The 115,343-nt window shown below is 70.8% G+C and carries 94 protein-coding genes and 1 tRNA gene (2 of these 95 running past the window's edge); 52 read left to right on the top strand and 43 right to left on the bottom strand.

Features of this window, described 5'->3' with window-relative positions:
• The 4 genes from G6O69_RS26830 to G6O69_RS26815 form a co-directional block, all read left to right on the top strand.
• Positions 1-308, top strand: the 3' portion of a protein-coding gene (locus G6O69_RS26830; protein ID WP_172308336.1) for a TraR/DksA C4-type zinc finger protein. The gene continues 58 nt to the left of window position 1, outside the view; 308 of the gene's 366 nt are visible here — the last part of the coding sequence; the start codon falls outside the window, past its left edge; its stop codon occupies positions 306-308.
• Between the two features lie 180 nt (positions 309-488).
• Positions 489-1,466: a prolipoprotein diacylglyceryl transferase family protein gene (locus G6O69_RS26825; protein WP_172306353.1), complete on the top strand. Its 978-nt coding sequence runs from the start codon at positions 489-491 to the stop codon at positions 1,464-1,466.
• 28 nt (positions 1,467-1,494) lie between these two features.
• Entirely contained in the window at positions 1,495-2,139 is a 645-nt protein-coding gene (locus G6O69_RS26820) for a hypothetical protein (protein ID WP_172306352.1), read from the top strand.
• A gap of 64 nt (positions 2,140-2,203) precedes the next feature.
• A complete protein-coding gene (locus tag G6O69_RS26815) occupies positions 2,204-3,436 on the top strand; it encodes a sulfotransferase (protein ID WP_172306351.1) in 1,233 nt (410 codons plus the stop codon).
• Between the two features lie 219 nt (positions 3,437-3,655).
• Here G6O69_RS26815 and G6O69_RS26810 read toward each other — a convergent pair whose 3' ends face one another.
• Positions 3,656-7,678, bottom strand: coding sequence for a hypothetical protein (locus G6O69_RS26810; protein WP_172306350.1), 4,023 nt, complete (start codon positions 7,676-7,678; stop codon positions 3,656-3,658).
• Positions 7,678-11,739, bottom strand: a complete 4,062-nt coding sequence (locus G6O69_RS26805; RefSeq protein ID WP_172306349.1) for a DUF3857 domain-containing protein — start codon at positions 11,737-11,739, stop codon at positions 7,678-7,680. The genes G6O69_RS26810 and G6O69_RS26805 overlap by 1 nt, the downstream gene beginning before the upstream one ends.
• A gap of 58 nt (positions 11,740-11,797) precedes the next feature.
• On the opposite strand from G6O69_RS26805, the gene G6O69_RS26800 reads away from it, so the two are divergent.
• From G6O69_RS26800 to G6O69_RS26785, 4 genes are all read left to right on the top strand, one after another.
• The gene (locus tag G6O69_RS26800) at positions 11,798-12,661 is read left to right on the top strand and encodes a decaprenyl-phosphate phosphoribosyltransferase (protein ID WP_172306348.1); all 864 of its coding nucleotides are present in this window, start codon (positions 11,798-11,800) and stop codon (positions 12,659-12,661) included.
• A gap of 30 nt (positions 12,662-12,691) precedes the next feature.
• Positions 12,692-13,864 (top strand): 23S rRNA (adenine(2503)-C(2))-methyltransferase RlmN, encoded by a 1,173-nt coding sequence (rlmN, locus tag G6O69_RS26795; protein ID WP_172306347.1) that lies wholly within the window; start codon positions 12,692-12,694, stop codon positions 13,862-13,864.
• Positions 13,865-14,038: 174 nt separating this feature from the next.
• On the top strand, positions 14,039-15,028 hold the full coding sequence (locus G6O69_RS26790) for a tetratricopeptide repeat protein (RefSeq protein ID WP_172306346.1): 990 nt from the start codon (positions 14,039-14,041) through the stop codon (positions 15,026-15,028).
• 231 nt (positions 15,029-15,259) lie between these two features.
• Positions 15,260-16,267, top strand: coding sequence for a hypothetical protein (locus tag G6O69_RS26785; protein WP_172306345.1), 1,008 nt, complete (start codon positions 15,260-15,262; stop codon positions 16,265-16,267).
• A gap of 9 nt (positions 16,268-16,276) precedes the next feature.
• On the opposite strand, the gene recJ is transcribed toward G6O69_RS26785, so the two are convergent.
• The 7 genes from recJ to G6O69_RS26750 form a co-directional block, all read right to left on the bottom strand.
• Positions 16,277-18,058, bottom strand: a complete 1,782-nt coding sequence (recJ, locus tag G6O69_RS26780) for a single-stranded-DNA-specific exonuclease RecJ (RefSeq protein ID WP_172306344.1) — start codon at positions 18,056-18,058, stop codon at positions 16,277-16,279.
• A gap of 9 nt (positions 18,059-18,067) precedes the next feature.
• The gene (gene secF / locus G6O69_RS26775) at positions 18,068-19,750 is read right to left on the bottom strand and encodes a protein translocase subunit SecF (RefSeq protein WP_172306343.1); all 1,683 of its coding nucleotides are present in this window, start codon (positions 19,748-19,750) and stop codon (positions 18,068-18,070) included.
• 14 nt (positions 19,751-19,764) lie between these two features.
• Positions 19,765-21,936 (bottom strand): protein translocase subunit SecD, encoded by a 2,172-nt coding sequence (gene secD / locus G6O69_RS26770; protein WP_172306342.1) that lies wholly within the window; start codon positions 21,934-21,936, stop codon positions 19,765-19,767.
• Positions 21,937-21,939: 3 nt separating this feature from the next.
• Positions 21,940-22,338, bottom strand: a complete 399-nt coding sequence (gene yajC, locus G6O69_RS26765) for a preprotein translocase subunit YajC (protein ID WP_172306341.1) — start codon at positions 22,336-22,338, stop codon at positions 21,940-21,942.
• A gap of 203 nt (positions 22,339-22,541) precedes the next feature.
• Positions 22,542-23,771 (bottom strand): tRNA guanosine(34) transglycosylase Tgt, encoded by a 1,230-nt coding sequence (tgt, locus tag G6O69_RS26760; protein WP_172306340.1) that lies wholly within the window; start codon positions 23,769-23,771, stop codon positions 22,542-22,544.
• A gap of 84 nt (positions 23,772-23,855) precedes the next feature.
• Entirely contained in the window at positions 23,856-25,043 is a 1,188-nt protein-coding gene (gene alr, locus G6O69_RS26755; RefSeq protein WP_172306339.1) for an alanine racemase, read from the bottom strand.
• 136 nt (positions 25,044-25,179) lie between these two features.
• The gene (locus G6O69_RS26750) at positions 25,180-25,893 is read right to left on the bottom strand and encodes a Crp/Fnr family transcriptional regulator (protein ID WP_172306338.1); all 714 of its coding nucleotides are present in this window, start codon (positions 25,891-25,893) and stop codon (positions 25,180-25,182) included.
• A gap of 297 nt (positions 25,894-26,190) precedes the next feature.
• Here G6O69_RS26750 and thiS point away from each other — a divergent pair, with 297 nt between their 5' ends.
• The 8 genes from thiS (at position 26,191) to G6O69_RS26710 (ending at position 31,784) form a co-directional block, all read left to right on the top strand.
• A complete protein-coding gene (thiS, locus tag G6O69_RS26745) occupies positions 26,191-26,394 on the top strand; it encodes a sulfur carrier protein ThiS (protein ID WP_346017085.1) in 204 nt (67 codons plus the stop codon).
• Positions 26,395-26,451: 57 nt separating this feature from the next.
• Positions 26,452-27,201, top strand: a complete 750-nt coding sequence (locus G6O69_RS26740; RefSeq protein WP_172308335.1) for a thiazole synthase — start codon at positions 26,452-26,454, stop codon at positions 27,199-27,201.
• A gap of 7 nt (positions 27,202-27,208) precedes the next feature.
• Positions 27,209-27,946, top strand: a complete 738-nt coding sequence (locus tag G6O69_RS26735; protein WP_172306336.1) for a thiamine phosphate synthase — start codon at positions 27,209-27,211, stop codon at positions 27,944-27,946.
• A complete protein-coding gene (locus tag G6O69_RS26730; protein ID WP_176397103.1) occupies positions 27,867-28,874 on the top strand; it encodes a S26 family signal peptidase in 1,008 nt (335 codons plus the stop codon). Before G6O69_RS26735 ends, G6O69_RS26730 begins: the two co-directional genes overlap by 80 nt.
• A 41-nt stretch (positions 28,875-28,915) precedes the next feature.
• The gene (locus G6O69_RS26725; protein ID WP_172306334.1) at positions 28,916-30,145 is read left to right on the top strand and encodes an alpha/beta hydrolase-fold protein; all 1,230 of its coding nucleotides are present in this window, start codon (positions 28,916-28,918) and stop codon (positions 30,143-30,145) included.
• A 526-nt stretch (positions 30,146-30,671) separates the two neighbouring features.
• Complete coding sequence (locus G6O69_RS26720; RefSeq protein WP_172306333.1) at positions 30,672-30,902, top strand: hypothetical protein; 231 nt, start codon at positions 30,672-30,674, stop codon at positions 30,900-30,902.
• Positions 30,899-31,204 carry a hypothetical protein gene (locus G6O69_RS26715; protein ID WP_172306332.1) on the top strand — a complete coding sequence of 102 codons (306 nt, stop codon included), beginning with the start codon at positions 30,899-30,901 and terminating at the stop codon, positions 31,202-31,204. The genes G6O69_RS26720 and G6O69_RS26715 overlap by 4 nt, the downstream gene beginning before the upstream one ends.
• A gap of 196 nt (positions 31,205-31,400) precedes the next feature.
• Positions 31,401-31,784: a hypothetical protein gene (locus G6O69_RS26710; protein ID WP_172306331.1), complete on the top strand. Its 384-nt coding sequence runs from the start codon at positions 31,401-31,403 to the stop codon at positions 31,782-31,784.
• Between the two features lie 130 nt (positions 31,785-31,914).
• On the opposite strand, the gene G6O69_RS26705 is transcribed toward G6O69_RS26710, so the two are convergent.
• A tRNA-Thr gene (locus G6O69_RS26705) sits at positions 31,915-31,987 on the bottom strand.
• Between the two features lie 315 nt (positions 31,988-32,302).
• On the opposite strand from G6O69_RS26705, the gene G6O69_RS26700 reads away from it, so the two are divergent.
• The 4 genes from G6O69_RS26700 (at position 32,303) to G6O69_RS26685 (ending at position 36,709) form a co-directional block, all read left to right on the top strand.
• Positions 32,303-33,022, top strand: coding sequence for an SDR family oxidoreductase (locus G6O69_RS26700; RefSeq protein ID WP_172306330.1), 720 nt, complete (start codon positions 32,303-32,305; stop codon positions 33,020-33,022).
• 421 nt (positions 33,023-33,443) lie between these two features.
• Positions 33,444-34,526, top strand: a complete 1,083-nt coding sequence (locus tag G6O69_RS26695; protein WP_176397102.1) for a LacI family DNA-binding transcriptional regulator — start codon at positions 33,444-33,446, stop codon at positions 34,524-34,526.
• 5 nt (positions 34,527-34,531) lie between these two features.
• A complete protein-coding gene (locus tag G6O69_RS26690) occupies positions 34,532-35,731 on the top strand; it encodes an aldo/keto reductase (protein WP_172306328.1) in 1,200 nt (399 codons plus the stop codon).
• Positions 35,732-35,782: 51 nt separating this feature from the next.
• Positions 35,783-36,709 carry an aldo/keto reductase gene (locus G6O69_RS26685; protein WP_172306327.1) on the top strand — a complete coding sequence of 309 codons (927 nt, stop codon included), beginning with the start codon at positions 35,783-35,785 and terminating at the stop codon, positions 36,707-36,709.
• Positions 36,710-36,791: 82 nt separating this feature from the next.
• On the opposite strand, the gene G6O69_RS26680 is transcribed toward G6O69_RS26685, so the two are convergent.
• The 3 genes from G6O69_RS26680 to G6O69_RS26670 form a co-directional block, all read right to left on the bottom strand.
• A complete protein-coding gene (locus tag G6O69_RS26680) occupies positions 36,792-38,630 on the bottom strand; it encodes a peptidoglycan-binding protein (protein WP_172306326.1) in 1,839 nt (612 codons plus the stop codon).
• Positions 38,631-38,730: 100 nt separating this feature from the next.
• Positions 38,731-39,417: a hypothetical protein gene (locus G6O69_RS26675; RefSeq protein WP_172306325.1), complete on the bottom strand. Its 687-nt coding sequence runs from the start codon at positions 39,415-39,417 to the stop codon at positions 38,731-38,733.
• Positions 39,414-41,162, bottom strand: coding sequence for a hypothetical protein (locus G6O69_RS26670; protein WP_172306324.1), 1,749 nt, complete (start codon positions 41,160-41,162; stop codon positions 39,414-39,416). Before G6O69_RS26670 ends, G6O69_RS26675 begins: the two co-directional genes overlap by 4 nt.
• 505 nt (positions 41,163-41,667) lie before the next feature.
• Between G6O69_RS26670 and G6O69_RS42370 the strand changes: the two genes are divergently transcribed.
• The 5 genes from G6O69_RS42370 to G6O69_RS26645 all read left to right on the top strand — a co-directional run bounded on the left by G6O69_RS42370 (position 41,668) and on the right by G6O69_RS26645 (position 48,377).
• A complete protein-coding gene (locus G6O69_RS42370) occupies positions 41,668-43,134 on the top strand; it encodes an FHA domain-containing protein (protein WP_172306323.1) in 1,467 nt (488 codons plus the stop codon).
• Positions 43,131-44,558 carry a serine/threonine-protein kinase gene (locus tag G6O69_RS26660; protein WP_172306322.1) on the top strand — a complete coding sequence of 476 codons (1,428 nt, stop codon included), beginning with the start codon at positions 43,131-43,133 and terminating at the stop codon, positions 44,556-44,558. Before G6O69_RS42370 ends, G6O69_RS26660 begins: the two co-directional genes overlap by 4 nt.
• Positions 44,552-45,211 carry a hypothetical protein gene (locus tag G6O69_RS26655; protein WP_172306321.1) on the top strand — a complete coding sequence of 220 codons (660 nt, stop codon included), beginning with the start codon at positions 44,552-44,554 and terminating at the stop codon, positions 45,209-45,211. Before G6O69_RS26660 ends, G6O69_RS26655 begins: the two co-directional genes overlap by 7 nt.
• A 149-nt stretch (positions 45,212-45,360) precedes the next feature.
• Complete coding sequence (locus G6O69_RS26650) at positions 45,361-46,917, top strand: trypsin-like serine protease (RefSeq protein WP_172306320.1); 1,557 nt, start codon at positions 45,361-45,363, stop codon at positions 46,915-46,917.
• 527 nt (positions 46,918-47,444) lie between these two features.
• A complete protein-coding gene (locus G6O69_RS26645; protein WP_172306319.1) occupies positions 47,445-48,377 on the top strand; it encodes a hypothetical protein in 933 nt (310 codons plus the stop codon).
• 62 nt (positions 48,378-48,439) lie between these two features.
• Here G6O69_RS26645 and G6O69_RS40615 read toward each other — a convergent pair whose 3' ends face one another.
• The gene (locus G6O69_RS40615; RefSeq protein WP_255215886.1) at positions 48,440-48,565 is read right to left on the bottom strand and encodes a hypothetical protein; all 126 of its coding nucleotides are present in this window, start codon (positions 48,563-48,565) and stop codon (positions 48,440-48,442) included.
• Positions 48,566-48,746: 181 nt separating this feature from the next.
• On the opposite strand from G6O69_RS40615, the gene G6O69_RS26640 reads away from it, so the two are divergent.
• Together G6O69_RS26640 and G6O69_RS26635 are read left to right on the top strand one after the other, a co-directional pair.
• Complete coding sequence (locus G6O69_RS26640) at positions 48,747-49,769, top strand: hypothetical protein (RefSeq protein WP_172306318.1); 1,023 nt, start codon at positions 48,747-48,749, stop codon at positions 49,767-49,769.
• A gap of 32 nt (positions 49,770-49,801) precedes the next feature.
• Complete coding sequence (locus G6O69_RS26635; RefSeq protein WP_172306317.1) at positions 49,802-50,305, top strand: hypothetical protein; 504 nt, start codon at positions 49,802-49,804, stop codon at positions 50,303-50,305.
• A gap of 243 nt (positions 50,306-50,548) precedes the next feature.
• On the opposite strand, the gene G6O69_RS26630 is transcribed toward G6O69_RS26635, so the two are convergent.
• The 3 genes from G6O69_RS26630 to G6O69_RS26620 are packed head-to-tail and all read right to left on the bottom strand — an operon-like array spanning position 50,549 to position 54,296.
• Positions 50,549-52,543 carry an ABC-F family ATP-binding cassette domain-containing protein gene (locus G6O69_RS26630; RefSeq protein ID WP_172306316.1) on the bottom strand — a complete coding sequence of 665 codons (1,995 nt, stop codon included), beginning with the start codon at positions 52,541-52,543 and terminating at the stop codon, positions 50,549-50,551.
• Positions 52,540-53,211, bottom strand: coding sequence for a DUF4276 family protein (locus G6O69_RS26625; protein ID WP_172306315.1), 672 nt, complete (start codon positions 53,209-53,211; stop codon positions 52,540-52,542). Before G6O69_RS26625 ends, G6O69_RS26630 begins: the two co-directional genes overlap by 4 nt.
• The gene (locus G6O69_RS26620) at positions 53,208-54,296 is read right to left on the bottom strand and encodes an AAA family ATPase (protein ID WP_217909916.1); all 1,089 of its coding nucleotides are present in this window, start codon (positions 54,294-54,296) and stop codon (positions 53,208-53,210) included. Before G6O69_RS26620 ends, G6O69_RS26625 begins: the two co-directional genes overlap by 4 nt.
• 177 nt (positions 54,297-54,473) lie before the next feature.
• On the opposite strand from G6O69_RS26620, the gene G6O69_RS26615 reads away from it, so the two are divergent.
• Positions 54,474-58,853 (top strand): serine/threonine-protein kinase, encoded by a 4,380-nt coding sequence (locus tag G6O69_RS26615; RefSeq protein ID WP_172306313.1) that lies wholly within the window; start codon positions 54,474-54,476, stop codon positions 58,851-58,853.
• An 8-nt stretch (positions 58,854-58,861) separates the two neighbouring features.
• The gene (locus G6O69_RS26610) at positions 58,862-59,467 is read left to right on the top strand and encodes a hypothetical protein (RefSeq protein ID WP_172306312.1); all 606 of its coding nucleotides are present in this window, start codon (positions 58,862-58,864) and stop codon (positions 59,465-59,467) included.
• A gap of 88 nt (positions 59,468-59,555) precedes the next feature.
• On the opposite strand, the gene G6O69_RS26605 is transcribed toward G6O69_RS26610, so the two are convergent.
• The gene (locus G6O69_RS26605) at positions 59,556-60,410 is read right to left on the bottom strand and encodes a ribulose phosphate epimerase (RefSeq protein WP_255215885.1); all 855 of its coding nucleotides are present in this window, start codon (positions 60,408-60,410) and stop codon (positions 59,556-59,558) included.
• Between the two features lie 644 nt (positions 60,411-61,054).
• Here G6O69_RS26605 and G6O69_RS26600 point away from each other — a divergent pair.
• The 3 genes from G6O69_RS26600 (at position 61,055) to G6O69_RS26590 (ending at position 65,346) form a co-directional block, all read left to right on the top strand.
• Positions 61,055-62,323 carry a hypothetical protein gene (locus G6O69_RS26600; protein WP_172306310.1) on the top strand — a complete coding sequence of 423 codons (1,269 nt, stop codon included), beginning with the start codon at positions 61,055-61,057 and terminating at the stop codon, positions 62,321-62,323.
• 49 nt (positions 62,324-62,372) lie between these two features.
• Positions 62,373-64,874, top strand: coding sequence for a PBP1A family penicillin-binding protein (locus G6O69_RS26595; protein WP_172306309.1), 2,502 nt, complete (start codon positions 62,373-62,375; stop codon positions 64,872-64,874).
• Positions 64,875-64,944: 70 nt separating this feature from the next.
• The gene (locus tag G6O69_RS26590; RefSeq protein WP_172306308.1) at positions 64,945-65,346 is read left to right on the top strand and encodes a hypothetical protein; all 402 of its coding nucleotides are present in this window, start codon (positions 64,945-64,947) and stop codon (positions 65,344-65,346) included.
• A 102-nt stretch (positions 65,347-65,448) separates the two neighbouring features.
• Here the strand turns inward: G6O69_RS26590 and G6O69_RS26585 are convergent, their stop codons facing one another.
• The 5 genes from G6O69_RS26585 to G6O69_RS42365 form a co-directional block, all read right to left on the bottom strand.
• Positions 65,449-66,468: a hypothetical protein gene (locus G6O69_RS26585; protein WP_172306307.1), complete on the bottom strand. Its 1,020-nt coding sequence runs from the start codon at positions 66,466-66,468 to the stop codon at positions 65,449-65,451.
• A 95-nt stretch (positions 66,469-66,563) separates the two neighbouring features.
• A complete protein-coding gene (locus tag G6O69_RS26580) occupies positions 66,564-67,064 on the bottom strand; it encodes an EVE domain-containing protein (protein ID WP_172306306.1) in 501 nt (166 codons plus the stop codon).
• Between the two features lie 158 nt (positions 67,065-67,222).
• Positions 67,223-70,087 (bottom strand): DNA mismatch repair protein MutS, encoded by a 2,865-nt coding sequence (gene mutS, locus G6O69_RS26575; protein ID WP_172306305.1) that lies wholly within the window; start codon positions 70,085-70,087, stop codon positions 67,223-67,225.
• An 84-nt stretch (positions 70,088-70,171) separates the two neighbouring features.
• Positions 70,172-70,951, bottom strand: a complete 780-nt coding sequence (locus G6O69_RS26570) for an SPOR domain-containing protein (protein WP_172306304.1) — start codon at positions 70,949-70,951, stop codon at positions 70,172-70,174.
• Between the two features lie 383 nt (positions 70,952-71,334).
• On the bottom strand, positions 71,335-73,011 hold the full coding sequence (locus G6O69_RS42365; RefSeq protein WP_172306303.1) for a VanW family protein: 1,677 nt from the start codon (positions 73,009-73,011) through the stop codon (positions 71,335-71,337).
• A 95-nt stretch (positions 73,012-73,106) separates the two neighbouring features.
• Here G6O69_RS42365 and G6O69_RS26560 point away from each other — a divergent pair, with 95 nt between their 5' ends.
• Positions 73,107-73,472: an MmcQ/YjbR family DNA-binding protein gene (locus G6O69_RS26560; protein ID WP_172306302.1), complete on the top strand. Its 366-nt coding sequence runs from the start codon at positions 73,107-73,109 to the stop codon at positions 73,470-73,472.
• On the opposite strand, the gene G6O69_RS26555 is transcribed toward G6O69_RS26560, so the two are convergent.
• From G6O69_RS26555 to G6O69_RS42360, 6 genes are all read right to left on the bottom strand, one after another.
• Positions 73,469-74,434, bottom strand: a complete 966-nt coding sequence (locus tag G6O69_RS26555; RefSeq protein WP_172306301.1) for an AraC family transcriptional regulator — start codon at positions 74,432-74,434, stop codon at positions 73,469-73,471. The two genes, G6O69_RS26560 and G6O69_RS26555, sit on opposite strands and share 4 nt — an antisense overlap.
• A gap of 51 nt (positions 74,435-74,485) precedes the next feature.
• A complete protein-coding gene (locus tag G6O69_RS26550) occupies positions 74,486-75,229 on the bottom strand; it encodes an SDR family NAD(P)-dependent oxidoreductase (RefSeq protein ID WP_172306300.1) in 744 nt (247 codons plus the stop codon).
• A 112-nt stretch (positions 75,230-75,341) separates the two neighbouring features.
• Positions 75,342-75,596: a hypothetical protein gene (locus G6O69_RS26545; protein WP_172306299.1), complete on the bottom strand. Its 255-nt coding sequence runs from the start codon at positions 75,594-75,596 to the stop codon at positions 75,342-75,344.
• Positions 75,597-75,600: 4 nt separating this feature from the next.
• Positions 75,601-77,175, bottom strand: a complete 1,575-nt coding sequence (locus G6O69_RS26540; protein WP_172306298.1) for a bifunctional 3-(3-hydroxy-phenyl)propionate/3-hydroxycinnamic acid hydroxylase — start codon at positions 77,173-77,175, stop codon at positions 75,601-75,603.
• A gap of 11 nt (positions 77,176-77,186) precedes the next feature.
• Entirely contained in the window at positions 77,187-78,155 is a 969-nt protein-coding gene (locus tag G6O69_RS26535) for a fumarylacetoacetate hydrolase family protein (protein WP_172306297.1), read from the bottom strand.
• A gap of 18 nt (positions 78,156-78,173) precedes the next feature.
• The gene (locus G6O69_RS42360; RefSeq protein ID WP_172306296.1) at positions 78,174-79,265 is read right to left on the bottom strand and encodes a VOC family protein; all 1,092 of its coding nucleotides are present in this window, start codon (positions 79,263-79,265) and stop codon (positions 78,174-78,176) included.
• A gap of 97 nt (positions 79,266-79,362) precedes the next feature.
• Here G6O69_RS42360 and G6O69_RS26525 point away from each other — a divergent pair, with 97 nt between their 5' ends.
• From G6O69_RS26525 to G6O69_RS26515, 3 genes are all read left to right on the top strand, one after another.
• On the top strand, positions 79,363-80,067 hold the full coding sequence (locus G6O69_RS26525; RefSeq protein ID WP_217909915.1) for a TetR/AcrR family transcriptional regulator: 705 nt from the start codon (positions 79,363-79,365) through the stop codon (positions 80,065-80,067).
• Between the two features lie 121 nt (positions 80,068-80,188).
• Positions 80,189-81,532: a HEAT repeat domain-containing protein gene (locus G6O69_RS26520; RefSeq protein ID WP_217909914.1), complete on the top strand. Its 1,344-nt coding sequence runs from the start codon at positions 80,189-80,191 to the stop codon at positions 81,530-81,532.
• A gap of 57 nt (positions 81,533-81,589) precedes the next feature.
• A complete protein-coding gene (locus G6O69_RS26515; RefSeq protein ID WP_172306294.1) occupies positions 81,590-83,527 on the top strand; it encodes a hypothetical protein in 1,938 nt (645 codons plus the stop codon).
• Between the two features lie 7 nt (positions 83,528-83,534).
• Here the strand turns inward: G6O69_RS26515 and G6O69_RS26510 are convergent, their stop codons facing one another.
• Together G6O69_RS26510 and G6O69_RS26505 are read right to left on the bottom strand one after the other, a co-directional pair.
• Positions 83,535-85,508, bottom strand: a complete 1,974-nt coding sequence (locus G6O69_RS26510) for a HEAT repeat domain-containing protein (RefSeq protein ID WP_172306293.1) — start codon at positions 85,506-85,508, stop codon at positions 83,535-83,537.
• A gap of 77 nt (positions 85,509-85,585) precedes the next feature.
• Positions 85,586-87,397, bottom strand: coding sequence for an HDIG domain-containing metalloprotein (locus G6O69_RS26505; RefSeq protein WP_172306292.1), 1,812 nt, complete (start codon positions 87,395-87,397; stop codon positions 85,586-85,588).
• Here G6O69_RS26505 and G6O69_RS26500 point away from each other — a divergent pair.
• A complete protein-coding gene (locus tag G6O69_RS26500; protein WP_176397101.1) occupies positions 87,396-87,581 on the top strand; it encodes a hypothetical protein in 186 nt (61 codons plus the stop codon). The genes G6O69_RS26505 and G6O69_RS26500 overlap by 2 nt on opposite strands.
• Positions 87,578-88,150: a sigma-70 family RNA polymerase sigma factor gene (locus G6O69_RS26495; protein ID WP_172306291.1), complete on the top strand. Its 573-nt coding sequence runs from the start codon at positions 87,578-87,580 to the stop codon at positions 88,148-88,150. Before G6O69_RS26500 ends, G6O69_RS26495 begins: the two co-directional genes overlap by 4 nt.
• An 87-nt stretch (positions 88,151-88,237) precedes the next feature.
• Here G6O69_RS26495 and G6O69_RS26490 read toward each other — a convergent pair whose 3' ends face one another.
• The gene (locus G6O69_RS26490; RefSeq protein WP_172306290.1) at positions 88,238-91,315 is read right to left on the bottom strand and encodes a hypothetical protein; all 3,078 of its coding nucleotides are present in this window, start codon (positions 91,313-91,315) and stop codon (positions 88,238-88,240) included.
• Between the two features lie 165 nt (positions 91,316-91,480).
• Between G6O69_RS26490 and G6O69_RS26485 the strand changes: the two genes are divergently transcribed.
• A complete protein-coding gene (locus tag G6O69_RS26485) occupies positions 91,481-92,323 on the top strand; it encodes an SDR family oxidoreductase (RefSeq protein ID WP_172306289.1) in 843 nt (280 codons plus the stop codon).
• Positions 92,324-92,565: 242 nt separating this feature from the next.
• On the opposite strand, the gene G6O69_RS26480 is transcribed toward G6O69_RS26485, so the two are convergent.
• Positions 92,566-93,918: a hypothetical protein gene (locus tag G6O69_RS26480; protein ID WP_172306288.1), complete on the bottom strand. Its 1,353-nt coding sequence runs from the start codon at positions 93,916-93,918 to the stop codon at positions 92,566-92,568.
• Between the two features lie 326 nt (positions 93,919-94,244).
• Between G6O69_RS26480 and G6O69_RS26475 the strand changes: the two genes are divergently transcribed.
• Complete coding sequence (locus G6O69_RS26475) at positions 94,245-94,913, top strand: helix-turn-helix domain-containing protein (protein WP_172306287.1); 669 nt, start codon at positions 94,245-94,247, stop codon at positions 94,911-94,913.
• 52 nt (positions 94,914-94,965) lie between these two features.
• Here the strand turns inward: G6O69_RS26475 and G6O69_RS26470 are convergent, their stop codons facing one another.
• Genes G6O69_RS26470 through G6O69_RS26450 form a run of 5 tightly spaced genes read right to left on the bottom strand, consistent with a single transcriptional unit; the run spans position 94,966 to position 98,548 of the window.
• The gene (locus G6O69_RS26470; protein ID WP_255215884.1) at positions 94,966-95,949 is read right to left on the bottom strand and encodes a hypothetical protein; all 984 of its coding nucleotides are present in this window, start codon (positions 95,947-95,949) and stop codon (positions 94,966-94,968) included.
• Positions 95,946-96,254, bottom strand: a complete 309-nt coding sequence (locus G6O69_RS26465; protein WP_172306286.1) for a hypothetical protein — start codon at positions 96,252-96,254, stop codon at positions 95,946-95,948. The genes G6O69_RS26470 and G6O69_RS26465 overlap by 4 nt, the downstream gene beginning before the upstream one ends.
• Positions 96,255-96,297: 43 nt before the next feature.
• A complete protein-coding gene (locus G6O69_RS26460; protein WP_172306285.1) occupies positions 96,298-96,849 on the bottom strand; it encodes a hypothetical protein in 552 nt (183 codons plus the stop codon).
• Between the two features lie 49 nt (positions 96,850-96,898).
• Complete coding sequence (locus tag G6O69_RS26455) at positions 96,899-97,771, bottom strand: aminotransferase class IV (RefSeq protein ID WP_172306284.1); 873 nt, start codon at positions 97,769-97,771, stop codon at positions 96,899-96,901.
• Positions 97,772-97,810: 39 nt separating this feature from the next.
• Positions 97,811-98,548 (bottom strand): polyprenol monophosphomannose synthase, encoded by a 738-nt coding sequence (locus G6O69_RS26450; RefSeq protein ID WP_172306283.1) that lies wholly within the window; start codon positions 98,546-98,548, stop codon positions 97,811-97,813.
• Between the two features lie 219 nt (positions 98,549-98,767).
• Between G6O69_RS26450 and G6O69_RS26445 the strand changes: the two genes are divergently transcribed.
• Together G6O69_RS26445 and G6O69_RS26440 are read left to right on the top strand one after the other, a co-directional pair.
• Entirely contained in the window at positions 98,768-99,379 is a 612-nt protein-coding gene (locus tag G6O69_RS26445) for a PilZ domain-containing protein (protein ID WP_172306282.1), read from the top strand.
• Positions 99,376-100,908, top strand: a complete 1,533-nt coding sequence (locus tag G6O69_RS26440) for a hypothetical protein (protein WP_172306281.1) — start codon at positions 99,376-99,378, stop codon at positions 100,906-100,908. The genes G6O69_RS26445 and G6O69_RS26440 overlap by 4 nt, the downstream gene beginning before the upstream one ends.
• 40 nt (positions 100,909-100,948) lie before the next feature.
• On the opposite strand, the gene G6O69_RS26435 is transcribed toward G6O69_RS26440, so the two are convergent.
• Positions 100,949-101,365, bottom strand: a complete 417-nt coding sequence (locus G6O69_RS26435; RefSeq protein ID WP_172306280.1) for a hypothetical protein — start codon at positions 101,363-101,365, stop codon at positions 100,949-100,951.
• 9 nt (positions 101,366-101,374) lie between these two features.
• Between G6O69_RS26435 and G6O69_RS26430 the strand changes: the two genes are divergently transcribed.
• The 6 genes from G6O69_RS26430 to G6O69_RS26405 all read left to right on the top strand — a co-directional run bounded on the left by G6O69_RS26430 (position 101,375) and on the right by G6O69_RS26405 (position 106,108).
• Complete coding sequence (locus G6O69_RS26430) at positions 101,375-101,893, top strand: DUF721 domain-containing protein (RefSeq protein ID WP_172306279.1); 519 nt, start codon at positions 101,375-101,377, stop codon at positions 101,891-101,893.
• A 215-nt stretch (positions 101,894-102,108) separates the two neighbouring features.
• Positions 102,109-102,591 carry a hypothetical protein gene (locus G6O69_RS26425; RefSeq protein WP_217909913.1) on the top strand — a complete coding sequence of 161 codons (483 nt, stop codon included), beginning with the start codon at positions 102,109-102,111 and terminating at the stop codon, positions 102,589-102,591.
• A 187-nt stretch (positions 102,592-102,778) separates the two neighbouring features.
• The gene (locus G6O69_RS26420; RefSeq protein WP_172306277.1) at positions 102,779-103,249 is read left to right on the top strand and encodes a FixH family protein; all 471 of its coding nucleotides are present in this window, start codon (positions 102,779-102,781) and stop codon (positions 103,247-103,249) included.
• Positions 103,250-103,328: 79 nt separating this feature from the next.
• Positions 103,329-104,147 (top strand): CDP-alcohol phosphatidyltransferase family protein, encoded by an 819-nt coding sequence (locus G6O69_RS26415; RefSeq protein ID WP_172306276.1) that lies wholly within the window; start codon positions 103,329-103,331, stop codon positions 104,145-104,147.
• 3 nt (positions 104,148-104,150) lie between these two features.
• Positions 104,151-105,116, top strand: a complete 966-nt coding sequence (locus G6O69_RS26410; protein ID WP_172306275.1) for a hypothetical protein — start codon at positions 104,151-104,153, stop codon at positions 105,114-105,116.
• A gap of 212 nt (positions 105,117-105,328) precedes the next feature.
• Positions 105,329-106,108, top strand: a complete 780-nt coding sequence (locus G6O69_RS26405) for a hypothetical protein (protein WP_172306274.1) — start codon at positions 105,329-105,331, stop codon at positions 106,106-106,108.
• A gap of 1 nt (position 106,109) precedes the next feature.
• On the opposite strand, the gene G6O69_RS26400 is transcribed toward G6O69_RS26405, so the two are convergent.
• Positions 106,110-107,282 (bottom strand): NAD-dependent epimerase/dehydratase family protein, encoded by a 1,173-nt coding sequence (locus G6O69_RS26400; RefSeq protein ID WP_172306273.1) that lies wholly within the window; start codon positions 107,280-107,282, stop codon positions 106,110-106,112.
• A gap of 84 nt (positions 107,283-107,366) precedes the next feature.
• Here G6O69_RS26400 and G6O69_RS26395 point away from each other — a divergent pair, with 84 nt between their 5' ends.
• On the top strand, positions 107,367-108,713 hold the full coding sequence (locus G6O69_RS26395) for an MFS transporter (protein ID WP_172306272.1): 1,347 nt from the start codon (positions 107,367-107,369) through the stop codon (positions 108,711-108,713).
• Positions 108,714-108,732: 19 nt separating this feature from the next.
• Here G6O69_RS26395 and G6O69_RS26390 read toward each other — a convergent pair whose 3' ends face one another.
• Positions 108,733-109,401, bottom strand: coding sequence for a DUF3365 domain-containing protein (locus G6O69_RS26390; protein ID WP_172306271.1), 669 nt, complete (start codon positions 109,399-109,401; stop codon positions 108,733-108,735).
• A gap of 70 nt (positions 109,402-109,471) precedes the next feature.
• Between G6O69_RS26390 and G6O69_RS26385 the strand changes: the two genes are divergently transcribed.
• The 3 genes from G6O69_RS26385 to G6O69_RS26375 all read left to right on the top strand — a co-directional run bounded on the left by G6O69_RS26385 (position 109,472) and on the right by G6O69_RS26375 (position 114,054).
• Positions 109,472-110,449, top strand: coding sequence for a cation diffusion facilitator family transporter (locus G6O69_RS26385; RefSeq protein WP_172306270.1), 978 nt, complete (start codon positions 109,472-109,474; stop codon positions 110,447-110,449).
• Positions 110,446-111,954 (top strand): cardiolipin synthase, encoded by a 1,509-nt coding sequence (gene cls, locus G6O69_RS26380; RefSeq protein WP_172306269.1) that lies wholly within the window; start codon positions 110,446-110,448, stop codon positions 111,952-111,954. The genes G6O69_RS26385 and cls overlap by 4 nt, the downstream gene beginning before the upstream one ends.
• 75 nt (positions 111,955-112,029) lie before the next feature.
• On the top strand, positions 112,030-114,054 hold the full coding sequence (locus tag G6O69_RS26375) for a methyl-accepting chemotaxis protein (RefSeq protein WP_172306268.1): 2,025 nt from the start codon (positions 112,030-112,032) through the stop codon (positions 114,052-114,054).
• A 38-nt stretch (positions 114,055-114,092) separates the two neighbouring features.
• Here the strand turns inward: G6O69_RS26375 and G6O69_RS26370 are convergent, their stop codons facing one another.
• On the bottom strand, positions 114,093-114,509 hold the full coding sequence (locus G6O69_RS26370; RefSeq protein ID WP_172306267.1) for a hypothetical protein: 417 nt from the start codon (positions 114,507-114,509) through the stop codon (positions 114,093-114,095).
• A gap of 33 nt (positions 114,510-114,542) precedes the next feature.
• On the bottom strand, positions 114,543-115,343 hold the final stretch of the coding sequence (locus tag G6O69_RS26365; RefSeq protein WP_172306266.1) for an ammonia-forming cytochrome c nitrite reductase subunit c552. 1,272 nt of this gene lie beyond the right edge of the window; the window shows 801 of its 2,073 coding nt (coding positions 1,273-2,073); its start codon lies beyond the right edge, outside the window; it ends in the stop codon at positions 114,543-114,545.

Raw genomic sequence — 115,343 nt, 5'->3', positions numbered from 1 at the left:
TCTTCGAGCACGCCCACGAGACCTTGGCCAACGAGATGGTCCTCTCTCCCGACGATCGCTTCGACGAGGTCGATCAGGCGTCGAGTGAGTACATGCAGGCCTTCTCGTTTCGACTGCGTGGCCGCGAGCGCCACCTGATGAACAAGATCGAGATCGCCCTGCGCAAGATCGACGAAGGCACCTACGGTGTCTGCGAAGAGTGCGAAGAGCCGATCTCGACCAAGCGCCTCGAGGCGCGCCCCGAAGCCCCCTTGTGTATCCAGTGCAAGGAGGCCCAGGAAAAAGAAGAAGCAGTCTACGCCGACTGAGCCTGCTCGCGGCGAGCCCCGCTGCGCCCCGCTGCGTTCGCCTCCTGGGCGAGCGCGAGCGCGCCCGCGTCAGTGGCGGCACCCCCGAGCACTCCCCTCCTCCCCCTTCGGCGCACTTGGCTGGAGGCTCGACCCCTGGCGGGCTGCGGGCTTCCTTGGTAGCCATTGCCCCTCCAGGTCATGCATCCGATCCTCTTCGAAATTGGTGAAGGCTCCCCGGTCGCGGCTTACGGTCTGTTCTTGGCCGTGGCGATGGTCATGGGCTGGGTCCTGAGCTTGCGCCTGGCCAAGCTCGACAAACTCCCGGCAGATCTCCTCGGCACGGCCTACGTGCTCTCCGTCGGCGGCGGGCTGTTGGTGGCGCGGCTGATGTGGCTGTTCTCCAACGGCCGCGGCGGCGATCTCAGCGAGCTGATCAGCCTCCAGGGCGGCGAGCTGCTCGGCTTTGGCGGCGTGCTGGCTGCGCTGATCATCGCGGGGCTCTTTTGTCAGGCCCGCAAGATCCCCACCTGGGCCTGGCTCGACGCCGCGGCCCCGGCCTTTTTGATCGGCGTGGTCATCGAGCGCATCGGCGCCTTCTTGGCTGGCGCCGAGTTTGGGCACTACGTCGACCCCAGCTTCTTCATGGCCGTGCGCTTCCCGGCCGAGTCCCCGGTCTACGCCCTGCACCACAGCGAACTCGCGGGCCTCGGGGTTCCGGCCGAGCACTCCTTGCCGGTGCACCCCTCGCAGCTCTACGCCGCCGTCGCGGCCGTGATCGGCGTGGTGATCGCCTTTGCGATCCGCAAGCGTCGCCAGTACTCGGGCCAGGTCGCTCTCTTCGCCCTCGCCTACTTCACCATCGTCCGCTACCTCATCGAGGATCCCTTCCGCTGGGACAGCACGCCGCCGATCCTCGGCCCCGTCACCTTGGGCCAGGTCACCGCCGTGGCGGTCGTCGGGGTCGTGATCGCGGCGCACTACAGCCGCCTGCAAAAGGCCACCGAGGACCCCAAGGGCTTGCAGCAGTGGCTGGGTGGCCCGTGGACCCCCGGCTGGGACGATGGCAAGAAGAAGAAAAAGAAGAAGAAGAAGAAAAAGAAGAGCGCCGCCAAGGCCAAGCCTGCCGAGACCAAGTCTTCCGAGACCAAGTCTTCCGACGCCAAGTCGGACGACTGAGCGCCTCGATGGGCTCAGCAGCCACGACATGGCCGAGCCCACGCCCGTCTTGCTCCTCCATGGTGCCCTGCGCTCGTCGCTGGGCATGAAGCCGACCGCGCGCTTCTTGAACCAGCGCGGCTTCGAGGCCCGCGCCCTCGGCTACCCGACCCGGCGCGACGATCTCGACGGCCACGCCGCTCGCCTCGAGGCCACGCTCCACACCTGGCTCGCCGGGCGCGAGCTCGAGATCCTCGGCCTGCTCACCCACAGCATGGGCGGCCTGGTCGCGCGGGCCCTGCTCGCGCGCGAGGGCGTGCGTCGCCTGGCCGCTCGCCAGCGCCTGGTCATGCTCGCGCCCCCCAACCGCGGCTCGACCCTGGCCGTCCAAAACCGCGACTTCGTGCCATTTCAGTGGCTCTATGGCCGCGCCGCGGGCGAACTCCAGCCTGCGCGTGCCGAGGCCCTCGATCCGCCGCCGCCGAGCTGCGAGACCCTGATCTTGATCGGCGGCACGGGGGACGGGCGCGGCTACAACCCACGCATCTCGGGTGACGACGATGGCGTGGTCGCGAGCGCCGAGACCGGGCTCCCTGGCCTGGAGCCAGAGTTTGTCGGTGGCCTGCACTCGACCTTGCAGTGGCGGCCAGCAGTGCTCGAGCGCGCGGCGAGCTTTCTGGCCGCGGGTTGCTAGTCGGTGCCAGCTCGGCCGCCGCTTGACGTGACTGGGTGGCCGCCGTAGGGCTGAGTCCAGCCTCATGCGCTTCGAGACCTCGCGCGACTACGCCCACCCGCACCGGCCCCTGCCCCTGCGCGCCCTCAACTCGCTGCCCTTCGGCAAGCGGCTGGAGGTCGACGCCCTGCTCGCCGCGGCCCGGCGCGCGGCCAAGCTCGAGGAGCTCGCCGAGCCGCTCGCGCTCGAGTTCCTCGCCCAGCTCGTCGCCTCGCTCGAGCGCGAGGCCTCGCTGACCACGACGGGGCGGCTGCTGACCGCGACCAACGCCCGCACCAACTTGATCGTCAACCTGCGCGCGGCGGCCTGGGCCGAGCGCAGCCCGATCTTCGCCACCCTCCCCCTGGCCCGGCCGATCATGATCTGCGGCCTCGCGCGCAGCGGCACGACCTTGCTGCAGCGCCTGCTCGCCCAGCTCCCGGGGGCCCGCGCGCTGGCGACCTGGGAGGCCATCGAGCCGATCCCCCCCCTCGACTGGCGGCCGCCCGCGTCCACCCCCTCGGACGCCCGGATCCGCAAGGCCAGGGGCGCCGAGACCTTCCTGCGCTGGCTCAGCCCCGACCTCTTCGCCGCCCACCCCATGGACGCCCTCGCCCCCGAGGAAGAGGTCATGCTCCTCGACAAGCTGTTCATGAGCAGCGTGGCCGAGACCAGCTACCACGTGCCCAGCTTCGCGCGCTGGCTCGAGGGCCAGGACCGCACCCCCGCCTACCGCTGGCTCGCGCGCTGCCTCCGGCACCTCCAGACCCAGCGCGGGGGCGACTTTTGGGTGCTCAAGTCGCCCCACCACCTCGAGCACCTCGACACGGTCTTCGAGGTCTTCCCCGAGATCACCGTCATCCAGACCCACCGCGATCCCAGCGAGACCGTGCCCTCGTTTTGCAGCCTGGTCGCCCACGGCTGGGGGGTGATGAGCGACCGCGTCGACCCCCGCGAGGTCGGCCGGCACTGGTCCCGCAAGATCGAGCGCATGCTCGCGCGCGCCATGGCCACCCGCGACGCCCGCGACGATCGCAGCTTCGTCGACGTGTTCTACCGCGACCTGCTCGACGACCCCCTGGCCGTGGTCGAGCGCCTCTGCGCCCAGCTCGAGCTGCCCTGGGACGAGGGGATCCGCGCCAAGCTCGCGACCTGGCTCGAGTCGCACCGCCAGCACGAGCACGGCCTGCACCGCTACGCCGCCGAGGACTTCGGCCTGCGCCGCGACGATCTCGACGCTCGCTTCGCGGGCTACCGCCAGCGCTTCGAGCTCGGCTGAGGCCAAGCCCGAAGCGCGAGCGATCTAGGATCCCGTGGTGGAACCCAGCGCGGGCTCCTAGGAGCCCGTGGTGAAACCCAACACGACACCTCGCTTGGTCTTTTCGCCGAGGGCTTTGTCGCCAAAACTTGCAGTACGCCCGGTACAGCTGCGCTTTGGCTTCGCGCCCTCGACGAAAATCCCGGCGCCAGGAGCCGCGCTGGGTTCCACCACGGGCTCCTAGCGTGCGATCAGCAGCTGCTGCTCGGCGGCCTGCACCGAGTTGGCGTACTGCGCGAGCGCCCGATAGTCGCTGAGCTCGACGATCCCCGGCTCGAGCACCGAGCGGCTCTCGAGGACCACGCGATCCGAGCCCTCGCCGCCCTCGACCAGGGTCCGGGTGTAGCGCCCGCGCGCGCCCTCGAGGGCGACGTCCGCGGGCAGCTGGCTGAAGGTCCGGCCGTCGAGCTGCACGCTGACCTTGGCCTCGAGGATCGGGGCGTAGCCGATCACCAGACCGCTCCAGCGGCTGGGCAGCCGGGTGTAGCCGGTCGCGAGATCCAGGGGCACGGTGGCCGCCAAGGTCGCTAGCTGGCCGCCCTGGACCACGCCGCCGTTGCGCACGCTGGCCGTGAAGTGGACGATCAGCGGCTGCTCGAGCTCCCACTGGTTCTCGAACTCGAGCTCCCCGAGGTCGAGGGCGGCCACGGGCAGGATCCGCCGCAGCTCGGCCTCGGCGAACACCTCGGGGATCTTGTCGGCGTCGACCTGCTCGAAGGCGTCGCGCCACAAGATGGCCTCGAGGCCGCGCAGCTCGATGGTCCCGCGCAAGCTCCCGCGGCCCTCGGCGTCGAGGGTGAGCTCGAGCTCCCAGCGCCGCAGGTCGCGGTAGGCCGCCGGGTTCGCCGGCACCTCCACGCGACCAGGCGCGGGCTCGTCGGCCTCCAGCTGCACGCGCAGGGCCTCGCCCTCGGCGTAGCTGGGCGAGAGGTAGCCGATCGGCACGACCTCGGAGGAGGTCCCCACGAGCAGCGGCTGACCATCGGGGCCCTGCAACGCGAGCATCGCGGTGTCGTAGGCCTCGACGAGGGGGTTGGCCGTGGGCCCGTCGTAGATCCGCGGGCCAAAGCGATCGCGGAGCAGCCACAGCTCGCTGTCGACGCCCGCGACCTCGAGCATGGCCCGCAGCAGCATCAGCCGGCTGCCCTGGCGCGCCGAGAAGGTGACCGTGGCCGGGACGGTGAGGTCGCCGGCCTCTTCGATCTCGTCGACCACCCAGCGCCACAGCGCGTCGAGCTTGTCGTAGTCGTTGTCGTAGCCCGCGCAGATCTCGGCGACGGTCGCCCGCAGCTCGGGGTTGCTGCGCTGGCCCGGGCGGATCTCGACGGCGAGGTTGTCGAGCCAGTCCTGGATCTTCAGCGGCACGTGGGCCTGGATCATCGGCAGCTCGTCGAGCATCGAGCGCGAGGCCGGCTCGGCGCCCAGGCGCGGGACCTGATCCGCGCGGAAGGTCAGCTCGCGGTAGCTGCTCTCGCCCGGCTCACCGACGAGCTCGACGCGGCGCTCGCTGGGCACGGGCGCGTCGTTGCGCGCCTCGATCGCCAGCGCGTCCATGGACGCGGGCGCGAGCACGATCAGCTCGGAGCGGTGAAAGGGGATCTCCGCCGACTGGAAGCGGAAGCGGCCGAGGTCGGCGTGGCCCGGGAGCGCCAGCTCGGGGCCGGCCTCGTAGGTGAACTCGAGCTCGACGATGTCGCCGATCTCGAGGCCGCGCAGGCTCAGGCCGGCCTTGCCGGGGATCAGCTCGGGCTCGACGATGCTCCCGTCGGGCTTGATCGAGTGCATGGTCAGCAGCTCGGCCCCGGGGTTTTCGAACTCGCCGTGGGCGTCGATCGCCTGGTCCGAGAGGATGTGGAACATCTGGTGGACGATGTGCCGGTGGCTGAGGTCCGGGTAGATCACGCTGACCTCGCGATCGAGGAGCAGGACCTCGCTGACGCCCTCGGAGGCCAGGCCCTCGGCGCGATCGCGCTGGTAGTCGGCGAGGGCTTCGCGGCCGTCGATGCGCCAGCCCATCAACGGATCGGGGATGCCCACGCGCTCGCCGATCTCGCGCAGGCGCGAGCTATGCGGGAAGCGCTCGATGGCCGCGAGCACGAGCTCGCGGGCGGCCCGAGGATCGCCGCCCTCGGCGTCACCGCTGCCGCCGCGCGAGGCGGCCAGGTCCGCGAGCTCGATCTGCGACAGCGCCCGGTAGGGCGTGTAGCCGAGGATCTCCCGGTGCCAGCCCGTGGCCTCGTCGTAGCGCCCCGCGGTCACGGCGATCTCGGCCAGGGCAGCCATCGCGTCGATGTCGTCGGGGACGCGGGTGAGCTGCTCTCGCCACAGCGCCTCGGCCTCGTCGAGGCGCTCGCGCTCCACGGCCAGGCGCGCGCGCAGACCCAGGCTCCCCGGGCACTCGGCCAGGGCCTCGACGATCTGCGCCTCGACGGCGACCTGGTTGCGCTCGCGGGCGAGCTCGCGCCGGGCCATGAGCACCTCGCAGTTGCCGGGGTGGATGGCCGAGGCGTGCTCGAGGGCGCGCTCCGCCTGAAAGTCGCCGCCCCGCCGGCGGTAGGCCTCGTAGCGCAGCAGCGCGAAGCTCAGGCTGTCGCGGCCGAGCGCCGCGGCGTCCGTGGTCGGGAGCGCGTCGAGGGCCTCCAGGGCCTCGAGCACCTCGACCTCCTCGCCGCGAGCCAGGCGCATCGACAGCAGCGCCAGGCGGGCCTGGGCCATGCTCGGATCGAGCGCCAGGGCGAGCTCGAGCTCGGCCTGCTGGCGCGCCGCCGAGTTCGTCCGCCCGCGCGAAGGATCGCGCAGCTCGAAGTCGGCGAGCATCAGGTGGGCCTCGGCGAAGGCCTCGGCCCGGTCGCGCAGACCCTCGGATACCCGCTCGGCGCGATCGCTGTCGCCGTCGGCGAGGGCGTCGCCCAAAGCCAGGTAGGCCCGCAGCGGCGCGTAGATCGGACCGGCGAGACCCAAGCTCTTGCCCGCCGCCCCGCGCCCGCCCTCGCCGACGTCCCAGGCCTCGATCTCGACGAGGGCGTCGGCCTCGGCCAGCACGTCCGCGTCCGCGGGCCAGGCGAGGTCGCCCTCGGCCTGCGCGTCGGGGCGGATCGTGAGAGCCTCTCCGTCCGCGTCCGTGGCCCGGACCAGCACCCACGCGCGCTCGCCCGGGATGGAGGTTTGGACCTCGACGCGGTGCGTCCCCGGGCTGACCGGCACGCGCAGGCCGGGCTCGTCCAGGGGGTAGCGATCGCTGCGATCGCTGGCCCAAACCAGCGCGTCGTCGACGTAGACCCGGGTGGGGTTTTGCGCCGCCATCGACAGGCGCAGCGTCTCGCCGGGGACCTCGACGCTCGCGCGCAGGCGACGGATCGCCGCGCGCGGCTCGTCGTTCCAGATCCGCACGGCGCAAGACAGGGGCGTGACCACGGCCTCGGCGTCGCTCGCAAAGGGCCGCTCGAGGGCCAGGCGATCGAGCTCGAGGGCCCCGCGGAAGCCCTCGAGCTCGCCCACGGCCCAGTCCTGCACGCAGCCTTGGCGCGTGTAGTAGTCGCGGTAGTCCTCGCCGGAGATCCGCGCGATCGCGGCCCGGGTCGAGAGCAGCTGCTCGCGGGCCTCGGCCGAGAGCGGGCCGAGGTCGAGGCCGTCGAAGAAGGCGACGAAGCTGCGGCGATCGCCGGGGCGCAGGCCCAAGCCGGCGTCGAGCAGGCGCGCCGCCGGGGCGGCGAGGGCCCGCGCCTGGGCCCGCGCCCGCGCGCTCGGCTGCGCCGCGATCTCGCGCAGCAAGGCCTGGGCCTCGAGCGCTGCCCGCCCGACGTCGAGGCGGCTCTGGGCGATCGCGGCCCGGGAGAAGCGGGCCAGGGCTGGCGGGACCGCGAGCCCCCCACCCTTCTTGCCGCCGAGCGCGGGGCGCTCACCGGTGACGCGATCGAGGTGCTCGATCGCCTTGGCCGCGTCGGCGAGGTGCAGCCAGTACACGTGGGCGAGCTCGACTCGCGCCTGGACATCGTCCGGGTGCCGCGCGAGCCAGCGCTCGAGCTTGGCCGCGTGGGCGGCCGCCGAGTCGGGGTCGAAGGACTCGGTCCGCGCTTGCGGGCGGCAGCCCAAGCTGGGGCCGAGGGCCGCGCCGGCGAGCAGCAAGGACAGGACCAAAGCGGGGATCCGCCGACGCGAGCGCGCGGGCGGGCGGACAAGGGAGAGAGAGTCGTTGACGAGCATCAGGCTGCCTCGAATGCCTGGGCGAGGGCCGCGTCGATCTCCGCGAGGAACTCGCGGAATTCGGCGTACTCCCCGGGCTCGACCCGGGCGCGGCTGAATTCGATGTCGGAGGTGATCGTGACCGCGCGCTCGCGCTGCTCGACACGCAGCTCGAAGCGACCAAAGGGCGACTCGTGCACCCGGCCCTGGGGCACCTGGGTGAAGCGCATGCCCGCGGGCAGGCTGTAGGTGATCGTTCGCCGCTCGCGGTTGGGCACCCCGATCTCCATGGGGTGCTCGCGACGCTGCAAGTTGGCGTAGCCGCGCAGCACCTGGACCTCGTGGCCGAGCACGCGCCAGCGCAGCTTGGCGTCGGCGCCCGCGCCCACGCGCGTGGCCAGGCCGGGGATCGCCAGCTCGGCCTCGACGCGGATCGGCTCGCCGAGGTCTTCGATACCGGGGAACTTGGCCGCGCGGACCTCGACGCCCGGGTAGACGCGCGCGAGCATCTTGCCGAAGAGCTCCTGACGCTGCTCCTTGGCCTCGAGCCCGGCGCGCCACGAGCTCGCCCCCGCCCCGACCATGGTCATGCGGTGATCGACCTTGGCCGAGCCGTCGGCGGCCAGGCTGACGCCGAGCTCGTAATCGCTGAGGTTGTCGTCGGCCGGGGCGTAGGGGATGGTCCGAAAGCTCGCCCCCTTCCCGTCCTCGATCACGACCACGCTCGCGCCCTGGTCCCCCGCGGGGAGCTCGAAGGCCCCGGCGTGCTCGGCCGTGCCGTCCATGAACAGGTCGTACTTGGGCACATAGACGATGGCGTGGTTGAAGGCCGAGAGGCTCGCCGGGCGCTCGCCGATGCGCCCGAGGTCGCGGGTGCGGACCAGGACCAGGTGGGCCTCCACGCCGATCTCGGCGAGCATGACCTTGAGCAGCGAGGCCTTGTCCTTGCAGTCGCCAAAGGCCCGGTTGTAGATGTCCGTGGTCCGGTAGGGTTTGTAGCCGTGGATGCCGAACTCGAGGCCCACGTAGCGGGTGTTCTCGATCACGTGCTCGTAGAGCGCGGCCACGCGTTCGCGCTCGCTCGCGTCCTTGGGCAGGCCGGCCATCGCCTCCTCCACGCCTCCTCGGATCGCGTCGTCGACCAGCAGCTGGCCCTCGACGAGGCCCCAGTACCAGCGCCCAACCTCGTCCCAGGTCTCGTAGGTGCTGACGTGGAGGTAGTCGGCGATCTCGGTCCACCCGGGCATGCCCGACTCGGGGCGCAGGCCGGCGACGTCGTCGCGGCGCAGGCGATAGGTCGTACGCCCCTCTCCCTTTGCGCCCTCTCCCTTTGCCCCCTCCCCCTTTGCCCCCTCCCCCGCCCCTTCGCGCTCGAGCTCGTGGTTGGCGTGGATCGCCATGCCCTGCGGGGTCTCGAGCACGTACTCGAAGTGGGCGATGGGCTCGACGCCCTGGAGGGGCACCAGATCCCCGTAGTAGTCGTCGAACTTGTTGCGCGTGGCCACGTCGCGGCGCACGAAGGCGACCTCGACGACGTCGCCGACGCGCAGCCCGGGGAACTCCACGGCCACGCCGCGCTGGTCGTAGTACATGCGGTAGCCGGCCGAGCCCACGGCGTAGTGGTTGCTGATCCCGATGTCCTCCACGCGCCCGTCGGCGCGGTAGACCCGGGCCCGGCGGACCTCGACGTAGCTCTCGTCGGGCTCGTAGCCGAAGTCGTGGCGGGCCTGGCTCTTGATCCCGCGCTCGTCGAGGACCTTGATGATGCGGTGGTCGAGGCGCTCGCCCAGGCCGCTCTCGCTGACCCGCGTGGCGATCATCCGGTGGAGCACGGCCGCGTCCTTGCCCGCCCAGGCCTTGGGCACGGGGGCCTCGGTGGCGGCCTCGGCGACCTCGACGAGATCGACGGCGTAGCGCGTGAACACGTCGTCGCGCTCGGCCCCCAAGGTCGCCAGCAGGTCGCGCAGCCCCGGCTGCTGCGGGTTGAGCTCGAGGCTGCGGCTCAGCGCCGCCACGGCCCCGGCCTGGTCACCGGCGCGGCTCTGCAGCAGGCCGAGCTGGGCGTGGAGCTCGGGGTCCTGGGGCGCGAGCTCCACGGCCTCGAAGAGCGCCGCGGTCGCGAGGTCGTAGTGCCCGGCGGCCTCCTCGAGCACGGCCAGGCGCCGCCACGCCGCGGGCCGCCCGGCGGTCCCGACGATCAAGTCGCGGCCCAGGCCCAGGGCGGTGTCGACCTCGCCGAGCTGCAGGTGGGCCTCGATGCGCTGCTCGATCACCGAGACGTCGCCGGCGTGCTCGCGGCCGTGCTGCTCGAGCAGGGCCAGGGCCTCGCGGGTGCGCCCCAAGGTGAACAGGCGGTTGGCCTGCTCGCGCAGGATCGTGGCCGAGTGGGGGTAGCGGCGGCGCAGGGTCTCGGCCCACTGCAAGGCCGCGAGCCCGAAGCCGTCGTTGGCCAGCTGCTCGACCTGGGCCAGCTCGATCAGCGCGTCGTCCGGGGCCACCGTGGCCGCCTCCTCGAGCAGCGCCTCGGCCCTGCGCTCGAGGCCGAGGGCAGCGTTGGAGTAGGACAGCTCGATCAGCATCTGCGAGAGCTCGGCGCGGACGCTGGGCTCGACCTTGGCGCCCTCGGCCTCGAGCAGCGCGCGGGCGCGCTCGACCCCCGCCTCGAGGGCCCGCCGCGAGCGCGCCGAGTCGTCCTCGGCCAGCGCCAGGTGCAGGGCGCTGCGCGGCGAAGCCAGGGCGGCGTCGGCCTCCCGGGCCTGGTCCCGCGCGCTGAAGTCATCGCGGCCAAAGGGCGCGACCCAGCGGTAGAACTCGGCCAGCGCCAGCTCGTCGGCGGGCCGCGCCCGCTCGCCCTCGGCGGCGTCCTCGAAGAGCCGGCGCAAAGACAGGGGCGGCCGAGCCGGGCCGGCCTCGGGATCGAGCTCGAGGGCGTGCTGCGTGGGCGCGGCCACGGGGATCTCGACCTCCCCCGTCCCCTCTGCCTTGGCCTTGGTCTTGGCCGCGCCCGCGGACTGGGCCGCGATCGATGCCGGCGAGGCCGAGATCCGCAGGCCCTCGATGGGCCCGCCGTCCTCGCCGCTGATCCGCGCGAACAGGCCCCAGGCCCCCTGCTCGCAGCCGACCTTGACCAACACGCGGTTCCAGCCGGCCTCGAGCTCGAGGGCGTAGGCGTCCTGGAGGGGATCCGGCCGGCGGTAGGCCTCGCCCTCGCCGACGAGCGCCTCGCCGACCCAGACCTTGTGGGCCCCGCCGCTGCCCAGATGCAGCACGGCGCGCTGGGCCTTGGGGACCTCGACCCAGGTGATCGCGTAGGCGGTCACGTACTCGTTGGGCCGCAGGAACTCATCGAAGGACAGGTAGCCGCCCCCGAGGGTGTTCGCGGCCTCGATCGCCTGCCAGCTCACGGCCTCGCCGGCGAGCTTGCCCTCGAAGGACTGCCCGGCCGCGAAGGCCTCGAGCTCCGGGCCAAAGCGCTGGTCGTGGCCGCCGCGGTTGGCGTTGTCGAAGGGTCCGACGATCTGCCAGTCGAGGATCCTACCCACGCGACGCTGGATCGCCTCGGCCTCCGCGAGCTCGCCGGCGTCCTCGTGCAGCGCCGCCCGCTGCTCCTCGGCGAAGGCACGGACCAGCGGGTGACGCTTGCGATCCTCGCGGACGCCGTCGACGAAGCGCACGAGCTCGTCGCGAGGCAGCTCCCCGGACAAGGTCGCGAGCAGGCCGAGCAGGGCCAGGGCCGCCCGGTGATCCTTGCCCTTGGCCGCGCGCAGCAGGGCCTCGCGGCGATCGAGCTCGCGCTGCCACCGGCCTGGCCAACCAGCCGTGGGGTCGAGCACCCCCGGCTCCCACAGCGGGGCGTCGAGCTGGATCCCGGGCGCCCGCGCTGGCGCTGCGCCCGGCTGATCTGGCTGGGCGGGGGCGGCCCCGCTGGCGTCGAGGCCCACGAGCCCAGCCGGCGCGATCCTCTCGCGCCCCGCGTGAGCTGGGGCGCCGACCATCGACGCCACGGCCACGGCGGACAGCAGGCTGGGGAAGAGGAGCGCTTTTTTGGAGCGCGAGCTGGCGGAGTCTGCGGAGGGCGGCATCTCGGGCGCGGCGATGATGGAACATCCACGACCCACGTGCCATAGTCTCGCCCGCACCGTGCTCTTGGCCCTACTCAAGACACTGCGCCCGAAGCAGTGGATCAAGAACACCTTCGTGGCCCTGCCGCTGGTCTTTGGCCAGAAGCTCTTCGATCTCGACGCCCTGCTCCGCGTCGCGGCCGCCTTCGCCCTCTTTTGCCTGATCTCGGGCTGCGTCTACATCGTCAACGACATCGTCGACGTCGAGAAAGACCGCGCCCACCCCAAGAAGAAGCACCGGCCGATCCCCTCGGGCGCCCTCCCGCCCAAGGTCGCCCGCAATTTCACGATCGTCGCCGTGCCCCTGGCCCTCGGCGCGGGCTTTTGGCTCGCGCCTTTGTACGCAGCGGCCCTCGGCGGCTACTTCGTGCTCAACTTGCTCTACTGCTTCTACACCAAGCGAATCCCCTATCTGGACGTGCTGTCCATCGCCACCGGCTTCGTGCTGCGGGTGCTCGCCGGGGCCCTGGTCATCCCGCTGCCGCCCTCGCTGTGGCTGCTCGGCTGCACGGCGCTGCTCGCGATGTTCCTGGGCTTTGGCAAGCGCGCCCACGAGTTCGCCCAGTCTGGCACCGAGACCCGCTCGGTCCTCCAGCACTACTCGCCGGGGGCGCTGCGGTGGATCCTGCACACCCTGGCCCTGCTCACGGCCCTGGTCTACGGCCTCTATACCCAAAGCGAGCACGTCCATCAGACCTTTGGTGACGCCCCGCTGATCTTCACCCTGCCCTTCCCGATCATCTCGATCCTGCGCTTCATCCACCTCGTCACCTCGCGCCCCGACGCCGAGAGCCCGACCGAGGAGATGCTGCGCGACTGGCTGTTCATGGGCAGCTTCATCATCTGGGTCGTGAGCACGGGCGTGCTCCTGTACTGGTTTTGAGCCAGCCCCGAGTCTGAGCAGGAGCCTCGAGTGTCCGAACAGGTGTGGAAGATCCGTCGGCCCCAGCGGGCCATCCCCCGCGAGGGGCCACCCAACCTCCGGGGCATGACCCGCGCCGAGCTCGGCGAGTGGCTGGCCAAGACCATCGACGCCCCGGCCTACCGCGCCGACCAGGTGTTCGCGTGGATCCACCAGCGCCGCGCCCAGGACTTCGCGGCCATGACCAACCTGTCCAAGGCCGAGCGCGCGACCTTGAGCGAACACGCGAGCCTGGCCCAGCTCGAGGTCGACACCGTCCAGCGCGCCCGCGACGGCACCCGCAAGCTGCGTCTGCGCACCGCCGACGGCGAGTTCATCGAGTCGGTGCTGATCCCCAACGACGAGCGCGGCTTGACCCAGTGCATCTCCTCGCAGGTCGGCTGCGCCCTCGACTGCCGGTTTTGCGCCACGGCCAGCCTGGGCTTTCGCCGCAACCTCGACACCTGGGAGATCGTCGACCAGGTCGCCCGCGCCCGGGCCATGCTGGCCGCCGAGACCGACGCCCAAAACAGCGCCCAAGCCAGCGCCCAAGCCAGCGGGGAGGACAGCGAAGACACCGGCGCCGAGGTCTGGACCCCGCGGATCACCAACGTGGTCTACATGGGCATGGGCGAGCCGCTGCACAACTTCAACCAGGTCCGGCGCTCCCTGGAGGTCCTCACCGACAAGGGCGGAGAGGCCATCGCCGGCCGGCGCATCACCGTGTCGACCTCGGGCCTGGTCCCGGCGATCCAGCGCTTCGCCCGGGAGGGCCTCGGCCACGAGGTCGGCCTGGCGATCAGCCTCAACGCGACCACCGACGCCGTCCGCGATCAGGTCATGCCCATCAACCAGCGCTGGCCGATCGCCGAGCTGCTCGCGGCCGTCCGCGAGGTCCCGACCAACCGCCGCCGCCGGGTGACCTTCGAGTACGTGCTGCTCGGCGAGGTCAACGACAGCCAGGCCGACGCCCGCCGGCTGATCGCGCTGGTCCGCGAATTTCGCTGCCACGTCAACGTCATCCCCTTCAACCCCCACCCCCACGCCCCCTTTCGCCGGCCGGCGCAAGCGCGTGTTGCGAGCTTCATGGCGGCCCTCCGCCGCGCAGGTGTGCAGTGTTGGCTGCGAACGCCTCGGGGCGACGACATCCAGGCGGCCTGTGGCCAGCTCGCCCTGGATCAGTGACGGTAGCGTGGGGAAACCCGGCGCGAGGAGCCGCGCTGGGCTCCACGATGCCCTGCGAGCCAGCTGGAAATTCGTTCCAGGCACGAACCATGCTGATGGATGGGGCAAGATCAGACACGTCCGCATGTCCAGCGTCGCAGCCGCCGGCGAAGCGATGCTAAGTTCTCGCTTGCGATGATCTCCGCTTCGCTCCTCGCCGCGCTGCTCTCATTTTCTCCGGCGCCGACGTCCGAGGCCAGCGCAGAGCCGCCCGCGCCCACAGCAGGGGGCGGCGCCGCTGCCCCTTCCACCGACGCCGAGTACGAAGCGGCCAAGCAGCGCGTACGCGACGCTCAGCGCCTCGCCAACGAAGATCCTCCCCGCGGATCCAAGCAGCTGCGCGACGCCCTGCAGCTGCTCCAGCGTCACGCGGCCCGCCTCGCCATCGATCCACAGGGCCAAGATCTTCGGACCATGGCGCAGCTGACCTTGGCTCGCGCGCTCCTGGCCACGGACAAGTCCGACGAAGCCCGCGATGTGATGGACGAGGCGATCCGCACCGCGCACGGCGATCCCCTGCCAACGCGGAGCTTTGGCCCCGGCCTGTCCGCGCTGCACAAGGAGCGCATCGGCACCCTCGAGAAGCTCGGCACCGCGGCGGTCCGCGTGCAGTGCGAGGTCGCCTGCCGGGTCTATCTCAACGAGCGCCCCACGGGCTCGGACGGCGCGGACAACCTGATCCCTGGCCGCTACCGCGTCTACATCGAGAGCAGCGACGGCGAGACCAAGCCGATGACCACCGTCGTCGACGTCGCCACCGAGGGCGACGAGGTCAAGCTCGAGTTCGGCGAGGCGCCCACGATCGTGCTGCCGCCCGTCGAGCCCGAGGCCAAGCCCTTTCGACGCGTCCTGCCGCGCTGGGCAGAGATCACCATGATGGCCGGCGGCGTCGCGGCCATCGGCGTGGGCGCAGCCCTCTACGCCATCGATGGTCACTGCCCCAAGCTCAGTGATCCCCTGCCGAGCTGCCCGGAGATCTACGCCACCGATCTGGCCGGCGCGATCACCATGGCTGGCGGCGGCGCGCTCTTCCTCGCGGGCACCGTCACCTTGGCGGTCGATGAGGTCCGCGTCGGCAAGCAGCGCGGGCGCGAAGCTTCGCTGGTCTGGACCATGCGCTTTTGAGCGCGCGCCGAAGCTCCCCGCCCCAGCGCGGCGATCAGTCGAAGACGCGCCCTCAGGTTTGAATTCGAATTGATTGCGCAGCCCCGGAGACCTCGGGGACGAGCCAGGCTTTGCGCGAGCTCAGCTGTTGCAAACATAGATTTGTTTTCCGAATTACGTTGCATGCGAGAATGAAGACAGATTTAAAAGTTTTTATATGATTTAAGTTAGTTTTGACACTAGTCTCTCCTCATGCCGTTGATCGTCTGCGACACCTGCCACCGCCATGTCCGCCCATCGACCGAGGGCTGCCCCTTTTGCGGCGCGAGCCTCCAACAGCCCGCCCTCGCGCCCCTCCCCCGCTGGCTCGGGGCCCTGCTCCTCGGTGGCCTCGCGATCACCGGTTGCGGTGACGATGGCTCCGCCAGCGACGACGAAGGTGAGACCTCGACCACCAACGCCATGATGGACGCCGACACGGAGACCACGGCGGAGACCACGGCAGACACCGCAGAGACCACCACCGACACCAGCGCGGAGATGTCCACGGACACCCTTGGCGAGGAGACGACCAACGGCGAGGACGACAACGGCGGCAGCTTCTACGCCGGACCTGCCCCGGACTTCCTCGACATCCCCGAGTGCGACCCCTGGGCCCAGGACTGCCCAGACGGGGAGAAGTGCACGCAGCAGATCGACGGCGAAAACGGCAGCTCGAACGTCTGCGTGCCGATCACCGGGGACGACGCGCCTGGCGAGCCCTGCACCTCGGACGGCCCGCTCACGGGCAGCGACAGCTGCAGCGCCGGCGCCTACTGCCTGCTCGACGCCAACGACGAGGGGACCTGCGTCCCCTACTGCGAGGGCTCCCCCGATCAGCCGGTCTGCGCCGAGGGATCCGCCTGCTCGATCACCGACGACGGCACCCTCACCATCTGCCTGCCGACCTGCGATCCCATCGCCCAGGACTGCGGGGACGCCGACGGCTGCTACTGGAGCGGTCAGGACTTCCTGTGCTACCCGACCTTCGCAGAGAGCGTGGGCGAGCCCTGCACCTCGAGCAACGCCTGCGCGCCGGGGCTCTACTGTGTGGGCGAGGAATTCGTGCCCGCCTGCGAAGGCAACTCGTGCTGCACGAACTTCTGCGAGCTCGACAACCCGCAGTGCGAGCTCGAGGGCATGGCCTGCACGGCCTTCTTCTCCGAGGGCGAGGCCCCCGAAGGTCAGGAGAACCTGGGGATCTGCGTCACCGAGGAGTGAGCCCCGCGCTCAGGCTCGCCAGGCTCGCTGCACGATCAGCTGCACGCGATCGTAGCCGCGGAAGGTGTTGCGCTCCGGCGTGAACAACAGGCCGATCTCGTCTCCGCGGGCGATCGGCAGGCCAGCCTGGCGAAAGGCAATGGCGTCGCGCCGCGCCTTGCCCTGGGCCAGGACCAGCGCGAGGTGGCGGTCCTTGATGATCCGCGTGGACACGACCTTCGCCCCGGCGCACAGGTAGCGCGGCCGCGGGAAGCCGACGCCAAAGGGGCCCAGGGACTCGATCGCCGCGATGTACTCGAGATCGATGTCCTCGAGGGCGAGCTCGCCGTCGTGCTCGTCGATGGGGTCGCGGCCGGCCTCCTCGCCGAGCTGCTCGGCGCAGGCGCGATCGAAGCGCTCGACCAGGGCCGGGAGGTTGGCGGGGTCGAGGCTGACCCCGGCGGCGGCCTTGTGCCCGCCGAAGCGGCGCAGCAGGTCCCCGCACTCGGCCAGGGCCGCGCGCACGTCGACGCCGGCGGCCGAGCGCGCGGAGCCCCGGGCCTCGCCGCTGCCCGCGTCGACGCCGATCACCAGCGTGGGCCTGCGGTAGCGCTCGACGATGCCCGAGGCCGCGATCCCGACGATGCCCGGGGCCCAGGCCTCGCGGGCCACGACCAGGCCGCTGCGCCGCGGGCTCTTGGGATCGGCGGCGAGCAGGGCCAGGGCCTCGCCGACGATCTTGTCCTGGAGCGAGCGCCGCTGGCTGTTGAACATCTCGACCCGCGCGGCCAGGGGCTCGGCCTCGGTGGGCGAGCGCGCGCGGAGCAGCTCCAGCGACGGCTCGGCGCTGCCCAGGCGACCCGGGGCGTTGATCCGCGGGCCCATGACGAAGCCCAAGGTGCCCTCGTCGACCGACACCCCCTCCTCGACCCGGGCGCGACGCAGGAGCTCGCGGACCCCCGGGCGCCGGCGCTGGCCCATGAGCTCGAGGCCATGGCGGACCAGGATCCGGTTGTCCTCGACCAGGGGCATCATGTCGCAGACCGTGCCCAGGGCGACGAGGTCGAGCCACGCCCGGGGATCCGGCAGGTTCTCGCGCGCGCTCGGCTCGGCCTTGGCCAGGGCCGTGCGCACGCCGGCGGCCAGATAGAAGCCGACCCCCGCGCTGCACAGGCCCTTGAAGGGGAAGTCGCAGCCGGACTGGTGCGGGTTGATGAGCGCCGTGGCCGGGGGCATGGTCTCGGGGACCTGGTGGTGGTCGATGACCACCGTGGGTACGTCGCGGGCGCGCAGCCACTCGAGGGCCTCGTGGTCCGAGGTCCCGCAGTCACCGGTGAGCACCAGGTCGACCCCGGCCTCGTGCAGGGCCTTGGCGGGCTCGAGACCAAAGCCATAGCCGCCCTCGCGGCTGGCGACCTTGGCGACGATCTCGACCCCGAGGCGCTCGAGGAAGGTCGTCAGGATCGTCGTCGTCGTGACCCCGTCGACGTCGTAGTCGCCGAACACCCCCACCCGCCAGCGGCGCTGGCGAGCCGTGGTCAGCAGGTCCACGGCGGCCTCGTAGCCGGCCATGGAGTCCGGCCGCGTCAGCTCGCCCAGGCGCGGGCTCAAGAAGCGGCGCTGGGCCTCGAGATCCTCGATCTCGCGGCCGACCAGGAGCTCGACGACCACCGGGTGGACGTCGAGTTCCTCGGCGCGCTCGTGCAGCTGGGCCCGGGTCCAGCGACCCAGGGCCCCACGCACGTGGGCCCGAGGCGGCTCTTCGAAGGCCGCGAGGTCTTCCTCGCTCGCTGCCGCCGCCGCCTCGGCCAAGACCAGCCCTTACTTGGTGGGCCGACGACGACGGCGAGACTTGCGCTCACCGAGGTCCTTGTCGACGTTCGAGACCTTGTCGAGGGCGTCGGCGATCTCGCTGTCGCCCTCGGCCTCCACCTCGGACGCGTCGCCATCGGCGTCGTCGTCATCATCGGCATCGTCGTCAGCGGACGAGGCGCTATTGGTCGTCGCCGTCGCCCCACCAGCCGCAGCGGAGGCGGCCGGGCCACGGCGACGGCGGCGAGCACCACCAGCGCGCTGGCGCGGCTCCTCGACCTCGGCCTCGCCCTCGTCCTCCCCACCAGCCTCGACCTGCGGGCCCCCGAGCAGGGTCCCGGTGCCGCGCTCGGCGTCGTTGTCGGCGGTGATCAGGTGGCCCTTGCCCTTGTAGATCTTCTCGTTGACCCACAAGAACACCGGCGAGGCGACGCACAGCGACGAGTAGGTGCCGACGATCAGACCGACGAAGAGCGCGAAGCTGAAGTCCTTGATCGGGCCGCTACCGAGGATCCAGGTGGCCAGGACCACCAAGATGGTGGTGGTCGAGGTCAGCAGCGTGCGGCTGAGGGTCTCGTTGAGCGCCGAGTTGGTGGTCTCCTCGATCGGGTCGTCGCGGAACATGGCCACGCGCTCGCGCACACGGTCGAAGACCACGATGGTGTCGTTGATCGAGTAGCCGATGATCGTCAGCAGCGCGGCGATCGACTGGAGGTTGAACTCCTTGCCGGTGAGCGCGAAGGCGCCGACCACGATGATCGCGTCGTGGGCCAGGGCCACGATGCCGCCCGGCGCGAAGCGCAGGTCGAAGCGGATCATGACGAACAAGAAGATGAAGAAGATCGCGAAGATCATCGACTTGACGCCGTCGACCTTCAGCTGGCTGCCCACCTTCGCGCCCACGGTCTCGCTGGCGACGATGTGGTCGACCGTCCCCGCCCCGAGGGCGTCGTCGATGACCTTGGAGATGTCCGCGCCCACACCGATCAGCGCGAACTCCACGGGGAACGCCACAGGCGTGGCTTCGCCCTCGACGGCCTGGCTGTTGCTGGTCACGCCAGCCGAGGCCGCGCCCTCGCAGCCCGCGTCGCCCATGAGCCGCTCGATGTCGGCGTAGGCCGGCTGGGCGTCGAACTTCATGAAGATCTTCGAGCCGTCCGTGGGGTGGAAGAAGCCCTGCTCCTCCTCCGGCAGCAAGGACGCCCCCTCGAGGCCAGACAGGGCCTCGCGGCAGCCTTCGAGCTCGGCGTCGGAGATCGCGATGACCTCCTTGACGCGGATCAGCACCTCCTGGTCCGCGTCGGGCACGCTGACCACGCTGCTGCCCGCGTAGCCGGCCTCATCGAGGATGCCGCGCAGCTCCTCGACGTCGGGCTCGGTGGTCAGCGCCAGGCGGATCGAGGACCCGCCCTGGAAGTCGATGCCGAAGTTGAGCGCCGAGCCCTTGGTCGCGCTGTTGACGACCATGGTCCCGATGCTCAGCAGCACGGCGAAGATCGAGACCATCAGCCACAGCTTGCGCCTGCCGACGAAGTTGAGGTTCGTGCTCGTGGGCACGAGGGTGAAGAACTCGAGCTTGCTGGGATCCGGCGCCGCCGGCTTCTTGGCCGAGCGGCTCCCGCGACGGCGGCGACGGTCGGCGCCGCTCGTGTTCTCGGACTCGGGGGTCTGCGTGTTGTCGTTGTCAGCCATGTCAGCCTCCCCCCTCAGATGGACACCTTGTCGAAGCCCCGCCGGTTGGCCTGCCAGTCGAAGAAGACTCGCGCAGCGAACACGCCGGTGAAGATCGAGGTGGCGATACCGATCAACAAGGTGATCGCAAAGCCGCGGATTGGGCCCGAGCCGTACTGCCAGAGCACCAGGCCGGCGATGGCCGTGGTCAGCTGCGAGTCCAAGATGGTGGTGAAGGCGCGGTCGTAGCCGGCCTCGATGGCGGCGCGGGCTGTGTAGCCCTCGCGTAGATACTCGCGGATACGCTCGAAGATGATCACGTTGGCGTCCACTGCCATACCGATGGTCAGCACGATGCCGGCGATGCCCGGCAAGGTCAGCGTGGCCTGGAAGAGCGCCATGGCGGCGAGCACCAGGGTCATGTTCATGACCAGGGCGATCACGGCGATCACGCCGGAGCCGCGGTAGTAGATGGCCATGAACACGATGACCAGGCTCAGGCCGATGAGGAAGGCCTTGAAGCCCTTCTCGACCGACTCGCGGCCGAGATCGGCGCCGACGCGGATCTCGAACTCCTTGTTGAGCCGGGCCGGGAGCGAGCCGCTCTTGAGCACCTTGACCAGGTCGTTGGCCTGCTCGCGGACCGACTCACCGGGCACGGAGCCCAAGGTGATGACCACGTTGCCGCCGGAGATCCGCTCGTTGAACACGGGATCCGAGACGACGATGTCGTCCATGATGATCGCCATCTTGCGGCCGACGTTGTCGCCGCTCATGCGGTCGAAGTCGCGGGCGCCGATCTTGTCGAAGCTGACCTCGACCTGGGGCGTGCCCGTGTCCTGCTTGTAGCCGACGCTGGCGTTGACGATCCGCTCACCGGTGATGTCGGCGCGGCTCTTGATGATGTGCGTGCGCCAGACCTGCGTGGGGTCCTCGCCGCGGCGCAAGGTCATGGGCGTGCGCCCAAAGGCGACCTTGTGGGTGCTGGGCAGGCGCCACTCGGCGGGCAGGCTGTTGAAGAAGCGCTCGAGGGTCTCGCGCTCGAGGGCGTAGTAGGTGAAGGGCTCCTCGATGACCACGCCGCCCTTCTCGGGTCGGCCGTAGTCGGACTCCATGTTGACGGAGATGCCCATGCCCTGGGTGACGAAGCCGGCCTCGAAGAGCGCGCGCAAGTAGGGCTTGCCCGTGTCCTTGAAGGGCGTCTCGTCGTCGACGAGGTGCATCTCGAGCACGGCGGCGCGCTCGATGACCTTGAGCAGGCGGCGGAACTCGCTCGAGCCCTCGAGCACCTGGTCGCGGGCGTACTCGGTCAGCGTGAGGGTCACGCTCTCCGGGTCGGGCGTCGCGCCCGGGTCCTCGGGGACGATCGCGATCTGGGCGCCGAGGCGGTCGTCGATGATCTCGGTGTAGCCGGCCTCGTCGGTGACCAGCTTGCTCTCGCCGAAGACCTCGGAGATCAGCGCGCGGGCGTCCTGGTCGGCGATGCGCACGTCGACGGCGCCCGGGTCCTCGCGGTTCTCGATCGCCGAGGGCTGCACGCCCTTGGCCTCGGACAGGATCGCAAAGAGCTGGCTGGTGGCCTCGTTGGCGGCGGCGCGCAGCTCCGTGGCCGTGTCGCTCACGCCGGGCAGTTCGATGACCACGTAGTTGTTCTTGGGGTAGATGTTGGGCTCGGCCACGCCCATGGCGTTGACCCGGCGCTCGACGGTCTCGATCGCCTGGCCGACGACGGTCTTGCGGTTCTCCGCGATGACCTCTTCGGGCACGCGCAGGCGGATGATGCCCTCCTCGCGCATGCTGCGGTCGTCGTCCTCCTCGACGAGGTAGCCGTAAGACACGGCCATGACGTCCTCGGTCGCGAGGCTCACGTCCTCGGGGCTGGGGAAGACGATGTCGAGGGTGTCGATGCCCTCGCGCCTGACCTCGACGGCGAGGTCCTTCTTCTCTTTGAAGGCGCTCTCGAGCTCTCCGGCGACCTGGTCGAGCTTGTTTTGCAGGGCCTCCTCGACGGCGACCGAGTACTCGAGGTGCAGGCCACCTTGGAGGTCGAGGCCGAGGCGGAACTCGCGGGTGAAGTTGTCCGTGACCCAGCCGGGCAGCTGGTCGTGGAAGTTGCCCACGCGAGCGAAGGAGGGCACCACCGAGAGCACCGCCGCGGCGAGCAGCAGCAGCAAGAGCAGCGCCTTGATCTTGACGAAGCGGCGCATGGCTCAGCCGGCCCTCCTGGACTCCTTGGCGTCCTTGTCCTTGGCGTCCTTGTCCGCGTCCTTGTCGTCCTTGCTCTCTTCCTTGGCCTTGGCCAGGGCGTTCTCCTGGAAGTCCGCGATGTCCTTCTTGAGCACGCGAATCTTGACCTTGTCGGCGATCTCGACGATCGCTATCGCGTCGTCGATGCGGCTGACACGACCGAGGATCCCGCCGTTGATCACGATCTCGTCGCCGCGCTTGAGCTCGGCGAGCCGCTTCTTGCGCTCGTCCTCCTGCTTCTTCATGGGACGCACGACCAGGAAGTAGAAGACCCCGATCATGAGGACGAAGGGCAACACGCTAGTCAGCGGGGAGCCGGCGCCAGGGCCTTCGGCGAGGAGCACTTGAATTTGGGCGAGCATGGGAGAGCCTCGTGAGCGGCGTTGAGTATCACGCCAAGGGGGGCACCATCTGACGAGGGCGCCCCCTTTCCGTGGGATTCAGCGCCTCGAGGGGAAGCGCTGACACGTCGCGGCTAGGTAGCAGCGCGACCGGCTGGGGTCAATCGAGACCGGCCGGGGTCACCGCTAGGAGCCAAACACATGAAATCAATCGATAATTTCGTCTACGAGCGGCCCTTGTGCCAGGGGCCGAGGGCCTGCTCGAGGGCGGCGGCGACGGCTGAAAAGCGCCCCGCTCGGATCGCCTGGCGCTGGGCGGCGACCCACTGATGAAAAAAGTAGAGGTTGTGGATCGTGGCCAGACGCACGTAGAGCGGATCGTTGTGGACGTGGAGGTGGCGCAGGTAGGCGCGACTGAAGCGCCCGCAAGTCGGGCAGGCGCAGTCGGGATCCGGGGGCCGATCGTCCTCGCGGAAGCGCCCATTTCGGATGTTGAAGCGGCCCTCGATGGTCAGCAGCTGGCCGTTGCGGGCGTGGCGCGAGGGGATCACGCAGTCGAACATGTCGACGCCCGCGCGGATCGCAGCCATGAGATCCGCCGGCGTGCCGATGCCCATGACGTAGCGCGGCTTGTCCCGGGGGAGCGTGTGCGCGACGGCGGCCATGGTCGCGTGCATCTGCGGGACCGGCTCGCCGACGCTCAGGCCGCCGAGGGCGAAGCCGTCGAAGTCCAGGGGTGAGAGCGCCTCGACGTGCTCTCGGCGCAGCTCGAGGTCCGTGCCGCCCTGGACGATGGCGAAGCACAGCTGCCAGGGCTGGAGGATCTCCCGGCGCATGTCCGCGGCCTCTCGGGCCCAGCGGGTCGTGCGCTCCATGGCCGCCCGCAGCGTGGCGCGGTCCGAGTCCCCCGGGGGGCACTGGTCGAGGATCATGCAGATGTCCGGGCCGATGGCGGCCTCGGCCTCGAGCACCGAGCGCGGGGTCATGCGCGCTGGCGAGCCGTCGAAGTGCGTGCGGTAGTCCACCCCGCCGTCGTCGATGGTCTGGAGCGAGCGCAGGCTGAACACCTGATAGCCCCCGGAGTCCGTGAGCACCGGGCCGGGCCAGTGCATGAACTCGTGGATCCCACCGAGCGCGCGGATCCGCTCGGGACCTGGGCGATGCGTGAGGTGGTAGGCGTTCGCCAGCACTACCTGCGAGCCCACGGCGCGCAGCTCATCGGGGATCAGGCCCTTGACCGCGCCGTAGGTGCCCACGGGCATGAAGCAGGGCGTCTCGACCGGGCCGTGGGCCGTCCACAGCCGGCCGGCGCGGGCGTGGCTGTCGGGATCTTCGGCGAGGATCTCGAAGTGACCGGGCGGGTGAGCCCAGTCCTGGCCCGCGCGCAGCTCCGCGTAGGTCGAGAGCCCCGCGGCGGGGTCGGGTCGCAGCTCCTCGGTGGATGGTGCGGTCATCGGCCGCCATTGATACCTGCTTCCGGCTCCGAGGGCGACGGTGGAAGCTCGGATCCCTGCGCCGATCCGTCCTTGGCTCGGTGCTCAGATCAGCCGCCGAGGCACGCGCTTGGACAGGCCACAGGTGACCTCGTAGGGGATCAGCCCCGCCCACTCCGCCATCTCGTAGACGTCGATGCGCTCGCGCCCCTGGCTGCCGAGCAGGGTCACGCGCTCGCCCTCGCGGGCGTCCGGCAGGTCGCTGACGTCGACCATGGACAGGTCCATGGTGATGTTGCCGACCACGGGGCAGCGGTGGCCACGGATCAGCATCTGGGCCCGCCCGCTCATGTTGCGCGGGTAGCCGTCGCCGTAGCCCACGGGCACGATGCCCAGGCGCGAGGGTCGATCCAGGGTCTGGCGGTGGCCATAGGAGACCTTGGTCCCGGCCGGGAGCTCGCGGATCCCCAGCAGGCGCGAGTGCACGCCCATGGCCATGCGCAACCCCGCGAGCTCGACCGCCGGGCTCGAGCCCGCGCCGTAGATGGCGATCCCCGGGCGGACCATGTCGAGGTGCGCCTCGGGGAAGCGGACCAGGCCCGCGCTATTGCACACGTGACGGATCTGCGGGTGGATGCGGCGCTCGCCCAGGCGCGCGAGGCAGGCGCGGAAGCGGTCGAGCTGGGCCTCGCTCGTGGCCCGGTCGTCGGGGTCGTCGGCGCAGGCGAAGTGGGTCATCACCCCCTCGACGCGCAGCTCGTCCTCGTAGCGACCGAGGGCGTCCAGGAGCCCGTCGAGGTCCTCGGGCAGCACCCCCAGGCGCGACATCCCCGTGTCGATCTTCAGGTGAATCGGCAGGCGCTCGGCCCCGCTGCGCCGGACCGCCGCGGCCAGCAGCTGAAGGTGCTGCGGCGCCCAGACCACCGGCGTGAGCGCGCCGTGGACGATCACGTCTTCGGATCCCGGCGAGACCCCGCCGAGCACGAGCACCGGCGCCCGCACCCCGTGCTGACGCAGCTCCACGCCCTCTTCGATCAGCGAGACCGCCAGCCCCCAGGCCCCGGCCGCGACGAAGCTGCGCGCGCTGTCCACCGCGCCGTGGCCGTAGCCGTCGGCCTTGACCACCGCCAGCACCCGGCAGCGCTCACCGACGTGGGACTGGACCGCGCGCAGGTTGCTGGCCAGGGCGGCCTGATCCACGCCGGCCCAGGTCGGGCGAACCTCGACGGTCCGCGACTGTCGGCGGTCTTGGTTGCGCCGCTCGGGTCCGCGGTAGGAGGCGCTCGGGCTCACCCGACCCCGATAGCCCAAAAGCTCGCTGTGAGCCATGGCCTCCATCCCGCGACCCCCTCGAACGCAACGACCCCGCGCGGCCGAGCCGGCGGGGTCGTCGTGTTGCTCGTGGCGTCTCGAGAGCGCGACGCGGGACTCAGGCCCCCTGCATCAGGGACTCGCCGAGGATCATCCGGCGACCGCTCGAGCTCAGCAGCCCGCTGCGCGCCATGGAGCTCAAGGTGCGCGAGACGGTCTCGCGGCACGAGCCGACCATGCGCGCGAGCTCGGACTGGGTCGGCACCGGGGCCAGGATCCAGCCCTCGTCGGCCGGGGAGTGCCGGCCCTGGCGCTTGGCCAGGCGGATCAGCGTCCGACGCAGGCGCTCCTCGACGTCGTAGAGCGCCAGCGCGCTGGCCACCGACTCGACCTCGCTGAGCTTCTCGTTCATCAGGCGCATCAGCCGGATCAGCGTGTTGGGGTCGCGGCGGATGTGCGCCGAGAGGACATCGGCCGGGATTCGGGCCACGTCCGTGGGCACCGCCGTGATCGCCGTGCTCGACGCCCCACTGCCCTCGACCGCACAGGCCTCCCCAAAGACCTCGCCCGGCCCGAGGGAGCTCAAGATCAGGTCGCGGCCACCGTCGGCGCCGCGGGTCAGGTTCACGCGGCCACGGAGCACGACATAGAGGCCATCGGGGCTATGCCCCTCGCGGATCAGCACCGTCTGCGCCGGCTTGCGGCTGCGCACGACCGAACGACCGAGCACCTCTATTTCCTCGTTTCGAGCGGCAGTAAACGGCTCGATGCAAGCCAGCATCTCCTCCACGGACAGGCGCTCGAGGGGGATGGACGGTCGTCGGCTCTCCATGGTGGTGACACAGAGCACAGATCATGCCAGCTTCTCCCTGTCCCTCGTTTTGGGCTAAGCGCTTGAAATTACTCGGATGAACAGTGCGACAGACGCGCAGGGCAAGGGGAGATCGGCTGTTGTATGAACACCACAGGTGATGGCGGCCAGCAACTGTGTGCTGTGATGCGCAGCACCATGTGACGACCCATGCGCGTAGCGCTCGGCCCGCATTCTGCATACCCGACTCGCGAGCGGCCTCCGCCCCTCGGGTCGGGACGAGGGGCCGCGCGCATCGCTTTCGAGTACGGTTCGCCCGTGCCGACGATCGTCCTCAACGGTGAGCCCCGCACGACCCGCGACGGCCAGACGGTGGCCGAGCTGCTCGCCGAGCTCGACCTCGACCCGCGGCAGGTCGCCGTGGAGCGCAACCGAGACATCGTCCCTCGAGCCGAGCACGGCAAGACCGTGCTCAGCGAGGGCGACGCGCTCGAGGTCGTCACCTTCGTCGGCGGAGGCTGATCCGTGACCAACGCTCCCATCCCCTCCCCCGCTACCCCCGACCCCTCGACCTGGACCTTGGCCGGGCGAACCCTGCGTTCGCGGCTGATCGTCGGCACCGGCAAGTACGCCGACGCGACCGAGACCAAGGCAGCCCTCGCCGCCAGCGGTGCCGAGATCGTCACCGTGGCCCTGCGCCGCGTCGATCTGAAGGCCAAGGACAACCTCCTGAGCTGGATCGACCGCGATCGCTACACCCTGCTGCCCAACACCGCCGGCTGCTACAGCGCCGACGAGGCCGTGCGGACGCTTCGCCTGGCCCGCGAGCTCGGCATCGCCGACATCGTCAAGCTCGAGGTGATCGGCGACCCCAAGACCCTGCTGCCCGACAACGAGCAGACCCTCGAGGCCGCCAAGACCCTCATCGACGAGGGCTTCACGGTCCTGCCCTACTGCACCGACGACCCGATCGTCTGTCGCAAGCTCCAGGACCTCGGCTGCGCCGCCGTCATGCCTCTGGCCGCGCCGATCGGCAGCGGCCTCGGCATCCGCAACCCCCACAACCTCGCGCTGATCCTCGAGCAGGCCAAGGTCCCCGTGATCGTCGACGCCGGCGTGGGCACGGCCTCCGACGCCGCCGTGGCCATGGAGCTGGGCTGCGACGCGGTGCTCATGAACACGGCCATCGCCGCCGCCAAGCACCCGGTGCAGATGGCCCACGCCATGCGCCTGGGCATCATCGCCGGCCGCCTGGCCTACGAGGCCGGGCGCATGCCCAAGCGCATGCACGCCCACGCCTCGAGCCCGACCATCGGCTTGATCGAGTAGCGCGCGCGTGTTTCGGCTGCTGGCGATCACCCCGCCCTCGAGCGCCGCGGCGCAGATCGATCCTGGGATCGTCGACGCCTGGGCTCGGGGTGCGGCCAGCGACGCCCTGGCGAGCGAGCTCGCCGTGCTCCTGCGCGATCCCGGCGCCGGCCCGCGGGCGCTCCTCGATCCCCGCGGCCGCCTCGCGCCTTTGCGCCACGCCCTGGCTGCACACGGCGTCCCTGCCCTGCTCTCCGTGGACGCCCTCGCCCTGCGCCGAGAGCAGGAGCGCGAGCGGATCCTCGCCGCCGATCCTCCCCTGGCCGGCGTCCAGCTCCGCGGCGACCCCGATCTTCGGCGCATCGAGGACGCCCGCGTGCTCGTCGACCCGCGCTGGTTCGTCGGCCGCTCCTGCCACGGCCTCCCGGCCGCCGACGAGGACGCCCGCACGCGCGCGAGCGACTACGCCTGCGTCGCCCCGATCTTCCCGCCCAACACCGCCCAGCCCGGCGTGGACAAGCACGCCCTCGGCCTCGCTCAGCTGCGCCGCTGGACACGAAGCGGCGCCCGGGTGTTCGCCCTCGGCGGCGTCGACACACAAAACGCCAGCGCCTGCCTCGACGCCGGCGCCTTCGGCGTGGCGGGAATCAGCCTCTTCTTTGGTTCGATCGCCAACGCCGAGGACAATGTCGCGGCCCTGCGCCCGCTGCTGCTCCAAGCGCCAGCCGGCCCCGGCCAAGACCATGTTCGGCCGCCGCGACGATGACTACGAAGACGAGCGACGCCCCCGCGGGCGCCAGCGCAGCTGGTCCACGCGCATCGCCGCCGCCGTGCTCCTCGGCGGCGTCGGGCTGATCTTCACCCGCGCGACCCTGGCCACCTTGCTGCAGATCCACGGCGACGGCATGGCCCCCACCATCCTCGACGGCGAGTCCGTGATGATGGTCCGCGGCGGCTGGGGCATCGAGGCCGGGGACATCGTCGTCTACGACCCCACGCCCACGCCCCTCGCCTTCGAGCCGCCCGACGAGCCGCAGCTGGCCGACGACCCCCTCGACGGCCCCAGCGGCCCCAGCGAGGGCGAGCGGATCATCGATCCCGATCGCCTCGCCGAGGGCGAGCTGCGCAACACCGCCGTGGTCGACGTCGACGACGTCGAGAGCAACTGGCAGCGCGTGCGCGAACGTGGCCAGCGCGACGCCCCCCGCAACTTCCGCGTCGGCCGCGTGCTCGCCGTGCCCGGCGACACCGTGACCTTCAACGTCCCCGACGCCAGCTTGGGCCTCGCCGTCAACGGCCGCCCCCTCGCCCAGAAGCTGATCGACCCCATGCGGCTGATCCTCGCTGGCCAGCCGGTCCTGGGCGAAGACCAGCGCGAGGTCGACACCCCCAAGCTGCGCACCGCCGCCTGGGAGACCCTCGGCGACGCCCGCTACCCCGTGCTCCCCAGCTCCGTGCCCCCGACCTGGACGGGCATGGCCCTGCCCGGCGACCTCGGGCCGATCGAGCTCCAGGCCGAGGGCTATTTGATCCTCGCCGACAACCGGGACGAGGGCGCCTGCTGTGACAGCCGCGAGCTCGGCTGGGTGCCCGCGGACAAGCTGCGCGGCGAGGTCGTGCTGCGCCTCGCGGGCGACCCCGGGGCGGCGCCGGACAGCGACCCGCGCTCGCGCGGCCTGGCCTGGCTGCCCTGAGCTGCCTGGCCGCGAGCGCGTGAATCTGCGAGTGTTTCGAGGTGTCCGCGCCTCGCTCGCAGCTGCCCGCGCTCGTGCTCGCCCTCGCCGCCTGCACCCATGATCCTGGTCATGGCGCAGAGGGAAACGACGACGCTCGAGACAGCAGCGACGAGGCCGTGATGACCTTCGGCGCCAGCGACGAGTCGTCAGCGGGCACCCCGGAGGACGGGGAGTCGGGGACCGACGACTCGCCCGCTGACACCGACGCGGAGTCGGCCGACACCGACTCGACCGATACCGACTCGACCGATACCGACTCTGCCGACACCGGTCAGCCCTGCACCGAGACCACCCCCGGCCCGCCCACGGACGAGTCCTACGCCTTCGAACTCGGCGGCCAGCTGGCGTGGTCCCACGACGCCGGCTCGCCCGCGGGGTGGTTTCACACCTACGACGCCCTCGACCTCGGCCTGCCCGGCCCCGAGACCCCCGTGAGCGCCCCCCACAAGGTCCACCTGCTGCTCCCCCGGGACTACGACGCCTGCGGCCCCGGCTACCCCGTGGTCTACATGAACGACGGCAGCTCGAGCTTTTGGCAGGGCGGCTCGGCCAACAAGACCTGGGACGTGCCCGGCGCCCTGAGCTCGCTCTACGCCGAGGGCCTGCTCGACGCCGTGATCGTCGTAGCCGTCGAGCCCAACGACCGCGACTACGAGTACTCGCACACGCCCTGGACCGGCGACCTCGACCCCGAGACCTGCTGCGCCGTCGAGGACTACGCCGACTACCTGGCCGACGACCTGCGCGCCTTCGTGGACGCCCACTACAACACCCTCGGCGACCCCGAGCACACGGCCATCGTCGGCTCTTCGCGCGGGGGCCTGGGGGCGTTCTTCGTCGCCAACGACCGCCCCGATGTCTTTGGCCACGCGGGCTGCATGTCGTCTTCGTTTTGGCTCGGCCTCGACCCGGTGTTTGGTGGGGACTTCGAGGGCGGCGCGCTGGCGGACTCGCTGTTGGTGGCGCTGCTCGGGGAGACCCTCGCGGATCCCGACGTGCGACCGCAGCTGTGGATCGACTGGGGGCTGATCCGAACGGGCGGCTTTCACAACGAGGTGATCGAGGAGGCCGCGACGACGCGGGGGATCGAGATGGTCGGGCTGCTCGAGCAGGAGTATGGGTATGCGCTCGGGGAGGCGCTCTTTGGGTTCGAGGATCCCGAGGGGGAGCACGACGAGGACAGCTGGGGGCGGCGCTTTCCGGATGTGATGCTCGCGTTTTTCGAGTGAGCTTGGTGGTGTCGGTTTTGGGGGTGATCTGATCCCGTCGGGATCGGCCATGCGTGGGCCAGGCTGCCGTGGTCGGGTGGATCGGGTGGCGTAGAGTCCTGTCGATGAAGGATGAACGAGCGTCTCGTGGAGAACGCCTCGAAGAAAAGATCGAGCGTAGCCTCGCGCAGCTACGAGCTGGGCGTGGCGTCTCGACGAAACGGAGAGGGCCAAGCGATTGGTCCGCGAGCGCCCGGGCGCGTGGCCGGAGGTCGATCCCAGAGTGCGGCGGTTCGTGTTCCGTCGGTTCCCGTTCGCGCTGATCTATGTCGTGAAGCCCGACGAAGCGCTGCCTGCGGGGGCGCACGGAAGATGAACAAAATCGTGTACTTGGCCGCGCAGGGCCTCGCAGGTGGGAGAAGTCGAGTTGGTCGTGTCTGGCGCCGGTTGGCTCAGATCGGGGTCAAACGGCAGGTTCGCGGCAGGATAGCGGCAGGGATCGGCGGCGCCGTTGCGTGGGCGCGAGAGCAGGGGCTACGCTGTCGGAGTGGGAGTCCGCGCCACAGTCCGAAACGGTCGCCTGGTCGTCGACCAGGAGATCAAGCTGCCTGAGGGGACTGAGCTCGAGCTCGTGATCGACGACGAGGGCGACGACCTCGACGAGCGCGAGCTCGCGGCCCTGAACGCGGCGATCTCTCGCAGCCTGGACCAGGCCGCCCGCGGCGAGGTCAACCCGGCTGAGAAGATCCTCGCGCGTCTTCGTGAGCGTCGCCGGTGAGCAAGCCAGTCATCACGACACCCGACGCGGACTTGCAGATCCTGGAGCTGGACGCCTGGTGGCGTGCACACCGGGACAAGGCGCCCGACCTGTTCGAAATCGAGCTCGCTCAGGCGATCGAGCTGATCGGGTCTGCGCCCGGGGCCGGCAAGCGCCACGCACACCCGAGGGATCCGGTGCGGCGCGTGATGCTACGCCGCACTCGGAACCACGTGTACTACGTCGAGTACGGGGACCATGTGCTCGTGGTCGCGGTCTGGGGCTCCGTGAAGGGGGGTGGGCCGGATCTCACGGGGCTGTGAACCAACCAGGCTTTCAGTAGCGGGGGCGCCGGCGCTTGGGCTTGACCTCCACCTGCACTTCGAGCCGGTCATCTGCTGGTTCGATCTCGCCCTCTCCTACACTAAATTCTTTGAGGCTCGCTGTCTCACCCTTGTTGGCACAGGGGTAACGACTACCAGGATGTCGCTTGCGGTCTGGTTCGGTTAGAGTCGGGCGATGTCAACCACAACGAAAATCCTCCCAGACAGAACAGCTGACGCCGAAAACCTCGTGCGTCTCCTCCAGTCCGTGTCCGATGCAGACAAGATTGTGAAGTTTGTACAAACCGCCGAGGGTACTAAATGGGAAGCTGGTCTTGAGCATCTCCGTTCGAAACGCAACGCCCTGCATGAGAAGGTTGTTACTTTCGTTGAGAATTGCGTGCGGGAGATGGTTGAGTCCGACGACTACACGTACGGGGCAAAGGTAGCTCATAACGTGGCCCCCACGCTTGTGGCGAAGTTGTGGCCGAATGGCCCGACTGTTCCTCCGCCCAACCCCGCGGCTCTCGCCGACTGGCTCCGTACATTTGCTTCTGCCAGTGGTCTCCGCTCCATCTAGGCCAGCGTGACGCTTGTGCTCGCGTGTCCCGACTGGCGCATCACTGCAGCGAGATCGAGGTTTCGGCAAGATGCCAGCAGAGTAGTTGAACGAAAACGGCCGCCAGGACTACCTGGCGGCCGTTTACGAGAGCCCAGAACAGGACTTGAACCTGCGACCTGCGGTTTACGAAACCGCTGCTCTACCAACTGAGCTATCTGGGCGTGTTGCGCGCTGCGCTGTGGTGTTCGGGGCGCTGTTTGTAGTGCCCCCGGACCCCAGGGTCAACCACTCCCGAGCAGAGCCCCCGCAGGCCTCCAAAACCCCCAAGAACACGCCTCAGCCAGCAACCGCGCCCCTCACGCTCCCCCTCTCCCCTGCCCCGCGACCACAACGATCTCTCTACCGAGCCGCCGAGCCTCTCGATGCCGCGCAAAACACGACATCCCTGCGCTCGAGCCTTCTCCCCGCCCCCCTGCCCAGACATCCTGGTCGCATCACCACCGACGCCAACGCGCCGGAGACGGGAGTGAAGCAGCGTGGACAAAGTCATCGTCATCACGGGAGCGAGCAGCGGCATTGGAGCGGGCATCGCCCACGAGCTCGGGCGCGCGGGCGCCAAGCTCTGCCTCGGCGCCCGCCGTCTAGATCGCCTCCAGGAAGTCGCAGCAGCTGCCACGGCCGAGGGCGGCGCGGCCATCGTTCAGCAGACCGACGTGACCGATCGCAGCTCGGTCACGGCCCTCGTCGAAGCCGCCAGGACCCAGTGGGGCCGCGTCGACGTGATGATCAACAATGCCGGGATCATGCCCCTGTCGCCCATGGCCGCGCTGCAAGTCGAGCAGTGGGAGCAGACCGTGGACGTCAACATCAAGGGCGTCCTCCATGGCATCGCCGCGGCCTTGCGGGTCATGCAGCCCCGAGAGCACGGCCACATCATCAACATCGGCTCGATCGGAGCGTACTCGGTCGTCCCCACGGCGGCGGTCTACTGCGCGAGCAAGTACGCCGTGCGGGCGATCTCCGAGGGTCTGCGCCAGGAGTCGCCGTGGTTGCGGGTGACCTGCATCCACCCGGGCGTGGTCGAGAGCGAGATCGCCTCGGCCACCACCGACGAGGCAGCGGTGGCCATGCTCGACGCCTACCGAGCCATCGCGCTGAAGCCCGACGCCATCGGCCGGGCGGTCCGCTACGCGATCGAGCAGCCCGAGGACGTCGACGTCAACGAGCTGGTCATCCGCCCGACTCGAGCGCAGTGATCCTGCCGGCTGTGGTCGAAGCGCGATGCTCGACCACAGCGATCGAGCGAATCCCTATCAGATCAGCGAGCTTGGCGTCCGCCCGACTCGGGCGTCGAGTCGGAGCGAGCACAGCGATCTGAATCGGTCGGAACCAACCCCGATCGCGCCGGCTCAACAGTGGCGAAAGCTGCGCGCGAGCCCTCGACCAGCTCCCCGAGGGCTCGCCCTTCGCCGCGCCTGACTGGGCCAAAGTCACACGGGCGCGCGCGATCTCGACCCGAGCTCGCCAGCCGAGCACGCCCACGCATCGCGCCGTCCGTGGGGGCAGCTTGCCGATTCCCAGCGCAGCGCGGCTGCCTGCCCTCGCTGGGCGCGCCCGCGCCTGGGCCCGCGCCTCGTGAAGCTCCCCGAGATCCCTCGAAGTCGGCCGCTTGCAACGATGCACACGTGTGCAAAGGTCTCCGCAGGCACCTTGAGCGTCTCCATCAAAGACATCGCCCGCGAGGCGGGGCTCTCGCACAGCACGGTCTCCCGGGCCCTGCGCGACAGCCCGCTGATCAGCGAAGAGACCCGTGAGCGGGTCCAGCGCCTCGCCCGCGAGCTCGGCTATCAGCCCAACGCGCTCGCCCGCGGTCTCCGCAATCAGCGGACCCACACCATTGGGCTGATCCTCAGCTCAATCGCGGATCCCTACTTTGGCCAGCTCGTTCGCGGCTTCGAACTCGAGGCGGAGCGCCACGATCTCACGGTCGTCATCTACTCCTCCCACGGCGACCCTGCCCGGGAGCTGCGCGCGATCGACCTCTTCCTCAGTCGCCAGGTAGACGCCCTCGCAATCTCGACCTCGCGCGTCACCCCCGAGGTCAAGGCGCGGCTGCTCGAGGCCAAGCCGCCCACGCTGCTGATCAACGCAGAGACCGAGGGGCCCTTTGGCCTGCCCGAGATCAGCGTGGCCAACGCGGCCGGCAGCCAGGCGGCGACGGAGCACTTGCTTCGCCTCGGACACAGGCGCATCGCCTACCTGGGCATCCGCGGCCTACGAGCTCGCACGGATAGCGAGCGCGAGCGTGGCTACCGACGCGCCCTCGAAGACGCGGGCATCGAGATCGACCCGCGCTGGATCGCGCGACGCCCCGAGCTGCCGAGCGACGCCTTGGTGTCTCCCGAGCCGCAGCCCGTCGACGTCGAGGACGGCCGCGCCCTGACGCCGCACCTGCTCGCCGCCGGCGTGACCGCCATCGTCGGCTACAACGACATGATCGCCCTCGGCGCCATCTTGGCCGCCCGCGACGCCGGCCTCGATGTCCCCGGCGATCTCAGCGTCGTCGGCTTCGACGACATCGAGCTCGCGCAATACCTCAGCCCGCCGCTGACCACCCTTCGCCAGGACGCCTGCGCCATCGGCCAGCGGGCGGTGGCGATGCTCCACGATCTCCGCGGCCAAAAGCCCGTCGACGACGTCATGCTGCCCACGCAGCTGGTCGTCCGGGGCTCGTCCGCACCTCCTCCCAAACGAAAGTAGACGATATGACTGAAAAGACTCCCCTGCGGCCGCGCTCGGGGCCGACGCGTCGGGCATTGCTCGGCGCGGGCGCCTCCGCCCTCGCCTCCCTCCCCCTCGTCGCCTGCAACAAGGCGACAGCGGCAGCCACCGCGACGCCCGAGGCCGCCGCCCCCACCACAACCCCGGCGGCGACGAGCGCGAGCCCGCGGCCGCTGGCGATCGGCAAGGCTGGCAAGCAGCCGCTGGCCTTCCCCGCCAGGAAGTTCGGCGTCGGCGGCACCCAGCTCGGCAGTGTGTTCTTCGAGACCTCCGACGAGCAGGCCTACACCATGCTCCAGAGCGCGTGGGACGCTGGCGTGCGCTACTTCGACACCTCGCCCTGGTACGGCCTCGGGCTCAGCGAGCGCCGCCTCGGCCAGTTCCTCGACGACAAGGATCCCGACGAGTACCTGCTCTCGACCAAGGTCGGGCGCGTGCTCTACCCCGACGAGAGCGCCGGCCAGATCGGCATCTGGGCGAACAAGAATCACTTCGGCTACCGCTACGACTACAGCGCCGAGGGCGTGCGCCGCTCCCTCGAGGACAGCCTCCAGCGCCTCGGCGTGCCCAAGATCGACATCGTGCTGATCCACGACCTCGCCCCGAGCAACACGGACTTCGAGGACTGGGAGGCGCAGCTTCAGATCGCCATCGAGGGCGCCATGCCTGAGCTCTCGCGCCTGCGCGACGACGGCTACATCCGCGGCTGGGGCATGGGCGTCAACGACATCGAGCCGGCGCTCGCGGCCCTCGAGGCCGCCGACCCCGACGTGATCCTCCAGGCCACGCGCTACTCGCTGATCGAGCACGAGGACGCGCTGACCAAGCTCTTCCCGGTGTGTCGAGAAAAGCAGGTCGGGGTGATCGTCGGCGCGCCGCTCAACGCCGGCTTCCTCGCGGGCGCCGAGCGCTGGCACTACGGCGAGGCCCTGCCCCCCGAGCACCTCAAAAAGCGCGAGCAGCTGCGCAGCGTCGCCGCCGAGCACGGCGTGGATCTGCGCACCGCCGCCTTGCAGTTCACCACCGCCCCCGACGTCGTCGTCGCGACCATCCCCGGAGCCCGCGACGCCGAGCAGGCCCGGGCCGACCGCGGCTCCATGGAAGCGCGGATCCCCCCGGCATTTTGGGACCAGCTGCGAGTCGAGGGCCTCATCCACCCAGAGGCCGCGATCCCCACGCTCTGACGCCACCTTTTCTCCACCTTTTCCTCCCCCACGAAATCAGAGGACAACACCATGAAAACCCACCAAATTGGCTCTCTTGAGGCCTCGGCCGTCGGCCTTGGCTGCAACAACTTCGGCTGGCACATCGATCAGGCCCAGACCCAAAAGGTCGTCGACGCGGCGATCGCGGCCGGCATCACCATGTTCGACACCGCCGACGTCTACGGCGAAGGACGAAGCGAGGTCATGCTCGCCAAGGCCCTGGGCTCGCGCCGCGAGAAGATCCTGATCGCGACCAAGGTCGGCATGGGCAAGGAAAAGGGCGGCGGCGCCCCCGACTACGTGCGCCAGGAGTGCGAGGCCAGCCTCCAGCGCCTCGGCACCGACTACATCGACCTCTACTACCTGCACCAGCCCGACTCGGCCACGCCGATCGCCGACACCCTGGGCGCGCTCTCCCGCCTGGTCGAGGCCGGCAAGGTCCGCGAGGTCGCGTGCTCGAACTTCTCGGCCGCGCAGCTCCACGAGGCCGCCAAGGTCGGCACCAGCAAGCACTTCGCGGCCGTGCAAAACGAGTTCAGCCTGCTCGAGCGCGCGCCCGAGCGCGACGGCGTGCTCGCGGCCGCCAACGAGCTCGGCGTGGCCCTGGTGCCCTACTTCCCGCTCAAGAGCGGGCTGCTCACCGGCAAGTACCGCAAGGGCAGCACCCCCGAGGGCTCGCGGCTCAACGCCGGCAAGGACAGCAAGTTCGCGGGCATGGGCGACGCGCTGCTGACCGATCAGAACCTCGACACCGTCGAGGCGCTGATCGCCTTTTGCGAGCAGCGCGGGCACACCATCCTCGAGCTCGCCTTCTCCTGGCTGCTCGCCCACGAGGGCGTCGCCTCGGTGATCGCTGGCGCGACCAAGCCCGAGCAGATCCGCGGCAACGTGGCGGCTGCAGGCTGGGCGCTGAGCGACGAAGAGCTCGCCGCCGTCGACGAGATCCTCGCAGGCTGATGCGGACTCGGAAACAGCACCTGGCCAGCCCGCCGACGCGCCCGCCGAGCTGGCCGCCGCCCCGCTCCTGGCCGCCGAGGGCCTACTCGGCAGGACACAGCCGCTCGACGAGCTGGTGCTCGTAGAGCGACTCGGGGAAGAGCCCCGGCGTGTCGCTGCCCTCGATGTAGCCCTCGGGCTGGTCGAAGGGCGCTGGCGGCTTCTCGCCAGCAAAGGACCCCGCGCCACCGATGGCGTAGTTTTGCGCCGTCGGTGGCTTTTGAATGATCCCCAGGCCCGCGCCCAGGTCGTAGTTCCAGGCCACGGAGTGCGCCGCCGACCAGCCGTGGCTGGTCCCGTAGTTGCCGCGGCTGTAGAGGCCCAGCAGGATCTTCCCGTCCTCGGCGGGCTCTTGCTCGACGATGTTGTCGTAGAGCAGGCCCATGCTCCACCGCCGGTGGCCCTCGCTCGACGCGTTGGCACCGATGGAGGTCGAGCGCAAGAACACGATCCCCGACGTCCAGCTGGTCCCGTTGGACACGTAGTGGTGACGTCCCCCGCGGGCGACGCAGTCGCGCACCAGCACCTGCTGGGCGCCGCTGGCGTTGAAGTTGTACATGCGCCCGCCGGTGACCTGAGCGACGGGATCGAGGGCGAGCACGTCGGCCACGGTGATCCGCGCCCCGGTCTCGATCTGCACGCCGCCCAGACCAAAGTGGAGGACCGCGACCTCCTCGACCCAGGCATCCTCGACCCCGCGCAGGACCAGGGCGTTCCAGGCGTGGTCCTCGTCCTCGCCACCGGCGGTCTCGACGTCGATGCGCAGGGACTCGACCCCGACCTCGGTGACCAGCTCGCTGCGATCCGCGACGTAGACGTAGGACTGGGACAAGCCGCGATCCAGCGCGTTGAAGACCGGGGCGTCGAAGCGCAGCGTGGCGCCGTCGATGGCCATGATCTCGCGGACGAAGACCAGCGGGTGCGAGTCCTCGGCCCAGGGGTCCTCGTCCTCGGTCCCGCCGTAGTCGATGGCCGCCAGCCAGGCGTCGGTGCAGGGGTGGACCAAGACGACGTGATCGCCCACGGCGAAGTGCTCGGGCTCGGCGACCTCGAGCTCGAAGTCGCCGACCGCGACGAGCTCGGTGGTCACATCGCTGCGCGTGCCCTCGATCTCGGGCGTCCAGCGATCGTGGTTGCCGCTGCCGACCACGAGCACGTCGCGCTGGTGCGGGGTGTCGCCCACGGCCCGCAAGATCGTGTCCTCGTCCGGATCCTCGCCGCGCCCCGAGCCGCGCAGGACCACGCCGCTGGCGTCGAGGTTCACGGTCCCGGAGATTGTGTACTCGCCGGGAGCCAGCAAGATGGCGCCGCGGTGGCCGTCGCCGTCGAGGGGCATGGCGGCGACGGTGTCGATGGCCGCCTGGATCGCCTCCGTGTCGTCTGCGCCGCTGGGCCCGAGCTCGAGAACCACGGGGAGCGTGGGCAGCTCGAGCTCGCCGCGGTGGTAGCCGGCCGCGCTGAAGTCGGGGACGCGGTTGCCCTCGGCGTCGCTCTCGTAGACGAGGTAGCCGTCGGCGTCGGGGTAGACGATCGCCGAGCTCCAGCTGTCCGCGGGCGCCGCGGACGGCCCGGTGCAAGGCTGCGGCTCGTCGGTGTCGCTGCCTTCGCTCTCGCCGGCGTCAGTCCCGGTCCCGGTCCCGCCGTCATCACTGGAGCTATCTTCGCTGTCTTCGCCCTCGGACTCGGTGTCGGGGCCGGCCGAGTCGCTCCCGCTCGTCCCAGCGTCCTCGCTCGAGCCGTCTTCACCGCTCTCCTCCCCCACGGCGTCGGCCTCGTCGCCGCCTTCGGCTCCGCCGTAGCAGCCCAGGGGGAGCAACGCAGCCAGGGCGGGGATTGCGAGCCGGCGAAGGCGAAGATCATCGACCATGGCGAAGAGGCTCACAGCCCGCCTCACCCTGGTCAACCATTCCGTCGGCGCCTGCACACTGCGTGGGCCAGCCCTGCCAGTGTGCGCTGAGGATCGGCGCGCCGAAGCGCCCCGCTCAGGGCGCGGTCGCCTCGAAGCTGGCCAGGACCCGCGCCACGCCGGCGCCGGTGACCTCGCCGCCGCTGACCTCGATCTCCGCGGCGTCGCCCCAGACCAGCCAGCCGCGGGCGCTGAGCGTGGCGTCCTGGAACCACCACAAGGTCAGCAAGAGCGAGCCCGAGCCGTCCGCGGGCGCCCAGTCGAGGCTGCCCTCGAAGGTGTGCTCGTCGAGCGCCACCGTGGCCACGACCTCGTTGCCGAGCACCCCCACGGGCGCCTCGAGCTCGACCTCGAGGGTCTCCTGGAGCGCCCCGTCGTCGCTGGTCAGCGTGACCGTTGCCAGCATCTCGACCCGCGACTGACAAAAGAGCCGGCCGTCGCCGACGTTCTCGCTTTCGACGGCGGTCACCGAGCTCTCGTCGAGGGTCGTGGTCAGGCTGAACCCGACCTCCCCCGCGCTCGGCTCGATGCTCCCCGTGGCGCCGGCGCCCTCGTAGTACAGCACCCCGACGCGCTCGCCCGAGACGTGGCCCACGCTCTCCTGCGGCGTCTTCCCCCAGGACGCTGCCTCGTCGAAGGCGACGGCCGTGCGCGTCTCCACGCAGCGGTCTTCTTCGCTGTTGCAGGCCCCGATGCTGACGCTGACGCTGGCGAGGAGCGTCATGGCGAGGGCGAGGGCGGCGTGCTCGTTTGGCTTGCTCATGGCGTTCCTTGGGGCGAGAGGGCCACGACGAGCTGGCGGCTCGGCACCACCCCTTGCGGGCCATCGTAACCGAGGACCTGGCTGACGATGAGCCTCGGCTCGACCGTGACGGCGCCCTCGGACGCGTCACGAAGATAGGCCCAGCGCACCGAGTCGATGAACACCCAGTCCGGCTCGGACTCGGCCGCATCGTTCACGGCGTCGAGCCAGCGCTCGGATAGGTCCGGCCCGTCCACGAACACGCTCGCGTGCTCGGCCACGGTGGTCTCGACGTCGAAGAGCTGGATCACCTCGGGCCGCCCGTCGCGACCGATGAGCGCGCTGACCCCCGCGTCGAGGATGGGGATCCCCCCGCGGCTCGCGTGCGCGCCAAAGCGCCAGCCCTGGGTGTGCTCGAAGCTGATCTCGCCGGCGACACCGACGGCCCCGGCGATCGTCCGCAGCGCCCCGACCTCGGGCTCCTGGCTGTCGAGGGTCGCGCTCAGGCCCCGGCTCTCGAGCTCGCCGAGGAGCGCGGCGAAGCGCTCGGCGGCCTGCTGCCGCGCTTGCGAGTCCGGCAGCGCGTCCTGCTCGGGCGCGCTGGCGATGGCGCGCTCGACCACGGCGAGGAGCGCGTCGTCCTCGGCCGCATAAAACAAGGCCGCGGCCTCGCCCTCTTCGCTCGTGAGCCCCAAGCCATGAAACTCGCCGCGCGCCACGGCCTGCTCGGCCCAGGTCAGCAGCTGCGTGGCGTCCACGCTCAGGCCGAGGAGCGCCGCCACGGCGCCGGCTCGCTCGGCCAGGGCCTGGGGCGTGCGCGCGGGCGCGGCGATCGACAGGCGCGCGAAGGTGTTCGGCAGCGTGCCGGCCTGCTCGCCGACCTTGGCCGAGGCGGCCTTGGGCGACAGCCAGACCGGGGCCTGGTCGTCGCAGCCACACGGCCCGCAGCCATAGTCGAGGTAGCTCAGGGCGAAGCCCTCGGAGCTCTCCGGCGGGGCCGACAAGCCGACCAGGCCGTGCAGGCGCGCGGAGGCGTGGTAAGCCAGCGCGTCGTCCGGCGTGAGGCCCAAGGTGAAGATCGAAGGCGAGTTGTGGCCCACGCCGACGCGGTTGGCCATGACCGTCAGCCAGGCCGCGCGGTCGCTGAGGCTCTGGCTCGCGCGCAAGAAGTCCCGCGCTTGGTTGCGCGTGATGATCGGCGAGTTGTGGTAGGCGAGGATCTGGCGCACGCGGCTGGTCTGGCCCAACCCCGCCCAGACCGTGTCGGCGCGGCCGGTGCAGCTGGTCAGCGACATCAGCACCGTGGCCTGGTCGCCCGCCATGCTGCCCATGCGCATGGAGGTGTTCAGCGAGAGCGAGCAGGTGCCCGAGGGCGAGGGCGTGCCCCACTGCCAGCTGCCCGCGTTGCCGTGGCCCGCGTAGACGGCCAGGGTCGCGGCGTCGGAGAGCAGCTCGTCGAGGCCGAAGTCGATCAGCAGCTCGCTGTCGGCGAAGTCCTCGGGCCAGGAGTCTTCGTCGACCCAGCGCTCGCCCGACCAGCCGGCCTCGTCGAGCTCGGCGGCCAGGGTCTTGGTGACGACGTTGAGCTTGGCGTTGTTGCAGCCCTCCCCGCCGTCGAAGTGCAGGGTCTCGCCCATGAAGTAGCGCTGGGGCGACTGCGCGGCCTCCAGGGGCGGGACCTCCTCGCCCTGGCCCTCGTCTGCCCCGGCCTCGTCCGCGCTGCCCTCGCCGGCGCCGCTGTCGACGACCACGATCTCGTCGTCCATGCTCGGGCAGGCGCTCGAACACATTGCGACGAATATGGGAATTGGCGCAGTGCGGCGCACGCGGGAACCCTAGAAAAGGCGCACCTCGAGAACAAGCTGTAGGATCCTACAGCGCACGCGCCCCCCCGGTATCTGGGCGGAGGTGGGCATTCACGGGCCGGCTGGCCGGCGACGACAATCATGCAACCAATAACGAATATCAATACTTACACTTAAAAAGTATGAGTAATGAAAACACCAAGCCCCGCGGCTCCCTCTCGGCGTCGAGACCCACGCCCACCGCGGACACCCTCGACCTCCGCCCGAGGGTGCCGCCTCGCCACCCGCCTGGCCCCCGCCTCCCCCAAGCGCGCGGCGCAGCCGGCCATGATGCCACGGCGCACCATCTTCCGGCCAGGTGCCCACTCCCCGAGCAGGGAGCAGCGGAGCCCGCGCAAGGCAGAATCCGCCCCCGCGACCAGGACTCCGGTGACGACCCCGAGCCCGCGCGCCTATACTGCCCGCCGTGTCGGGAGCGGACGGGCGCAGGCCAGACGTCGAGCGGGACGAGGAGGACCTCGAGCTCGGGTTCGAAGAGATGCCCCGCTTGCCCGTGCCTCGCCGGGGGACTGGCAGCGAGCGCGCCCAGCTGCGCGCGGCCCTGGCCCTCGAGGAGGCCGGCGAGCTCCAGGAGGCCGCGCGCATGTTCGAGTACGTCGGCGAGCACGCCCAGGCGGCCAGCTTGCGCCTCGAGCACGCCGACACCCTCCGCGACCGTCGCCAGCGTCTGGCCGTGCTCCGCGAGGGCTGCGTCCGCAACCCCGCGAACAGCGAGCAAGGTCGCGCCCTCCACCGAGCCCTGGGTGAGGCCCTGCTCGAGGCCGCCGCCGACCTCGAGCCCGGGGCGAGGCGGCGCGCGCTGCTGCTCGAGGCCGCCGAGGCCCTCCACCAGGGCGAGCGCGGCGAGCTCGGCGGGCGGATCTTCGAGGAGCTCGGCATGCGCCAGCGCGCCCTCGAGGCCTACACGGAGGCCGGCGACATCGACGGCCTCGAGCGCGTCCACGCCAGCCTCGAGGTCCAGGCTCGGGTCCAGCGCAGCCAGCGCGCCGTGGAGCTCGAGATCGAGGCGGCGATGCGCACGGGCCAGCGCCAGCTCGCCTACACGCTGCTGCTCGAGCACACCCGAGATCCCCACGCGGCCCGACCCGGCCAGGCGCCCTCGGGGCTCGACGAGGGCACCTCTGGTGTCGGCGAGGTGAGCTCGACGGCCCTCGTCGCCGCGCGCCACGACATCGAGCGCAGGCTGCTCCGCGGCCGCGCCCTCGGCCTGCTCGCCCGCGAGCTCGAGCCCAGCGAGCGCCACGGCGCACCCACGGCGCTGCGGATCTTCGGGCGCGAGCGCCTGCGCCTGGGGCGGGGACCCGAGTGCGAGCTGCCGGCCCGCGGCGCAGCGCTCTCGCGCACCCACGCGGAGCTCCTCCCCCAGCGCCCGCAGCCCGACGAAGACAGCGTCCTCGTCCTGCGCGACCTGGCCTCGCGCGCCGGCACCTTCATCGATGGTCAGGCCCTCGCGCCCGGCGAGCCGTGGCCGCTCCATCCCTACGGCGACGAGCCGCTCTTCGCCGAGCTCGGCCTGGGCATCGCCGCGAGCTTCGAGCTGTGGACCCTCCCCGACCCCGCGCACCCCAGCGCCCTGGTTCGAGACGCGCGCTTCTCGGGTGAGCCCAGCGAGGGCCTCGAGCGGGCGTGGACGCTCTTCGCCCCCCACGGCGGCCCGCTGTGGCTGCACCCCGAGCGCCGCCTGCCGCTGAGCCTGCGCTTCGCCGAGGACCACGTCGTGCTCACCGCCTCTCCCGAGATCCAGATCACCCTCGATCACACCCCCGTGGGCGCCGGCGTCAGCGTCGAGCTGCTCGTTGGCGATCGCCTGCGCGTCGAGGGTCGGGGGATGGGAGCTGGGGTCGAGCTCGAGATCCTCGAGGTCTGGTCGTGAGCGAGGAGCTCGCCCTCCCCGGGGTCCTGCCCGCCGCCGACGCAGACACCAGCGCGGGCGCGAGCACCCCCCTGCGAGACGCCCTCGCGGCGATCCTCCGTGAATTCGGCGAGGGCGCGGCCACCCCCGACGAGCTCCCCGAGCTGGCGGCCTTCGACCACGCCCTGGCCGACGGCGCCCCGCTGCCGGAGGTCGACCGACGCATGCGCGCGCTGAGCCACGCCGGTTACCTGCGCGGAGCGGTGGTCGCCCTCGCTGGGCACCTCGCTGGGCGGCCCCGCCTGGACCTCGCCCTGCGCCTCGCCAGCGAGCTCCTCGACGCCCTCGCGCCCGAGCTCGGCGTCGCCATCGCCCGGGCCATCCTCGTCCAGCCCAGCGCGAGCGAGCCCGATCCCCTCGCCCTCGCGGACCAGGCCCAGCGTCAGGCCCTCGAGATCTCGACCAACCTCATGCTCGCCGAGCACTTCGCCGAGAGCGGAGCGATCCACGACGCCCTGCGCCACTTCGAGGCCGTGCTCGCGGTCGACGTCGACCACCCCCGGGCGCTGCGCGGCTGGTCCGACAGCGTCCGCGAGCTCGAGCGCCGCGGGCTGTCCACCGAGCACCGCAGCCGCGGCCTCTCGCTGCTCGACGGCCTCGAGGAGCTCGAGCTCGCCGGCGGCGTGGGCCTCGAGCGCTACGAGCTCGGCCGCCCCCTCGGCCGTGGCCGCCACGCCGTGGTCTACGAGGCCTACGATCGCCGGGTCGGGCGCTCCGTGGCCCTCAAGCGCCTGCTCGGCGACGAGGCCCGCAACGACGGCGTGCCCGCCCGCCTGGTCGAGGCCCGCTTCTTCGCCGAGGCCGAGACCCTGGCCAAGGTCCGCAGCCCCCACGTGGTCGCGCTCCTCGACGTCCAGCCGCGCCACCGCTTCGTCGCCCTCGAGCTGTGCCGCGGCGGCAACCTGCGCCTGGCCATGCGCCGCCGCCTGCTGACCCGGGCCAACCTCGAGTCCGTGGCCACGCAGCTGCGCCTGGCCCTGCGGGCGGTGCACGCCGCCGGGGCCGTGCACCGCGACGTCAAGCCAGCCAACATCCTGGTCCGCGAGGCGTGGACCGGCTCGCCCGTCGCCCTCGCCGACTTCGGCCTGGCCATCGACACCTCCCGCGATCGCCAGGGCCCCCGGGCCGGCACCTTGCGCTACCTCGCCCCCGAGATCAAAGCCGGCGCCGACGCCCAGCCGCCCACGGACCTCTACGCCGCCGGCGTCGTCCTGCTCGAGCTGGCGATCGCCCCCAAGCCCCTGCCCCGGGCCTTCGACCGCCTCGACGCCGGCTTCGATCCCCGCGCGCTCTTCGACGACCTGCTCCCCCCCGAGCTCGATCCCAGCTGGCGCGAGCGCATCGCGGCCTTGCTCGACCCCGATCCAAAGCGCCGCCAATGGTGACCTCTCGCCCCGCCCTGCCCCTGATGACGCTGCTCGCCCTGCTCGCGCCCAGCGGCTGCGAAGAGGTCCCGCGGACCTACAGCACCAGCAGCGAGGGCGCCAAGGTCCTGTTCACCGACGACTTCGATCGCGGCGTGCTCGGGCCGGACTGGAACACCACGGGCGCGGGCGTGACCATCGAGCGCGGGGCCCTGCACCTCGCCGGGCTCCACAACCACCCAGTCTGGCTGCGCCGCGAGCTGCCCGCGGACGTCCGCGTCGAGTTCGACGCCTGGGCCGAGACCGACGAGGGCGACATCAAGATCGAGCTCGCCGGCGACGGACACAGCTTCGCCAAGACCGCCAGCTACACCGCCACTGGCTACGTGGTGATCTTTGGCGGGTGGAGCAACAGCCTCGACGTGATCGCCCGCCGCGACGAGCACGGGGCCGATCGCGTGGCGGTGGACAGCGCCAAGGTCGAGGCCGATCGCCGCTATCACTTCAGCGTCACCCGCCGCGGCGGCGAGCTGCGCTGGGAGATCGACGGGCGCCTCGTCGCCGAATTCGACGACGACGATCCCCTCCTCGGAGACGGCCACGAGCACTTCGCCTTCAACAATTGGGAGGCACCCACGCGCTTCGACAACCTCGTGATCTACGCGCTCGAGTAGCCACGCGCTCGGCGCTCGGTGACGGCTCGAGCGCCGAGGCCAGGCCGAGCGGTAGAGCAGGTCGAGCAGGTCGAATCCGCGCGTTCCCTCCGCTCGGATCGCGCGGCTTTTGTGGTGCGTCGGATATCCCTTTTGTCTATCGTGGCGACGTGCCCTCGCCCGCCGCCACCTCTCGCCACGCCGCCCTCGCCCTCGTCCTCGCCAGCTTGGCCGTGCCCAGCATCGCCCGCGCCGGCAGCCCCGAGGACTCCCAGTGGGCCACGGAGATCGAGGGACCCAAGGACGGCCTGGCCATCTCCAACGGCGAGCTGGTCGACGAGTGCGCCTGGCCCACGACCGTCGCGGTGACCGCTGGCGGCGGCTTGCTGTGCTCGGGGACGCTGATCCACCCCGAGCTCGTGGTCTTCGCCGCCCACTGCCTCCAGGGCGAGAAGACCATCCGCTTCGCCGAGTACGCCTACAGCGGCGGCCAAGAGGTCCCGGTGTCCTTTTGCATGGTCTACCCCGACTACTCCGCGGCCACGGATCAGCCGATCGACTGGGCCTTTTGTCGACTCGCGGAGCCGGTCACCGACATCCCGATCACTCCGCCCCTGCACGGCCCCTGCGAGACCACGGCGCTCTACCTCGGGGCCGAGGTAGTGGCTGTCGGCTTTGGCTACACCCTGACCGACGATCCGGGCCCCAAGACCTGGGGCTTCTCGGAGATCCTCGGCGTCAACATCGACCAAAACGTGGCGGCTCTCGGCGGAGCCGGCAACGCCTCGATCTGCCCGGGAGACTCGGGCGGGCCGATGTTCGTGCAGCTCCCCGACGGCACCTGGCGGACCGCCGGCATCGCGTCCACGGTCTCCGGCTCCTGCGGAGGCGCGGGCACCTACTCGCTGCTCAACGGCGCCATCCCCTGGCTCGAGGAGAACAGCGGCCTCGACCTCACCCCCTGCACCAACGCCAACGGGGACTGGGAACCCACGCCCAACTGCACCGGCTTCAACGCGGCCCCGGCCAACGAAGGCAGCGGGACGTGGGCGAACTGGTGCTCGGGGACCCCCGCCGGCGGCGACGACTCGCTGTGCGGCGTCGCGTGGACCGACTTCGACGACAACCTGCCCCCCAGCGTGGCGATCACCTCCCCGGCCTGGGGCGACATCTTCCCCGAGGGCAGCAGCATCGACATCCTCGTCGACGCCATCAAGGACCCCGACGGCCCCGCTATCAAGGAGGTCCGCCTGGAGATCGACGACGCCGAGATCAGCACCGACGGCGTCGACCCCTGGGGCTTCGAGGGCGAGACCTTCCCCACCGCCGGCGTCTACACCCTGGTCGCCGTGGCCGAGGACTGGGGGGGCAACGTCGTCGAGTCCGCGCCCGTGGCCATCGGCATCGGCGACGTCACGGTCCCCGAAGAGCCCGAGGACACCGGGGACGAGAGCAGCGAGAGCGACAGCGGATCCGGCTCCGAGGGCAGCGAGAGCGACAGCGCTGGCAGCACCGAAGGCGATGGTGGCAGTGGCAGTGACAGTGGCAGCGGCAGTGACAGCGGCAGCGGGGATGAGGTCGGCGGCGAGAGCGACGGCACGGGTGACGACCCTGGCCTCGACGAAGACGCGGGCTGCGGCTGCTCGAGCGAGCGAGGGCCTGGCGATCTCGGCTGGGCGGCGCTGCTCGGCCTGGGGCTCGTGGTCTTGCGTCGGCGTCGCGACTGAGCCGCCAACGACCGACATCCACGAGGGCTCGCGCCGGATCGCCAGCGGTCTGGGCTTGGACATGCTCGGTCGGGAAGGCTCAGGGGCCCCAAACTGAAGCCAGATCGCCGGCACCAAGCTAGCGACCAATTTGGTGAACATTTTGGCAATGCTCATGATTTCACCCCTATGCTGCATTGCATTGCAATGTTCATCTGACGCTAACTCTGGGGGGTCCCCGAATGCATCGGAGAGCAGCCCCGCACGCTGAAGCCGAGCGATGTTCTCCTCGGTCCAGCCGGGCGTCACCTCCTCGCCATCGCTCCCCCACGCGCGAGCCTCCTCGACCAGGACCTGGCAAAATTCCTCTTCGGACAGCAACGCCTGGCCCAGCTCTCCATCCTCGATGAGCCGGGCCTTTGCAGCCAGCCGCACACTAGCGCGCCATCCCGAGAGCGCTGCGGGCTCGGCGGGTTCGGCGTCAAAGACAGCACAAAATCATCTTGGATTCATTGACGGACAGTTGAGCTCCGACCAACATCGCATCGATGACGAAGATCGTAGCTCTACTCGTCAGCGCGCTTCCCCTGGCCGCCTTGGGCTGCTCGACGAGCAGCTTTTGCGAGGCACGTCCCGATCTGTGTGACGACCAGGGCAGCGACGAGGCCACGGAGGCCAACACCGGCGATACCGACGGACAGACGTCGGCAGAGACCGAGGGGCAGGACAGCGTCGACTCGAGCACAGAAGGCAGCGAGAGCGAGGCCGGTCCGACCGCCGATGATGACGCCGAGAGCGAAGATGGCTCGACCACCGACGGCGGCTCGACCACCGATGATGACTCCGAGAGCGAGGACAGCTCGACCACCAGCGAACCATCGCCAGAGTGTGGAAACGGCGACGCCGAGGACGCCGAGGACGGCGAGGCCTGCGACGGCAGCGACCTCAACGGCCTGAGCTGTAGCACCCTCGGCTACGGGTCGGGGACGCTGGCGTGCAACGCTGACTGCACCCTCGACACGGGCAGCTGCTACACCTGCGGCAACCAGCAACTCGAAGCCTCGGAGGTCTGTGACGGCAGCAACCTCGACGGCGAGACCTGCCAGACCCAGGGCTACGACGGCGGTACATTGGCCTGCGCGGCCAATTGCCTGGCCTTCAGCACCAGCAGCTGCACCGAGTGTGGCGACGGCGTCGCCGAGGGCACCGAGGAGTGCGATGGCCTCGACTTCGACGGCCAGACCTGCCTGAGCCTGGGCTACGAGGGCGGCGGGCTCAGCTGCACCACGAGCTGCACCTTCACGACGAGCGCCTGCTACGAGTGTGGCGACGGCGACAAGGATCCGGGCGAGGTCTGTGACGGCAATGACTTCGACGGGCTGACCTGCGAAGACTACGGCTACCTGGGCGGAGGCTCGCTATCCTGCAATTCGAGCTGTTCGGCGATCAGCGAGCTGAACTGCGAGTGCCCCTGTCCGTGAGGGCGCCCCACCACCTCGAGGGCCGCGCCTGATCTTCGCGCTTGACCCTCGAAGAAAATCGGCTACATCGACCTTCGCAGGGCCTCCAGCGCCCTGCTCGTGGACATGTGCTTCTCGACCACATCGCCGGCTCGCCGGCTGCCACGCTCCGCCGCGACGCGGGCCTTCATGCGCGAAGGCCCTGACATCGTCGCTGGCCGAGCGTAGCGGCTGGTCGCCCTGTGGTTCCCCGACACCCTGAGCTCTGCCCAGGGGGCGCTCGAGGCTCGCGACCCGTACGCGCGCAGATCGAGCCCCGGACGTCGACGCCTCCGTCGACGCCCGGGATCCCCCTCTTTGGTTCTCCAAGCAGGCTCCTTTGGTGTCACCGTGTCCAATTCCAAGCTCTACGTCTCCATCACCATCGACTGGGAGGGCGAGCACTTTCGTGATCTCGCCGACCTCCAGACGACCCGCGCCACGATCCAGGCGAGCCTCGGCGCGCCCGCCCCCTTCACGCACTACATCTGCCCGACCTACTGGCTCAGTCCCAGGTCCAGGCTCGATCCTGCGCAGGCGATCCGCTCGCTCGTCAGCAAGGGCGACGAGCTCGCCCTGCACGTGCACTGCTGGCGCTCGCTCGTCGAGCTCGCCGGCGTGCGCTTCTTGTCCGAGCCAGACTGGAACGGCGACGGGACCGGCCACGGCGTGCCCCTCGGCGCCTACCAAGACGACGCGCGGGCGATCATCGCGTGCGCACGCGCGCTGCTCCAGCGCAAGCTCGGCGCTACCGTGTGGGGCTTTCGCTGCGGCGGAGCGATGACCAGCGACGGCGTGTACGCGGCCCTGATCGCGCTCGGCTTTCGCTACGACTCCTCGGCGGCGCCTCCAGTCATGGTCTCGCGCGGCTTTCGTCCCGGCCATCGCGGGAACCTCCGCGACACCATGGGCTGCCGAAACGAGCTCGCTAGCTATCAGGTCGATCTATGGGGCGACAGGCCGATGACGGCGCCCGAGCGGGCCAATTCGCTCAGCCTGCGCAGCACGGGCGGCCAGGCGATCACCCCCATGACCCAGCCGTATGCGGTCCACAGCGGGGCTCGCAGCATCCTCGAGATGCCCCTCAACGGCGGCATCTCCGACTACGCGAGCGCCGGATTCATGACCAAGACCTTCGACGCGCTGCTCGAGCGGGTCCACGAGGGTGCAGGGCCGATGTTCCTCAACATCGGCTGTCACCAAGAGGGCGCGGGGCGCTGGAAGAAGCCGCTGATGGACTCTTGCCACGGCCGACGGCGAGCGCTGACCAGCGAGGCCGTCGTGCTCACCACCGTCGCCAAGGCGGCTCGCGTCGCCGACCGGCTCACTCGACGCTGCGGCGCTCACCTACCCGGGGCCGCGGCCCATGCCTGAACCCACGAACACGAGAGAGGACGAGGAAGACCATGAGGATCACGAAATCAACGGCCAGCGCGTCGCAGCGCAAGGGCAAGAAGAGTAAGCGCTGGCGAGCGCACAAGCGCATGCTCGCCGAAGCGGAGGCCGCCTCTCGCAAGCGGGCTCGAGACGCCAAGGCGCGCGGGCAGCAGCTCGCGGGCGAGGACGCCGCGACCCGCTTCGAGGAGCGCCGAGCGCTCTTTCGTGCGCGCCACGGGAAGCTCGGCGGGCTGGCCCACGCCCTCGCCTCGCTGACGCACAACTGCCTGGCCCACCCGCTGCTCGGCCTCCTGCCCTGCCGGCTCACGGTCTGGCTCCACGATCGCAGCGCGGACTGGCTCAACCTCAGCGCCGTCGTGACCTGCTCCGGGCTGCCCGAAATCCCCGATCGTCGCGCCTGGCTCGTACACAACTGCCTCGCCCACCCGCTCATGGGCCTCGCGCCCCTGCGCCGGGCCCTCGACGCCCACGAGCGCAGCGCCGAGCGCATGCGCGTGGAAGGCTGGGTGTGAGGCCGGCTTGGGCCCCACCGAACGCTCGCGCTCCCCCGTCGATATCGCGGGGGAGCGCGAGCGCCTAGGAGCCCGTGGTGGAACCCAGCGCGGCTCCTCGCGCCGGGGTTTTCGTCGAGGGCGCGAAGCCAAAACGCCGCTGTACCGGGCGTACCGCAAGTTTTGGCGACAACGCCATCGGCGGAAGGACCAAACGAGGTGTCGTGTTGGGTTTCACCACGGGCTCCTAGTGTGCGGTGCACGTTAGGCGAGCGCCTCGAGCTCGGCCCAGCGCTCGGCGAGGGCGTCGGCGTCGGCCCGAGCCTGCTCGAGCTCGGCGAAGACCGCCTGCTGTTCGGCGACGGGCTGCTCGTAAAACCCCGCCTCCGCGACCTTGGCGTCCAGCGCCGCCACGACCTGCTCGGCCTCGTCGACGCGCTCGAGCAGGCCCTCGAGCTCGAGGCGCTCGCCGTAGGTCAGCTTGCGCGGGCGGGGGTCCTCGCCGCCCTGGCCCGCGTCCGCGCCTTGGCTCCCCGCCGCCTGCGCCTTGCCGATCTTGCTCGCCTTGCTGGCCGACTGCGCCGCCGCCTCCTCGCGGGCGCTCTGCTGGCGACGCTCGAGGTAGTCGGACCAGCCGCCCTCGTGGCGCACGATGGTCGAGGGGCCACGGCCGCCGGACTCCTCGCCCTCCGAGCTCTGCTCGTCGCCAGCCCCGCCCTCGAACACCAGCAGCGCCGTGGCCACGCGATCGAGGAACCAGCGGTCGTGGGTGACCAGGAGCACCGCCCCGGGGTACTCGAGCAGCGAGCCCTCGAGCGCCGTCAGGGTCATGACGTCGAGGTCGTTGGTCGGCTCGTCGAGGATCACCAGGTTCGCGCCCTCGCGCAGGGTCTTGGCCAGGGCCACCCGGGCGCGCTCGCCCCCCGAGAGCGTCCCGACCAGGCGGCGCTGGTCGTGGCTCGAGAACAAGAAGCGCTCGAGGTAGCTGCGCAGGTCGAGGCTCTGATCCCCGAGTTCGACCACGCTGCTCCCCCCGCCGACGTTGTCGAAGATGCTGGCCTGATCGTCGAGGCCGGCCCGGGTCTGGCGCAAGAACGCGACCTTGGTCCGCTTGCCCACGCGCAGCTCGCCGCCCGCCAGCTCGAGCTCGCCCGAGAGCACCCGCATCAGCGTGGTCTTGCCGCAGCCGTTGGGCCCGACGATGCCAAAGCGATCGCCCTTGCTCAGGCGCAGGGTCAGCCCGGAGATCAGCGCCCGCTCCCCGATCGAGACGTCGAGATCGTCGGCCTCGAGGATCGTCTTGCCCTCGCGCACGTGGCCCATCTCGATGGTCGCCGCGCGCTCGCGCTTGGGGCCCAGGGTGTCGCGGGCGGCCTCGGCCCGCTCGGTCCGCGCCTTTTGCTTGGTCCCCCGGGCCTTGGGCTGGCGGCGCAGCCACTCGAGCTCGCGGCGCAGGAAGTTGCGGCGGTTGGCCTCGACGCGATCGGCGTGAGCCTCCCGCTCGGCCTTGGCCTCGAGGTAGCGGCTCCACCCGCCCTCGTAGCTGTAGACCTCGCCCTCGTCGACCTCGAGGGTGCGCGTGGCCACGCGGTCGAGCAAGAAGCGATCGTGGGTGACCAGCAGCAGCGCGCCCGTGAAGCGCTCGACCAACCAACGCTCGAGCCACTCCACGGTCTCGAGATCGAGGTGGTTGGTGGGCTCGTCGAGGATCGCCAGCTCGGGGTTGGCGATCAGCAGCCGGGCCAGGGCCACGCGCCGCCGCTCGCCGCCGCTCATGGTGTCGACCGCCGCGTCCGGATCGACCACGCCCAGGTGGCCGAGCATCGCCAGGGCCTCGTGGCGCTGCTCCCAGCCGCCCAGCCGCTCGATCCGCGCCGCGAGCTCGGCCTGCTCGTCGAGCAGCCGCGCCTGCGCCTTGCCCTGCGCGCCCTCGCCCAGGCGGCGCGAGACCTCGGCGTGGCGATCGATCGCCGCCTGCCAGTCCTTCAACCCCGCGAGCACGGCGTCGACGGCCCGCATGCCCGGCTCGAACTCGGGCTCCTGAGCGAGGTAGCCCACGCGCAGCCCGGTGCGCCGGATCACCTCGCCCTCGTCCGGGGGCTCGGCGCCAGCGAGGATCCGCGCCAAGGTCGACTTCCCGCCGCCGTTCTTGCCGACCATGCCCACGCGCTCGCCCTCGGCGATGGACATGTTCGCGCCGCGGAGCACCTCGCGGATGCCGTAGGTCCGGCGGATCCCTCGTGCGCTGAGGATCGTCATGCGGCGTAGCCTTCCAGATCATCGAGCCAAGCGCCAAAGTGCGGACAGCGCTGGCGGATCCGCGCGAGGGTGATCTTTCCCGCAACCATGGGTCCGTGCAGGACCTTGCGGTAGCCAGGAAAGATCCGGGTGATGCGCTTGGAGGGGGCTGTCTGCGGGCCGTCGTCGATGTCCTCCGGGGTCTCGAAGCTCGCCCCGAGCTCGGCGAAGGTTCGCGCGTCGCCCTCGCTGGCCCCGACGATCGCCGGCAGCGAGTGGCCATCGGCGAACAGCCAGGCCTCGTACTCGTGCAGGGCCAAGAAGGCCGCGAAGCGAGGATCGCCGATATGGTCGTCGAGCGCCGCCTCGACATGTTCCACGCGCTCGCCCGCGCTCGCCCGCTGGGGCAGCGTACTGAGGCCAGGGGTCCCCTTGGGCAGGCCGTAGTAGTCGATGATGGTGCTCACCCGCGCGTCCCCGGCCCCCTTCAAGACGCGCCGGATGTCGTTCTCGAGCTTGGCGAAGGTCGTGACGCCGCCCTTGAAGTTGGGCCCGCGCTTGACCTTTTTCGTGACGAGCAAGGTCGGCGTGAGATAGAGCCCCCGCGACAAAAAGTGCGGCGCGAGCACATCCTTGACGAAGCGCTCTTCGGTCTGGCCCTCGACCAACAAGATCGCACGCTTGATCACGGCCGCGCCCCGAGCAGGTTCTTCTCCCACAGCTCGCCGAGGGAGTAGTCGTCGAGCCAGGCCGACATGTCCTCGCTCGCCAGGCAGCGAAAGCGGCTCGCTCCCTTCTCGTCGCGCTCGACCGCCCAGACCTGTTTTGGCTCGAACTGATCGATGAGCGTGACGGACTGCGTGGCCGCCACGACCTGCGTCCGCGTGGCTGCGGCGCTCAGCATCTCGGCGAGCATGGTGATCGCCGCCGGGTGCAAGCCGAGCTCGGGCTCGTCGAGGATCACCAGCCCCGGCAGCTCGGGCTGGAGCAGCAAGGTCGCCAGGCAAATGAAGCGCAGCGTCCCGTCCGAGAGCGCGGAGGCCTTGAAGAAGTTGTCTCGACCGCGCTCTTTCCACTCGAGCTGGATCCGCGACTCGTCGAGGCGCGAGGGCGCGAGGGCGAAGCGATCGAAGAAGGGCGCGATCTGGCGGACGCTGCCCTCGATCAGCGCGAAGTGTTCGGGGTGTTTTTGCTGGAGGAAGTACAGGTAGGCCGCGAGGTTCTCGGCCTGGGCTCGCAAGTAACGGTTGTCATCCACATCACCGAGCTGCTTCATGGGCGCCGAGCTGCTCGTGTCGTGAAAGTGGTAGACGCGGTAGTTCTCGAGGTCGGCGAGGATGTGGCGAACGATCTCGTCATCGCGGTGCCCCTTGAGCACGGACTCCGGCGCCCCGATCCCGTCAAAGCCTCCGAAGGTGCCTCCCCCACTCTCCTTCTCGACATACTCGTGCGAGAGGATCAGCTTGTTGTACTCCGTGGGGATCAGGGCCACCTCGTAGGCCGTCGTCAGCCAGCCCCCTCCAAATTCGAGTTCGAAGTGCAGCTCTGGCGTCTGCTTGCGCCCAAAGTGCAAGAGCGCATCTGGACCGCCCTTGATCGCCGTGTAGCGCTGGAGGTTCTGCGTGACGATCTCCCGCAGGAAACGAAAGACCTCGATCAAGTTGGACTTCCCCGCGCCGTTGGCACCGATGAACAAGTTCAGGGGACCGAGCGCCAGGCTCTGGTCACGGATCGACTTGAACCCGCGGATCGTCAGCTTTTCGAGGGTGCGCACGTGAGGGACAGAGAATAGCAGGGACCAAGACATGCGTTCGGTCACGACCGCTCGGCCGCTTCCGAGCACCGAGCCCAGCCCCTCGTCAAGCCCCCTCCCCCACGTCTCCCAGTACCCCATCCTCCCCCTCCTCCGCGCCGTCATGACGGCCGCGCCGGCCGGTGGTAAAGCACCCGGATGCTCGACGACCTCCCCGCCGCCTTTGGGCGCTACGTGCTGACGCGCCTGATCGGCGAGGGCGGCATGGCCGAGGTCTACCAGGCCAGCGTGCGCGTGGCCGAGGGGCTGACCAAGTGGGTCGTCATCAAGAAGATTCGCGCCGACTTCGCGGACGATCGCGACTTCACCCGGATGTTCGTGGACGAGGCCAAGATCGCCTTGAGCCTCAACCACGCCAACATCGTCCAGGTGTTCGACTTCGGCCAGATCCGCGGGACCTTCTACCTGGCCATGGAGCTGATCGAGGGCATCGATCTGATGCGCCTCTTCCACATGGTCCGCGCCGACGAGGAGGCATTCCCGGCGGTGATCGGGGCCTACGTCGGCCACCAGGTCGCCTCGGGGCTGGCCTACGCCCACCGCAAGTGTGACGACTACGGCGCGGCCCTGGGCATCGTCCACCGCGACGTCAGCCCGCACAACCTGATGATGAGCTGGGAGGGCCAGGTCAAGATCCTCGACTTCGGCATCGCCCGCACGCGCAAGGCCTGGGACAAAGAGCACGCGCCGCCCGAGGTCGAGACCATCAAGGGCAAGGTCGCCTACATGTCCCCGGAGCAGTCCATGGGTCGACCCGTGGACCAGCGCTCGGACATCTACTCCCTGGGCGTGGTGCTCTACGAGCTGCTCACCGGCGAGCTGCTGTTCCGCACCCGCGATCGCCTCGAGGCCCTCGCCCGGGTCCGCGCCGAGCCGATCCCCCCGATCGTCGAGCGCGCCCCGGATCTGCCCGACGAGCTCGCCCACATCGTCGACAAGGCCCTCGCCCGGGATCTCGATCAGCGCTGGCAGTCGGCGCGAGAGATGCAGTCGGCCCTGGCCCAGTTTCTCCACCGCGCGGATCCGGTGGTCGACGACGAGGTCCTCAGCCAGTTCCTGGGCCGCTACCGCGAGGAGGACAGCGCGCTGGCGCCCCCCCGCCTGCCCCCGGGGCGCAACCAGCAGTCGCGCCTGTCCTTCGTCGAGACCCGCGAGCTCGGCGACAGCGGCGTGCCCGTGGGCCCCGTGCGCAGCGCCGGCCGCTGCGTGCTGCTCCACGCCTGCTTCTGCGCCCAGGACGAAGACGGCGGCACGAGCGGCCGCGAGCTCCACGGCCGCGCGGACAGGCGCCCCCTCCTCGACCTCGTCGAGGACCTCGCCTTCAAGCGCGAGGCTCACGTCCACCGCCTCGACGCCGACGGCGCGATGCTGGTCTTCGGCACCACCTTGGGCGCCGGCGACGACGCCGAGCGAGCCCTGCGGGTCGCCCTCGCCCTGCGCGAGAGCGTGGCCGAGTACGCCCCGGGCACCGCCTTGGGCCTGGTCTTGCTGACCACCCACCTGACCATGGTCCGCAGCGAGGACGGGAAGCTCTTCGTCGAGCTCCCCGATGGCCTCGCCGAGCAGCTCGAGCGCGTGGCCGAGCACGCCGTCGAGGAGCCGATCATGGTCGCCGGCGAGCTCGTCGAGCGCCTGCGCCGGAGCTGGCGCCTGGGTCAGCCCGGCTGGCTGGATCCGCAGATCCCAGAGGAGGCCGCCGGCTCGCCCTGGGCCGCCGACTTTCAGCGCGTCGCCCCGGTCCTCGGCCCGCTGACCGAGGCCGAGCGGCGCAGCCAGCAGGCCCGCCTGGGTCGCCGCCAGCTCTACGGCCGCGAGCTCGAGCTCAAGACCCTGCGCGACGCCTTCGCCGAGGCCATCCGCGGGCCGCGAAGCCGCAGCTTGCTGATCCGCGGCGCCGCCGGCCTGGGCAAGCGCGCGCTCATCGATCGCTTCGTCGCCTCGCTGCCCTCGGGCGCCTGCGTGGTCCTGCGCGGCGTCGGCCAGTGGTCGACGCGAAACCAGCCCCTGGGCGTGTTCTTGACCCTGCTGCGCCGGTTCTTGCGCATCGAGTCCGACACCCGGGTCGAGACCATCGCCCGCAAGCTCGGCGACTACGGCGTGCGCGAGGCCGAGGAGCTCGCCGAGGCCCTGGTCTCCGCCCTCGGGCTCTACTACGGCGAGCGCAGCCGCAGCGCGGGCGCGGAGCACCTCGATCCCCAGCAACGCCGCGAGCGCATCGGCCGGCTGATCCGCCGCCTGGTCCGCTCCTTGGCCCAGCGCCGGCCGGTGCTGATCGTCATCGAGAACATGCACTTCATCGACGAGCCCAGCTTGCGGGTGATCGTCGACTGGGCCGAGGCCAGCCACCCGCTGCCGATCCTCGGGGTCTCCACCTCGCGACCGGGCCCGCGCGCCGAGGCCCTCGCCGCCAAGGAGAGCGTGGGCGTCATCGATCTCCGCGAGCTCGATCCCGAGGCGGCCCGCGAGATGATCCTGCGCCGCTTCGAGGACCCCGGCGAGGCCGCCCAGCTCGCCGAGGCGATCCTCGCCCGGACCGGCGGGCACCCGCTCTTCATCGAGGAGATCCTCGCCTCGCTCCTGCACCGCGGCACCGTGGCCTGGAACGCCCAGGCGCGGCACCTGGTCGTCCGCGAGCGCGGGGCCGAGATCGAGCTCCCGCCGAGCATCGAGGGCGCGCTCCAGGCCCGCGTCGACGAGCTCGCCCCCGACGAGCGCGAGACCCTGCTGGCCGCCGCCGTGCTCGGCCGCAGCTTCCGCGCCGCCGAGCTCGGCGAGCTGCTCGAGCGCCCCGTGACCCGCAACCTCCCGAGCCTCGTCGAGGCCGGCCTGCTCGAGCGCGACCTCGGCGACGAGGGCGAGGGCGCCGGGGCCTTCGCCGAGGGCGACGACGAGATCCTCCACTTCTCGACGGTCAGCCTGCACGAGGTCTGCAAGGCCCAGCTGCCCCCGGGCGCCCTCGCCCAGCTCCACGGCCGCGCCGCCGAGATCAAGCAGGCCCGCCACGACTTCACCCCGGGCCGCGACGACGGGCCGATCGCCGATCACCTGATGCACGCCGGGCGCTTCGATCAAGCGGTCGCCCCGGCCATGCGCGCGGCTCGACACGCCGAGAACGTCGCCGGCAACGTCGAGGCCTACTACTACCTGACCCAGGCCCTGCGCGCCCTCGAGCCCGACGATCCCCGGCGCTTCGACGTGCTCTTGCAGCGCGAGCCTATCCTCCGGGCCTGGGGCCGCCGCCGGGCCCAGGGCGCCGATATCCGCCAGCTCCTGGCCGTGGCCGAGAGCGCCGAGGAGCCCGAGCGCGACGAGCGGATGGTCGTGGCCTCGCTCCGGCTGCTGCGCTTCTACCTCGAGTGTGGGCGCACCCACCGGGCCACGCGGCTGATCCCGCGGCTCCAGGCCAAGGTCCACGGGCTGCGCGAGAGCGAGCGCTACCTGGCGATCCTCGGCGAGCTCGAGAGCGAGCTGATGTTCGCTCGCGGCCAGTTCGAGGAGGCCGAGACCATCGCCCGCGACGCCATGGCCTTTTGCTCGAGCGACACCCGCGGGATCAAGCAGCGCGTCCGCCTGCTGCGGGCCATGGGCCAGGTCCAGCTCGGCACCGGGCGCCTGCCCGAGGCCAGCGAGACCTTCCGCGAGGCCCTGCACCTCGCCCGCAGCATCGGCCACCGCCGCCTCGAGGCCGAGGCCCTCAACAACATCGGCGAGGTCGCCGGCCGCAGCACCCGCTACCAAGAGGCCATCGACTGCTTCAAGGCCGCGCTGTCCATCGACCGCGATCTCGGCGACCGCTTCGCCACCGGGGTCAAGCTCGCCAACTTGGGCCTCGCCTACACGGCCATCGGCCTCTACCGCCGGGCCGAACGCTACCTCCGCAAGGCCCTCGAGCTCCACGAGGCCATCGGCCACCCGGGGCTGCTCAACGAGGTCATGGTCAGCCTGGGGATCGTCGTCGCGCGCCTCGGCGATCCCTCCGCCGCCCACGCCCTGCTGACCGACGCCGCCAAGGTCGCCGCGCGCCGCGGGGACGTCCGCACCGAGCTGCGCGCCGAGGTCCGCCTCGCCAGGATCCTGATCACCACCCCCGTCGACGAGCAGGGCGAGGCCCACCCCGACCCCGCGGCCATCGAGGAGGCCGAGGGCATCGCCCGCCGCGTCTACGAGCGCGGCCGCGCCGAGGGCCTGCGCTCGGCCACCGCCCGCGCCGCCCACGTGCTCGCGGCCATCGCCGACACCGAGGCCGACCCCGAGCGCGCCATCGAGCTCGAGCGCGACGCCGTCCGGCTGATCCGCGCCGGCGCGGCCCCCCTCGACGGCGTCCGCTCCCTGCACCACCTCGGCCTGCTGCTGCGCGCCCGCGGCAGCGAGTCCGAGGCCCGGACCTTGCTCTCCGAGGCCGCCTCCATGGTCCAGAGCCGCCTCGACGACCTCCGCGATCACGAGCTGCGCGAGGGCTACCAGTCGCTCCCCGACGTCCAGCGCATCCTCGCCGACGGCGGCTGGGGGATGCTATGATCGCCGCCGTGAAGCGCGAGCGCACCGTCCTTGCGACGCTCCTGGCCGCAGCCCTGGCTGCCCCGCTGACCGGCTGCGTGACCTCGAGCGAGCTCGTCGCCGCCGACGGCTCCCACCGACTGATCGCCCGCGACAGCCAAAGCGGGATCACCGTCGTGCTGACCACCGAGTCCTGGGCCGGCGACAGCAACTATGGCGACGACCTCACCGTCGTCCACGTGCTCGTCGCCAACATGGGCAGCGATCCCGTGCTCCTCGCCCCCGGGGACTTCGAACTCCACGATCGGCGAGGCTTCCGCTACGTGCTCTACGACGCCGGCGGTGCGTTCGCGGCCATGCCCGCGGATCAGGCCGCCGGGCACCAGGGCGAGATCCCCTACGACCCCGGCCGCAGCCTCGCCTACGAGAGCGTGCGAACCCAGGATGGCGAGCTCGGGCGCCTCGCCCTGCCCTGGGGCGTCCTGCTCCCAGGTACCCAGATGCGCGGCTTCATCTACTTCGACGACGTCCGCGACAGCGCCAACCACGCCACGCTGAAGTGGCACGCCCAGACCCCCGAGCACCGCCCGCTCGCGGACTTTGGCTTCGCGCTCCACGTCGCGCGCCTGCGCTGATCAGCCCGACTCGAGACCGGCAAAACCCAATGAAAAAAGCCGCCCTCCTCGCGGAGAGCGGCTTTTTCATGACGTCGCTCCGCTGGGCTCAGCCAGGGAGGATGCAGATCCCGACGTTCTCGTAGCCGGGGAGCTCCTCGCCTTCCTCCCAGAAGGTCACGCACTCGGTGTCCCCGTCGAGGCACTGCGGATCATCGATGTCGCAGTAGCCGGCGCAGCAGGCCGAGCCCGCGCAGTTCGGCAGCACGGAGGCGTCGAGGCAGACCATGCCCTCGTCGCAGTCATTGATGTAGCCGCACTCCTCGTTGAGCTGCAGGCCCTGCGAGGTGGCGATGCACTGGAAGCTGTCCACGGCCCAGTAGCAAGCCAGACCCGAGGCCTCGCAGTCCTGAAGCAGCGGATCGCAGTTTTGGATGCACAGCGTGATCGAGCCGTCGTTGGCGATCAGGCAGCTGGTGCCCACATCGCAGCTCGGATCGTCGGGCGATCCGTCGCAAAACGCGGTGCAGACGCCCACAGCGACGCCGTCGACGTCCTGCGCGTCCCAGCACACCGAGTCAGTGCCGCAGGTGTCGGTCGCCTCGATGATGCCGTCCCAGGTGCACTCGTCGCCGATGGAGCCGTCGCCCAAGATGGTGACGCACTTGTTGGCGTTCCACGAGTTGCCGCCGTCGTTGGCGTAGGGAACGCACTTCTCGCCATCGGGGCAGTCCTGCGCCCAGGGGTCACACTCGGCGACCGAAGGCATGTCGACGTTCAGGAAGGTCGTTCCCTCGTCCTCCGTCGTGTCGTCGTCGGTCGTGGTGGACGTGGTCCCCTCCTCGCCCTCTTCACCGGTCGACTCCCCGGCATCGTCGTCCGTGCCATCACCTTGGGTGGTGGTCGTAGTCTCCGTGTCGGCGGACTGGTCATCCTTGGGGCAGCCAGTGAGCGTCAAGCTCATCGCGCCGCCAATCAACGAAAGCACAAGCGTCTTTTTCATGATCCCTCGAGTCGAACTGAAATTTTGGAGCTGGGGGGTTTTCATCCGCAGGCGCAAGATTTGCCGGATGTCGCAAGCCGGCACGCATTTCTCGCGCTGAGCACCAATGCTCTCTCTGATAGTTACATGACTGAATAAGTCTCGCAAGACAATTGTGCCTGACAAATCTACTTTTCTGGACAAAATGACACAAAAAGTCGTCATCTGATCCAGAAATTAGATTAACTGGGGCAACTCGAATTACTGAACGACCTTCATCTGGCCCCTGATCGATATCGCGCTCCCAATCTGGAGGCCTGGCTGAGTGGAGTGAAACCTCAAAAGTGGCACCGATGTCAACGGCAACCTGCGCGGGCATTACCCCCTCCCCTGCTCGGACCTGCTCTGGCTTGCCCGGACCTGGAGCAGACGTGGAGCAACCCGCTCAACGCGCATGGTCGAGGGGTCATCGAATGATCGAGATCGCCGATTAATTGGGTTTCGCGGGCGATCTTCCAGCATTTAGGGTCGCTTATGTCGTTGACACCTCGCGGACCTTGTCTCTATCCTGCGCGTCGTCGTTCTGGGCAGATTGAGCCCGCCCACGACGCCAGAGGGAGCCGGTCTTGAGCGCACCGAAGAAAGGAAAGGACCTCAGCGCCCTGAAGGCGCGTCTTGCTAAAAAGGCCGCGGCGGCCGAACCGGAGGCCCCTGCGGCCTCGGAAGCCGCGCCGCCCATCCCCGCCCCAGGCGAGGTCAAGGCAGACGTGCCCGCTCCGGGTGAGGTCAAAAAGCCGGCGATGGATATCCCGGCACCCGGCGAGGTCAACAAGCCCGCCGATATCCCCGCCCCCGGTGAGGTCAGCAAGCCCGCCGACATCCCCGCCCCAGGCGAGGTGATGCAGCCCGAGCCCGCCGTCGCGGCGGCGCCGGCCCAGGTGGCGGCTGCGGCACCAAAGGAGGACCTCGCCGAGGATCCCTTCTCTGGCGGCGTCGCCTTCAACCCTGACGCCGGGCTGCTCGACGACATTGGCGGCGACGTCAAGCCGAAGAGCAACATCGGCCTGCCGATCTTCGCGGGCATCATCGGCCTCGCCGTCGGCGTCGGCCTCGGCTGGATGTTCCACAAGTCCTCCGACGGCGGAAAGCGCTACGACGCAGCCATCGCCAAGGCCGACGACATCCAGCAGCGCGTCACCGAGATCGAAGAGAGCCGCGCCAAGATCGCGCTGAAGCTCGGCGAGGTCGAGGAGGCGATCACCGCCAAGGACGGTGACAAGGCGATCGCCGCCCTCGAGGAGTTCGAGCCCGCGGCCGTCGAGGTCGGGGATCTCTTTGGCTGGCAGATGGCCGCCATGGACCCCGCGGTCATCAAGACCATCTTCGGCCTGGCCCAGTCCGCCAACAACGTCCAGATCGACGTCAGCATCCTCAAGGGCTGGGTCAACAACAACAAGGACGTGCTGGTCGACAAGATCAAGGGACCGAGCAACTTCGTCGTCGCCGTCAACCCCGAGGCCGGTGGTGCGGTGCTCGCCGAGTTGGTCTCGGCGATCTGCGACGAGATCCCCGATCCCCTGCCCGAGGACTTCAAGCCCGAGACGCTCAAGAAGTGCGAGGGCGAGGAGATCCTCAAGGCCAAGGCCTACATCATCCGCACCGATGTCGGCGGCGACACGTCCATCGTGCCCGGTAACCAGGCGTTCTACCTGACCCCCTCCGGCGGCATCTACGGCTACGCCATCGGTCAGACCCCCGAGGCCAACGCGAAGGCTTACTTCGACCTGCTCATGTCCAAGGCCAAGTCCGAGGTCGACGAGATGGTCAAGGACAAGGATCGCGCCCTCGAGGGTATCGCCAACTACACCAGCGACCCGAAGCTGGGCGGTGACTGAGAACGCGCGCGCGCGAGTGTGGGTAACCAATCCCGCGAGAGCCGGCCTTTTGGGCTGGCTCTTTCGCTATGGGCTGTTCACCCTGATCTTGCTCGCGCTCTCGACCCTCTTCGTCGGGCGCGCGGCCTACCGCTACTTCGCGGCCGAGCTCCCCAGCCTCAGCGCCGTCGACGACTACCGCGACCAGGCCCCGGGGGTCACGCGGATCCACGCCGCCGACGGCTCCCTGCTCGCAGAGCTCGCCCGCGAGCACCGCTCCTACGCCCCGCTCTCGGACATCCCCGAGCAGCTGATCTCGGCGTTCTTGTCCGCCGAGGATCGCCGCTTCTTCGAGCACACCGGCCTCGACTACCGCGGCCTGGCCCGGGCGATGAAGGCCAATTTGCAGTCGGGCACCGTCGTCCAGGGCGGCTCGACGATCACCCAGCAGGTCGCCAAGAGCTTCCTCGCCGACCAGGACCGGACCCTCGACCGCAAGCTGCGCGAGGCGATCTTGTCGCTCAAGATGGAGTCGAGCCTCGGCAAGGGCCCGATCCTCGAGATCTACCTCAACAAGATCTTCCTCGGCCACGGGGCCTATGGCGTGCGCGCAGCGGCGAGCCGCTACTTCGACAAGGATCTCGACGAGCTCAGCCTGGCCGAGTCGGCGCTGATCGCCGGCATGGCCCAGGCGCCCAGCCGCTGGTCTCCGGTCAGCAACCCCGACCTCGCCATGCGCCGGCGCAACATCGTGCTCCGCGACATGGTCGAGGCCGGCTACATCAGCTCGGACGAGGCCGAGGCCGCCGCCGCCGAGCCCATCGAGCTGGCCGAGCTGCGCAGCGATCCCTTCCGTCGGCGGGCGCCCTTCTACGCCGAGCACGTCCGCCAGCTGACCGTCGAGCGCCTGGGTGAGGACGCCGTGCTCGCCGATGGCCTGGTCATCGAGAGCGCCGTCGCCCTGCCCATCCAGGCCGCCGCCGATCGCAGCGTCGGCAAGGCCGCCCGGGCCCTCGACCGCCGCCAGGGCTGGCGCGGGCCCGAGGCCCACCTGCGCAACGCCGACGAGCGCGAGGCCCTGCGTGAGCGCATGCGCGCCGAGTACGGCGAGCAGCCCTTCGCGGACCCCGAGCGCTGGATCCTCGGCCTGGTCAGCGACGTCCGCCAGTACGAGGCCAGCGTCGAGCTCGGCGCGATCACGACCCGCCTGACCCTGCGCCACGCCGACTGGGCCGCCCCCTACGACCCGCGCAGCGGCGTCAACGACCAGAGGACCAACAGCCTCGAGGACGCCCTCGTCGTCGGCGACGTGATCTGGGTCCGCGCCGTCCGTGACCGCGAGGGCGCCATGGTCCGCGGCGAGCCCCACGCAGAGCCCACGCCGGCAGACGGGACGGGCGAAGGCACCAAGCCCAGCGCGGGCGCCAACGCAGACAACGCCGACGAAGAGGGTCCGCTGCTGGTCGAGCTCGGCCAGACGCCCCTCGTCGAGGCCGCCTCCTTCACCTTCGATCATCACAGCGGCCAGGTCGTCGCCATGGCCGGGGGCGTCGACTACGACCGCTCCCAGTACGACCGCACGACCTCGGCCTGCCGCTCGCCCGGCTCGGTGTTCAAGGCGATCTACTACGCCCTCGCCCTCGACCAGGGCTGGCAGATGGACGATGTCCTCGAGGCCAAGGCCTGGGAGCCCGAGCCCGGCGAGGAGTGGAACCCGCGCAACATCGACAAGACCCTCGACGGCAAGGTCCTGCTGCGCACGGCGCTGATCAAGTCGCTCAACACCCCCTCGATCCGCCTGTTCCTGGCCGTCGGCATCCACGAGACCATCACCTTCGCCCGCAAGCTCGGCTTCACCTCGGAGCTGATCCCCGACAAGGGCCTGTCGCTCGGGGCGTCCTGCGTGCGCATCGACGAGCTCAGCGCGGCCTTTGGCGTGTTCGCCCGCGGGGGCAGCTTGCAGCGGCCGCTCTACATCCAGCGGATCACCGACAAGCGCGGGGTGACGCGCCTGGATCAGCGCGACCCCGAGGCGGGCGCCGTCGACATCGCCGGGCGCATCGATCGCATGGCCGCGCGCCAGCTCGAGGCCCCCGAGCAGCTCCTCGATCACCGCAGCAACTACCTGATCAGCCGGCTGCTGCGCGAGGTCGTGACCTCCGGGACGGCGACCCGGGCCAGCCACATCGGCGCGCCCGCGGCGGGCAAGAGCGGGACGTCCTCGGGCCGCTACAAGCGCGACGGCCACTGGGACGATCTCACCACCGACACCTGGTTCGTGGGCTTCACCGCCCGCCACGTCAGCGCCGCGTGGATGGGCTTCGACGACCGCAACGAGCGCTCCTTGGGCGACGAGGACGCCAGCTACACCACGGCGATCCCGATGTGGGCCGACTTCATGAAGCAAGTCGTCGGTGAGCGGGAGTACCCGCAGATCCCCGGTGAGCCGCCCGAGGGCGTGGGCCGCAAGCAGGTCGACGCGACCCACGGCGGGACGCCCGTCCCCGGGATGCCGGCGGCGACGATCTACTACCGCCAGGATCTTCGCCGCGACGGCGGCGCCGCGAACTGATCCACCTCGGGCTTCGGGAGGGCGAGCATTAATTTGCCTCCCCGGCCGGTCACGGCCCATCCTTGGCGCCGTGTTTGCTGCGCTCATCGACGGGCTGCTCGGCGCCGCGGACCAGACGATCGGCCGCGGCGCGATCGTGCTGATCTTCGCCGGGATCTTCGTACTGATCGTCGCGGCCGCGCTGAGCCTCGAGCGCCCACGAGTCCAGGCCGCCCTGGCCCGGGTCCCCCAATACCGCCGGCTCCAGCTCCTCGGCCCCGGCGAGCTGCGCTACCGCGGCATGGTGTCCCTGGGCCTCGGCCTGTGCAGCCTCGCCGCGATGCTGACGGTCGAGCTGCTGCTCGCCGACACCCCCGTGCACGCCTGGCTCTCGCCCTGGGGCAGCATCTCCCTGGGGCTGATCGCCGTGGTCGCAACCACGATCGGCGCGGCCTTCCTCGAGCGCGCCGCTCACCTCGACGGCCTGCGCTGAGCCACGGGTCTCTCCCCCGCGTGGGGGGCCCAAATTGAACCAGCGGGAGCCAGGCCTGCGCCCGACTCCCGCCGTGTTCGTGAGCAGCGAGGCTGCCTGTGCCTACTCCTCGAGCTCGCCGCGCAGCTCGTTGCAGCGATCGGCGTCCTCGATCATGTTGCCCTCTTCGTCGTAGCAGATGTCGCTGCCGCCGAGGACGTCGCTGACCGAGTCGGTGAACTCGCCGTCGTCCTTGCGCGTGGGCAGGCGCTCGCCGTAGCGCTCCTCCGCGTCACCGTCGACCACCGAGATGACGTAGGCGCCGTGCACGGCGCTCATGTCGAAGGCGCGCACGCGGTCGTTGTCGGCGGTGTTCCACTGCACGTAGTCGGCGAGCTTAATCTGCGTCTCCTCGTCGACGATCATCTTGCTCTCGGGGCTGGCCCCGAACCACTTCTTGAACTTCTGGTCGAGGACCTGCTTGTAGTCCATGCCCTCCCACGACTGCAGGCCGTAGGCGTAGACGATCTTGTAGAGCTCGCCGTCCTTGAAGAAGAAGAACTTCTTGAGGGTCGGGGACTTGACCCAGACCATCTCCTCGCCCTCGTTGTCCACGAACTCGTGGGCGATCAGCGAGACGCCCCAGCGGTGGTGAGCCGCCTCCTCGAAGCGCACGTGGTTCTTGGCGATCTCGGCGATCTGCTCGCGCTTCCACTCGCGGTTGCGGTCTTGCTCGTTGGGGTCCTTGGTCTTGGCCTGGAGCTCGGCGTACTCGTCCTCGATGTCCTTCTCGAGCTGGCCCATCACGGTGCGCACGTCCATGCCCCAGCGGAAGCGGCCAATGAGCTTGCGCGCGCCGTAGGCAGCGGTGACCTCCGGCTGGGGGTCGACCATCTTGCACTCTTTGTTCTTGCCCTTGCCCGTGCACTTCTCGACGGGGTCGGCGAGGGGCGGCAGCTCCTCGCGCTTGCCGTAGCTCTCGTCGAGGGCCCCCTCCTCGTCGTAGTCGCTGTACTCGCGCGAGCCGACCAGCGACTCCTCGTTGGAGAGATCGGGATCGTCCGTGTTCTCGGGCGGCTTGCAGCCGAACTGAAGGGACATCCCGAGCAGGAACACCAATGGGGCGCAGGTCGAACGCTTCATGCTTCCTCGGTGGCGCGAAACGTACCACATTGGGCGCGATCAGGCGCAGAGCGGGGCGGGAGTTTCCCCGCACGCCCGGGCCCGAGACCCGCGGCTCAGGCTCGGACGCGGGTCTTGGCGCCGGCCATGCGAAGCACCCTCGCAAAGTGGGCGCGATCGACGGGCTGAACAGATAGGCGCTGGCCTCGCTGAACCACCGCCATGCCCTCGAGCGCACCGGCCTCGGCGGCCTCTCGCAGCGCGTCGAGGCTCACGAGCTCGGAGAACTTCTCGACGAACTCGACGTCGACCTGCCACCAGCGCGGATCCTCGGGATCACTCTTCGCGTCGTAGTACTTGGACTCGGTGTCGAAGGCCGTGGGATCCGGGTAGGCCTCGGCCGCGACGCGCGCGACCCCGGCGACCCCGGGTGGCTTGGCGTTGGAGTGATAAAAGAGCACGAGGTCGCCCACGGCCATTTCATCGCGCATGAAGTTGCGGGCCTGGTAGTTGCGGACCCCGTCCCAGCCCTCGCTGCTCACGCGCTCGAGATCGTCGATGGAGAAGACCTCGGGCTCACTCTTCATGAGCCAGTATCGTCGGGCCCTGCGTGCCATGGCCGGCGTGTAGCACGGGTCCGGTGCCGACCCCAAGCGCGCCCTGACCACCGTGGGCACGCGGGACACGCGTCACGGCGAGCCTCGCTCGGCCCACGCGCGGCCCCCCGCTCACGGGCCCCTAGGAGCCCGTGGTGGAACCCAGCGCGGCTCCTAGATCAGCCCTCGTCGAGCCCGGGCGTGCGCAGGCGATCGACGAGGCGATAGAGCAGCTGGTGGGCGGCGCGGGGCGTGAGCACGTCTGGATCGCAGTCCTCGAGCTCCGCGATCACGTCCGCGAAGGCCGGAGAGAGCGCGCCCTCCCCTCCCCCTGTCGATCCCGCGGGCTCGTCGACCTCGGCGCCCGGACGCGGGGCGAAGAGATCGAGCTGGGCGCTGGGCGCCGCCCGCTCCTGGGCCTCGAGGCGATCGAGGATGCGCTGGGCTCGACGCAGCAGCCGCGCGGGCAGCCCGGCCAGACGACCGACCTGGATGCCGTAGCTGCGCCCCGCCGGCCCGGACTCGACGCGATGCAAGAACACGATCTTGCCGCGGTGCTCGTGCACGGCCACGTGGACGTTGCGGACCCCGGCGAGCCGCGCCTCGAGGCCGCACAGCTCGTGGTAGTGCGTCGCGAACAGCGTCCGGCAGCCGACCTGATCGTGGAGGTGCTCGGTGATCGCCCAGGCGAGCGCGAGGCCGTCGAAGGTCGCGGTGCCCCGGCCGATCTCGTCGAGCAAGACCAGCGAGCGCGGGCTGGCCTGGGCGACGATCTGCGCCGTCTCGCGCATCTCGACCATGAAGGTGCTCTCGCCCCGGCCGAGGTCGTCCGCGGCCCCGACCCGGGTGAACACGCGATCGACGAGGCCGATGCGCGCCGCCTGTGCGGGCACGAAGCTGCCGACGTGGGCCAAGATGGTGATCAGCGCGACCTGGCGCATGACCGTGCTCTTGCCGCCCATGTTCGGCCCCGTGATCACCCACAGGCGCGGCGTCTCGGCGCTGCCGTGGGTGCCCGCGGCCAAGGACGCGTCGTTGGGCACGAAGCGCCCGGCGCCCAGGGTCCGCTCGACCACGGGGTGGCGGCCGTCTTGGATCTCGAGCTCCGGGGTCTCGACGAGCTGCGGGCGCACGTAGCCGTGGGCCTCGGCGACCTCGGCCAGGCCGGCGAGGACGTCGAGGGTGGCCAGGGACTCGCCGAGCTCGATCAGCCGCTCACCGGCGGCGCTGACCTCCGCGCGCAGGGCCTCGAAGAGCTCGAGCTCGCGGCTGAGCGCGATGGTCTGGGCGTCGAAGACCTTGGCCTCGAGCTTGGCGAGCTCGTCGGTCACGTAGCGCTCGGCGTTGACCAGGGTCTGCTTGCGCACCCAGCCCTTGGGCACCTTCTTGATGTGCGCCTTGGGGACCTCGAGGAAGTAGCCGAACACGTTGTTGTGCTTGACCTTGAGGCTGGGGATCTCCGTGGCCTCGCGCTCGCGCGTCTCGATCGCCGCGAGCTTGCTGCGCCCGCCGGCCGCCAGCTCGCGCTGCTCGGCCAGCACCTCGTCGGCGCTCGAGCGGATCATCCCGCCCTCGCGGGTGATCGCCGGGGGCTGATCCACGAGCTTGTCCACGAGCAGCGCGTGGACGTCGGTCAGCAGGTCCTCGCCGAGGTCGAGGAGCGCCGGCGGGCGCTTGTCCGTGCGCCGCGAGGCCAGCTCGGCGAGGAGCTTGGCCAGGCCGGGCACGGCCTCGAGGCTGGCGCGCAGGGCCCCGAGCTCGCGCGGGCTGATCGTGCCCAGGCGCGCGCGCGCGGCCAGGCGGATCACGTCGCGCACGTCCTTGAGCCGCGACTGCAGCTCGCTGCGCAGGCGCGGCTCGGCGATCAACGCCGCGATCGCGTCCTGGCGAGCCTCGATCTGCCCGAGGTCGAGGAGCGGCGCGCCCAGCCAGGCCCGCAGCGCCCGGGCGCCCATGGCCGTGCGCGTGTGATCGACCACCCACAGCAGCGAGCCGCGGCGCTGGCCGTCGCGCAGGGTCCTGAAGATCTCCAGGTTGCGCAGCGAGGTCTCGTCGAGGATCAAGTGGCGGCTGGGCTCGTGGCGACGCAGGCGGTGGAGCAGCAGGGTCTGCCCGGGCTGCGTGGCCTCGGCGTAGGCCAGCGCCGTGGCCGCCGCCGCCGCCTCCTCGTCGCGCAGCGCCTCGCTCACCTGGGTCCCGCCCTCTTCGTAGAGGTGGCGGATCCGCGGCAGCAGCGAGGCCGGATCCGCGGCCCCGTCGAGGGTCGCGCCCGTGGCCATGGCCGGACACTCGGGTCCGAGCTCGGTCTGTAGCCAGCCGTGCAGCGCCGGCGCGGCGAGGATCTCTCGCGGCGCCAGGCGGGCGAGCTCCGCCCGGAGGTCCTCGGGGCGGCGGCAGGCCATGATCACGAACTCGCTCGACGAGATGTCGAGGGCCGCGACCGCGGCGGTGATCGCCTCGCCGCTCCCCGCCTTGCCCTCGGCGCCAGCACCAACACCGGCCTTGGACTTGCGCCCCGACTTCTTCGACGCCTTCTTCGACTTCTTCTTTTGGGCCGCCGGCGCGGTGATCACTGGCGGGAGCTCGCCCTCGGCGATCTCCACCGCCCGGGCCCCGGGGATCAGCGCGACCAGGTAGTTGGGCTCCTCCCCCCGCAGGTGCTCGTCGTCGAGCAGCGCCCCGGGGGTGACCACGCGGACGACCTCGCGGCGGACGATCTTGTTGGGCCCCTTGCGCTTGCGCGCCTCTTCGGGCGACTCCATCTGCTCGACGATCGCGACCTTGAAGCCGCGCTCGACCAGCGTGCGCAGGTAGCCGCCGATGGCGTGATAGGGCACGCCGGCCATCGGCACCGGATCCTCGGCGTTCTTGTCTCGGGTGGTGACGGCGATGTCGAGGACCGGGCCGACGGTGATCGCGTCCTCGAAGAACATCTCGTAGAAGTCGCCCATCCTGAACATCACGATGGCGTCGGGGTAGCGCGCCTTGATGTCCAGGTACTGGCGCATCACCGGGCTGTCGGCCGAGTTGTGCGGAGCTGGCACCGGCCCTTTGTACGCGATCCCCCCGAATACGAAAAAGGGGCCCCCAGGGGCCCCTCTTCGCTCACGCGCGGGTGACTGCGCGATCTACAGGCTGACCACGTAGGCGATCACGTGCTCGGACTTCTCGAACGTGGCCTTGGCCGCGAGGGCCTCCTCCCAGCTCTCGAAGGAGCCCAGGCGGACGCGGTAGAGCACGCGGCCGCGGACGTCCTGGTCCTCGATGCGCACGTCGTGACCGTTGTGGCGCAGCTTCTCGGCCAGCTTGTCGGCGTCCTCCTGGCGGGAGAAGGCCTTCATCTGGAGGGTGAAGCGCTTGCCGCCCGACTTCTGCTCGGGCTTGGCGGCCTCGGGCTTGCTCGCCGGCTTGGCGGCCTCCGGCTTGCTCGCGGGCTTGGCGGCCGCGGGCTTCTTCGCCTCGGGCTTGGCCGCGGCGACCTGCTTGGCGACCTCGGGCTTGGCCTGCTCGACCTTGGCCGAGGCCAGGATCTGCTGCTCCTCGTCGATGCGCGCGTCGATCTGGGCCTGCTCGGCCTCGCGCTGCTCGGCGAGCTTGCGGGCGGCGATCTCTTCTTCGTTGGCCGGCGGGACCTCGGGGTCCCGGGTCGGGGGGATGTCTTCGGCGTCCGACTGCGACAGGCCGCTCTTGAACGCGAAGCGCTCATCCTCCTCGGCCTCCTCCTCGTCGAGGAGCGAGAGCGAGGACGGCCCCGCGGCGACCTGCTGGCCCGGCTCCCACTGGAGCCGACGCCCGGTCATGATGCCGAGGGCGAACACGAAGCAGCCCACGACGGACAGGCCAAAGAACAAGAAGAAGATCTGCCGGTTGTCGAGGGAGAGCTCGACCTTGTCCTTCCATTTATGCATTTCGCGCATGTTGTTCCTTCGACTCCTGGGGAGATCTCGTGAAGATCTCTTCTGGCCTAGACCATCCGCGCACGTTCGGGAAAAAACCCGCGAAAGCGAGGCGCCTCCGAACGACCTGCGGGCAACGCACCTGGCGCCCAAGCACCCCAATCCCCCGTGAGCCCGACCTGCCCGCAACGGGCGATCCTCGCCTGCGACGAGCGTCGTCTGCACCCGCATCGCGCCGCCCGGATGCAACCAGCGCTGCGTCCCGACGCGAACGAGCCCGACCCTCTCGCAGCGAGCGACCCTCGCCTGCAACAATCGGCACGCGTCTCGGCGTCGGCCCGCCCACATGTCACCCGCGCCGCGAAACCGGCGCTCGCTGACCAGCCAGCCCCTGGCTACTGCATGATCCGCATCGAGGCCGCGGGGTCGCGCAGCTTGGGCAGCGACTTGTCCTCGGGCACCTCCCCCTCGGGGTTGGTGCCGACGCGGACGATCTCGCGGGTCGCGGGGTAGGTCAGGTCCCAGCTGTCTTCGCTGACGACCTCGCCGCCCTCGTAGAGCTTGCGGACGCGCTCGAGCTTGAAGCCCCGCATGCCTCGCTGCGCGATGACCGAGGTCCCGACGCGCAGGTTCGGGTCTGCGCGCTCGACCGTCTCGTAGGGCAGCGACTCCTCGAGCGAGCGCTCGAAGGCGACCTGGTAGGGGCGCTTGGGTCCGAGGACTTCGCCGCGGACCTGGCCCTGGCTCACCGTCATGTGCAAGACGACGGGGAAGTCGTAGGGGTTGCGAAGCACGAGGTCGACGCTGTCCCAGACCACCGTGGCGTCGAGGCCCATGTCGACGTAGCTGCTCGGCCGGCTGTGCGGACGCGCGTAGACGACCTCGAGGCCGGCGAAGAAGCCCGCGCCGAAGATCGTGCTCGCTACCTGGCAGATACCGCCGCCGATGACGTCGATGATCTGCCCGCCGGAGATCCCCGGGGCCCAGCGGTAGCCGTTCTCGGGGCTGCGGTCGCCCACGACTTCATTGAAGGAGAAGGTCTCCCCCGGCATCAGCACGTGACCGTCGAGGGCCGCCGCGCCGACCTTGAGGTTGGAGGTGCGGTCGCTCGCCCGGGCCTCCAGGGAGTAGGGCGTCGAGAACGTCCCGAGCACCACGCCGATGTCGAGGTGCTCGGCGAGCAGGCCGAGGGGGTCCTCCACCGGAGGCTTGTGGACCACGGCCAGCTCGATCTCGTCGGCGCCGGCGGCCAGGGCCACCGCCACGCTCGACAGCGAGTCATAGGGAAGCAGCGCCGTGCCGGGGGTCGCCGGCAGGACCTTGCGGGCCTCGAGGTCGAGGCGCGTCGGCAAGGACATGGTGTCGACGGCCGGGGCGAGGCCCAGGAGCTGGGTCAGCGCCTTGCTCTCGTCGAAGCGCATGCCCACGCGCAGGTCGACCTCGCCGCGCCGGGCCGCGGACCGGGCCTCGAGATCCGCGAGCAGGTCGCCGCTGTGGCCGTAGCGCAGGGCCTGATCGACCACATCCGCGGGCTCCGGGACCGCGCCCAGATCTCGGGCGCTCGAGTGGGTCGAGACCTCGCCGGCGCGCAGGACCAGATCACGATCGAGGCTGCGCTCGCTGACCCGCACCGCCACCTCCTCCAGGGCGGCGCGGTCGAGGCCACCGACCTCCTCGCCACCGAGGGTCAGGCCGTCGACGGCGACCTCGTGGCGCTGGCTGTCTTCCCAGGCCCCCGCGAGGAAGGCCGCCGCGGCAGCGCCGGCGGCGAGCATGGTGATGGTCTCGGCCGTGGCGAGCGCGGCCCGCCAGGGCGAGCGAGGCGTCCCCCCGCTCCCTTCGGGCGTCGGCTGCCGCTGGCTCTGTGAGCGGGACGCGCGCGCCTGCTCCTCTGCCCCCTCGGCTCGCGGATCCTCCAGAGAAGGATCGCCAGAAGGCTCGGACGAGGGCTCGGGCTCGGGCGAACGCTGGCGGTTGCGCCGCGGCCGAGCCGTGGCTCGGCGGCTTCGGGAGGGCTCCCTGGCCCGCAGAGGATCGCTCGAGGCGATGCGCGTGGCAGCGTGTGCGGTCACCACCGAGCAAGCTAGGCCGGCCGGGGCGAGACCACAAAAAAGCTGCGATCGCGCCGAGCTTCCCTCTGCGTCACCTTCGCGCCATCCTGCCCACCATGAACGAGTCGAAGGTCGACCCACGGGTCCTCGCGAAGCTCCGCGCCATCTGCCTCGCCCTCCCCGAGGCCGTCGAGGAGCCCGCCCACGGCGATCCCGCGTGGCGCGTGCGCAAGAAGATCTTCGTGTCTCAAAAAGGCAACTACGCCGACGGCCGCCCCTCCGCATGGATGAAGGCCGCCGAGGGCGCTCAGACCGCCCTGATCACCGCCGCCCCCGACGTCTTCTTCGCGCCCCCCTATGTCGGCTCGCGCGGGTGGATCGGCGTCTGGCTCGACGTCCCCATCGACTGGAAGGGGCTCGAGGAGCTCATCCACGACAGCTACCGCCTCATCGCCCCGCGCACCCTGGCCAAACAGATCTAGGCGCCCGAGCGAGAAAATTCGCTCGGTGAGCAGCCCGTATGCCGCGAAAATGCCGTACTGAACGCGCTCGCGGACCGGTAGCCGATCAGCTCGGCCACCTCCGAGAGCGGCAGCTGCTGGCGCTGCAGCGCATCTTTGGCGATCGCCATGCGCCACTCTTGGAGATAGGTCATCGGCGGCATCCCGACCCGCCGTGAGAAGCGCTCGGCGAAGCTCGCCCGGGACATGCCCGCGGCGCGTGCCAGGTCGGCGATCGTCCACCGCCGCGCGACCTCGTCGTGCATCCGTCGCAGCGCGCGGGCGAGGGCGGGATCGGACAGCCCAGCGAGCAGACCCTGCTCCTGACTCGAGGCGCTCGCAGGCCGAAAGCGGAGCGCCTCGACGAGCAGCACCTCCACGAGTCGCTCGAGGATCAGCTCGCGCCCCGGCCTGTTCTCCAGCGCCTCTTCGCGAATGAGCTCGGTGACGCGGCGGACTCGATCGGCCCCCGGGTCGTCGCGTCGAATGTGGATCACCGTCGGTAGAAAATTGACGACGAGGCGGGCGTTGGCGCGATCGAAGCGAAAGTATCCGCCGAGCTGGCGCATCGACGCCGGACCGCTTCGCCTGCCGTGGCGAAGCTCGCCCGTGTAGATCGGCTGGGCTTTGCGGGGCTCGATCGCTAGGTCGCTCGCCATGGTGAAGCCGGGGACCGCCGGGACCAGGACGAAGTCCCCCGCCTCGAGCCGCGTCGGGCCGACGCCGTCGATATCGAGGAAGCACTCCCCCTCGAGCATCAGACAAAACCCCGGATCCAGGTGACCGTCGTCGTAGCGCACGCTCCATCGCCCGGCGCCGCTGATGACCTTCGAGACCACGGTCTGCGGGCGCAGCAAGGCGATCACCGCGGCGAGGGGGTCGGAGCCGCCGGAGCCATCCGCAGGCGCCGGAGACGACTTGGACCGCTTGGACCGCTTGCTCATGACGCGGTCACCATTGTAGCCCGACGTGATCCTCGACGAGATCAATGGTGTTCATTGGCCGGCGGCGAGGGCGAGGGCGTCGGCCCCCGCGGGGAAGCGAAGCTGCGCGGAGCTGTCGGTCGCGGCCCGGTAGACCGCCTCGGCGACGTCGGCCTCGCTCGTCACCAAGGCGCGCCCGCTGACTCCAGCGAGCGCGCTTCGAGTGAGGTCCTCATAGGCCTCCGGGGCGCTCGTCACCACGCGCTCGCCGGCGTTTCGAGTGAACCCGGTGTCCGGGCAATAGCCCGGCTCGACCAGCTTGGCGCGCACATTCAGCGGCTCGAGCTCGAGCGCGAGCGAGGCGGTGAAGCCCTCGATCGCCATCTTGGTCGCCGTGTACACGGCGACCAGCGGCATCGGAGCCAGCGTGACACTCGAGGTGACGTTCACAATGACCCCGGCGCATCGCTGGCGAAACTGTGGAATCACGGCCTGGGTCACGGCCATCACCCCGAGCGTGTTCGTCGCGAAGAGCTCGCGGATCATCGCCATCGGCATGATCTCGAACACACCGAACGCACCGATCCCGGCGTTGTTGACGAGCACGTCGATCGGGCCGCTGGCTGCGACCGCCTCGCTCACGCTCGCCGCGTCGGTCACGTCGAGGGCGACGATCCGCACTCGCTCCGAGCGCGGCAGGATGTCTTCTCGGGGCGTTCGCATGGTCGCGACGACGCGCCAGCCGCGGTCATGAAAGTAGCGCGCCGTCTCGAGGCCGTATCCAGATGAGCAACCAGTGATGAGGACAGTGTTCATGGGCGTCTCTCCTTGCAGATCAGGATTAACGCGCCCCGCCCAGACGATCCATGATGAGACGTCTGGATTTCTTTTGCGATCGTCTTGTTCTCGATGGCCTATTTCGAGACGCCTATTGGGTCTCGAAATAGGCCATGTAGCGGATGGTCTGGTCGTGCACGAAGGCGATGGCGTCGTGATAGTCCGTCAGCATCTTTTGGACCTCGCTCGCGCCGACGACCGGCACGCCATGCTGCGGGATCAAGGCCGCGGGCTCGTACGCGAGCATGGCCGCGACCGTCCCCGCCCAGTCCAGCGGGTCGCGGTAGGGCGTGCCGCGCAGGCGTAGATGTTGGGGAAGGCGTGATAGACGTTGTCGTCCATCCATCTGGTCACGAGCTCATCAGCCCGAGAACATCGAGCCCCGCCTTCACGAGCTCGGGGGCACGCGCGAGCGGACCGTCATGGAGCACGGTCTTGTCCGGCCGGAGCAAAACACACCAATCTGGCGGCAAGTGCCGATCACTCAGCGCGTCGCCGAGGACCGCATGACAACCGCGATCCGGAGCGATCGACCCGCGCTGGAGCCCCAGGGTCTTGCCCCCTGCTCGCGCCCACGCCCTCGCTAGCGCCGGCGGGAGCTGTGCTCCAGGATCACCGCCACCCCCGACCGCGGCCAAGCTCGACCCGAGAAGATCATCGCTGCGATGGACGCTCCCATCGGGCGCGCGCGTCCGGACCTGGGGAAACCACGAGCCGCGACGACCGCGGCCGCGGCCGCCAACGAGGAGCCCGCGCGGGAAAAAATTACTCGGCTTGAGGCCGAGCTCGTCGATGAAGCCCGAGGCGCCGGGGAGGCGCTGGGCCAGTTCGATGGCCCTGTGCAGCAGCCCGGCCTGGAGCCGCGAGCGCGGCATCACCGTCCAGCCGGCGGCCCGGGCGAGGTTGATCATCTTGATGGCGTGGGGCCGACGCTCCTGATCGTAGCTGTCCAGGATCGACGGCGACGCGCCATGCTCGAGCACCCAGGCGAGCTTCCACGCCAGGTTCGCGGCGTCGCGCAGGCCCGCGACGAGCCCCTGGCCGACGAAGGGCGGCGTGACGTGGGCGGCGTCGCCCGCCAAGAACACGCGCTCGTGGCTGAAGCGTGCGCTCGTGCGCGCGTGGAAGTGATAGACGGCGCGGCGCTCGATCTCCAGCTTGGCCAGCCCGCCCCAGGGGCGCAGCAACGCGTCGATCGCCTCGTCGCGCTCCATCTCCTCGACCGTCTCCCCCGGCATCAGCATGAACTCCCAGCGCGTCCGGCCCCCGGGCGCGACCATGTGCGGGGTCGGTCGTCGCGGGTCGCAGATGAACTCCACGTGGTCGAAGTCGGGGTCGGCCCCCTTGGCGTCGATGACCAGCCACGCCTGCGGATAGGTCTTGCCCGCGAAGCCTCCGCCGACGCTGGCGCGGACCCTCGAGCTGGCCCCGTCGGCGCCGACGACATAGCGGGCCCGGACCTGGTGGCGCGCTCCCTCGGCGTCGCGCAGGTCACAGACGATCCTCTCCGCGCGGCGCTCGAGCGACACGAACTCGAGGCCGGTGCAGACCTCGACGGCGGCCCGACTCGCGAGCCGCTCGCGCAGCGCTCGCTCGAGCTGTGGCTGGTAGAAGGTCACGAGCTTGGGGTGGGCATCGATCTCCCCCGAGGTGTTCAGCGCCATCACGTCGCCGAGCCAGGGGTTGACGAAGCGGACCCGGGGAATCTCGCAGCGCGGAAAGGCCCCGTCCTCGAGGCCGACCATCTGAAGGATCCGCAGCGCCTCGTTGTCGAGCGCGATCGCCCGCGGGGCCATGAAGATCGCCGACGCTTTGTCGACGACCAGGGTGCGGACGCCGAGCTCGCCGAGCAGGTTGGCCAACGCGGCACCCACGGGCCCGTAGCCGACGATCAACACATCGACCTGATCGGGGAGCGTCTTCATCGAGTCCTCACTCAGCTGCCCGCGACGATGCGGTTGCGCTGGACGCCCAGGTCGACCATCCCGTCCCGCGATCGGATCCGCGACTCGACCACGTCGCCAGGCGAGAGGTACTGCTCGCGCTTCGCCTGGGCGTCGAGGAAGAGCTTCCACTTGGTGCGCTCGGGCAAGAGCGCCGCGATGCGCTGGACCATCGGCGAGGGGACCGAGAGCGCACAGCCAGCGGGCGTCCCCGTGGCCAGCAGGTCGCCGGCCGCGAAGTCCTGGACCCGCGAGAGCTCGGTCAAGGTCTCGGCTGGCTTGAACACGAGGTTCGCGGTCGAGTCGCGCTGGCGGAGCGCACCGTTGACGCGCAGCTCCAGCTCGAGGCTCGAGAGCCGACCGATGTCCTCGGCGTCGAGGAGCGCGAGCACGGGGCCGACCGGGCCGAAGCTTCGAAACGACTTGCCCTTGTAGAACTGGGTCTGGGGGATCTGGATATCGCGCGCCGAGTAGTCGTTGACGATCACCGCGCCAGCGACGAACTCGTGCAGGTTGGATGCGGACACGCTGCACGGCCCGTGGATCGGGCGGCGCAACACGAGGCCGAGCTCGATCTCGTAGTCGAGGAAGCGGACCTCGCGGGGGCGAATCACGTCGCTGTGCGCCGGGACGATGCACGACGACGCCTTGGTGAAGATCATGTTGTAGGTCTTCGCGTCGGGGTCGAGGCCCGACTCGATCATGTGCTGGCGGTAGTTGGCGCCCTGACACACGAATTTTTGGTTGCGCGTGACCGGTGACAGGAGCTCGAGCTCTTCGAGCACGAGGCGCTCGTCCGTCTGCTTCGAGAGCTCGGCGAGCGCGCTCGCCGAGACGCCCTCGATGAAGTCGCCGGTCGACGAGAACGCGCCTGGGATCGGCACGACCTCCCCGCCGTCGACGACCCCCCAGCGGTCTCGGTCCTCGTCTCGGTCTCGGTAGCGTACGACGTGCGTGATCATCGTGGTCGTCGATCCAGGTCAGCCGAACAGGCGCGCCATGGTCATCAGCTTGTGAACGTCCAGGTCCGGGCTGTCCCGGACGTTGCGGACGATCGCGGCCAGCTTCGCGGGTGACAGCCGCGGCTTGGCGAAGTCACGCGGCATCGGCGGACCCCACTGCGCCATGGCTTCGCGGCTGACGGGGTGAAAGCCGGTCGGGACCGCGTCGGTGAAGCGGTCGCCGTCGGTGTAGTGCTCGTGCTTGTCGCCCCAGGGGTCCTGCCAGTAGTCGAAGATCTGGCTGCCGAGGATGTGCCGGCCGATGCCCCAGGCGTGGCGCCACCCCTGCTCGCGCAGCAGCCGTCCGCCGATACCGATGGCGTCGGCGTCGACGAGTTCGAAGGCCGCGTGCCCAAACGCGGGGGTGACCCCCTGAGCGAGGGCGAGGGTGTGGTGGTCGGTCGGGGTGTCGCCGCGATCGAGGCGCAGAAACGCCACGGCCGGGCTGCCGTCGGGCAGCAGCTGGACGTCGCTCGGGATCAGCCCGAAGTGCTCGGTGTAGAACGCGCAGGTCGCCTGGAAGCGCGGGGCCTCGAGGACGAGGTGGCCGAGGTCGAGGACCGAGGGCGGCTCGAGCAAAGTGCGCTGGGTCGCGTCGATGCGCGGGATCCCGTCGCCGTTGTTGAACACGAAGGCCTCGCGATCGGCGAGTCGCGCGAGCGGCTCCTGGCCGTACACGACCTCGACCTCGAACCCACAAGGATCGCGCAGCGTCAGCAACTCGCCGCCGCCGGGGTGCGTGCTCGAGACGATCTCGCCTGCACCAGGGAGGGCCGCCAACGCCTCGAGCTCCTCCCGCGTGGCGACGGCGAAGCCCAAACCAATGAAGGTCGGCCGAGCGCCCTGCTCGACCCGGTAGCAATAGCCGCTCGAGCGCGTGCCACGAAAATATCGGCGCGCGGGGCCGGCCCCCTCCCCGGCCGCGTGCACCAGCTCGGTCAGCCCGAAGTCGACGAGGAAGCGCGCGGTCCGCTCGAGGTCCGGGCGGGCGAAGCTCAGGTGGCTGAGCCGAGTCGCCCTGGCCGTGGGCCGGGGTGCGCGCGATGGCTGGGCGGTCTCGAGAGTGAGCACTGGCCTGAACCCTCTTTCAGGGGCCTTTGGGCCTGTTTCCGACCCAACCCGGCACCTTCGATTGACACGATGATCGAAGTTGATAAAATTGTCAAAATTGAATTTTCTATCGAAATTACAGCAAGTCGAGCTCCCCGACCTGAGCAGGCGGGAGCGAAAGAAGCGAGAGACTCGCGCCCGGCTGCTCGCGGCTGCGGGTCAGCTCTTCGCGGAGCGAGGCGTCGACGCCGTCCCGATCAAGGAGATCACCGACACCGCCGACGTCGGCTTCGGCTCCTTCTATAACTACTTCGAATCCAAAGAGGCCCTCTATGACGCGCTCGTCGACGAGCTCTACGAGGAGTTTGGCACCGCGCTCGATCGCCTGACTCGTGACATCGAAGATCCGGCAGAGGTCCTGGCAACGAGTGTCCGACTCACGCTTCGTCGCGCGCGTCGGGACCCTCAGTGGGGGCGCCTGCTCTTGCTCGAGGCGCAGAAGATTTCCGGCGCCACCCGAGGGCTCGGGCCGCGGCTACTGCGTGATATTCGCGCTGGCATCTCTACAGGACGCTTCACGGCTCCCGACCCGATGATGAGCTTCGTGGTCGTGGGCTATGGCGCACTCGGCGGGATCGCCACGCAGATCCAAGCGGCGACCGACAGCACGATGCTCGCGGCCATCGGCATCTCGGCCGAGGCGCTCGCAGAGCGAAACGCCGCCGCCCTGCTCCACGCGCTCGGCCTCGACTTCGCCGAAGCGCAACGGGTCGCGAACTCGCCCCTGCCCGAGATGACCGGGGCCTTCGAAGCCTTCGAGTGAGCCCTGCACTTTTGCGCAAGGGCCCGCGGGGGTACGCCGATTCTCGCCGGCTGGCCGCGGCTTTTCGGCAAATCGGAACCCACGCCCACGCCGGTGGTCGAGGCGAGGTATGACTCCCGCCATGGCCGCCGAGAAACTACCCAAAGGCTACGGCCGAAACCCTCGGAATCGCACATCAATGAAGCTGTGGCTCGGGGTGGTCGCAGCCAATCTCCTGGGTCTGTTCGCGGCCGTCTATGTCTCCAGCTACCTGCGCGCTGGGGCCGGTGATCCCGACCTGCTCTTCCCCCTGTACTACGCGACCATGGTCGTCGCGGGGGTCGCCGACGCCTTCTGGCTCGACGAGCTGCTCTTCAAGGGCGCCTTCCGTCGCAGCCTCCAGGGCAAGACGGGGCGCTTCGTGGGCAAGAACGAGGAGGTCGAGGACGTCGCGGCGTCCATGCAGCGCAGCTCGGCCAGCTTTCCGGTCGTCGTCATCTTGTGCTGCGTGGTCACCTACGGCCTGTTCAACCTGGTCAATCGCGGCTTCAACCGCTGGTGGGACAGCATCGGGCAGTACGCCGCGGTGCTCCGAGATCCGGCCGCGACGACCCAGAACAAGGCCGATGCGATCGATGAACTATCGATGCGTAACCGCCCGGAAGTTCTAAAGATTTTGGAAGCTCAGCTTCAGAGCGAAGACCCCGCTGTCGCGGGCTTCGCGGCCTGGGCCATCGGGCGCCAGAAGCAAAACCCGACCATGAACATCAACCGCGTCCCGGCCCTGGTCGAGCGCGTGCGCAACGGGCCGCCGGCGGTCCGCCGCGAGGCCTTGCTGGCCCTGTCCCGTCTCCAGCACCAGGCGATCGTCGAGGAGGTCCACACCGATCTCGGCGCCGAGCTCGACGCGGGTGAGGCCATCGACACGCGCCTGGTCTGGGCGCTCGGCTACCTCCAACACGGCGACTCTCTGCCCATCCTCGACCGCGCGCTCTACCACCCCGACGAGTCGGTCCAGCGACTGGCCGCTTGGGCCCTCGCGCAACAGCGTGACAGCGGCAAGGGTCGAGAGGCGGCGGACCTGCTCGAGCAGCGCATGCCCGCCGCGCCCCTGGCCACCAAGTGCGCGATCGTCCACAGCCTCGGCATCCTCACCGATGAGCGCTCGAATTTGGCGCTCATGCACGCCTATGACAGTCTGAGCCAGGACCAACGTCGCGTGCTCTGCGAGCGGGTCTCGGTCTACCTCGCCCCCGATGGCGAGCACGACCGAGAGGATCTGCTCATGCCGCAGGAGCTCTATGACCTCAAGACGATCCAGGCCATGGCAGCCATGCGCGCGACGACCCCAGAGATCCGCGCCGAGGTCGAGCCGTGGCTCGAAGGTCTGATCGCCGACGCGCAGACCGACGCCTTGGTGCGCGAGACGGCGCAGTCCTTGCTCGAGGGGATCCGTCAGCAGCGCAACGATCGCACGGGTGACTAGCTAGATTTTTTCCACATTGCTCCCAGAAATCGCGCGCTTGGCTTATGCTCCTCGCGCGTGCTGTCTCCGGGCGCCATCGTCGATCCCGAGGATCTGCGCATCCCTGGTGAGCAACCTGGGACGCCGGTCGTCGTCATCGATGATCTCGGCGAGCTCGCCCATGGCCAGCGCTTCCGGGCGCGCCAGGGTAAGAGCCTGCTGCTGCTCACGGTGCTCACCCCCGAGGTGGTGATGCAGCGAGAGCTCCGCGATCTGTTGCTCCATCGCCTGCTCCAGATCTCGGAGGTCGCCCACCCAAACTTGCTGCCCACCTACGGCTGGGTCCCCCTGCCCCTGGGCGAAGAGGGCTTCGAGACGCTCTTTGTGGTTCGCCCGGATCCGGGCTGCCCCACCTTGCGCCAGTGGCTCCATGAAGTCTGGCAGGCCGGGCACACCCTCGATCCCCTCAACGCCGTGGCCATCGCGGTCCAGGTCTGTCAGGCCCTGGCCGCGCTCCACGAGCACTGCGCCCACGGCTTCGTCACCGTCGACAACGTCTTCATGTACCCCACCGGGGGCATGCCCCAGGCGCTGCTCTCGGCCGCGGGCGAGGGCGTGGTCCTGCCCTTCGCGCCTGCCTTCGAGCCCTACGCCCAGGCCGGCTACCTGCCCATGGCCGGGCCAGAGCTGTTCGAGCCGCCCCACGAGCCGCGGGTGGAGACCGACGTCCTCGGCGCCGCGGGCCTCGTGCTCGAGATCCTCACCGGCCAGCCGCTCGAGGCCGGCATGTCCCTGGCCCACTTCAACCTCCCGCCGCGCCTCGAGCGGATCCTCGAGGTCGCCAGCCGACCCAACCCCGAGGATCGCCCCCAGGACATCTTGATGTTCTCCCGTCGGCTCCAGGCGGCCGTCGGTCTCGGCGACGATCCCGTCGAGCCCGCCGCGGTGCTCGAGCCGGTCCACCACGGCGAGCACGCCGATCCCCGCTACCCCGCGGTCCGTGCAAAACCCTGGCGCCCGCCGCCCGCTCCCCCGCCGCCTTGGGCCGAAGGCGGACCCACGCCCGGATCTGGCGCATGGAACGTCGGCGCACCGACGCCGGGCTCCGGCGCCTGGAACCTCGGCGCGGGCGGGCCCACACCGGGCTCCGGCGCCTGGAACCTCGGTGCGAGCGGGCCCACGCCGGGCTCCGGCGCCTGGAACCTCGGCGGCCGCCCTCCGGTGCCGAGCCACTCGTCGACCTCCGGCTCGTGGAACATGGGGCGCACGGCCAATCAGCCCGCTACCCAAGCGCCACCGAGCGCCTGGCGACCCACGCCGCCGCCCGCGAGCGAGCCCCCCTCCTCGGCCCCCTTCGGGCGCAGCTCGCCGGTCGTCGGCGGCGCAGACTCGAAGCCCGCCGCCCCAACGCCTCCACCCTCCACCCCGCGCCCCGAGGCGACCACCAAGCTCTTTGGCCGCGGCGGACCCACGCCCCCGGCAGGCCTCGCGCCTGTGCCGGGCAGCCCACCTGCGCCGAGCAGCGCGCCCCCGAGCCTCGCCCAGCCCGCGCCGGTGAAATTCGCCGATGGCGCGACCCTCGATCTCGCCCCGGGCTCCCCCGCCAGCTTTGGCGGGACCTCGGTGTCGATCATGATGCCCGCCCCCGACGGCAGCGTCCTCGCGCAGATCGGCCAGGGCCCGCGCAACTACACAATCGTCCGCCGCGGCAAGACCCACGGGCCCTACGACATGGCCCAGCTCCAGCGGCTCATCGAGCTCGGCAAGCTGCGCAGCGTCGACACGCTCATGGACTCGAGCAACGGCGAGAAGATCCTCGCCGTCGACCTCCCGGGGATGCGCCCGCTCTTCGAAGCCAAGGCGCGCGAGAGCGAGTCCTCGCCCAAGCCGCCCACCGGATCCCAGCTGGCCATCACCCCCTCCCCTTCGCCCTCGTCGAGGCGCGGGCTGTGGATGGTCGTCGGCCTGCTCGGCGCCGCCCTGCTCGCGGTCGTCGCGTTCTTGGCGACCCAGTAGGCCGCCCCTAAAAGGCGTACTCGTAGATTTCGTAGTGGTAGGGCGAGGACTGCATCTCCATCACCGCTGAGTCGACCTCGACGGGCTTGGCCCCCGGCAGCGGCACGATCGCCCAGGCGCGCCCGCCAACCTCGAACATCGGCACGTCGATCTCGCGCCCGGCGACCTCGAAGCGCTGCCAGTGCGCCTGCGCGACGGCCCCCAGCGGCGCGGAGCGGCCGCGGAGCAGGACCACCTGAGGCCGCTTGCGCTCGTCGCCCACCGCGAGCACGAAGGCCGCGCTGCTGCGCACGCGCATCTCGGGGTCGCGATCGGCCTGCACGGCCATGCGCGCGCGCGCGCGCTCACCGGGGCGACGCAGGTGCCGGTGGGCCACGGCGGCCATCGCCCGGACCCGCGAGGAGGGATCGGCGAGCAGGGCCTCGAGCAGGGGATCGTCGCCCAGGCGCGCGAGGCTCAGGGCCGCGCAGCCGCGGACCTCCGCCGAGGCCGAGGCCGCGAGCCGACGCAGCTCCTCGCTCACGAACTCGGCGTGGCGCGTGCCCGCGGCGCTACCGAGGGCGAGCGTGGCCAGGCAGCGCTCCTCACCTGCGCCGCTCACCTCGCTCGCCCAGCTGGCGATCTTCCCCCAGATTAGCGCGTGGCGCTCCTCGCCCAGGATCTCCGGGGAGAGGCTCGCGGCCACGAGCCAGGGCGCGATCTGTCCCGCCGTCGACGCGCTGTCGATGCGACCGGCCAGGGCTCCCTCGAACCACGCGGGCGCGTCGGCGGCCAGGACCGCCGCGGCGTCCAGGCGCGCGTCGTCGACCAGCAGCTCGAACCAGGCCTCGCGGTCGTCGAGCTTGGGCACGGCCCGGGGCACGGCCACGACCGCCCGCGCCTCTCCCCCCTGCAAGACCGGCGTGGGCTCGAGCAGGCGCGCGTCGAGCAGGCGCTGGACCTCCACGGCGATGTCCGGCTCGAGGCCGCGGGCGAGGGTGTCCTCGAGGGCCGGCACCGCCCGGTCGCCGAGCCACATCAGGGCCTGGCTGGTCGGCTCGCGCAGGTCCGGGTCGCGCATGCGCTCGACCAGGCCGGCGATGAGCTCGGGCCCTGGCTCCGGGCGCCGGCCGATGGCGCGGGCGATGTCGAGCTGGCGGGTGTTGGGCGGCGGCGTGTCGAGCAGATCGATCAGCGCGAGATCGATGTCTTCGCCGGGCAGGCGCGCGAGGGCGTCGACGGCCGCGGCCGCGAAGTTGGCGTTGATCGGCGTCTCGAGGGCGCGCTGGAGCGCCGGCCCGGTGCGCGGATCGGCGATCTGTCCCAGGCCAAAGGCCGCCGCCTCGGCGACCTCGGGGTGAATGTCGTCGAGCAGACGGACCAGGGCCAGCCCGCCCTCCCCCGGACCCATGGCCCCGAGGCTGCGCGCGGCGGTCCGACGCACGCGGATCGAGACGTCGCCGAGCTGCGCGACGATCTCCTGGCGCGCCTGCTTGGCCTGCTCGGCCGAGAGCGGCGCCTGGACGAGCAGGCGGATCGACTGCTCGCGGATCAGGTCGTTGGGATCGCGCATCGCGTCGTAGACCAGCTCGAGGTGCGCCTCCGTGGGGTCCTGGCTGATCAGCTCGAGGGCCATGAAGCGCACGCTGCCCTCGCCCTCCTCCCACATCTGCTCGGCCTCGTCGACGCAGGCGAGGATCCGCCGCGACGCGCAGATCTGCATGGCGAGGTTGCGGACCTCCGGCGAGGGATCGGTGAGCGCGAGCTCGAGGTCCGACAAGATGACCTCGGTGGCGTACTCGCGCAGCTCGTCGAGGGCCGCGAGGCGGGCGCTCTCGTTCATCAGCGCCGGGTCGCGCAGCGGGGCGGCCACGCGATCGATCTCCGACGGCCAGATCGGGAAGCGGCCGTCCGCCTCGCCCGGTCCCTGGGCGCCGACCTCCGTGGTGGTCAGTGCCGGGAGCGTGGCCAGGAGCACGGCGGGCAGTCGAGAACGGCGCACCTGGCGAGTCTGGAGGCTTTGGCGAGCGCGAGCAAGGCCAGCACCCGCGCGCCCGGCCCGGCCCAGCTGAGCTCGGCTCAGCTCCCGGGTGCGTCGTCGCCAGCCGCAGCCCCGTCCAACGGCGACGCGCTCGGCTCGTCGTCCCGGGCCGCGATCACCCGCAGCGGCGCCGCCCCCAAGGGCAGCGTGCCGCTGGGCTCGTACTCGACGGGCGCCGCCCCCGAGCCGCCGTCGGCGATGGTCGCCGTGCGCGGGACCTGGCGCTTGGCCTGGGCCTCCTGCTCCCGGGCCTCCTCTTCTTGCCAGGGGTAGCTGATGCGCTCGTGGCTCGACGCGAGGATGGCGTCGATCAGCGTCTCGATGATCCGCCGCATGTCGGCCATGGACAGGCCGCAGTCATCGAGCTGCGCGGTCATCAGCTTGGAGAAGCCGATCTGTCGCAGCATGCTCTCGAGCTGGCGCTGGTCCGGGGCCTTGAGCGTGCGGCTGGCGGCCTCGACCGAGTCGACGATCATCAAGATCCCGGTCTCGGGGCTCTGCGGCTTGGTCCCCGGGTAGCTGAAGTCGGCCTCGTCGACCCCCTCGGGATCGCCGGCGAGGGCCTTTTGATAGAAGAACTCGACCCGCCCGCTGCCGTGGTGGGTGTGCATGAAGTCGATGATCGGCTCGGGCAGCCCCGTGGCCCGACCGCGGACGACGCTGCTGCGCACGTGGTGGATGATCTTGGCCGCGCTCACCTTCGGCGCGAGGCCCTCGTGGGGGCTGACCACCCCGCGGGCGAGGTTCTCGATGAAGAACTGCGGCTCGTCGGCCTTGCCGAGGTCGTGGTAGTAGGCGCCGACCCGGACCAGGAGCGCGTCGGCCCCGACGGCGTGGGCCGCCGACTCGGCGAGGTTGGCCATGGCCCGGCTGTGCGCCCAGGTCCCCGGCGCGCGGGTCGAGATCCGCTGGAGGATCGGGTTGTTGAGATCGGCGAGCTCGAGCAGGGTCGAGCGGCTGAGGTTGCCGACGGCGCGCTCGAAGAGGGGATCGAGGGCCAGGCCGACCAGCGGCCAGAGCAGCCCCGCGACCAGCGCGCCCACGAGCCGGCCCCACTCGGCGCTCGCGAGGTCCAGGGGATCGAGGGCGCCGAACACCAGCAGCTGGGCCGCGACGTAGCCCAGCGTGGTGACGATGGCGCAGGACGAGGCCAGGCGCAGGGCCCACCGCCAGCCGGCGCCGCGCCGCCGCGGGATCACCACGGCCAGGGCCGCGGCCTGCACCGCGAAGGTCGCGCCCAGCACCGGATCCACCGGCGGGATCATCAGCGCCGTCGCCAGGGCCACCGCCGCGCCGCAGCCCAGCACCGCCCGGCGGTCGAGCTGTAGCGCCACCGGCACGAGCACCGCGGCCACCGGCGTCCACGTGGCCGCGATCGGCAAGAACATGAGGTTCAGGCGGATCAGCAGCAGCGCGCCCACGAGCCAGGCGAAGATCGCCAGCTGCTCGCGCCGCCAGCAAAAGCGGCCGCCGAGGCGCTCGAGCAGGCGCTGCAGCCCCAGGCCCGAGAGCAGCCCGAGGATCCCCAGGCCGATCGTGCGCGGGATCCACTCGCCGTGCATCTCGGCGTAGAAGCGCCGCAGCGCCCCGACGCGCTCGAAGTCTCCGAGCACGTGGCCGCGGGGGATGAACACCCACCCGTCGGCGAAGACCATGTGGTGGTTGAAGCTCGCCAGCGAGTCGGAGCCCAGGCCGCGGCCGCTGCCCACGAGCCACAGCGGCAGGTCGACGAAGACCACCAGCGCCACCGCCCACGCCAGCACCAGCGCCGCGCGCAGGTGTAGCGACGCGCGAGGTCGCGCGTAGCGGATCACGCCGCTGACATCCGCGACGTCTGGCTGGACCTGCATGCCGCTCAGGATCGCACTCCCTGCGGCGCGGGCCAAGTCGGTGCGCCAGGCTACGCTGCAAATCGAATCGCCAAAGACACGATTGATAGCCAAGCTCGCCTCGGCCGCTGACTTTCTCGCTAACTATATTGAAATCACAGCAAATTTTAGCCTGGATGCGTCCTTGCTTTGCACCGGGGCATGACCGCGACCACCTGCGACGAGTTCATGGACCTGACCACCCCCCACCTGCCCCGGCTGTTCCGCATCGGCATGCGCCTGACGCACCAGCCCAGCGAGTCGCAGGATCTCGTCCAGGAGGCCCTGACCAAGGCGTGGGCCAACTGGGATCGCTTCGAACAGAGCGGCAGCCTCGGCGCCTGGCTGTCGCGGATCCTGGTCAACACCTTCATCTCGCGCCACCGCCACCAGAAGGTCGTCGACGCCACGGCCGCGCGCCCCGACCTGATGGCGCACCTCTATGATCCCCACCGCCTCGAGGAGGCCCACGCCCCCGAGGGCAGCTGGCACGGCCAGCACTTCTCCGACGAGGTCACCGACGCCCTCGCCTCGCTGCCTGACCACTACCGCCGCGTCGTCGAGCTCGTCGACGTCGAGGGCCTCGCCTACAAGGAGGCCGCCGAGGCCCTGGGCTGCCCCGTGGGCACGGTCATGAGCCGCCTGCACCGGGCCCGCAAGCAGCTGCGCGACCAGCTGGCCGACTACGCCCGCGAGGACTACGGCCTCGGCCTGGGCCTGGAGGCGGCCGCGTGATCCCCCTGCGAGACCAGCGGGGCGCCGCCGGAGAGCGCTCCCCCGCCCGGCTCGGCCCATCGAACCGGCTCGGCCCATCGAACCGGCTCAGGTCGTCGAGTCCAGCACCCGGCGAGCCGCCTGGCGCACGCCCCAGTGCGGCGAGGATCCCAGCCTCTCGGCCAGCGCACCCGCCCGCGCCGCGTCGTGAACCGCCAGCCACTCGAGCAAGTCCACGCTCAGGCGATCGGGCACCCCCGCGGGATCGAGGCTGCGCGCGACCAGTGCCTCGAAGCGCTCGGGCAAGAGCGCGGCGTAGACCTCGTGCGACCCAGAGATGGCCGCGACGACGAACTTCGCGGGCAGCTGGCCGCGCAGCCGCGACTCGATGAAGTCGGCCCAGGCGGCGCTCCGCTCGGTATCGGCGCGCAGCCAGCTGGCCAGAGCCTCGCTCCACACCCCCTCGCCATCCTCGGCCACCTGGGCTTGGACGGCCGCCCAAGCGGCGTCGGCCAGCTCGCCCCCCGCCGCGCGTGCGTGCTCGAGGCGATCGAAGTCGCGGGCGCCCAACACCCCGAACCATGCCTCGAGCGCGGCCGCGGCCAGGGGCGGCGCGTAGCTCGTGGCCCGCTCGAGCTCGGCCCGCGCGTCCGCGTCTCCCCAGCGAGCCAGCGCCGCCTTGGCCTCGTAGCCAGCCCGGAGATCCCTCGCCCCTTGGGCCCCGTAGACGGCGTCGCTATCGCGGCTCGGATCGCCGTGACGCAGCAAGAAGCGCGCGTAGCCGCGGGGAGGATCGAGGCCAAAGACCGCCGGGGCCGCGCGCAGGGGCGCGAGCAGGCGCGGGTCGTCGAAGCCGAGCAGCGCCGGCAAGCTGGCCGCGGCGAAGATCTTGAGCAGCGCCGGCGCGCGCGGGACCGCCAGCGCGGCCGCGAGCACCTCGAAGTCCTCCGCGCTGGCCAGGGCGCGCAGGAGCTGGCGGACCCTCGGCCCCTGCCCCGCCGCCTCGGCCCCACCTTCGCGGCACAGCTCGATGACTCGCCTCGCGACCTCGCGCCCGCCCTCGACGCGCTCGGCCAGGCTCCCGGCGCGGATCGAGGTCCGCGCAGCGGCCCAGCACGAGAGCGGCGCCTCGGCGCGCAGCTCGGCCGCGATCACGGCCCGCGTCTGCGCGGGCGGGAGAAGCTCGAGGTGCTCGATGGCGGCGGCGCGCAGGCGCAGGCGATCGCTGCCGAGCAGCGCGTCGAGGCGCGCACCTTCGCGGCCGAAGTCGAGGGCGAAGCCAGCCACCCGCGTGCACTGGAGCGCCTCGAAGACCACGTCCGCGTGCTCGTGATCGAGCAGCCCCGCGGCCAGGTGGGCGTGGCGATGGTGGGCCGGGTTGTCGTGGAGCCAGCGCAGCGTGCCCAGGACCACCGCGGGCGTGTCGGCGAAGCAGACCCGCAGCTGGTCCGCAAAGCGCTCCGGCCCGGCCTCCGCGAGGTGGTGCAGGCCGTACTTCGACTGCACGATCTCGCTGCGGTTGCTCGGTGAGCCGATCGCCATCCACCGACGCAGCTGCTCACCGGCGCGGCTGCCCCAGGGATCGCAGCCCAGCAGGTGCAGCAGGCCGTCGCGCTCGGACCAAGGCACCTCGTCCTCGGGGCGCGCGACCAGGTCCACGAGCAGCTCGGTCAGCCGCCGCGGGGCCGCGCGATAGAGCAGGTCCGCCAGGCGCGGGCGCAGGGCCGGATCTTCGACGAAGCGGCGCGCGAGGGCGTCCACGCTCGCCGCGTCGATGGGCCGCGCGCGCTCGAGCCGAGCCAGGGCCGCCATCACGGCCGGCCGCGAGCCCCCATCCAGGGCCAGCACCTCCACACCACCCGATCCCCCCGCATCCACGTCCACGTCCGGGAGCGAGGGCGAGGCGACGATCCGCGCGACGGCGCTGCGCTGACGCAGGCCAATGAACAGGGCCTCGCGCCTCGCTAGCAGCTCGCGCAAGGCCGCCCGCTCCCGCGCCGCGAGGCTGTACTCGACAACCCGCGCGCGATAGTCCGCGGCGATCTTCTCGGGCGGCCTGCCGTCGACCTCCGCCGGCAGATCATCGATCAGTCCAAAGCGCGAGAAGCCGATCCGCGCCTCGCCCAGCCGCCACCAGGGCAGGCACACGCGCTCGCCCGCGGCCACGCCGAGGATCGGCGGCAAGCTCGGCTCGAGATCCTCGCGGTGGCGGCCATAGTCCAGGGCCCCAAAGGCGAAGAGGTTGCCCGCCTGGGCGCAGCGCCAGGCCAGCTCCGAGCGCGTCTGCCAGCCGGGCTCGACGAAGGCGGCCACCGCCAGCGTGGTCTCGGGGTCGATGGCCGCGCTCGCCTGCCCATCCCCCTGCCCAGGCTCCCCCTCCTCCCCTTCCTCGAGCGCGAGCCTGGGCAGGCCCAGCGCCCCGGCGAGGATCTCGGCCAGGACCCGCGCCGGCGGATCCACGGCGACCACGGCCTGCCAGCGCCAGCCCAGGTGCTCGGCGAAAGCCAGCAGGCGCCCGCAGGTCACGACCACGTCGTCGTTGGAGCACAGATAGGTCGAGTACCAGGGGATCGCAAAGCCGTCGTCGTAGCCCGTGCCCAGCACGGCCACGCCGTAGCGCTCGAGCAGGCGCTCGCGCATGGTCTGTGGCGGGCGCGAGGGCTGCTCGGGGGTCTCCGATTGCCAGCGCCGACAGGCCTCGAGCAGGGCGAGCAGCTCGCGATCTTCGGCGAAGGCCCCGCCCTCTCCCACCGCGGCGGCGAGCAGCCGCGCGAGCTCGTCGTAGGCCCGGGTGTCTCGCAGCAGGCGAGCCAGGTGCGCCAGGGGAGCGCGCTGCTCCGGCCAGCGCGAGCACAGCCTGCGCAGCGTCGGCTCGGCCGCGGCGAACTGCCCGATCTCCAGCTGCGCCCGCGCCCAGGACAGGGCCAGAGCGGGGTCTTGCGCGTGGCGGGCGAGCGCCTCGTCGAGGACCCGGGCGGCCTCGACGAGCTTGCCCTGGCAGCCGAGGCTCTCGGCCCACAGCTCCCAGGCCACCCCCTCGCCCGGATCCAGGCGCACCGCGTGGGCGCAGGCCTGCTCGGCCACGGCCCAGTCCTCTCGAGCGAGGGCAGCCTGTGCCTCCTGGAGGCGCGAGTGCGCCTTTCGACGGCGGAATTCGTCGGCCACGGCGTCCCGAGTCTCGGCCATCTGGGCCGCTTCGGCCAGCGCTTCTCCCCCAGCCGCCCGCACACAACCCGCCACGCGACTGGTCGATCTCGGCGTACTTTGGCGCAGGCTCTCCCCCCGCCGGCTCGCGAGACACACCCGCGAGCCAGGCCTCCGAGCAAAATCAGCGGGCGAATGGGCGAGCAAATGAGTGAGACAGCAAACATCGAGATCGAGGGCGTGGCGATCGTGACGGGCGCGGCCGGAGGCATGGGTGGGGCCATCGCGCGGACCTTCGCCCGCGAGGGTCGCCCGCTCGTGCTCACGGACCTCCACGCGGCCCCGCTCGAGGCCGTGGCCGAGGCGCTGCGCGCCGCCCAGCCCGCGCTCGACGTCCGCATCGTCGCGGGAGACATCGCCGCCCCCGACCACACCGACGCGATCCTCCAGGCCCTCGCGGACCGCCCGATCGCCGCGCTCGCCCACGCCGCGGGCATCGCCACGACCATGGGCACGGGCCCGCGGATCTTCGCGGTCAACTTCGGCGCCACGCAGCGCCTGGTCGCGGCCACGCTCCCCCGGATGTGCAGCGGCGCCGCGGCGGTGCTGATCTCCTCGATGTCGGCCCAGCTCGTCGCCCGCCCGGCCCTCGACAGGCTGACCCGAGCGCTGATGCGCGACAGCGACTCCATGCTCGCGCGCGTCGCCCTTCGCTCGCCGCGCATGGCCTACCCCCTGTCCAAGCGCGCCGTGCAGCTCTACGCCGCCGAGATGGCCCCCGCCTTTGGCCAGCGACGCGCGCGGGTCGTGTCCTTGTCCCCGGGGATCATCGACACGAACATGGGCCGGCGAGAGGCCGAGGGCTCGCCCGAGATGAGCAAGCTGCTCGCGGCCACCCCCGCGGGGCGCATGGGCAGCGTCGACGAGATCGCCTCGGTCGTGGCCTTCCTGGTCTCCCCCGCGGCCAGCTACATCACCGGCACCGACCTGCTCGTCGACGGCGGGACCATCGCTGGCGTCGCGGCGGCCGGCGGCTTTCAGGCGCTCTAGGAGCCCGTGGTGAAACCCAGCGCGGCTCCTGGCGCCGGGCTTTTCGTCGAGGGCGCGAAGCCAAAACGCCGCTGTACCGGGCGTACTGCAAGTTTTGGCGACAAAGCCCTCGGCGAAAAGAACAAGCGAGGTGTCGTGTTGGGTTGCACCACGGGCTCCTAGAGCACTTCCAGCTCATCCCAGGCGCGGGCACCCATGGGCTGCGAGCCGCGCTCGGGCGGCGAATCCGGGGTCGCAGACTCTCAGCAGTCGCCGACGAGGCGATCGATGAGCTCGAGCATGGTCGGCTTGAAGTCCTCGTCGCACACGGAGCGCAGGGGATCGCTGCTCAGCTGCTCGGCGACCTCGCGGATGCGCACCGGCGGGAGCCCTCGGATGGTATCGGAGCCCTCCGCGCGCGCGCAGCTCGGGCCGATGCCGAAGTTGATCTGGAAGTCGGGGTCGGTGGTGGTGACGTCGGCGTAGATGACCTCGCCGCTGGCCGTCACGCCGGTGATCGCCATCATGGCGACGTCGACCCCGGGGCCCGCGATCGCGCGCTTGCTCTGCTCGAGGGCGAGGAGATCGTCGGCGTAGCCCTGGGCCGGGTGGAGCACCGCGAGATCGCTGGAGGTCGGCAGACCGAGGGTGTCGAGGTCGATGGGTTCGCAGCTGGTGTAGCCGCTGGACGGCCCGCTGCAGGTGACGCCGGCGTTCCAGCACACGGCGCTCGTTGGGAACGAGTCGTCCGGGTTGCTCCAGAACGTCCTCTCGTCGTCCTGCTCGAAGATCGAAGCGGCATGGCTGGCGTAGGAGCAGTCGACCTCATCGCTGACGAGGAGGATCAGCAGCGAGGCCTCGTCGCGCAGGAAGCCGTACTCGTCCTCCGCGTCGGAGCCCGCGCGCGCCACGGCCAGGCGCATGGACTGCAAGGGCTGCTCGAAGCCGCAGCCGTTGACGCCCTGGGGGATCAGGCAAGGGAGGGCGGCGGCGAGGCTCGTCCCCGCGCTCAAGTTGAGCACGCCGCCTTCGCGCTGGAGCCAGGGCCGGGCCTTGGCCGTGTCGTCGAAGGCGGTGGTGGTCGGGGTGGTCTCGAGCGCGTCGCCCGAGAGCTCGCAGATGTCGAGGCAGGCCTCGTCCCGCACGTCGATGTTGTCGCCAAAGAGAAAGTCGTCGATGCGATCGCGGCAAGACGAGTGCACGAAGTTGCCGCTCTCTGGCGAGGTCGTCGAGGCCGAACACCAGGGGTTGCCGTTGTCGGTGGTGGTCAGGGCGAGACGCCAGTCGACGCTAGCCTGGTCGAGGCCGGCGATCAGCGTGGGCAGGGCCGCGGCCAGGTTGCGCTGCACGGGCCCCATGCTCCCGGAGTTGTCGACCACGACGAGGATGTCGAGGGCCGAGGCGCAGGCGTCACCGTCGCTGCCCGTGGTCTCGCCGCCCTCGCTCGAGCTGTCGTCGCCAGCGCTCGACTCGCCCACCTCGTCGCCCACATCGTCGTCGCTCGAGTCGCTGCCGGTGTCCTCGAAAGACTGTGGGCTCTTGGGCGCGCAGGCACATGTGAGCGCGAGCAGGCCGATGATGGTGACGATGGGTGAGGTCTGTCGTTTTCTGTGCACCCCCGTGGTCTACCAGACGCGCACGAGGAGCGACACCGTCAACAAGTTCGGGGCGATGCAGACCTCGGCCGTGCGCTCAGGGAGCCGTCAGCGGGACACCGACTGCCTGGCTGAGCTCGGCGAGGGCAATGTTGCGGTTCATGACCGCCTCGCGGTGCAGGAACTCGGGAACTCGAATTCGGCCCACTTTGTCAGGGCCTCGCGCAGCTCGGCGTGCCTCCCTGCCCCTGGTGCGGCCGGTGGCGTTCTGGCGCTCTGGCGCGTCAATCGACGCGATCACGCGTTCGCTGGGGGTCGCCACTGATAGAATCGGCCCCCGCCCTGCCATGGCGCTCCTTCCTCCGCTAGAACGCGGCGAGGCCCTTCGCCTCCTGCTCACGGCCGCTCCCGATCCACAGCTCGACCAGCGCTGCCTCTCGAGCTTGAAGATCGACTCCACCGCCGAGCTTCGCGTTGTCGCTTCGAGCGCTCGGGAGGCCGCCTTCACGCCGCTGACGACGACGATCGACACGCCCTTCGGCACCGCCCGGGCGAGCGTCGTCACCAGCGAGACCGAGACCTTCCCCCACGCCGCGGGCCTCGGCCTCCCCGTCCTCCCCACCGATCTCCGCCAGTCCTGGGAGCAGGCCGTCACCGCCATTCGCCTGTCGAGCCCGGAGCACCCGCGGATCGACTACGAGCACCTCGGCGTCCTCGCGGAGCTCGTGCCGCTGACCGATCGCCAGCCCCCGCACCCGGACATCGCGGCCATCGCCGCCTTGCCCATGCGCGATCAGGACCTGCTCGAGACCCTGGTCGCCCAGCCCAGCGTGCGCGCCACCGCCACGGCCCTCGGCCTGCACCACTCCTCGGTCCAGCAGCGCCTGGACAACATCGAGGCCCAGCTCGGCCTCGAGCTGCGCTCGCCCTCGGGGCGCTTTCGCCTGTCCGTCGCGGTGCTGATGACCCGCGCGATGCAGTTTCGCTTTCCAGCGCTCGACGACGCGCCGCGCTGAGCGATCGCACCGAGCCCAACAACCGAGCCCAACGACCGAGTCCAGTGGACGCTCAGCCCTGGCGCTCGCCCTCGAGCCGACGCAGCGCCGCGCGGATCCGCGTCAGGCTCTCGTCGAGGCGCTTGCGCGGGACGTTGACCCGCGTGGGCATGCCCCCGCCGAGCTCGAGCAGCTCGACGAAGTCCAGGCCGCTGTCGAAGGGCGCCGCGATGCTCACGTTGCCGCCGTCGACGACCACGGCCACCGTGGCGCGCTCCTGGCCGAGGAGCAGCAGCTCGGTCTTGTCGAAGTTGCCGGCCCCGCCGGGGATCTGGACCGTGGCCAGCTCGCCCTCGACGACGTAGGCCTCGGCGAGCTCGCGGGCGCGGGCGGCCATGCGCTGGTAGTCGGCGGCCGCGTCGACGATGGCCTGGCGATCCCCGCCGGGGCGCAGGCCGTCGACGAGGTAACGAAGGATGCGCTGCTTGAGGGCCTCGTCGCGGTAGTGCGCGCGCAGGGCCTCGTCGATGCGCGCGGCCTCGGGGCTGGGCGTGCCGATGCGCGTGTCCACGGCCCGAGCGTCGTCGTCGGCCTCGGGGTAGATCGCCGCGCCGCCGATCAGCCACTTGGCCGCGGCGTAGAGCCCGTCGAGGTCGAAGTGGGCGACGATCGTGTCGATCGGCCCGGTGTCGCGGACCAGGGCCTCGTCGATCATCTCGGGGCAGGCCCCGTGCTCGGCCTTGGTCGCGAGCACGAAGCGCGCGTCCTTGGCGAAGTCGACGTGGGCGGGGTGATCGTGGTGATCGACCCAGCGCGCCAGGCGAGCGCCGAGGTTGGTGATGAACTTGCCGGTGGTCTTCTTGAAGCCCTTGCCCAGGCCCTCGGAGGCGAAGGCGATGTCGAGCACGACCACGCGGCCGTCGAGCTCGCTGGCCTTGGGCAGGCGGCGGGGGCTGGCGAAGACCACCTTGGTGTTCTCCAGCCCCGGCGCACGTCCCCCCTTGCGTCCGCTGGACGAGGGCCGCGCGCCCTTGCCTGTGGATCCGGGCGCGCTCATGACAGCGCGTCGAGGGCGGCCTGGAGCTCCGAGCGGGCGTGGTCGTCACCGGCCGCCTGCGCGACCTCGACACCGCGCGCGTAGACGGCCGCGGCCGCCTCCGCCTCGCTCATCGCCTCGAGCAGGTTGCCGTGCATGAGGTAGGCCGGCACGTAGCTCGAGTGGCGCGCGTGGAGCTCCTCGAAGCGCGCGCGGGCGTCGGCCTCGCGGCCGAGCTTCTTGTACTCCATGGCCAGGCCATAGAGCGGGAAGGGATCATCGACCTTGGTCTTGGCGAGCTGCTCGAGCATGGCCAGGCGATCCATGGTCGTCCTCCCTCCCCTCTCGTGCGACCGGTCCGGGCGCGGGCTAGGCCGCGCCCTTGTTGCGCTCGGCCCAGCGCTTCTTGTGGTTCTCGACGTAGTCGGAGATCTCGCCCTCGGGCATGCCCACGGCGGCGAGCAGCGAGGGGGTCTCGTCGAAGATCGGCGTCTCTTGCAGGTGGCCGACCAGCAGCAGGTAGGTGGCGACCTCGTGGGGCGGGTACTTGCCCAGGAGCATGTCCACGCCCTCGCGCAGCTTCTCCGGCGGCTTGGTCTCGCAGAAGTCCTCGTCGGTCTCGCCCTGGGTGTGCCGGACCTCGAGGAAGTCGAGGTACTCGACGAGCATGAAGCGACGGTGGCGCATGAGCCACTCGATCAGCAGGGCCAGGGCCAGCTGCTCGTTTTGCTTGCCGAACTCGGCGTCGAAGCGCTTGCGCCAGACCTTGCGGCGGGCGGCCTGGGAGAAGGCGGTCTTCGGCGTGTTCGAGTGCGAACCGCCGGCCTTGAGCACGGCGCGGACCTCTTTGCCAGAGAGCAGCGCGTAGTATTCGTCGACCTTCTCCTGGCCGAGGTGATTACAGATCTCGATGGGCTTCATCGCGGACGCGTACCCTAGACGCCCCCGCCAAGCGGAGCAAGTGCGAGCTTCAGGCCGACGCTCCGCGGGCGACGGCGGCCAAGAAGGCGTCGTAGGCCTGTTGGAGACGCCGCGTGAGCGGCCCTGCGGACGTGCCCAGAGCGCGCCCGTCGAGGGTCGTCACCGGCATGACCCCGCGCACGGAGCTGGTCAAGAACAGCTCGTCGGCGGCGCGCAGCTCCTCGGGGGTGATCGTGCGCGCCTGGACCGGCACGCCGAGCCCCTCGATCAGTTGGATGACCCGGCCGCGGGTGATCCCGGCGAGCAAGCCGGTCGAGAGCGAGGGCGTGTGAACCTGGCCGTCGACGACCATGAACACGTTGGAGGTCGCGCCCTCGGCGACAGCGCCCTCGGCGTTGCACATGATCGCGTCGTCGGCCCCCTGCTCGTGGGCCTGGCGCAGGGCGAGGATGTTGCCCAAGTAGTTGCCGGTCTTGAGCCCTGGCAGCCGGGCGCCCTCGCGCTCGCCCACGAGCAGCGCCGAGATCCCGCGCGCGTAGGCCTCGGGCGGCGGCAGGGCCAAGGGCGTGACGATGACGACGGCGACGGGGTCCTCGGCCACGCGGGTGTCGATGCTGATCGGCCCGGTGCCGCGGGTGACGACCACGCGCACGCGGCTGTCCGAGTTGCCGGCGGCGGCGAGGGTCTCGGCGATGGCCGCCTCGAGCGCCGCGTTGTCGAAGGGGACCTCGAAGGCGATGCCGGTGGCGCTGCGGTGCAGACGATCGAGGTGGGCCGCGAGCTCGACAACCCGGCCGCCCGCGGTGCGCATCGTCTCGTAGACGCTGTCACCGTAGAGGAAGCCGCGATCGAACACGCTGATCGTCGCGTCCTCGGGGTCGAGGGCGGCGCCGTGCGTGGACAGCCAGACCTTGGTGCTCATCCCACCGCCCTTTTACGCCCCTCGGCCGGCCGCGCAAAGCTATCCCCGCAGGCGCAGGCGGGCGACCTTGAACACCGCCTCCACGGCGATCTTGCCGGTCATCTTGGAGCTCCCGCGCTCGCGCTCCGCGAACACGATCGGCACCTCGAGCACGCGCAGGCCCGCGCGCACGACCCGGTGCTTGAGCTCGATCTGGAACCCGTAGCCGCGGGTCTCGATCGCCCTGAGGTCGAGGCCCTCGAGGGCTTCGCGGCGAAAGCACAAGAAGCCCGCGGTGGGGTCGCGGATCGGCAGGCCGAGCAGCGTCCGCGCGTAGAGCCCACCGCCCCGAGACAGCAGCTCGCGGTGCCACGGCCAGCCCGAGGTCCCGCCGCCGGGCACGTAGCGGCTGCCGATCGCCAGATCCGCCCCACCCTCGGTGCAGGCCCGCAGCAGCGGATCGAGGTAACGCGGGTCGTGGGAGAAGTCCGCGTCCATCTCGAACACGTGGGTGTAACCGGCGTCGGATGCGAGGGCCCAGGCGAAGCCGTCGAGGTAGGCCTTGCCCAGGCCCTCCTTGCCCCGGCGGTGGAGCACGTGGACGCGCTCGTCCGCCGCCGCGCGGGTGTCGGCGATCTCTCCAGTCCCGTCCGGGCTGGCGTCGTCGATCACCAGCACGTGAAAATTTGGTTGGGCAGCCGAGATCGCGTCGAGGATCGCCTCGAGGTTCTCGCGCTCGTTGTAGGTGGGCAGGCAGATCAGCGGATGGGCCGCTGCGACGGTGTTCGCGGTGCTCACGGGCCCACCATACGAGAAGCCGGGAGACCACGCTCGGCCGGGACCCCTGGAGGTCTCACCACCGGGGCGGACTCCACGCAAGCTCACAAAGAAACGACGATTCGCTCGGTATCGCCCTCCTACACGGGGTTTTGAAGGCTTTGACAGCTAGGGAGGAAAAAGGCGCACGTCGGACGACAGTGTGATAGCGTGCGCAGGTTCACCCGGACGTACGTTTCCTTGCGAAAAATACGCTCCCACTACGCCACCCCCGAGGACTTCGCCGCCGCCGTTCGCGACGAGAACGCCCTCGAAGTGTTCACCACCGACGGGTACGACCCAGGGGAAGAGGTGCTGCTCGAGCTGTCCTTCACCGGCCTCCCCGGGAAGATGATGGTTCGTGCCATCGGCCAGGAATGGCACGCCGCTCGCCCCAGGCTCCGGGTTCGGGCCGGCGGCACCGTGATGTGCGCCGGGACCGAGTGGCGCAAGATCCAGTTCTTGCGCAAGGTGGCCACGGGCGACGTCAAGCTGACCGCGCGCCGTCGTCACGTCCGCCTCCCCGTCCTCGTCGAGATCCGCTGGCGCCTCCGCGGAGAGCGCGACTTCGAGACCGCGGCCCTGTCCGAGATCTCCGAAGGTGGGGCCCTGCTGCTCACCCAGAGCGGCCCCTCCGTCGGCGACGAGGTGATCATCGAGATCACCCCGCCTGGCAGCGCGCGCCCCCTCGAGATCCTCGCCGTCGTCCGTAACGCGGACAACCCCGAAGGCGTCGGTCTCGAGTTCATGGCCCGCGACATGGGTGGCGTGCATCGCCTCCGTGAGGTCATCCGTCGCCTCGTCGAGCAATGAGCGCCCGCCCGCTGGCGCTCACCCTCGCGCTGAGCGTGAGCGGTGTAGTCGCGCTCGGCGCGGGCTGCGGGGATGATCGCGCGGCCGAGGCCGGCGCGCCCCCCCCCGCCGCGGACGCCGACAGCGACGCGCCCCCCGATCTCCCGCCCGTCGAGGATCCCATCGCGGCCGTCCCCGACTGTGGCGCTCTGGCCGAGCGCGCCCGCCACGGAGACGCTGACCTGCTCCTGATGCCGGCGCTGTGCCCGGGGCTCCCCCTGGATCGCGGCCAGCTCAAGACCATCCTCGTCGCCGAGCCCAGCCCCGCGGCCATCGCGGCGATGATCCCCACGCTGGACCCCCACCCCGAGCTCCAGGGCCTCGCGCGCCTGGCGATCCTCGATCGCGCGAGCCAGCCGCTCCCGGCCGAGCTCCCCGATCCCGCCACGGCCCAGCTCACGCCCATCGACGATCGCGTGCTCGCGGCCGTCGCTCTGGCCTACGCCCAGCTCGCGGCCACGCCGGAGCACGGCCCGGCCCAGGGCGTCGACGAGAACCAGCGGACCCGGGCGGCGGCCTTCCTCGCGCGGGTTCACCTCCAGGCCCTGCAGTCCCTCGGCCTGCCTCCGGGCCGCCCCCTGCCCCCTTTCGCGCGCCTGCTCGCGGCCCGCGTCCTCGATCACGGCCGGGCTTTTTGTCGCTTCTACTGGCAGCGACGCGTGGCCGGCCTCGAGCGCGTGTTCGCCGAGATCGAGCTCGCTCTGCTCGAGCTCTCCTTGGACCTCGACGACACCCCCCACGCCGGCGACTCCGCGCTGCTCGCCGTCGAGCGCCAGCAGACCCGCGAGTACCTCGAGCGCAGCGGGCCCACGCAGCGCATCGCCGAGCGCGCCCGCCGTCGACCGGAGGCCCGCGGCCTCGACACGGCCCTGCTCTTGCCCATGAGCCAGGAGGTCGACCGCCTCTTCGACCAGGGCTTCGTGGCCAAGGCCATCGACCGCGCCATCGAGGTCGGCGGCGCGTCCGGGGGCCCTGGCCTCGACGCGGTCGTCGCCCTGCTCACCGAGGATCTGCGCGCGCGAGAGCTCCGCGAGTACGAGCGCGCCCTGTCGCGGGCGGCCGAGCGAGCCCGGCGCAGGCTCCCCCAGTCGCGCCGAGAGGGCAGCGGGGAGCTCCCCCCCGAGCTCCCCGTGGAGTGGCTCGACGCCGGCACCGTGGCGGTCGACGCCCGGGCCTGGCTGGCCATCGCCCACGCGCACGGCCCGGACTTCGCCCGCCGCCACGCCCTCGGCCGTGCATTCGTGCTCCTGCGCGACCGACCCGACGCCGTCCGCGAGCTCCTCGACCGCGGCCCCGAAGATCCGGTGATCACCGGCGAGCGCGCGCTGCTCTTCGCCCTGCTCGACGCCGCCGACGTCGACAGCCTGGTCGCCCTGCGCCTGCGCGTGCTCCATGGCCACCCGGCCGGCTCGTCGAGCGCCGACGCCGACACCCGCGCCCGCCGAAGCTACGCCCTCGCCACGCGCGAGGCGCTGCTCCACCCCCGCTGAGCTCGCTCGGATCCCCGCAGCGCTCGAGACCCCGCAGCGCTCAGAGCTCGAAGGGCCGGCTGTCGCAGGCCGAGCGCTCGATCTCGAGGCGCCCCGCCTCGTCGACGCGAAGCAGGGTGACGCGACCTTTGCCCGCCGGGATCCACCGTCGCCGCGTCTGACCCTGGCGATCCCGCGTGGTCACGCGCAGCAGCCCGCCGCGGACCTCCGGTCCGGCCACGGCGCACTCACCGGGGAGCAGCTCGACGTCCGCGAGCCCGAGGACGTGGCCATAGTCGGGCTCGGCGCGGACGCACAGCCGCGGCGCCGCCCGCCGCTCGCAGGTCCGGGCCGCGTCGACGCGCCAGCCCTCGCGCCCCGCACAGGCGCCCGCAGCCACCAACAGCGAGGCGAGCGCGAGGCCACCGATCGCCGCGGGGAGCCTGGCCGCGGCCGCGCGCGCGAGCTTGTGGCACACTCCGCGACCATGGCCGAGGAGGTCAAGCGCAAGCGCTGGCGAGGGCGCGACATCGCCAAGCGTCGCGGCCTCGCCGAGCTCGGCGCGCTGGTCCGCGAGGTCGTCGACCGCCACGTCCCGCCGGAGCGCCAGCGCCTGTCGCGGCTGCGCAATCTGTGGATCGAGCTGCTCCCGCCCCGCTTCGCGGATCACGTCTGGCCGATGCAGGTCCGTGGTGAGCGCTTGATCGTCCACGTACACGACAGCCAGTGGCTACACGAGATGACCTACTGGCGCCAGGAGCTCCTCGATCGCCTCGGCCAGGCCGCCCCCGATCTCGGCCTGGAGTCGATCGAGGCCTTCGTCGGCCCGCTCCCCCCCATGTCCGAGCGCCGCCCCGAGGCCCCGGAGCCCATCGAGGTCGACCACGAGCCCGTCCTCCCGGAGGAGACCCCCTCCGAGACCCTCGAGGCCCTCGATCAGATCCGCGATGACCGCCTGCGCGAAGCCCTCAAGCAGGCCCGCGTGATGCTCGGAAAACCGCGCTAGCGAGGGAGCCCTATCCATTTCGGCACCGAGAGACAGTGTCAATCGCGCACCCCTCGACCCTCCCGAGTGATCGCCGCTCTAGCCGCCCCCCTCAAGATCTCTTGCCGGGGTCGCGCTCACCAACGCGACAGCCCTGCCCTGGTCCCCGCTCGAAAAACCCTGTGATTCCCCATGGAGCCGCTCTGGAATGGCATTTGCTGGGTAATTCCAGCATGTTGTCGCTCACCAAGGTGTCTCCCCGCCTCGCGCTCTTGGCGCTGGCGACCCTCGCCACCACCGCCTGTGACCCCGACGCCTACGGAGACATCGGCGCCAGCGACCAAGCAGAGAGCTTCTACCAGGGCATGGCCAAGGACACGGAGGGCGGCGCCTTCCGCGTGACACTGTCCACCCGCGAGGGGGGAGCCCTCGTCGCCCAGGAGCCCACCGGGCTGATCGTCCGCGTGGGCTTCCACGATCCCGAGGATCCGAGCGACCCCGGCCAGGGGATCCCCGAGGCCGACCTCCTCCTCGACGCCTGGACCACCCAGGACTCGGCGCGCGCCCCCGATCCCGTCTACATCGGCGACGGGCGCTACCTCTTCGAGGCCTTCGAACTCGAGGAGGGAGGCGTCTGGCACCTCGACCTCGCCATCGCGGTTGGCGCTACCCTCGATGAGTCGGTCCAGTTCAACCTGCTGATCCCCGACGCGTCCTGACCACCGAGGCGCGAAGTCAGCTTCACATCGCAACAGAACAACGTTTGGAGGCCTGAGCACAGCGTCCTACATGTAAGCAAATTTCTGTATTTTTTGTGTTGACGCCCCCGGTGTACTGCGCTTACCTACATAGGTCTTCGCCTGACACGCACCTACATCGAAGCACAAGACTTACACGAGTTTTCTCATGTCCCGCTTCAAGCCCCTCGCCCTCGCCCTCGCCCTCCTCGCCCCCCTCACCGCCTGCGACGGCGCCGACGTCCAGGACGATGTCGAGACCCGCGCGGTGGAGGACTTCAGCGACGGGATGTCGGCAGCGAGTGACATGGGTCTGTTCCGCGTGACCCTCTGGAGCGACTCCGGCTCGCTCGAGGTCGGGCGCAACGACCTGGTGCTCCGCGTGGGCTTCGACAACCCCAACGACCCCTCCCCGCGCGGCAACGCCATCCCCAGCGCCCGCGTGGACCTCGACGCCTGGATGCCCGCGGCCGACCTGGCCATGTCGGCCGAGCCGACGGTCAGCTACCTCGGCGACGGCCAGTACCGCCTCGAGAACGTCCGCCTCGACGCGCCTGGGGTGTGGAACTTCGACTTCGAGATCGCCGTGGGCGAGAACGTCCGCGAGAGCGTCTCGCTGGCCTTCGAGATCGTCGACTGAGTCGGCGCCCCTCGCAAAAACACGCATTCCCCCGCGCCGGGCTTGCCTCGGGCGGGGGTTGCAGCGTTAATGCGCGGCTGTGGACGAGCCCAAGCAGCCCGCCGCCCCCGTCGCCCCCGTCGCCGTCGCCAAGTGGCGCTACGTCGTGCCCAACGCCGTGACCTCGGCGAGCCTGGTCATCGGCCTGATGGTCATGCTCGCGGCCAGCCAAGGTCGCTTCGAAGCCGCGGGCTGGCTGATCGTCGCCTGCGTGCTCCTCGACAAGCTCGACGGCACCTTCGCCCGGCTGCTCGGTGCGACCAGCAAGTTCGGCGTGCAGCTCGACAGCCTCACGGATCTGGTGGTCTTTGGCGTCGCCCCAGCGGCGGTGATCCTGCTGACCATCCAGGGCACCCCCGAGCTCGCCGAGTCGTGGGCGCCGTGGTCCTGGGCGATGTACGCCAGCTTGGCGCTCTTCGTGGTGTGCGCCAACCTCCGCCTGGCCAAGTTCAACGTGATGGCCGAGTCCGGCGGCCCCGCGATCTTCTTTGGCATGCCCACGACCCTGGCCGGCGGCCTGCTCGGGCTGTTCTTGCTGATCGGCCTCCAGTACGAGTTCGACGGCCTGCTGCGCGCGCTGCCGCTGATCGCCCTGCTCTTCGCCGCCATGATGGTCTCCAACCTGCCCCTGCCCAAGGTGGGCAAGCGGGCGAGCACGGCCGGCAACGTGTTCCAGGCCGTGAACCTGGTGCTCTGCTACATCTGCGGCTTCGTGCGCATCTTCCCCGAGTACCTGCTGCTCGTGACCCTGGGCTACGCCGGCGCCGGCTTCATCTGGGGGCTGCTGCACCGCTCGGAGCTGCGCGAGCAGCTCACAGGTGAGGGCGACGAGAGCGAGCTGGCGGCGACCGGAGCCTGAGCCATGACCGACGCGTCCACGATCCTCCAGCGCTTGCGCGAAGAGCCCGAGTCCATCGCGACCCTCGTCACCCTCGGCCTCGACCACCTGCTCGATCGGCCCATGGCCGAGCTCGTCGACGCCAGCGTCGTCGCCCGGGCGATCAGCGAGGGCGTGCGCAGCTCGGCCCGCTCCGACGCCTTCGAGGGCTGGGTCGCCGCCCGCGTCGAGCAGGCCCTGGCCCGCGCCGACAAGCTCCACGGCCCCCTCGCCGAGCGCGTCCCCGTGACCCTGCTCGGCCCGCTCGAGAACGCCCTGCGCCGGCCTTACCAGCCCGATCCCGAGCTCGTCCGGGCGCTCCTCGATCACCCCTCGACCCGGGCGATCCTCCGCGAGCTGCTCCAGGCCAACATCCTCGAGTTCGGCAAGCGCATGCGCGAGATGATGCCGACCACCGGCAAGCTCCCGGGCGGCGCGGGCGGCTTCGCCTCGCGCCTCGCCGGCGTCGCCAAGGGGGTCGCCAGCGCCGTGGGCAACGAGCTCGAAAAGCAGCTCGAGCCCAGGGTCGAGCGCTTCGTCGAGGAGGCCCTCGGCGTGGCCGTGGACATGATGATCGCCCAGGTCGCCTCCGAGGCCTTCGCCCCCGACCTCGCCGCCTGGCGCATCGACGTCCTCCACTCGCTCCTGGGCCAGCCCATCGATCGCCTGATCGCCGAGCGCCACAAGTACCCCGCGGCCGACTTCGCGGCCGACGTCGCCGCGATCCTCCGGGCCCTGTCCGCCTGGCGCGGGCTGACCGACGCCCTCGAGCGCGGCCTCGGGGAGCTGATCCGCGAGCACGGCAGCCAGACCACCCGCGACTTCCTGGACGGCTCGGGCCTCGAGGACGCCTGGCGCCCCGCCCTCCAGCGGGTCCTGGTCGAGCAGGTCCGCGAGGTCGTCGCTGGCGAAGAATTTGCGAGCTGGCTCGTGGGCCTCGTCGACCGCTAGGAGCCCGTGGTGGAACCCAGCGCGGCTCCTCGCGCCGGGATTTTCGCCGAGGGCGCGAAGCCAAAACGCCGCTGTACCGGGCGTACTGCAAGTTTTGGCGACAAAGCCCTCGGCGAAAAGACCAAGCGAGGTGTCGTGTTGGGTTTCACCACGGGCTCCTAGGATCCGATCGGTTTGAGCGTGCGGCCTGGGGATCGTGCTAGCGTCGATCCATGACTCGTGTGCGCGCGAACCTGGGTGTCCACCTCGGAGTCTGGGGAGTGCTGATCACCGCTGCCGCTGGCGGCTGTAGCGACGACATCGTCGTCGCCGAGGACAGCGTCGGCGACCCCTCGACCGAGTCCGAGTCCGAATCGGGGACACAGACGGAGACGGGCAGCGAGGGCGACACCGACACCGACACCGACACGAGCAGCGAGACCGGCAGTCAAAGCTGTGACGCCCCCGCCGAGGAGCTCGACTTCGCCCTCGTCGGCGCGCTCTCACCCGCCGAGGGCTGCGACGACTTCAGCTTCACCGGGCAATTCATCCAGGGCGGCGCAGGCCTCTACTACCTCGACGCCTGCCCCTGCGATAAGCAGTGCCTGATCCCCGATCCCTACACCTTGACCATCGAGCTGCCCGACGCCGCGCCCTACCCCCAGATCCCCGACTGCCCGCAGATCCACTTTCGCCGCGACCCCGACAGCTGCGCCCCCGCCTCGCTGGTGATCGCCGATCTCGACGACGGCGAGCGTCCGCTGTGGCTGGCCGCGCGCGAGGATCAGGCCCCCGAGGACATGCCGGCGCTCACGGTCGCGCCCGTGGATCCCACCGCCTGCCCCGACAAGCAGCAGTTCGCCCTCGAGTTCAGCGCGGACGCGGACAGCACGGTGGTCAGCCAGGGCGAGGCAGGCAGCTTGAGCATCGAGGGCGAGACCTGGTCGATGTACGACTACGCGTCCATGCAGACCGAGGACGGCCCGGTCTTCGCATGGCTGGGCGCCCGCTGAATCAGGCCGCGCTCGCGTCCTCGGCTTCGGCCTGTCGCGCGCGCCAGGCCGCGAGCACCTCGGCCTCGCGCGCGGCCGGCAGCCCGGCCCGCGGCGCCTCGCGGCGCGCCTCGGGCAAGGCTCGCCAGTCCGCCAAGGTGTCGACGAAGGTCTCGGCCAGCGGGCGGTGGCGCAGGCCCGCGGCCACGGCCGCCGAGCCGTCGACGCTGCCCAGCCCGCCGAATTCGGGGTCCTCGGGCGGCACCCAGACCGTCATCTCGACCCAGGGCGCGACCTCCTGCTCGGCCAGGAAGGGCGCCGGCACCCACACGAAGCTCGCCGAGCTGCCCAGGGCCTCGGCGCCCACGCGCAGCATCTCGCCCACGCCCAGGCGCTCGGCCGGGCCGACGGCGTTGTAGGTCGAAAAGTCGCGGGCCTCGAGGCAGTGGACCATGAAGGCCGCGAGATCGCGGGCGTCGATCAGCTGGACGGGATCCTCGGGTCGCCCGGGGGCCATGACCTCGCCGCCCCGAGCCAGGCGCACCGGCCAGTAGGTGAAGCGGTCCGTCGGGTCGCCCGGGCCGACGATCAGCCCCGGGCGGATCACCGTGGTCCGCCCGGGCATCTGGTCCTCGGCGGCCTGCTCACACAGGGCCTTGAGCGGGCCGTAGAACTGCGCGACGTCGTCGTTGCCCGGCTCCGGGTGGGGCGCGACCGGATCCCCGACTGTCAGCCCCGCCTGGCCCTGATCCCGGTAGACGGAGACGCTCGACACGAACAGGTACTGCCCGCTGTCCGCGAGCAGCCCGGCCGTGGCCGCGACGTTTTGAGGCAGGTAACCCGAGGTGTCGACGACGGCGTCGAAGCGCCGCCCCTCGAGGGCCTGAAGGTCTCCGGCGCGCCGATCCCCGCGCAGCTTCTCGAGCTCGGGGAAGAGGTGGGGGTTGGTCTTTCCGCGGTTGAAGAGCGTTACCCGGTGCCCACGCGCGAGGGCCTCACGGACGAAGTGCGGGCCCAAAAAGCCGGTCCCGCCGAGGATCAGCACGTGCATCCCCTCCCCCGACTCACCGGGCTGCGATGGCGTGGGCGCGGATTCGGGCGTGCTCGAGGCCTCTTCGTCCCTCCGGCAGCCCAGCGTCGCGCTCGCCAGCGCCACGCCCAGACCCGAGACCACCGCACGTCGTGACAAACGCATGGCTCGAAGACCCACCGCCGCCGAGGAGAGTTTCGAAGCGAACACGCGAAGCACCCCGGCGCGACTTTGGGTCCGAGTGCGTCGATGCCCGAGCCCTCCGACCGCGACCGCGGCCCGCTCCGCCGCCTCGCCGAGCTGCGCCCCGGTGAAGGTCGCCGCGTCGCCCTCGCGGCGCTGTGGTTTTGCTGCCTGCTGACCTGCAACTACACCCTCCGGCCGCTGCGCGACGCCATGGGTGTGGCCGGCGGGGTCGACTCGCTGCACTGGCTATTCACCGCCACCTTCGTGGCCATGCTCGCCATCGTGCCCCTCTACGGCCTGGCCGTGGCCAAGCTCGGTCGCGCTCGCCTGGTTCGCGCGGTCCACCACAGCTTCGCCCTCCAGCTGCTGGTGTTTTGGGCCGTGATGCAGGGCGTGTTTGGTGACGGCCCAGCGCTCCAGCTGTGGACGGCCCGGGTGTTCTTCGTGTGGAGCTCGGTCTTCAACCTGTTCGTGATCTCCTTGTTCTGGTCGGTGATGACCGACCTGTTCTCGCGCACCGACGCCGGCCGACTCTTTGGCCTGATCTCCGTGGGCGGGACCGTGGGCGCGATCGCGGGGCCCAGCTTGGGCCTGGGCCTGAGCCTCGGCGTGGGCACGGCCTGGCTGGCCATGGTCGGCGTCGCCCTGCTCGAGCTCGCGCTGTGGTGCATGCGAGGCGTCTCCCGAGCCGAGGGCGAGGCGCCCTCCCGCAACGACCACGAACACGACCTCGACCACGAACACGAACACGATCCCGAGCGCCCCTTGGGCGGCAGCCCCTTCGCCGCGATCCCCGAGCTGCTGCGCTCTCCCACGCTCCTGGGCATCTGCGCCTTCATCTTGCTGCTGACCAGCTGCTCGACCCTGCTCTACTTCATCCAGGCGCGGATCATCGCCCTGGAATTCCACGACCACGACAGCCGCGCGGCCGTGTTTGCGGCCATGGATCTCGGGGTCAACGCCCTGACCTTGATCACCCAGGCCATGCTCACCGGTCGGCTGATCCGCCGCCTGGGCCTGGCCTGGGTGCTCGCCGCGATCCCCTTGCTGTGCGCCCTGGGCTTCGCCGCCCTCGCCCTCGCCCCGGTCCTCGCCGCGCTGATCGCCGTGCAGCTGCTGCGCCGCGCGGGCAACTACGCCCTGACCCGGCCCGCCCGCGAGGTGCTCTATACGGCCATCGATCGCCCCTCGCGATACAAGGCCAAGAGCTTCATCGACACCGTGGTCTACCGAGGCGGCGACGCGCTCACGGGCTGGGCCTTCGCCGGGCTCGAGGGCTTGGGCTTGGGCCTGGGGGCCATCGCGACGATCGGTGTCCCGCTCGCGGGGCTGTGGGCGATCGTCGCCTGGGGCCTGGGACGCCACTCCAGCGCCCAGCGAGACTCTGCCCTGATCCCCGATGATCCCTGACGATCCCTCGAGCTCGAGATCAGAGCTGCACGCTGACCACGAAGGCCCCGCGCAGGTCGCCCGCCGCGAAGCCCGTCGCCTCGTCCTCGGGGTAGCGCGCGTCGAGCTGCTCGCGGACCTCGGGCAGCAACGAGTCCCGCGCGCCGTGGCAGCCCAGGCAGGGCGCGCCCATGGGGATCGCCCGCATGTAGTGGAGCTCCCGCCCGCCCTCGCCGTCCACGACCTCGTGCCACTCGACCTTGGCCATGGCCTCGGGGTCGCCCGCGACCGCGGCGAAGCCAGGCTCGAGGGCAGCGAGGCCGCGCGCTTGCCACTCGTTGGCGGCATTGTCCGGGTTGCGGACCCGCGCCGCCGTGCGCCCGACCTGCCAGCCGTCTGCAGATAGCTCCGTGGCGATCTTCGGCGCCTCGAGCTGGCAGACCTCGATGGCCGTGGCCGGGCCGTCGGCCGAGAGCGCGGCCATGAGCTTGGCCTTGAGCTGCTTGCCGAGGGCCCCGGACAGCTCGCGGCTCTTGGCGAGGGCGCCGTCGAGCTCGGCGTCGCCCGGCGCGTCCGCCTGCTCGCCCTGGGCGTCCGCCTTCGTCGGCGTTTGTCCCGCCTCGCGCTGCGCCGCCTCGGGGGCCTCGTTGCCCGCGGCGGCCTCGGGCTTGGCTCCGCCGCAGCCCAGCCCCGCGCCAAGTATCAACATCAATGCAACTGTTCCAACACTCGATTTGCGGCCAGGGGGCATGGTGAGCCGATCCTGACCCCATCTGGGTATGGCGACCACCCCCGCGCCCCGAAACATCTGCGTCACGGCGGCCGGTCAAACTACAATCCTCGCCCACCGCGTCATGACCAAGGAGCAGCAGCAGGCCATCGCCAGGACCCACGCCCTGGGCGTCGCGGGGAACGTTGGCCTGGCCGCGCTCAAGCTGGTCGTGGGCACGCTCGCGGGCTCCCCCGCCCTGCTCGCCGACGGCATCCACTCGCTCAGCGACGTGTTGATGACGACCGGCGCGTGGACCGGCTGGCGCTGGTCCGCCCGCCCCCGCGACGCAGACCACCACTACGGCCACGGAAACGGCGAGGCGCTGACGGCCCTGATCATCGGCCTGGTCGTGCTCGTGGCGGGCGTGGGGCTGATCTGGGCGAGCCTGCGCGGCGAGAGCCAGGTCGGCCGCGACCTCCTGAGCGTGCTGGCGGTCGCCGTCGAACTCGTCGGCATGATGATCAAGCTCGGCCTCGCGCGGATCACCGCCCGGCGCGGGCGCGAGCTCGACAGCCCGATCCTCGTCGCCGTCGCCAGGGACCACCGCGCCGACGTGCTGAGCTCGGGGCTGCTCATGCTCGCGATCATCGGGGCGATCTTCGGCCTGCGCTGGCTCGAGCCCGCCGCGGCCGTGGTCGTCGGCCTGCTGATCCTCCGCGACGGGCTGCGCAGCGTCCGAGACGGCCTCGACGTGCTCATGGACCGCGCCCCTGACTCGGCCCTGACCGCACGCATCGCCGCGCTCGCCCGCGCCGTCGAGGGGGTCGAGGCCCTCGACGACCTCCGCGTTCACCCCCTGGGCACACACCTGCGCGTCGACATGGAGATCGCCGTCCGCGGGGAGCTGCGCGTCGACGTCGGCCACCAGATCGCCCACGCGGTCGAGGACTCGGTGCGCTCCGCCTGCCCCGAGGTCCACGAGGTCGCCGTGCACGTCAACCCCGCCCGCCCGCGCGCCGACGAGCAGCCGGAGGCCCAGCCGTGAGCGACTGGCCGCTCGCCCTGCGCCTCGGCGTCGAGCTCGGGGTCGTGGCCTACGTGATCTTCGCGGTCGTGACCATCGTGCTCGAGCGCCGCCGGCCCACGGCCACGATCGCGTGGATCTTGGTGCTGGTCTTGATGCCCGTGGTCGGGCTCGTGGCCTACCTGCTGATCGGCCGACGCAAGGCCAGGCGCAGCCGCAGGAGCCGTCGTCGCCGCCCGCTCAAGCCGACGGAGGCGACCGCGGCCATCGCCAACCTCGAGCGCAGCCCCGCGTGGGCGACCCCGGTGGTCCGCGGGCTGCTGAAGATCGCCATGCACCGCGCCAACGAGCCGGTCCGCCACGCCGACAGCGTCGAGATCCTCCCCTACCCGCAGCAGGCCTTCCTCGCCATGGAGGCGGCCATCGCCGCGGCCGAGCACCGCATCCACATCCAGTTCTACATCTGGCGCGGCGACGAGACCGGCCGGCGGATGATCGCGCTGCTGCGCGAGCGCGCCGCCGCGGGGGTCGAGGTCCGCCTGCTCTACGACGACATCGGCTCCCTGGCCACGCCCCTGGCTCACTTCGCGCCGCTCGAGCAGGCCGGCGGCGCGGTCGCCCGCTTCGGCGCTCTGCGCCTGCGCGTCGCTCGGCCGCACGGGCGCATCGACTTTCGCAACCACCGCAAGCTGCTGTGCATCGACGGGCGCGTGGGCTTCACCGGGGGCCTCAACGTCGGCGACGAGTACAGGGGCACGACGCGCAGCGGCAAGGTCTGGAACGACCTGCTCGTGCGCATGACCGGCGACGCGGTCCTCGGCCTCGAGGCGGTGTTCATCGAGGACTGGCTGGCGACCACCGGCGAGCTCGTCGAGCTGCGCCAGGGCCTGCCCGGCGGGGACGCGGCGACCTCGATGCGCGAGCGCCCGAGCACCCCACCCGAGTCCAGCGGGCCGCTCGTGCAGATCATCTCCAGCGGCCCCGATCAGCACCCCACCCGCGGGGACCACAGCGCCTCGGTGATCGCCGCCAGCTTCCTCGCCGCGATCGGCTCGGCGACCCAGCGGATCTGGATCGTCACGCCCTACTTCATCCCCGACGCCCCCCTCGACACCCTGCTCCAGACCGCCGCGATGCGCGGGGTCGATGTGCGCGTGCTCGTGCCCAGCCCGCACGAGAACGACAGCCGCTTCGTCGGCATGGCCGCGCGCAGCTACTACGACGACCTGCTCGCCGCTGGCTGCAAGATCTACGAGTACGCCCCCGGCATGCTCCACGCCAAGTACATGGTCATCGACGAGACCATCGCCGTGATCGGCTCGGCCAACATGGACGTGCGCAGCCTCTACCTCAACTACGAGGTCACGGCCTTCTTCTTCGACCCGCGGGTGACCACCGACCTCGCCGCCGTGTTCGAGGAGGACCTGCGCGCCGGAGAGCTCGTCCGCCCCGAAGATCGGGCCGAGATCGGGCTGTTCGCGCGCTTTGTCGAGGGCACCGCGCGCATCGTCTCCCCGCTGCTCTGAGCGGTCACACCGAGGGACCCCGCAATTCTCGCCGAAGGTCGACACCAGCGGGCTTCGGGAGCGACAATCTCCGCCATGGCGCGCGAGCCGAGCACACGCCGAGATGCATTCTCGCGCGCCCTACGTGTCCTGCTGCCCTTCGATCTCGGCCTCAGCGCGGCCATCGTCGTGGTCTGGTGGGTCGTCGGCCTCGTCGACCCGCTCCCAGGGGTGCTGCTCGCGACGCTGCGCGTCCTCGCGTGGTTCTCGGGCCTGCGCGTGAAGCTCGGCCCGGTCATCGACATCCAGCGTCGGCCCGAGGGCCGCAGCGACGCCGAGCTGCTCGCCGCCGACGCGGCCTTGCAGCGCGTCTTCGCCATGGCCGCGCTGACCTTCAGCGCGAGCTGGATCGCCGTCGATCTGCTGTGGGTCCTGCTCGCCAAGCTCGGCCACGGGCCGCGCTACGGCGACGCAGAGCTGGCGACCGCGCTGTTCTTCATCGTCGCGACCGCGGGGCTGCACACCCTCGTCACCTTGGTCCTCTCGCACGCGCTGATCCCCAGCCAGCGCTTCATCAGCGCCAAGCTCTACGCGCGCGGGGTGAGCTTCGATCGTCCCAAGCGCAAGGGCACCGCCCCCCTGGTCGCGGCGGCGACCTGGATGATGATCGGCGGCATGCTCGCGATCGGCGGCGGCGCGACGCTGTGGAACGCCCAGACCCAGCGCGAGCTGACGGCCGTGTTCCTGCGCGGCCAGGCCGAGCGCGAGGCGACCTACCTCGCCATCGGCGCGCACACGAGCGCGCGCAGCGACGAGGCCTTCGCCGGCGATCTCGAGATCACCACGACCGAGGTCCTGCCCCCCACCCTCACCGGCGACGGGGTCCCCGTGCGCGCGAACGGGACGCGGACCTACATGGACATCGAGCGCCGGCAGATCATCGCGGCGACCCCCGTCGGCGACGGCCGCTGGGTGATCGCCAGCGGCCGCCCGGACGAGCAGCTGCGGCTCTTCCTCGGCTTCGCGCTGCTCTTGCTGACCATCGCCTTGCCGCTCTTCTCCGTCGGCCTGCACCTGTTCGCGCGCTCGATCTCCGCGCCCCTCAGCCGCCTCGCCGAGGCCGCCGAGCGCTTCGTGGAGCACGGTGAGCTCAACGCCCTCGAGCGCTTCGTCCCGATCCACGACGACGAGCTCGGCCGCCTCGCGTCCAGCTTCAACGCCATGCTCGACACCCTCGAGCAGCTGACCACGGCCGCCTCCGCCGTGTCCGCCGGCGATCTCCGCGTCACCCTCGAGCGCCCCGGGGTGCTCCACGACGCCTTCCGCGGCATGGTCGCGCGGCTCAACGAGATCGTCGCTCGCATGCGCGAGACCTCGCTCGAGGTCGCCGCGGCGGCCGCCGAGATCGACGCCCTGACCCAGGAGCAGGAGGCCGCGGCCCAGACCCAGTCGGCCAACATCCAGGGCCTCGCCAGCGACGTGCTGTCTTTGGCGAGCTCGGCCCAGCAAATCTCGAGCGCGGCCCAGGGCGTGCAAAACAACGCCGACCGCGCCGTGAACACGACAAACGCCACGGCCGAGGTCATCGCCCAGCTGCGCGCCCACGCGACCAACGTCGGCGAGCTCCTGCGGCTGATCGACGAGATCGCCGAGCGCAGCGATCTGCTCGCGCTCAATGGCTCGCTCGAGGCCATCCGCGCCGGCGAGGCTGGCCGCGGCTTCGCCCTCGTCGCCGCCGAGATGCGCCGCCTGGCCGAGCGGGTCACCGGCACCGTCGAGGACGTGCGCGCCCGGGTCGACGACATCGAGCGCTCCGGCGTCGCGACAGTGATCGCTACCGAGGGCAGCCGCGAGCTCGCCAACCTGACCGCCGCGGCCTCTCGCGAGATCACCGCGGCGATCGAGGAGCAGAGCGCCAACACCGAGCAGGCCTCGCACCGCGTCCAGTCCGTGGCCGATCAGGTCGTCAAGGCGACCATGGCCATGTCACAGACGCGCACGGCCGCGGCCGGCCTGCGCGAGCACGCGGCCGAGCTCGAGCGCTTGATGGCGACCTTCGAGCTGCGCGAGCACCCCAACGCGGACAACTCCCGCGACGCGGCCAAGCTCGAGCAGCGCTGAAGATCGAACTTTGGGAGCCCACGGCCGGCGTCAGGGCGTCAGGGCGCCTCGAGGTCGCCTCGGCGCACCAGGGCCGTGGCCACGAGCGCGCAGAGCATCAACATCGCCCCGGCCGGGACCACGAGGATCGGCGGGCCGGGGTCCGTGGGCCCGTGCAAGAGCCCCCCGGCGATGAAGCCCAGGCCGACGAGCAGGGCGCCGAGCAGCGCCGCCAGGCGGATCCGTCGCGCCCAGGTGTCCGGCGTCGCCAGGCGCTCCAGGCCCCAGGCCAGGGCGAGGTTGAGCAGGCCGAGGATGCCCCCGTGCGCGTGGCCGAGGCGGAGGAACTCGCGGCGCAGGGAATCGTCGATCCAGCCCGTCGCGCGCAGGCCGATCATCGCCTCGAGCCACAGGCCGCTGGCCAGGAAGAGCGCGACGACCACGAAGGCGGCCCGCAGGTGGCGCTCGGCGTCCATGGCCGCGTTATACCCGACCCCGCGCGCACGAGCTCACTCGCCGATCCAGATCTCGAGGCCGACGCGCTGGTCGACGAGGGCCTCGCGCCGCGGCTCGAGGGCCTCGAGCTGCAGCTCTCGGGTCGTCGGCAGGGCCGCGCGCACCCGGGCGATGGCTTCGACCCTGACATCGATGGGCCCGAGGTAGTCGAAGTCGGCCAGGGCCTCCGCCAGGGCCGCCCGCGAGCGAGGCGACTCGAGCGAGCCGGCGAGGCGGCCGAGGCCGCGCCAGGCGAACCAGCGCACCGAGGGGTACTCGTCCTCGAGGGCCTCGGCCAGCCACAGCATGCGCGCGTCCAGGGAGCCCGACGCGCCCTCGGCCGCCAGGGCGTGGGCTGCGAGGTTGCGCTGGATCGGGTCGCCGCCCAGGAGATCCAAGAGCACCTGCGAAGAGAGCCCGAGCTCCCCCTCCGGCTCGGGTCGACGCGAGCCCTCGCTCCCGCGCAGGCCCAGCGCGGCCATGGCCTCGGCGGCCCACGCCCGGCTGCTGTCCACGTGGCACTGCGTACAGGCGTCGGGCTGATCGTGGCGGCCGAGCAGCGCCCCGGGGTCCGGGCTCGTGATCCGGTGGCTGGCCATGCCCTCGAGCAGGCCGTAGGTGATCGCCGGCATGTGGCAGTCGACGCAGTCGACCGCGGGCGCGGCGAGCCTGTGCCCGCCGTGGCCGCCCTCGCGCTCGGCCCCGCCGAGCTCGCCGACGCCGTGACAGTCGACGCAGGCCCCCTCCCCGGTCCTCCCCGCCCGCGGCTGCCCGTCGGGCTCGTCGCCGTGCATGTCGTGGCAGTGGTTGCAGCC

It is taken from the genome of Pseudenhygromyxa sp. WMMC2535 (assembly GCF_011083025.2).
The sequence above is the reverse complement of the archived record's forward strand: the minus strand, read 5'-3'. Positions and strand labels throughout refer to the sequence as shown.

What these genes read in the sequence shown, in the direction of transcription:
- G6O69_RS26420 (WP_172306277.1), top strand. Translation starts at nt 102,779, where the DNA reads ATGTCCCGCTTCAAGCCCCTCGCCCTCGCCCTCGCCCTCCTCGCCCCC.
- tgt (WP_172306340.1), bottom strand. Translation starts at nt 23,771, where the DNA reads ATGACCGCACCATCCACCGAGGAGCTGCGACCCGACCCCGCCGCGGGG.
- G6O69_RS26580 (WP_172306306.1), bottom strand. Translation starts at nt 67,064, where the DNA reads ATGGCACGCAGGGCCCGACGATACTGGCTCATGAAGAGTGAGCCCGAG.
- G6O69_RS26375 (WP_172306268.1), top strand. Translation starts at nt 112,030, where the DNA reads ATGGCGCGCGAGCCGAGCACACGCCGAGATGCATTCTCGCGCGCCCTA.
- G6O69_RS26520 (WP_217909914.1), top strand. Translation starts at nt 80,189, where the DNA reads ATGGCCGCCGAGAAACTACCCAAAGGCTACGGCCGAAACCCTCGGAAT.
- secF (WP_172306343.1), bottom strand. Translation starts at nt 19,750, where the DNA reads ATGGCTGACAACGACAACACGCAGACCCCCGAGTCCGAGAACACGAGC.
- G6O69_RS26485 (WP_172306289.1), top strand. Translation starts at nt 91,481, where the DNA reads ATGAGTGAGACAGCAAACATCGAGATCGAGGGCGTGGCGATCGTGACG.
- G6O69_RS26410 (WP_172306275.1), top strand. Translation starts at nt 104,151, where the DNA reads ATGACCGACGCGTCCACGATCCTCCAGCGCTTGCGCGAAGAGCCCGAG.
- G6O69_RS26605 (WP_255215885.1), bottom strand. Translation starts at nt 60,410, where the DNA reads ATGAGCTTGACGCTCACTGGCTGCCCCAAGGATGACCAGTCCGCCGAC.
- G6O69_RS26655 (WP_172306321.1), top strand. Translation starts at nt 44,552, where the DNA reads ATGGTGACCTCTCGCCCCGCCCTGCCCCTGATGACGCTGCTCGCCCTG.
- G6O69_RS26750 (WP_172306338.1), bottom strand. Translation starts at nt 25,893, where the DNA reads ATGGAGAGCCGACGACCGTCCATCCCCCTCGAGCGCCTGTCCGTGGAG.
- G6O69_RS26560 (WP_172306302.1), top strand. Translation starts at nt 73,107, where the DNA reads ATGAACGAGTCGAAGGTCGACCCACGGGTCCTCGCGAAGCTCCGCGCC.
- yajC (WP_172306341.1), bottom strand. Translation starts at nt 22,338, where the DNA reads ATGCTCGCCCAAATTCAAGTGCTCCTCGCCGAAGGCCCTGGCGCCGGC.
- G6O69_RS26635 (WP_172306317.1), top strand. Translation starts at nt 49,802, where the DNA reads ATGAGGATCACGAAATCAACGGCCAGCGCGTCGCAGCGCAAGGGCAAG.
- G6O69_RS26785 (WP_172306345.1), top strand. Translation starts at nt 15,260, where the DNA reads ATGCCGTTGATCGTCTGCGACACCTGCCACCGCCATGTCCGCCCATCG.
- G6O69_RS26670 (WP_172306324.1), bottom strand. Translation starts at nt 41,162, where the DNA reads ATGGACGACGAGATCGTGGTCGTCGACAGCGGCGCCGGCGAGGGCAGC.
- G6O69_RS26465 (WP_172306286.1), bottom strand. Translation starts at nt 96,254, where the DNA reads ATGGATCGCCTGGCCATGCTCGAGCAGCTCGCCAAGACCAAGGTCGAT.
- G6O69_RS26585 (WP_172306307.1), bottom strand. Translation starts at nt 66,468, where the DNA reads ATGAAGCGTTCGACCTGCGCCCCATTGGTGTTCCTGCTCGGGATGTCC.
- G6O69_RS26490 (WP_172306290.1), bottom strand. Translation starts at nt 91,315, where the DNA reads ATGGCCGAGACTCGGGACGCCGTGGCCGACGAATTCCGCCGTCGAAAG.
- G6O69_RS26550 (WP_172306300.1), bottom strand. Translation starts at nt 75,229, where the DNA reads ATGAACACTGTCCTCATCACTGGTTGCTCATCTGGATACGGCCTCGAG.
- G6O69_RS26455 (WP_172306284.1), bottom strand. Translation starts at nt 97,771, where the DNA reads ATGAGCACCAAGGTCTGGCTGTCCACGCACGGCGCCGCCCTCGACCCC.
- G6O69_RS26430 (WP_172306279.1), top strand. Translation starts at nt 101,375, where the DNA reads ATGGCCGAGGAGGTCAAGCGCAAGCGCTGGCGAGGGCGCGACATCGCC.
- G6O69_RS26385 (WP_172306270.1), top strand. Translation starts at nt 109,472, where the DNA reads ATGGCGACCACCCCCGCGCCCCGAAACATCTGCGTCACGGCGGCCGGT.
- G6O69_RS26630 (WP_172306316.1), bottom strand. Translation starts at nt 52,543, where the DNA reads ATGACGATCCTCAGCGCACGAGGGATCCGCCGGACCTACGGCATCCGC.
- G6O69_RS26395 (WP_172306272.1), top strand. Translation starts at nt 107,367, where the DNA reads ATGCCCGAGCCCTCCGACCGCGACCGCGGCCCGCTCCGCCGCCTCGCC.
- G6O69_RS26815 (WP_172306351.1), top strand. Translation starts at nt 2,204, where the DNA reads ATGCGCTTCGAGACCTCGCGCGACTACGCCCACCCGCACCGGCCCCTG.
- G6O69_RS26545 (WP_172306299.1), bottom strand. Translation starts at nt 75,596, where the DNA reads ATGGATGGACGACAACGTCTATCACGCCTTCCCCAACATCTACGCCTG.
- G6O69_RS26500 (WP_176397101.1), top strand. Translation starts at nt 87,396, where the DNA reads ATGCCGCTCAGGATCGCACTCCCTGCGGCGCGGGCCAAGTCGGTGCGC.
- G6O69_RS26470 (WP_255215884.1), bottom strand. Translation starts at nt 95,949, where the DNA reads ATGAGCGCGCCCGGATCCACAGGCAAGGGCGCGCGGCCCTCGTCCAGC.
- G6O69_RS26570 (WP_172306304.1), bottom strand. Translation starts at nt 70,951, where the DNA reads ATGCATAAATGGAAGGACAAGGTCGAGCTCTCCCTCGACAACCGGCAG.
- G6O69_RS26790 (WP_172306346.1), top strand. Translation starts at nt 14,039, where the DNA reads ATGATCTCCGCTTCGCTCCTCGCCGCGCTGCTCTCATTTTCTCCGGCG.
- G6O69_RS26615 (WP_172306313.1), top strand. Translation starts at nt 54,474, where the DNA reads ATGCTCGACGACCTCCCCGCCGCCTTTGGGCGCTACGTGCTGACGCGC.
- G6O69_RS26710 (WP_172306331.1), top strand. Translation starts at nt 31,401, where the DNA reads ATGTCAACCACAACGAAAATCCTCCCAGACAGAACAGCTGACGCCGAA.
- G6O69_RS26460 (WP_172306285.1), bottom strand. Translation starts at nt 96,849, where the DNA reads ATGAAGCCCATCGAGATCTGTAATCACCTCGGCCAGGAGAAGGTCGAC.
- G6O69_RS26675 (WP_172306325.1), bottom strand. Translation starts at nt 39,417, where the DNA reads ATGAGCAAGCCAAACGAGCACGCCGCCCTCGCCCTCGCCATGACGCTC.
- G6O69_RS26440 (WP_172306281.1), top strand. Translation starts at nt 99,376, where the DNA reads ATGAGCGCCCGCCCGCTGGCGCTCACCCTCGCGCTGAGCGTGAGCGGT.
- G6O69_RS26805 (WP_172306349.1), bottom strand. Translation starts at nt 11,739, where the DNA reads ATGCCGCCCTCCGCAGACTCCGCCAGCTCGCGCTCCAAAAAAGCGCTC.
- G6O69_RS26390 (WP_172306271.1), bottom strand. Translation starts at nt 109,401, where the DNA reads ATGTTGATACTTGGCGCGGGGCTGGGCTGCGGCGGAGCCAAGCCCGAG.
- G6O69_RS26555 (WP_172306301.1), bottom strand. Translation starts at nt 74,434, where the DNA reads ATGAGCAAGCGGTCCAAGCGGTCCAAGTCGTCTCCGGCGCCTGCGGAT.
- G6O69_RS26695 (WP_176397102.1), top strand. Translation starts at nt 33,444, where the DNA reads ATGCACACGTGTGCAAAGGTCTCCGCAGGCACCTTGAGCGTCTCCATC.
- G6O69_RS26540 (WP_172306298.1), bottom strand. Translation starts at nt 77,175, where the DNA reads ATGAAGACGCTCCCCGATCAGGTCGATGTGTTGATCGTCGGCTACGGG.
- G6O69_RS26505 (WP_172306292.1), bottom strand. Translation starts at nt 87,397, where the DNA reads ATGCAGGTCCAGCCAGACGTCGCGGATGTCAGCGGCGTGATCCGCTAC.
- G6O69_RS26400 (WP_172306273.1), bottom strand. Translation starts at nt 107,282, where the DNA reads ATGCGTTTGTCACGACGTGCGGTGGTCTCGGGTCTGGGCGTGGCGCTG.
- G6O69_RS26370 (WP_172306267.1), bottom strand. Translation starts at nt 114,509, where the DNA reads ATGGACGCCGAGCGCCACCTGCGGGCCGCCTTCGTGGTCGTCGCGCTC.
- G6O69_RS26810 (WP_172306350.1), bottom strand. Translation starts at nt 7,678, where the DNA reads ATGCTCGTCAACGACTCTCTCTCCCTTGTCCGCCCGCCCGCGCGCTCG.
- G6O69_RS26645 (WP_172306319.1), top strand. Translation starts at nt 47,445, where the DNA reads ATGACGAAGATCGTAGCTCTACTCGTCAGCGCGCTTCCCCTGGCCGCC.
- G6O69_RS26685 (WP_172306327.1), top strand. Translation starts at nt 35,783, where the DNA reads ATGAAAACCCACCAAATTGGCTCTCTTGAGGCCTCGGCCGTCGGCCTT.
- G6O69_RS26825 (WP_172306353.1), top strand. Translation starts at nt 489, where the DNA reads ATGCATCCGATCCTCTTCGAAATTGGTGAAGGCTCCCCGGTCGCGGCT.
- G6O69_RS26475 (WP_172306287.1), top strand. Translation starts at nt 94,245, where the DNA reads ATGGCGCTCCTTCCTCCGCTAGAACGCGGCGAGGCCCTTCGCCTCCTG.
- secD (WP_172306342.1), bottom strand. Translation starts at nt 21,936, where the DNA reads ATGCGCCGCTTCGTCAAGATCAAGGCGCTGCTCTTGCTGCTGCTGCTC.
- G6O69_RS26820 (WP_172306352.1), top strand. Translation starts at nt 1,495, where the DNA reads ATGGCCGAGCCCACGCCCGTCTTGCTCCTCCATGGTGCCCTGCGCTCG.
- G6O69_RS40615 (WP_255215886.1), bottom strand. Translation starts at nt 48,565, where the DNA reads ATGTCAGGGCCTTCGCGCATGAAGGCCCGCGTCGCGGCGGAGCGTGGC.
- G6O69_RS26535 (WP_172306297.1), bottom strand. Translation starts at nt 78,155, where the DNA reads ATGATCACGCACGTCGTACGCTACCGAGACCGAGACGAGGACCGAGAC.
- G6O69_RS26730 (WP_176397103.1), top strand. Translation starts at nt 27,867, where the DNA reads ATGTCGCGGCCCTGCGCCCGCTGCTGCTCCAAGCGCCAGCCGGCCCCG.
- G6O69_RS26690 (WP_172306328.1), top strand. Translation starts at nt 34,532, where the DNA reads ATGACTGAAAAGACTCCCCTGCGGCCGCGCTCGGGGCCGACGCGTCGG.
- G6O69_RS26405 (WP_172306274.1), top strand. Translation starts at nt 105,329, where the DNA reads ATGACTCGTGTGCGCGCGAACCTGGGTGTCCACCTCGGAGTCTGGGGA.
- G6O69_RS26495 (WP_172306291.1), top strand. Translation starts at nt 87,578, where the DNA reads ATGACCGCGACCACCTGCGACGAGTTCATGGACCTGACCACCCCCCAC.